Below are 115,343 nucleotides of genomic sequence, written 5' to 3'. Positions count from 1 at the left end.
TGTTCTATAGGAAATAGAGAAACGACCTCTGCATCCGCCCAAACCTGAATAATAGAGCTAGAAAAAACTATTAAACCAAATAGATACTTTTTTACTAATTTGAACATGAACAACTCAGTTTTTACAAAAAAAATTCTATTATAACTTAATTAAGTCAAATAGCGCCAGCTTAAAACGCCTGACTCTATAATAACAGGTTGTTTACAGGCCTTAGAATAGTCGGTTACTTGTGCAACTCGCAGTTGCAAAATAAAAACCTGTGGCTTTAATAATGCGATAGTCAAGCGCCAATGCTCGGTAGCATATGTCTTTTCTTTAAGTTTAATTCTTATACAATTAAATTTCCCTAAATATTCTGCTAAATAGCGATAAGTAAACGTCTTATCTAGTTTTAAACACCCTAATTGCTGCTTCTTTAAGCTATTAATAACGTCATTTGGCTCAAGGCTTTTCGTAACACAGCTAGTGTTTTGCTTAAGCTGACTTAATTGATTGGTTACCCGCAGAGCTATTGTTTCTAAAAAATGTAGTGCTTGCTCATGGATTATAAACTGGTTAAGTGATTTTTGAGATAGGTTAACAAGCTCTATTTGTGCTAAAAGTAATAGGGTAATTAGGCTTAGAAAAACAGCAGTAGTTAGCAAAATTATGCCCTGTTGTTGCTTCAAGATAGCCGCACTCTAGTGTATAACTGCATAGCCTTATCCTCTATCCCTAAGATAACATCAATAAACTGGTGCTTACCTTTCTTTAATAATTTGACAGAAAAATGATTAATAACTGATGTTAATTGCTCAGCATGATTTATTTTGTAAAATAAGTTTTTTATATTTTGTTTATCAGTTTTGATAAAAAATTGTTCTTGTAACCAAGAGCCTATATACATAGGCGCCATATAAGTAAAACTAAGCGGTTTTTTTAAACCGATTAATAAACCTGAAGAAGTATACTCAATAGAATCTAACTCATGAATTTCACCATAAACACAATCAGCAATTAGGACAATATCGCCTTTAGCTAAGTCTTTTGTATCTGGTATTAATAAATGTTGTGAATCAAATTGGCGCTTAACTGTAAAAAAATCATCACTCATTCTTCTAATGGTTAAACTGTTTTCCTTAATCTCAATAGCTTTAAGCAACGCGCTTGTGCCTTCACGCCCATCTTGCATAATTAAATAATTCATATTTAAGCATGGGGTAAACCCTGCTGCTCTAATACTATCGCGAATTAATTGATTAACTAGTTGCATATCAACCGCCTGTGTTAAATCCTTCTCTGTTGTCAAATAATGACGCTTACTCATAAGATAAAATTGAGTAGCTATAGCTATTAGTAAACAAAATAGAAATAGGCTTATCATTAATTCAATTAGACCTACACCACGTTGAGTAATCATCTTTCTTCTAATTCTTAAGTTTGCTAATTGGTATTTTTAGGCATAACTATTTTACTTAAAAATAACCGTGCATTTACTTAGGCAAGCAATTTAAATATTATTTAAAACGTTATATAACTAACCCATTTATTGTAAAAATTGCTCAGTTAAATTGGTAACATTTATAAGCTTTGACCACTCTGCTAGTATGTCATGGCTTAATAAGGAATGATGTAACTGTTGATTAAATAGCGACAAAATTGTAGTACTAATAATAAGTAACGAAATAAGCACTTCGATTAATGAAAATCCGCGTTGCATATAATAATCCATTATTGAGGTTTGAAATTGCCCGCCAAGAATAGCTTTTTTTCCAGCTATTAGGCAAGCAATATTTGTTATATAGCGTCACCCACTAAGTTTTAGACAAGGCGCAAGCGAAGGAGGCTAAGGAGTGTATACAAAAGTACATGACTTAAGCTGTAAGAGCTTGCAACAAAGTATAAAGTTTAGTGGGTGATGCTATAGTAAATAAAATTCACTTTGTATGGTTTCTTCAGTAAGATGAGCAACAATATGAAACAACTCTAGACCACGTGTATAACTAAGGAGAGTATTTTGCCTTGTGATTACCAAAAATTGCCTCATAAAGGTATTAGAGATTTAAAACCTTACATACCTGGCAAATCAATTGAAGAGTTAGGCCAAGAAAAAAAAATAACCGATATTATCAAGCTTGCAAGTAATGAAAATCCGCTAGGTTGTAGTTCTAACGTTATAAGTGCCATTGCTAAGCTAACTGGTTTAAAAATTGCTACTTATCCGGCACCTGCCAGTCACCCTCTTAATAGAAAATTAAGTGAAAAACTAGCTATTCCCGAAAACAAATTATTCTTAAGTAATGGCTCTGATTCCTTATTCTCTTTGTTATTGACTATTTTTGGTCTACATACCAATAAGCATATACTTACTCATGATTATGCCTTTATCTCTTATCGTATTCAGGCCCAAATATTAGGTATACCTGTTAAATCAAGTCCGGTGTTAACTAGTTGGGAAGTTGATATTGAGGCTATGATAAAGCTAGCTGATACTAATACTGCCTTAATTTTTCTAGCCAATCCTAATAATCCTACAGGGCTACTTATTCCGCTAGAAAAGATTCGTCACTTACTTAAAAAAATCTCTGCTGGAACTATCGTAGTACTTGATGAAGCTTATTATGAGTATGCTTATCAAGATGAACCAGGTGCTCTTAGTTTACTGCAAGAGTTTCCCAATTTAGTTGTATCTAGAACGTTTTCCAAAGCTTACGGCCTTGCCGGATTAAGGTTAGGGTATGCAATAGCGCATCCTGATATTATTAATCTACTTTATAAAGTCCAGCTACCTTTTTCAGTTAATCAAGTTGCTTTAACTGCCGGCGCTGCGGCTTTAGAAGATGAAGAGTTTTTAACATCAACTCTTGCCCTAAATATCCAAGGATTAAAGCAAGTAGAACAAGGGTTAATTGATCTTAATCTTAGCTACCTACCCTCAGTAGGAAATTTTATTACCTTTGATTGTGGTATGCAAAGCGAGCCTATTTACAAGAAATTACTAGAAAAAGGAATTATAGTTAGACCATTAGATAATTATGGCCTAACTAGTCACTTACGAGTAAGCATTGGGCTACCTGAGCATAACACTCGATTTCTTGATAATTTAGCAATTAGCCTTAAAGAAGGAAAATCCTATGAGTAGCGAATTACGCCAAAAAAAATGCGAATCTTGTGAAGGTATTGGTCAAGCCTTAAATCAAGAACAAGTTAAAAATCTAATGCCACAGCTTAATGAAAATTGGCAGGTTTCTGCAGATAATAAAATTATTAAGCGTTCATTTAAATTTCATAACTTTTATGAAACCATGGCATTTGTAAATGCACTTGCCTGGATTGCCAATTTAGAAAATCATCATCCTGATTTAGAAGTTGGCTATAACTATTGTCATGTTAGTTTTATGACGCATGCCTTAAAAGGACTCACTATGAATGATTTTATCTGTGCTGCTAAAGTTGATGCACTATTGATGGATTAGTTAGCGTAGGTTGGGCCATTTGGCTCAACCTACAAGTTTAATAATAACAACCTATACACAAACCAAAATTATTGTTTGATAAAAAAATATTGCCATAGAATGTCGCTGTATTAAAGACACATGAATTTTTCTTACAATTAAAGGATATTTTGAAAGATGATTTTCATTCAAAATGTGCTAAATACAGCCTTTCGGAAGGAGAAAAATGATCTATTATTCGGTTTCTTCTACGAATTAGGAACATGAGCGATTACCTAGGAAGATAATCGCCTTAATTGATAAATACCTTAGTATATTTAATTAATAAATTAAGAAACAGCATCCCAAATATCTAAAATTTCAGCTGCCTTCTGGTCCTTCCTACCTAAGGTACCTAGTTGCAATATATCTTCAACTGTTTTTAAGATACTATAGTGGTTATATTTAAGCGCACTAGTAGCGCCTGCTTTTACACCAGCGCCAACAAAAGCTGTATACACCTTATTGGTAAAAATATTATCGTCCTCATCAAAGGTAATAATAAAAAGGGTATTATTCATTACGCTTGCATTATTAAATATCGGACCAAAGGTTTTAGAAAAATATTTATCGGCAAACGCCACACCGGTGTCGTGACCATCATTATTGATATCTGGTATGTATAAAGAATATTTAGGCAGTTTATTTGCCGCTAAATCGGAGAAAAATTGTTGACCAGGTACAACTTTGGCACACTCACCAGCATTACTTTGGACATTAACAAAACTAATAAAAGGCTCATGTTTACGATAATAAGTGCCACTGTTAGCACCTTGGAAGCAATTACCAGGATAGCCTTCAGCATATGACTTCCAGGTTAAACCCTTTGCATTAAGCAAATTGCCAATATGTTTGGCATTAATATTATGATTACCATCGCCAATGACCCCAAACGTACAACCACCAATTAAAGCAAGATAATTAGGTTGTGAAGGGTGGCTAACCGCTGAATAATTGGATAAATATGCTCCCTTAGTTGTTAATGATTTAAAAAATGGTTGCTCTAATGCATCTTCGGAACCAGAATTTTCAAAAACAATAATCACTATATGTTTAATCTTATTCCAAGAAATAGGACGGTTATTATTTTCAGGGGTATAAGCAGGTAATAATGCCGTTGTTGAATTAGCAGCAACGAGAGTATATTTCATTTCAGCTTGCAGCGTTTCGCTTTCTGCTACGGTGATCTCTACTGGATTTGCTTGATAGGTATCAGTGTCTGTAACCGTAGAAGAAGTTACAGTGTAATTACCAGCAGCGAGATCAGTAAGCTGCCACTGTGTACCCCAAGGAACTATTTGATTGAATGTTTTTCCCATACCTTGCACAGTGATTACAGGATTATTTAATCCATTAACAGGGGCATCCGGTATTGTGATAGTCAAATTGCCTGCACTAGATGGTGCAAGTGTATATTTTACCACCACTGGTGCCGTATTATTAGCTTCTAGAGTGGTATTAACGCGATTTGCTTGATAGGTGTGTTGGCCAATACTCACATTAGAGGCAGTAATCGTATAAAAACCAGCAGCCAAGTTCTTTACACTCCATACCACTCCCCAAGCCATAGTATGTTTTAAGGTTTGCCCCATGCCAGTAATTGTAACCTCTGGATTAGCTAGTCCAGCTTCTGGTATGGATGGCATGGTAATGTTTAAATTACCCCTGGTTTCTACCCAGTACTCATTTTTGACGGCCTCGTTAACTGGTGCAGATGTTTGTTGTACAGTAGTACGTATTACGTCAGATTTTGTTAGAGCGTTGGCAGAAAATGTTGTGATAAACAAGCAACATATAAAACTTAACAAAAGTATTCCTATTTTTTTCATAAAATTTCCTATAAAAATTCTATACCTCTCACTATTGAAGCGGGATTTTTACGGCTTGATTTTTGTTTTAATAGGGCAAAAGCCAAAGTCTAATCCCCTGAATGGTGAAGGTATATACCATTTTGTTGAGAGAGAATTTAATTCTTTATAGCTTTAGTTGGAAAATCAAATAAAAAGATTAAAACGAATATTGATTTATGTACAGTGTTTATAGGTTAATTTAAAACTTCTGCTGCAAAAGTTTAGTATCTTTATTAGTTCTAAAGTTTTTTTGAAAATACTTTTTATCTCAAGTCAAAGTAGCTGAAAAACATAAGATTTTAAGCCACCTAACATTAATTGCGGCATAAATTATAACTTACAACATAACCAACCGTTTAATTATGTCTCATATTGTTACGGCTTAGAAAATAATGATTTGTAGAAATGATTTAGATAATAACTATTTATTAAAAACTGAGTACTTTAAGAAGTAAGAAATAAATATTGAAATCTTATCTGGTTTGTAAAAATGCCTTTAATTCTGAAAATTTGTTTCCAAGAGATTAAAGGCCTTAATAGTTTTTACAATTACTTTATTTTTTATCCACCATTGGCCGTACGATTAAAACATCGCATTCAGCGCCATGTAAAATGGCATTGGCTGTTGAGCCTAATAGCAAGGCTAATCCATGCTTACCATGACTTCCAGTGACAATAAGATCAATTTTTTTCTCTTTAGCGACTCGAAGAATCTCGTTTTTAGTTGAGCCATACTCGATCATGCAATGCGCCGAATCGACGTTTAGCATTTTAGCTAACGAGGCTAGTTCTTTCTCAGCTTGTTCGCGAATAGAAATTTCTACCTCTGCAAAACCAGCAAAACCAGGGTAAGCATAGGCTGGAATAGGTTCAACTACATGAACAAGTAATAAATCGGCTCCATTTTCATCAGCAATTTTCTTAGCTTTTTTAGCAGCCTTAATACCTACTTCATCAAAATCAGTAGCAAACATCACCTTTTTATACATTCTAATCTCCCTTAGAATTCCATAAATTAAACAACATTAGAACGCTTGCAACGCAGCAATAAAGCAAAACATAATTAATACAATAACACCTCTGAACAAGACAGGAATCGAAAGTTAAAAGCTATTTATTACCTTTTATCCTGTACAGACACTTTATTATAAACGTTGCCTTAATTTTATTATAAGCCTATCAGAAAATAATATAATTTTCATAAGTATTTGCTTTAATTGCTTAAAATTTGTTAAATTATTGTTCCGAGGTGTCTATTAAAAAGTAGATTTGATTCTAAGCCTGCCTACGATCTAGTTAACCTCTTGGCCTATTGGCGCTGCCTTAAGTCTTTTTGACTCACTCTACGTCTCCCGGCTTGTCTGAGGGTTCTAGAATCTCGGCCGAGAATTAGAGCGCTGGATCCCGCGAACAAGTCGGCGTTGTTGCATATATTATGAGATTTAGTTAAAACAAAGAATAGATAAAAAAGGGGGCGTTACGAACCTAAAGGGTATAACTTCAGCAGCTGTAGCCTGAGTGTAGGCCTGCGGGCCGAAACCCGGGTTTCACATCGTTTTACCCAGACTACTAGCTTAACCAGCCTCCGCCTTGGGGCTAGCGAAGCTTCAAGTTATGCAACAACGGCAGATAAGCTACGAGACGTAGGCTAGAGTCCTAAGGCAGGCAGCGCCATTAACCGATTGGCCCAATTGCAAAAGCTTAGGTTACAAAATAAATAGATATAAATTTTTTATAGTCTGAGATTATACCCATTAAACCTGTTCGGGTCATGCCGACGAAGGGATAGATTATGTTTTTAGATATACTTGGCACATGCCTATCACTTTTAGCAACTATTTATTTTATTCGTTTAAATAGTTATGGATGGTTAATTAGTTTGGTTGCAACAAGCTTAAATAGTCTGCTCTATTGGCAAAAAGGCATCTATGCCGATATGTTATTAGAGATTTTCTATTTTATTACAAGTTGTTATGGATGGTTTAAGTGGCGGCAACCTAGTGATAATGAGCATCAATCTATTCAAATTCTAAAGGCTAAACAGTGGTATATACTCTTAACCATAATTTTAAGCCTTTTCCTAAGCATTAAATTTATCTTAACTTTTTTTACTAACTCAGATGTTGCCATACTTGATGCTTTAACGACTTCCTTAAGTTTAGCTGGCCAGTGGCTTATGTGCTATAAATTTATAGCAACTTGGATAGTATGGCTTATTACAGATGCTCTCTACGCTTATTTATACTTGCAAAAAAACATCCCTTTTCATACCTTGCTAATGATTATTTATACGCTAATGGCACTTTATGGCTATCATAATTGGTCTAAAATTTTAAAATATAATTCTTTAAAAAAGAAAAAATTAATGGAGAAGCCAGTCAAGCCTACCGCATAAGAGATTGTATCTTAATTTAATAGGTCAAAGTTTTAATCGTTAAGAGTTCTATTATTTCCTTGTAGGCGCAAATCTATCTTAATATTTGGTATTATGCCAGGTAGAAATAAATTTCTACCTGGTGTGAGAATGAAAGAATCTTTAAGCTGCTTTTTACCAAGATTCAAGATACCCAACCTGATGTATTACCATAGCTTTAGCTATCGTCCCTGTTTCATAATTAGGCGGGTATAGTGCATCGACTTCTGTTTTTTTGTCTTCATTTTCTATAAAAACCAATTCTAAAGCGCTCACTAAAGCTTTATTAATTGCCGTAGTAATTTTATTATCTAGTTTTAAGTCATTCCTAATAGTAACCTTTTGAGCCTCTAAAGAAGGCCTCGATAAATTAGAGAGTTCCACTGCGGTAACTTGATCACTAAATTTATTTTTTCCTAAATAGACAGCTCCCACTATCAATAAAAACAAACCGGCTATTAAATGACTACGCCTTGGGAAAAAAGATTGTCGAATTATTTTATTATCTAAATTAAAAAAATGATTTAGATGGGTATTAATTCGAGCGATATAACCACTAGTTAAATTATAAAATTCACTTAAATTTTTTTCTGTTAAACTCTGATTAATTCCCTTATTTAAAGACAGTTTTTTAAGTAAATATTTTCTTGTTTCTTTTTTACTTAAAGGACCTAACTCAATAGTATGAATTAAATTTTTAAAAGTATCCCCGTGTAATGAATTTAATAATGGATTTAAAGAAAAATCTGTAGCTAAACAAATATGAAAAAAATTATGTTGATATTTTTTTACTTCTACTAAAAGATTTTTTAAAAAATTCTCTTTTAAATGATGAGCATTATCAATAATTATTAAAATATGTTTTTTAATAGAATTAACCTGTTCGACTAGATCACTTAGTTCGGGCTTTAAACTGGGTACTAAATTACAAAATTTTTCTAATTCAATTAAAACTTGCGCTTCTGCCAGAGGTAGCTTTGCATCTATAATGCAAGTACTTATTTCAAGATCTAAGTTTCCTTGTAATAACTGAATAAAAGAAGTTTTACCCCCTCCTTGCTCAGCCATAACAACAATCATTAAATCATTAAATAAAACAAGATGGTTAATAAAATTAATGTTAGCTAACCAATTATTAGGCTTATATAGGGAAGTGGTGGCAATCTCTGGCAGAAAAACAGTATCGCTGGAACTAGATAACATCTTACTAGTCTCCTTCAACTGCGCTTGCCATTACTTCTTGAATCATTAGTCCGTTAATGTCACTTGTAAGAGAGCAATTTCCAATACTTTTAATCACAATAAAGCGCAACGTATTATTTTTAATTTTTTTGTCTGTTGCTAACAACATGTATAAATGCTCCAGATTAATGTCTTTTGGTATTCGTCTCGGTAATTTTGCTAATTTTAATAAATTATCTATTTTTTCAACTGACTCCCAATTTAATTCACCTAATCGATAAGACAATAACGCAGCACAATATAAGCCAATCGCTACTGCTTCACCATGAAGCCAATATTGATAATGAGTATACGCTTCCAGAGCATGGCCTATAGTATGACCTAAGTTTAATAAAGCCCTTAATCCTGCCTCACGTTCATCTTTTTGCACATAGTCTGCCTTTATTTGACAACAGTGATAAATAATTTCAGCCAGCTCTAATGAGTAGCTACTTAAGTTATTTTTTAAAGCTTCTTCTACTTGTATAAAGAAATTACCACCTACTAAAATGGCATACTTAATAACTTCAGCAAGGCCTGCACGAAACTCTCGTGGAGGTAGAGTACTCAAAACAGCAAGATCGACAATTACTGCCTCAGGTTGATAAAAACTACCAATCATATTTTTCCCTTTTGGGTGATTAATTGCAGTTTTACCACCTACTGACGCGTCTACTTGAGCTAGCAGAGTAGTAGGTATTTGAATAAAAGGAACCCCTCTTTGATAGGTTGACGCTGCAAAACCAGCAATATCTCCTATCACGCCACCACCTAAGGCAATAATAGTTGTATCACGGTGATGTTTTTTTTCAATCAAGGCCTCAAAAATTTGAAAAAGACTTTGTTGATTTTTATGTTCTTCACCATCTGCAAGTATGACACTATCAACTTGCTTATCAACCAATGTTTGCTTTATATAATCTAAATACAAAGGAGCAATTGTTTGATTTGTAACCACCATTGCTTGCTTAGATTTTACATAAGCAGGTAACAAATCACATTTATTTACTAATAACTGCTTGCCTATAAAAATAGGATAGTCATGTCCTGGTAAATTAACTCCTAATGTATGAAGCAGCTCAAAGTTCGCCATAGATATATTTAATAATATTATTAGCAACAGCTTTAACAGTTAGCTTATCTGTCTCAAAGCTAATATCTGCCAACTCTTCATAATAGGGTTCACGCTCATCACGCAACATTTCTAGGCGACTTTCCAAGTTATCTGTTTGTAAAAGAGGCCTTTTAGTATCACGTTTAGTACGCTCAAACTGTTGTTGTAAGGACGTTTTAAGATAAATGACCGTACCCCGGCCAGCTAAGGCATTACGATTTTCAGGAGTCATTACTACCCCACCGCCGGTAGCTAAAACAATATTGGTTTTTTGAGTTAACTCATCAATTACCTTTTGCTCACGCCGACGAAATCCTTCTTCTCCCTCGATATCAAATATCCAGGATATATCTGCCCCGGCACGTTCTTCAATTACTTCGTCAGAATCAAAGAACTCTAATTTGAGCTCTTTTGCCAAAGTACGGCCAATAGTGCTTTTTCCTGCTCCCATAGGCCCAATTAAAAAAATGTTACGTACTTTAACTATGCTCATTTTTGATCATATACCTCTTTGCTAATTGAGAATTGTAAACAAACAATTCTTTTTGATTAACTTAATACCCAAAGCCTATATATAGCATCTACTAAACTTTATACAATATGGACAGCACCTATGGCTTAGCCACCAGTGCTTTGTCTAAAGTTTAGTGAATAACGCTATAGGATTACTTTCATTTTGCTTACGTTCAATAACTTTAGGCTCATTTTATTATAAATTATGCTTCATAAATTACTAAATATATAAAATAGTAGCTATACAACCGATTAAAAATTGCAAATTATTATTAACTTCTTGGTGTTTATTCAAGAAATTTATTTATAAACATTAATTGGCTTTCCAAATTTATCTAATTCAATGCCTCGTCCATTTACTGCCAAAATGGATAAATTATCCGTTATTATCCTTGGAGTAATGAAAATGAGCAACTCTTCATTTCTAATTCTTGAATGTTTATTACGAAATAAAACGCCAATACCAGGTAATTCACCTAAAAAAGGCACCCGATTAATAGTACTATCTTTTTCTTGTTGATAAATACCACCTAATACGACTGTTTGGCCATTATTTACTAAAACGCTAGTCTGAATTTGTTTAGTCAAAATAGCTGGCACCCCATTTACTAAACGTGGGGAAGGTGTATCTTGGTTAATCTGTAAATCTAAAAGTATCTTATTATCAGGTGTAATCTGAGGGGTTACTTTTAAACTTAAAACTGCCTTTTTAAAGGCAACTGCTGTAGCCCCGCTTGATGTAGCTTCCTGATAAGGTATTTCTTCACCTGACTCAATTAAAGCTGCTTGTTGATTGGTCGTCATTAATCGTGGGCTAGCAATAATGTCTGCTTTATCCTCACTTTCTAACGCAGAAAGTTCTAAATCTAGCAAAATATCATCACCAAGCTTAGCTAATGCAATACCTATAGAAGCAGGATTTGCAACTGGAGCAGGTAAATCTACATTCAATCGCTGCGCAATGGGAACTGCCGCTGGTATGAGAGTTCCGGTAACAGGATCAAAGGCTGGGGGCACTTGGAATGCATTAGCACCCTCTAGCGTCCCACTCAAATGTGGCGGCCGAGAAATTCCAAAACGCACACCTAAATCTTTAATAGCTTCACGTGATACATTTACGATACGTGCCTCAATTTGTACTTGTCTAACTGGAATATCAAGCTGTTTGACTAAATCACGAATATGTTCAATTTGATCACCTGTGTCTTGAATCCAGATAGTATTAGTACGCGCATCAACACTTACCGAGCCTCGTCTTGATAATAATGATGTATTTCTATCTTTTAAAAGAGTAGCAATATCTGCTGCTTTAGCAAAATTTAATTGCAATAACTCAGAACGTAGTGGTGCTAAATTAGTTACAACTTGCTGCGATTTAAGCTCTGCTTGCTCTCTTTTGACTAAAGTATCTGCTCTTTCAACAAAGATAATATTACCAGTCTGCCTTTTATCAAGGTTATTAGTCTTAAGAATAATATCAAGTGCTTGATCCCAAGGCACATCATGTAATCGTAAGGTAATTTTGCCGTCAACTGCATTACTTACTACAATATTAAAACCACTAAACTCCGCTAATAACTGCAATACTGCCCGAATTGAAATATCTTGAAAATTTAAGGAAATAGCTTTGCCCGTATAAACCTGTTTTTTTAATTTCGCCTGTCTTACTTCTTCCGCTGTTAAGGGGAAAATATCGATAAAAAATTGCTTATTAACCTGATAGGCAAAATGACCATAGTCGCCTTTATTTTTGATAACTAACTGCGTGTTTTTGCCAATTTGTCGTAAGGTTATCAGTTGAGCTGGGCTTTGAAAATCAGCCACATCGTAAAGTTTCATTAACCGTTCAGGAACACGAGTACTGATAAAGTTGGCTATAATATTCTTACCTACTTGTTTGATTTCCACCGGTATGCTACCACTTGAAACATCAATTATGGCTCGCCCAACTTGCTTACCCGTTCCCCGAAAATCAATATTATTAATCGTAAAATGAGCTTTAACTGGCCTATGAGTAATAAATACCTCTTTACGTTGCTCAGAAACAGGCTGCGTTTTACCTGTAAGGGTTAGCGTATAAATATTGCCAGCAACATAACCTGAATAAATAGCTACTGTAGATAAATTAAGAATGGCGCGTACTCGTTTATCAACTGCTACGATAATATAGTCACTTAAAACTCCCAGGTTAATTTTTTTAGCCACTACTGTCTGATCAAGTTGGCTCATAGCCTGTGCAAAATCCAGTACTAAGCGCATGGGCTTTTCGGTGATAAAGCTTGTAGGTAAAGTAGTTAATGGCTCACTGAAAACAAAATCTATTTTTACTCTTTCACTTGGCAAAGGGATAACTTTTATCCCTACTAAAACATTATCTTTAGCAAATAAAGCACCATAAAAACTAACAAACAGTACAACTACGCCGATAAACCTACGCAAAACCAAACTCCTATTTCCCTGCATTTAAATTAAATTGAATTTTTCTTTTCTGCCACTTCCCTGCAATTTGAATTGTTTCTTCTAAAAGAAGCTCGGTGTCAGTAATACGAATTATTTTACCAAAATTTTTTCCCATATAATCACCCGGCTTAACCCGGACAATTTCGCCATTAGGTAGACTAATTAACCCCCATATCGTAGACACCTGCTCTATTACACCTACAAATTTTAAAGCATCAAGTGGAAATTGTTCTAAACGCTGCTTAGGTCTTTTCAAATCAGGTGTAAATTGATCAGGTTCGGTTGTTACTATTACTTCTTTTTGTTTAAAAGGACTACGACGATTATCCTGCTCAGGATAAATAAATTTTACTGGCGGTATAAAAGTAGGTAGAGGCTCAATTGGACTTACTTTACGCATTTTAATTGAGCTAATATATTGCTCTAAATCATCTTCGCTTGTACTTGAACAAGCAGATAATATTAAAATCAAAAATAAATTTAGCCATAGTTGCATTTTCATTTGGTTTTATATCTATAAATTTTTGCTGTTAATTGCATTATTAATAAATCTTTTATAGGTTTTTTTAATTTTTCATCCATCTGTGGATTTATCTCAAAATCATGTAAAGTAACAATACGACTCATTTGAATAATGCGACTAATAAACACAGCTAATTGATGATAGTTGCCTATTACAGTAAGTTTGATTGGAAGCTCAATATAGAAATCGTGCTTTACCTCAGTTTGGGGAGCAAATAGATCAAAAGCTAAGCCACTAGCTATACCCGTTTTGGAGATATCTTCTAATAAACCTGGCATTTCATTTTCTGCTGGAAGCTGTTTTAGCATAGTGCCAAATCGCTCATTCATGATTTGTAACTGCATTTTATAGGTTTGTAAATTAGCTGCTAATTGCTGTTTTCTTTCAAATTCTTCACGCAATGTTTTTTCCTGCGCTATATAACTATCACGTGATTCAAGATTTTGTTTTATTATTAATAAATAACCAAAGACGATGATAATCGCTATTAACGATGCAGCTATTAAGTATTTTATTATAGGTGGCCATTGGCCAACATTTTCTAATGTTAATTCACTTAAATTTAAATTATTCATCATATGGGATTTTTCGCTTTAATTACAAAACTTAAAACAAATTCATTATTAATTTCAGAAGCTGCCTCTTTGCTTTTCTTAATCTCAGTAAGAGCTGGAGTTTGAATCCACGGACTTTGTTCAATGTTACGCATTAAGATAGAGACGTTTGTATTAGACTCAGCATAGCCATGTAATGTTACCGTATCTCCTACTCGTTTAACTTGAGTAAGGTAAATACCATCAGGAACAACTTTAATTAGCTCATCAAACAAATGCACGGTCAGCGTACGTCCTTCTTGTAGACCTTGTATTGTTTTCATTCGTGAAATTAACCCAGCTTTGACTTCTTTAAGACGCTTTATTGCCGCAATTTGTCGATTAAAAGTATTAATTTCATCCTGAAGACGCTGATTTCGTGCCATTTGTTCAGTGACTAAATCTTGAACATAATAATTAATGAGTATTACAATTCCAATTCCTATAAGAAGAGAACCTATAAGCAAGGTGGTAAATTGTCGCTTTTCTTGCTCTCGCCTTAATTCTCTCCAAGGTAATAAATTAATATTGGTCATAAAATTTAACCCATATGCCGTAATGCTAAGCCACAAGCTATCATTAACAAAGCTGCATCATTAGCTACATATTCAGCATTTAACTTCCTATTAAGATTTAAATAAGAAAAAGGGTTTGCTGCTATTGTAACGATATTAATTTCTTCTTCAATTCTCTTTGCAAGCTCTGGTATTCTAGCAATACCACCAGTTAATATAATTTGATCAATAGTTGTATAGTTACTGGTTGAATAGAAAAATTGTAAAGCACGTTTTACATGTAATATTAATGTCTCAATAAAGGGTGTAATAATTTCTGTTTGATAATCTGCTGGTACTTGTTGTTGCTGTGTTTCTAAGCGTAACGCTTCTTCATAAGAAATATGATAATAGTGTTCAATAGTCTCAGTCAGTTGGCTACCTCCGAACTCTTCTTCACGCGTAAAAATAATTTCATTGTTTTTTAGGACATAAAGATTGGCAAAAAAAGCCCCTATATCAATTACAGCTGTAATTTTATTAATTGGCTGTTCTAATTTATTGAGCAAATTACATACCCTTTCTATAGCAAAAGACTCAACATCCATAATTTTGACTTGTAACCCTGCTTTTGTTGCTGCTTCAACCCGAGTGTTCACATTTTCTGAGCGTGAAGCAACAACAAGGATATCAAGCATGGCTGTATTTCTAGCTGATTGACCTATTATTTCAAAATCAATATTAATTTCTTCAATTGGGAAAGGAATAAATTTATCTGCTTCCATAATAACTAATTCTTCAATTTCAAAATCATTCAACCCTTCATTTACTTGAATAACTTTACTTATTACTAGAGAATCAGGTACAGATAAAACAGCTAATTTACTTTTTAAGTGGTAGCGATTAAGGATATTTTGGATGGTTAGACTCACTGCATCAATATCTTTAATAGTGTGCCCTTCCATAGTATTAGGCGGCAATAACTGATAGCCATAGCCCTCAACAGTACGAGAGTCTTCACGCCCTGATATTTCAACAATTTTAATAGCTGTTGAACTAATATCTACCCCTAAAATAGGGGGGCATTTAGACTTAAATTTAAACATTAACTCCATCTCCCTATGTCTATGTCGCATGCTAGCTTAAGATTTACAAAAAAGAAATCTTTTCACTTAATAATAATTATTATCTGTTCATTACGTATTATTAATCATGATTAGCAAATCTATTTATGCTCTTTAATAGCCATATTAATTGTTATCTTTTTCAATTGTTCAAGGCTTGCCCTCACCGCACATATTAAATATAGTGTTTAAACAAGTGGAAATTAACCCTTGTAATTACGTAAAGGAGCTATTATGTCACGTTTACAGGAATTTATAACTAAACTAGGTCGTGTAATTATCCATTATGCTGAAACCCAAACTTCACAAACTTATAACACAGAAGAAATTTTAAAAAAGCCTCATTCACTATTAGTCGATGAACTATCAAAGCTGGTACAACAAGCTGTTACGTATGAAACTAGGCGTTCATGTCTAAATTATTTTATTTACGTAATTAACGAGCTAAAACCGCTTACTGAAAAAGAAGAACCTTTAAGTGAATCAGAAACCCTGGTAATTAAAGAAACCTTAAAAAATTTTCTACTTACTCTCTTTGAATTATTAGATATTCGTAAAGATACTAAAGTACAATTAAAATATAACAATGTTGACACAGAAGCGGCGCGTTTCATTAGCAGATGGAATTTTCACAGGGAAAAAGCATTGTCTATTATGGGCGAAACAGTTACCAACTACCTTGTTAATAATATTAGTGCTAAAACCAGTGAAGAGGTAACCTTATATATCGAAACTATTGTTAATGAACATCAAAATATTTTACTTGTACCCATTTTAACAAACAAGTTAGAGCAACTTAAAATAGAGAAAGACTTAATCGCTCAAGAACTAAAAAAAACCTTAGAAGACAATAAAAATTTAAATGAGTTATTGGTTACAGAAACTAAATCCAATTCTGCAAAAGATGAACAAATTACTCAATTAGAAAAAAAATCTCAAATACAGCAAGAGACAATTCAGGCAGCTGAAAACCAGATTAATGATTTAAAATCTAGACAAAGTGAAGCGGAAGAATTAATTGCTAAACTGCAAACAGAAAAAAAACAGATCCAAGAAAATACAGGACCGCAATCGATTTTACGGTCTGCTTTTTATCCAAATTTAGCCTTCTTTCCAGGAGGAGCTCCTAACCGCCTTGGGCTTAATGCACTGACTAATAATAGCCCTACCTTACCTAATGCATCAACTTTTTCCCCGAGGCTTAGTAATATTGGTAATACTCCGGACTAATATTGATATTTCAAAGGTAGGTAAATTTAATACAAAATAAGCCTCTTAAAGAGGCTTTTTTAAGATTATTAAGTATAGAAATTAAGAATAACTTTATGATAACTTCAGTCAATATTTATACTTTATCTAAATTAAAAAGAAAAATTAAGCTATAAATGCATAGTATTATTCGCAAAATCATAAGAAATAGCGCTATAATCGCAAATTCAATATAATTATACAAATTATCTTAATCTAATATGAAAAGAGCGATTTACTTCTGGCGCAAGGGTTTATGGGCACTTTTGAGTCTATTTTTCTTGCTGGTTGTTGGCATAAGCTTTCTTTATCTCTATTTAGAAAGCCAATTACCTGATGTTGAATCTCTTAATGCTATACATCTACAAGTTCCACTGCGAATTTATACCCAAGATGGAAAATTAATTCAAGAGTATGGTGAAAAAAAACGCACTCCTCTTACTTATGATGAAATCCCTAAAATGCTAATCTATGCTGTACTAGCTACTGAGGATCAACGTTTCTTTGAGCATTCAGGCGTTGATATTTTTGGACTAGGGCGTGCTACTCTACGTATGATCCAAACAGGAACAAAGTCCCAAGGTGGAAGTACCATTACAATGCAGGTGGCGCGAAATTTCTTTCTAAGTCGCAAAAAAACTTTTTTACGTAAGTTTAATGAGATTTTACTTGCCATTAAAATTGATAGGGAATTAAGCAAAGAAAAAATTTTAGAGCTCTACCTTAATAAAATTTACTTAGGTAATCGTGCCTATGGCGTAGGTGCCGCGGCTAACGTTTATTTTGGAAAGGCATTAAAGGATTTAAATTTAGCTGAATTAGCAATGATTGCTGGTTTACCACAAGCACCTTCTACGCAAAATCCTATTGTAAATCCAACAGCAGCTCGTAAAAGGCGCGATCATGTCTTAGAACGTTTATTTGAAGAAAAATATATCACTGAAGAGCAATATAAAGAAGCAATTAGTCAGCCTATTACTGCTAAATATCATGGTTCTAAAGTAGAAGTACCAGCACCTTATGTTGCAGAAATGATTCGCCAATCTCTTTATAATCATTTTGGCCCATCCGCTTACACAAAAGGTTATAATGTTTACACTACTATCAAAGCCCCTCTTCAACTCTCAGCGAACCAAATTGTAGCGGAGCATTTACTCAGTTACGATCGTCGTCATGGCTATCGCGGTCCAGTTAGTAATATAAATATAAAGGATAAATCGCCTGAAGCATTAAGTAAGTATCTTCTGCAATATCCTGCTTTTAATGGCCTAGAGCCTGCAGTTGTCTTAAGTGCTGATGGTCAAGAAGCACAGGTGTTAACACGCTTTAATGAGCCTTTTACTTTAAAATGGTCTGGCTTATCTTGGGCAAAGCCTGCACTTAAAAAAGGCTGGGTCGGCAAACAACCAACTCATGCTAAGCAAATACTTAAAGAAGGCGATATTGTTTATGTAAGGCAGCAACAGGGTGAATGGTTTTTAAGCCAAATTCCTGAGGCTGAAGCAGCATTAATTGCTCTAAATCCTAATGATGGCGCCCTTGAAGCATTAGTTGGCGGATTTAATTTTGATAAGAGTAAATTTAACCGCGCTACTCAATCGAGCAGGCAACCTGGTTCTAGCTTTAAGCCATTCATTTATGCCGCTGCACTAGATAAAGGTTATACATTAGCTACTTTAGTTAACGATGCTCCGATTGTAGTTGATGATCCTAGTCAACCAACCTTATGGCGGCCACACAATGATAATTTAACCTTTAATGGCCCTACTCGGCTTAAAGAAGCACTTGTACGTTCGCGTAATATGGTTTCCATTCGTGTCTTAGATGACTTAGGTTTTAACTATACAATAGACTATCTTTCACGATTTGGTTTCCACAAAGAAAATTTACCAAAAGCTTTATCTTTAGCACTTGGTAGTTTATCAATTAGCCCGATGGAATTAACAACTGCCTATGCTGTTTTCGCTAATGGTGGTTATAAAATTGAGCCTTATTTAATTGATCATATTACAGATAATGAAGGCGGATTATTATTACAGGCAAGACCTGCTAAAGTTTGTCAAGAAGATTGCGAGCAAAAAGATGATTCCGAGCTCGCACCAAGAGTTATTCCGGCCGATACAGCGTTTTTAATGACTAAGGCTTTAAGAGGTGTGGTACAAAATGGCACAGCACACGCAGCTAATATTCTTGACAGGCAAGACATAGCTGGTAAGACAGGTACAACTAATGAGCAAGTGGATGCGTGGTTTGCTGGATTTACACCAGACTTAGTGGTGACTACTTGGGTTGGTTATGATAACCCTCAATCCTTACATGAGTATGCAGCAAGTTTAGCTCTCCCTATGTGGATAGATTTTATGAAAATTGCTTTACAAGACATACCTGAAAGAGCACTTCCACAACCTAAAAATATTGTCGCTGTTCGTATTGATCCTAAAACAGGATTATTAGCCAGACAAAATCAAAGTAATAGTATTATTGAATATTTTCGTGATCAAGATGTACCTACTGAAGAAGGTGCAGGTACTGAAGGAAGCGGTGCCAATGTAGCAGGTGCAGGCAGCAGCGCAGAGGACCAGCAAGACCATTTATTTTAGTAGTAGGTCTATTAGTAGGTAACGTCTAGAAAATTAATCGGCCGAAGGCCCAATTTACAAACTATATTAGGCAATCGTGAGGTAGTTAATAGTTTAAAATTACCAATGCCTAGCTTTCTGGATTCCGCGCATAAAGCGCGGAACGTAGGCGGTAAAGGTTTTTATAAAATGTGTTATCTTGATCAACTATTAATACCTACGTTCCTCGACTTTGTAGGATTAAGTCTTTACTCTTAGAAGTTCATATGTAAGGTATAGAACATAGGCAATAGCGGTTTTAGACTTATTTTAAACCCCCTATCAACACCTACGTCCCGCGACTTGTTCGGCATTGTTGCATAATTCTGAAGCTTCACTAGCCTCAAGGCTGAGGCTGGTTAAGCAAGTAGCCTGGGTGAAACGACGTGAAACCCGGGTTTCGGCCCGCAGGCCTACACTCAGGCTACATCTGCTTAATTTAAATCCACTCTCAACCCTAGGTCCCGCGACTTGTTCGCGGGATCCAGGTTTCACGCACTTTGCTGGATTCTGCGGATAAACCGCAGAACATAGGCGGTGGATAAAATTCTGTATTTATTTAAATTAAAAATCGACCTTAAAAGCTATATTTAGCGTAATAAGATGATATTAGCCCGTCCTTGGGTTAAAACCATCGTATTATTAACTATTTAAAGCACTAATAGCTGGTACATATTCATAACCTAAATCTAGGGCAACTGCTTCATAAGTAATCATTCCCTTATGTACATTTAAACCATTTAATAAGTGCGGATCATTTAATAAAGCACCTTTAACACCTTTGGTTACTAAACTCATAACAAATGGTAAGGTAGCATTATTTAATGCAAATGTTGATGTACGTGGAACAGCACCAGGCATATTAGCAACACAGTAATGGACTACATTATCAACAACATAGGTAGGTTCTTGATGAGTTGTTACACGACTAGTTTCAAAGCAGCCACCTTGGTCAATAGCTACGTCAACAACAACTGAGCCAGGACGCATTGCTTTAAGCATAGAGCGAGTAACTATTTTCGGTGCAGCAGCACCATGTACAAGGACCGCACCTATCACTAGATCAGCAGTTGTTACGTATTGCTCTACTGCATCAGACGTAGCATAAATGGTATTGAGTTTAGCGCCAAATTGAAAATCTAATTCTCGTAAACGTGGCAAGTACTTATCTAACACAATAACCCGTGCTTCCATACCCATAGCCATACGGACAGCATTAGTACCAACAACGCCTCCACCAATAACCACTACATTTGCCGCAGCGACTCCAGGCACGCCGCCTAATAAAATACCACTACCTCCTTGCGCCATCTCTAGACAATGAGCACCCGCCTGAATTGACATACGTCCAGCGACCTGAGACATAGGAGTTAATAAAGGTAATCCGCCATCATCTTGCGTTACTGTTTCGTAAGCAATAGCTGTAACACCAGATTCCTTTAATAGACGTGTTTGTAGAGGATCTGGTGCTAAATGTAGATAAGTAAAAATTGTTTGACCTTCTCTTAAACGCTTACATTCAATAGGTTGTGGCTCTTTTACTTTAACAATTAATTCTGCCTTGGCAAAAATTTCATCAGCCGTATCCAGAATCTCTGCACCTGCTATCTGATAATCAGCGTCGCTAATTCCTATTCCAATCCCTGCTCCCTTCTCTACAAAGACCGAACCTCCAGCTCGAACAATTTCCCTAACACTTGCAGGAACTAAACCTACTCTATTTTCTTGAGGTTTAATTTCTTTAGGTACACCAACAATCATAATATCTCCTAATGTTGTTTCAATTGTTCAATTAGTTCTGGAACTAATTCAAATAAATCACCAACTAAACCAAAGGTGGCAATTTGAAAAATAGGAGCATCTGGGTCTTTATTAATGGCGACAATGATCTTTGAATCCTTCATACCAGCTAAATGCTGCACTGCCCCTGAAATACCTATCGCAATATATAATTCAGGAGCAACAATTTTACCTGTTTGCCCAACTTGGCAATCATTGAGGACATAGCCTGCATCAACAGCAGCTCTAGACGCCCCCACAGCAGCACCTAAGACGTCTGCTAATTCTTCAATAAGTTTAAATTTATCAGCACTTTGCAAACCACGCCCGCCAGAAACAATAATCTTTGCACTCGCTAAGTCTGGACGAACTGACCGACTTAACTCTTGCTTCACAAAAGTTGTCTTTGTTTCTGGAATGATATTTTCAAGTGTTTCAATACAGCAAGCTGTCTGACTGGCTGTAATGCCTTCGAAAGCCGTAGTACGAATAGTTAATACTTTTTTAGCATCTAATACTTTGACTGTTTCAATTGCATTACCAGCATAGATGGGATGTTCAAAAGTCGATTCATCTATTATTTTAGTAACATCAGAAACTTGAGCTACATCTAATTGTGCTGCAATACGAGGCATTAGATTTTTACCAAACGTGGTTGACGGCGCTATAATAACTTCATAATCTTTTGCAATAGTCGTAGCAAGCTTACTAGTATTTTCAGCGAGCTGATGTTGGTAAGTTTCATGCTCAACAAGTAAAACAACACTGGCTCCAGCTAACATTGCAGCTTCTTCAGCTACTTGTCTACACTGATGACCTATAACTAACAGCGCTGGGCTCTTATCTAAATTTAATGCAGCAGCAAAAGCACTCCGGGTTGATGAATGCATTTTTTGATTATCATGTTCAACAATAACTAAAGCGCTCATTATTTCTCCTTATTAAAGCACTTGGGCTTCATCTAATTTCTCAACAAGTGATGCAACTGAATCAAGGATGATACCCGATGAACGCGCTGAGGGAGGTTTAACTGAAAGTATTTGAACATGATCTTTTAAGTCTAGTTGCAAACTTTCTATAGGCAAACTATCTAATGGCTTACGTTTAGCTTTCATAATATTAGGTAAGCTAGCATAACGAGGTTCATTTAAGCGCAGATCAGTACTAACAACAGCAGGTAGCGGCATCGCCAATGTCTCTAAACCACCATCTATTTCTCTAACAACTTGCAATGAATTATCATTAATTTCAAGTTGAGAAGCATAAGTTGCCTGCGACCAATTTAGCAGTCCTGCTAACATTTGTGGAGTTTGATTATTATCTCCATCAATAGTTTGCTTACCCATAAGTACTATATTTGGTTGCTCTTGGTTTACAATTTTTTGTAAAACCTTAGCAATATTTAAACTGCAGTAGTGTTTTTCACTCTTAATGAGAATTGCTCTATCGGCACCTAGAGCTAGAGCATGCCTAAGTGTTTCTTGCGCCTGATCATTGCCAATAGTTACTACTATGACTTCAGAGGCAATATTTTTTTCCTTTAATCGAACCGCTTCCTCAACTGCTATCTCATCAAAAGGATTCATAGACATCTTTACATTTTGTGTCTCAACTCCCGTTTGATCTGGTGCAATCCTTATCTTAACATAGGGATCAATAACACGTTTTACTGCAACAAGAATTTTCATAATTCCTCGCTGGAAATCCAAATCAACAAGCATCTTGCCAGAGGTATATATCCAATTCAAGCTATGGCGTAATATTCATTTCAATTACTTAGAGGGTAGTTAAAATTAAATTTCCTCTTTGCTTGTAATTTAAATATAGTTTAATTTAAATCCTCTTATAAACTTTACCCGAAAGAATAAACTTCTTCCGTTAGAACAAAGTTAAAAGCTATATTTTTACTGACCTCTTGCAACTAGTTCGCACGATTTTGGTGTAGAAAAAAGTCTATTTAAACGGCTTCCATTTTAGTTCTGTATAAAAAATTAAAAATTTACTTTGTACCGATAGAATATTATCCTATTTTTTTGTTTTATATACAAGGAAGTTAAAAATCAGTCTCTATTATCTTAAATGTTAATTTTAAATAACTAAACAACTTAGGTTATTTAATTAATTACAAGCTTCTAGGTACAATTTAATAAACTTTGTAGGTAACTAGAAAATTCTTTTCCTATTTCCTGATGGCGTAAACCAAACTCTACAGCCGCCTGTAAATAGCCTAATTTTGAACCACAATCATAACGCTTACCACGAAAATGATAAGCAATCACCGGCTCGTAATTTAATAAGTGTTGAATAGCATCAGTTAATTGTAATTCACCGCGGTGATCAGCTTTAATCATTTTTAATGATGAAAAGATACGTGATGTAAAAACATAACGTCCCACAGCAACAAAATTTGAGGGCGCTTCTTCAACCGCTGGTTTTTCAATCATACCTTCTACTTTAGCGTAATCACTATTTGGTGAATCAAGTCTAACTACTCCATATTGTTGTACCTTTTCCCAAGGAACCGGCTGTACTGCAAAAATAGAGTGATTGTTATGTTTACTATATTCTGTCATGGCAGTTAAGCAAGGTGATTTTGACTCGTCAATTAAATCATCAGCCAGTAGTACAGCAAAAGGCTCATCACCAACGACATGTTCAGCACATAAAATAGCATGTCCTAAACCTAGCGGTTGATTCTGTCTAACGTAGGTAAACTGGATATTGGTGGGAGAAACATTTTTTACTAATTCTAATAAAAATTCTTTCCCTTCTACTGCAAGCCTCGCTTCCAGCTCAAAATGCTTATCAAAATGATCTTCAATAGCTCGCTTAGTAGAACTGGTAATAAAAATCATATGAGTAATACCTGCTTCTACAGCTTCTTCTACTGCATACTGAATTAAAGGTTTATCCACAATAGGAAGCATTTCTTTTGGATTCGCTTTAGTTGCAGGTAAAAATCTTGTGCCTAAGCCTGCGACCGGAAAAACAGCTTTTTTAATCAGCATAATTAACTAGCTCCATCATTTCTTTACAAGCAACCACCGGCCGGCCAACAGAATGGTAATAAGCTAACTCTGCTTCTTTTACTGCAGCTAAGGTAAAACAATTTCGTCCATCAAATAGTGGCGCCCCATTTAAATGCTTACGCAGTAAGGATAAAGAATAATTTTTAAATTCTGTCCACTCAGTAGCAATAATTAAGACATCAATATTAAAATTGAATACTTCATTTAAATCCTGGCACCATACAATATTATCCTTTGCCTTAAATAACTGCTGTATTTTGGGTATCGCCACTGGATCAAAGGCTATAATACTTGCACCCGCATTTAAAAAAGCATTGATAGCCACTAAGCTGCTTGCTTCGCGTAAATCATCAGTACCTGGCTTAAAAGCTAATCCCCAAACACCTATTTTTAAACCTATTAATTGTTGTTTAAAGTAAGCTGTTACCTGGTTAAAAAGCCAATTTTTTTGTAATTCATTAATATTATCTATTGCATTTAGAAAACCCGGGTCAATACTTACAGACTGAGCAGTTTGAGCTAAAGCTCGGACATCCTTAGGGAAACAAGAGCCACCATAACCAATCCCTGCTTGTAGAAAATAAGGCCCTATACGGGGATCCAATGCCATACCCTCTCTAATATCATCAATATTAGCATCAAATTTTTCTGCAATCTGACTGACTTGATTCATAAAACTAATCCGACAGGCCAACATAGCATTAGCAGAATACTTTGTTAATTCAGCAGAAGCCCTGCTCATAGCAAGAAAAGGGACTCCTTTATCAATTAGCGGCTGGTAAAGTTTTTTTAAAAAAGAGATTGAATAAGTATTACCACCAGCAATAATGCGATTAGCATTTAAAAAATCACTAATAGCGCAGCCTTCTCGCAAAAATTCAGGATTTGCAGCAATTTCTAGTTTAATATCTCTATTAAATGCAGTAAGCTTTTGCTGTACTAGTATTTCAATTAGAGAACCTGTACCTACAGGAACTGTTGATTTAGTAACTAAAACAGCGTCAGCCTCAGCATACTCTGCAGCTAGGTTAACAACGGAAAAAACCTGGGATAAATCAGCGTTACCATCAGGTAAGCATGGGGTGCCAGTAGCAATTATATAAATTTGACTGAATTTAATAGCTTCAATCAAATTATTAGTAAAAATTAGCTTACCTGAACCCAATTGTTCTCTTATTAGAGCCTCTAACCCTTCTTCATAGATAGGGCATACACCAGTTTGTAATAGTTCTATGCGTTTAGAGTCTATATCAGCGCAGATTACTTGATGCCCAAGCTTAGCGAAACAGGCAGCCGATACTAAACCAACATACCCAGCGCCGAAAACTGCAATATTCATTATTTTCTCGCTATATAAAAATAAGGCATTATTATTAATAAAATTTGCTCAAATAACAAATAATCTTAATTAGATTGCGCGCTGTAATGAAATAGATAGCCTGTTGCAAGGGCAACACTCAATACCCAGGAGACCAATTGGCTAAAGGAATAAGAAAAATAGATTAATTAAGGGAACCCATAACTCATGTATAAGCCATCCATTGTTTCACATTCATCTACTGGAGTTAACTTGTCATTAGATTCTTTATCGTTGTAATTTGCCATAAGTGATTGCAGTATCACTTTAACTGCATCAATAGTTTCCTTAGCTCTACTTTTAGCTTCTTTAAAATAAGCATGATGGGCTAACCTATCGATAATCACCTGGGCTGACATAAGCTTTTCCTTAATTGAGATAGGTTTTAAATCAATTGAATTTAATTCTTGTAAGGCTTGCTCAATCAGATAGCTTTTTTTTGAGCCCCGTCGCCATGTCGCAAAATATTGTTGCTGTTGTAAATGTTGATATTGCTCTAATCTAAGTGCTATTAATTTTAATTCTAAAGTTGTAAAATTTAATTTACCAGGTAGAAAAGCTTGCGGTAATAAGGTTAATGCTAGTGTATTAACTTTTGTATACTCAGCAGGTATTTGCTTTTTTTCTGAGAAACCTAATAATTGATAGATTTTAGAACATGCTGTAAAACCGATATAATACGTAGTATTCACTGCAGAGAAATTAATATTAATAAAATGTAACATTAAGGTTGTCGCTGCATTAGAGATCATTTTACTAAATTCACAGGTTATTTCACCAAGTTCACGCCAGCCGCTTACATCGCCCTTCTTAAGCCAATTACCACCTTTTGTAAGGGTAAATAACACAGCATATAACAAGGAAAGCTCCTTTAGATACAAACCAACACAAAAACCACTTGTTATATAAGGTAGTGATTTAAGAATAGTTTTAAGCCATCCAGGATCAAGTTTATCAGTAGTAGTTTGAAATAGTTTAATATTTTGTAAAAGAATAATAGTACTATCAATCAATGCTTTTTGCGTTATTGTTGTTGCTAGCCCTCTTTTCTCTTTAAGATATATGATTAATTTATCAATATATAAATCATTTAAATCATCTTGTTTAGGTATAAAATTATCTTCTTCTGTATATTGAGGCTGCTTTAATTCTTCAGCACAGGTCCTAATAAGATTAAAACATACGCCATTGTTGCGTCCGCCACTTAAGCTATTTTCTAACCACTTAACCTCGGGTAGGGCTGAGTCTAATGCTAGTTTATCGGGATGAAAATGTAGGACAAGAATTTTTTGTTGCCGATCAATTTGAGTTTCTTCAACGCCCTTACTTGTTAAAAATTGCGAAAAGAGCGTAATAAGTTGTACTTCAATTTTTTGTAATTCACTTGCTGGTAATTGTTTAGAGTCATAGGACTTATTAGAGACATTATATTGAGTATAAGCTCTTACAATATCAGCTAGGCTTTGCTTAAAGCTATTCATTATTGTATCCTTACTAGCAAAATGATTACTATTAACCTAAGAGTCCGTTTTAAAATCATTATGACTTATAAAAGGATAGGTTAAACAAGAAATCTATTACATCCTTTATTTATAGATTAAAGTAGTAATTAAAAAAAACAAGTCTTTCATAAGATGAACTACTAAAATTTATACAGCATTACTAAGGTTACATGGTTTAGATTAGTCAACTTTATCTCCATATTATACCTAAGCTAAAAATTTTGTAGTTGGTATTAAATACAAGCGATATTTATTTAACATGACTAAATTACCTATATATACTAAAAACTATTTAACCAATAACCCTCAATTATTTTTCTTATTTTTCTTTTTAGTAGCGTTATTGACACGTTTATATTTACGTAGTTCATTACTAGAATTAGATGAGGCAGAGCAAGTTATATGGGCACAACAGATTCTTTCAGGCTATCCAAATCAGCCACCTTTATATTCCTGGTTACAATATTGTTTTTTTCAATTACTAGGCATTAACTTAATTAGTCTTGCTTTATTAAAATATATTTTATTATTAGGCTGCCTATACTATTACCATCAAATTTGTAAATTTTATTGTCATAATAAATCACTTGCTTTAAGTGCTACGGTAGCCTGGGCGCTAATTAGCTCAATTAGTATGGATTTATTAAAAGATAATACGCACTCGATACTAGCATTATTAACTGCATGTATAACATGGTATTGGTTTATTACAGAAACTAAGTCTCCTTTTAACTGGTACTTACGTTTAGGCTTTATAATTGGTTTAGGCTTTTTATCTAAATTTAATTATTTATTATTTTTGCTAACTTTCTTAATCTGCTTAACTATTCAAAAAGAATATCGCGCAAAATTAATTAATTGGCGTATTTTATTTACCGTTTCTCTAATACTAATTATTATTTTTCCTTACGGTAAATGGTTAGCTCACCATTATCATATAGGCCTACACGCTACATATAAACTAACACCTATTCGAAAAACACCCTTTAATGGCTTTATTAGTTTTCTAGGCGCTAGCCTTTTTTTCACTGTACCGGCTTTAACTGCCGCTTATTTATTTTTTCCACTACCTTTTGATTATAAAAAAACAGCAGCAAATAAATTGTTGCTTCATTATCATCTTATTTATTTTCCTGTTTTAGCTACAATTATTTTATTAGCAGGCATTCGCAATTTTGAAACCCGTTGGCTCATTCCTATCTTATTTTTAAGTCCGCTTGTTTTTTTTAGTTATTTAAAACCTAATAGTAATTTAACTATTTATACTAAACGCTTTATTCTTTTTTGCTTATTGGTTCAGCTTAGCTTTTTAATTATTTTAAGTTATAGAAGTTATTATGGGCAAAATAAACGTCAAACGATACCTATTAGCGAGATTGCTAAAATTCATAAAACCAATTTACATCATATTGACACCTTAGTCTCTGACTCCTATTGGTTACTCGGAAATATACAATTACAATTTCAAAAAACACCATCTTATTTAGTTAATAACCAAGTAACCAATATCCCTTTAGGTACCACACTCCTATTATGGGAAGGTGAAACTATGCCTTACTGGGCTGAGCAATTAGTCAAGCAGTATAATGCTACTTATATACATTGGATTAAAAGTGAGAAAACAAACCACGTTGTGGCAGGGCAAGCCCTCATTAATACGCTAAATCCCAAGACGGCTTAATGAAGCAGCTCAAGGCAAGCTATTTAAAACTTGGTGAAAAGTCAAACATAAGTGGGGTTAAGGCGAACATCAGGTAAAGCAACATATATTATTTTCTATAAGCATTTTAAACATGATGTTCGTGCACTGCGCTAAACAAAGACTTTCATTGAGCGAGTGCTATTTATTACTTTAAATTGAGACTGAACTTTTAAAACGAGAAGCTCGTTCTCTAGTAATTAGATATAAATTGCGCGAGTAAATAAAGACACCGCTAAACTGTCCAACTATAAATACCGGATCTTGCTTATAAACAGCATACATAAACAAGGTAATACCACCTAAGAGACTTAAATACCAAAACGTAACAGGAATAACACTTCTTTTCTCTCGTTCACTAACTAACCACTGAACGATAAAACGTGCTGAAAAAATGCCTTGACCGATTAAACCAACTATCAGCCAGATATAATCTTTATTCATTAGAAAACTCCGGAGCACAAGGGCGTCTTAGTAACCAACGTACGCCTATTAAATCATGAATGCCAACAAAAACTCTGTTCATCACACCATACTTAGAAACACCATGCCTGCGTGGCCTATGGTTTACTGGTACGTTAACTAGTGTATAACCTGCACGTTTAAATAAGGCTGGTAAAAATCGATGTAAATGATTAAAGTGCGGTAAATTTAAAAATGCATCACGCGGAAATAACTTAAGACTGCAACCTGTATCTGGGCATTGATCATTTAAAAAAAGTTGCCGAACCTTATTACCAATCACAGACGAAATTTTACGTAAGTGGTTATCATCGCGCTTTTTTCGATTGCCCAAAACTACTGTCTTAGTATCTTTAAAATAACTCCATAAGTATGGGATATCCTTTGGATCATTTTGCCCATCCCCATCTAACGTTACCAATATTGGATACCGTGCAGCCCTTGCACCGCTAACTAAAGCTGCACTTTGCCCATAATTATGTTTATGACACAAAAGCTGTAAGGTATTATTTTCTCTTGCTAAGTGGCGTAAGCGATCTACTGTGCCATCGGTACTACCATCATCAACAAAAATAACTTCAAAGATAAACTTATCTGTAGGCAACGCAGCTACAATTTCTTGATATAAATGTTCTACATTATCAACTTCATTGTAGACTGGAATAATAACTGATAAAGAAATTAAACTACTCAAAACGTCCTTCCTAATTAAACGATAATTATTACAATTTATCTTGCCAAGCAAGCTCTAACCAAGATTTTTTTAAAACCCAATATACGAAGCCTACTACTAGTATGGCTAAGTAAGTGGCAGTTAATACATCACTAAAATAATGATGAATTAATAATACACGTGAGATAGCAATCGCAAAACCACTTACTATATACAAATAAAAATAACGCGGAAAAAGAATACATAAACCAAAAGCAATCGCCATAATAGTTGCTGTATGCCCGGATGGAAAAGACCAAAACGCCGCTTGCGTCTTCAGCCAGTAAAAGCCGTAATAGTGACCGTCAAACCAAATATCAGGGCGAGCACGGCCAAATATAATTTTCAATGTGCCACAAAATAATCCACTTGTCACAACACACAACCAGAGAAACCACATGCGCGCCTCCCAAATACGATTAATTTGGATATAGCGAAAATAAAGTCCACTTACAAAAAAACTAGTAATATAAAAAACACCTAATCCTAGGCGAGTAAAAAGTTTTAAGTAGACAAAATTCACTCGCAAGTTCAGCATCGCTAAATATTCAGCTAATGGCTTATCAACATAGAGAAATAAAATAGAAGCAATTAAGATATAAGTTAAAATAATATATGGCCTTGTCATAATTGAAATTAAGCGATTAAACGGTGCCATTTATAATTTCTCCTCTGTTTCTTGACCGATAAGAAATAAGGTTATCCAACGTCCTTTGCTATAATTAAATCCTCTTTCTTGCGCTAAAATTTTTATTTTATTAGTAAGATAAGGCCAAGATTGTAATGATTTATTATCGACAATAGCTAATTGTTGAGGTTGAGTTAACAATTGAGCAATCGCAGTATTAAGATCAACAAAACGGACCAGCTTGGTATCTAGGTTAAAGACGAGGCTTGGCTCATCAAAGCCTACAACTAATAAAGGTTGTTTCTCAGCAATTTTGTTTTTATCAATATACTGCGCGATGGTGTGTGTTAGCCATATTGGTTTTAGCGAGGGTAGCAGGCGATTAAAAATTAATGGAAAAACGATAGCTGCCATTAGAAAAACAAATATTACACTATGATTAAACATACTTTGGCGGCCAAAATAAATTGCACTAACAGAAAAAATAACAATAACTGCGCCGATAATTACACTATCAAAGCTTAATTCTTGATTTAAACTATATCCTATTAAAATTAGTGCGAAACCAAAACCCACTGATAATATTAACCAAAAATACTGCAAAAAATTTAACCACTTACTTGATAACAAATAGGTATATTGTTTAATGGCTAAGGCACTTAAAATGGCTAAAGCAGGAAATAGGGGCATGACATACTGCGGCAGCTTAGTTGGCATGCATTCAAAAAAAATCCATGAAGGAATTAACCAAGATAATAAAAATTTAACATAGGTTAAGTGGCGATTTTGCCAAGCATAAAGCCCAGCAAGCCACAAAAATAAAGAGGCTGGCCAAAAAGTAATAGGTAAAATAGCTAAATGGAATAAAGGCGGCTTACCATGAGATTCATGCCCACCTTTTAATTTAGGCAGTAAATCTTTATTAAGCATTTGTAATAAGTAATTACTTTGCTCAGCTTCATTAACTAATAACAACCAGATTAATGTTAAACCAACTACAAACAGTAGTCCTGGTATTAGCTTTAATTGTTTAAGCCAACTAACTTGCTTTTCTATCAGACATAAAGCAACAATAGTTAATATACCAACTAAAGGCGTAACACCTTTTAAAACAATACCGAAAGCCATGGCCGACCAAAAGCATAATGGCCAAACCCAAGATATTTTTTGTTGTTCTTTATAATTCTGATAAATAATCCATAAAGCGCCTTGCATTAACACAACTGAAAAAAGCAAAGTTGCATCAATGACTGCCATATGAGCTTCAACTACTAATAAAAATGTAGAACCAAGTAAGCCTGCAGCTAAGGCAGCAGTTTTTAAATCAACAAAGCGGCCAGCAAAAAGATAGGTTAATAAGAGGGATAAAAAACCACCTAATATGGAAGGGATACGATAAGGCCAAATTTGGTTAGACTTAACATCGCTAAGTCTCTTAACACTAGCAGCTTGCAACCAGTTAATACCTGGAGGTTTTTGAAAGCGCGTTCTATCTTGAAAGCGAATTTGAAAATAATTGCTGGTTTGGAGCATCTGCTTACTTGCTTGAGCAAAATGTGCTTCATCCCGATCAATAACAGGTATCTTATTAATGCCTAGTGCAAATAACATCAGTGAAAATAATAACAATAAGAAACTTATTTTAATCTTTTCCAAAGTCAAAGACCAAATTCTATTAATGCTTGAATGTAACGTATAATATAAGACCAGGCATGGAAATGCTAGGGCCTGTTGATAATTGAGTTATAACAGGAAATGAAGTTAAGCTTGTTCAAATTTCGCTTAGATGGCAAGAAGACTCTATTTAATGAATTTAGCTCGTGGTATGAGCAAATTAACTTTATTTGCAGCTGTAAAATCAATTATCAACAGACCCTAGCTATATCTTAAAAGTATGGTTAAAATATTTGATTGTTTTACTCAGTATTTGTCTGATGCCAGAATTAACTATTATACAACAAATCGCTGTTTGGATTATTCCTGTTTTATTTGCTATCACTTTACATGAAGCAGCTCATGCGTGGGTGGCTTATCGTTTAGGGGACACTACAGCGAAAGTATTAGGTCGTGTTAGTTTCAATCCATTAAATCATGTTGAACTTATTGGCACAATAGTTGTTCCAATTTTAACCTTAGTATTAAGTAATTTTACATTTGTCTTTGGCTGGGCAAAGCCTGTACCAATTAACGCTGGCCAACTAAGAAATCCTAGACGCGATGTTATCTTTGTTACCGGTGCAGGTCCTTTAATTAATTTTCTTATGGCTATTTTTTGGGCTGGTCTTTTTAAGATAGGGTTATTACTTGGTCCACAAACATCAACTATTGCATTATTTATTATTCTTGCTGGTAAAGCTGGCATAATTATTAATCTATTATTAGCATTTTTAAATCTAATTCCTATACCGCCGCTGGATGGTAGTCGAATTGTTGCAAGCTTATTGCCCATACGTCAAGCTATTCAATATCAAAAAATTGAGCCTTATGGTTTTTTTATTATCCTATTATTATTAGTAACTGGGATTTTAAGTTGGCTTATTTCGCTTCCTATTAATTGGTCTTTAACAGCCTTAAGCACTCTTTTTAATATATAAGCAGATAATGAGTATCTTAAAAATTGGTGAAAGGTTGGATTTGAGCGCAGTTTGGACGAAAATAAATTTGAAAAAGCGAAGTGTAGTATTCTACATGAGTATTTTGAAGAATTATTTCCGTTTAAGATGCGCCAAATACAGCCTTTCGGTAAAAGGTTGACTGATTACTATGAATATTCTTGCTGATTCAGCCCTACCTGGCCTAAAAGAAGCATTCCCATCGCCCTTTAAACTTACCCTTTATCATAATCAAGAGGAAGTAGGTAAACTTCTAGCTAAGCAGGATATATTATTATGCCGTTCCACCCTTAAAGTAACAAAAGAATTATTAGCTAATTCTTCCTTACGCTATGTTGCTACCGCAAGCAGTGGAACCGATCATATTGATGAAATTTACCTTAGAGAAAAAAAAATAGCTCTTTTGGATGCTAAAGGCAGTAATGCTAGCGCCGTAGCTGATTACGTCCTTGCAACTATTGCTTATTTACAAAAACATACCCATTTTAATGGCCAGAAAGCTGGCATTATTGGTTTAGGCGCTGTAGGCAACCTAGTTGCTAAACGTTTACAAGCGCTAAATTTTACAATCATACCTTATGATCCTCTTAAAGCCTGTATAGATAAACACTTTAAAAGTGCTTCGCTTCAGGAGCTTTTGCAATGTGATTTACTTTGCATTCATGCAAATTTACATACTAATCCGCCCTATCCAAGTCTTAATCTCTTTAGTGATGCTATTCTGTCACAATTAACACCAAATACCGCTATCATTAATGCATCTCGTGGAGGAATCGTAGATGAAGCAGCCTTATTAGAACAAGCTTCTTCCTTTTTTTATTGTACTGACGTTTTTTTAGGTGAACCTAATATTAATCCAGACATTGTTAAATTAGCTTATTTATGTACCCCGCATATTGCTGGTCACAGTATAGAAGCTAAATATAAGGCGGTTACTTTAGTTAGTCAGAAGCTCCATAAAGTATTAAATTTAAAACAACCAAATTATGCTATCTCTCTTCCTATTCCATCCTTTAATTTTAAGCAGGCAGAGAATTGGCAGGATTATATTTTGTCTCTTTATAATCCAATGCATGAAACCAAATTATTAAAAGCAGCTATAAACAAGAAAGACTGCTTTCTCAATCTGCGCAAAGCGCATCAAAAAAGACATGACTTTTCAGTTTATGAGTCTCAATTACCTGATTTTCCAAGACCATTATTAAGTTGAGAATGTAAGTTGTGCCAAGGCCTAATGACGCTGCCTTAAAGCTATAATCTACGTCCCGTGGCTTGTCCACGGGATCCAGAGCTCTAGTCCTTGAGCGATATTCCTGGATCCCTCGGACAAGCCGAGGGACGTAGAGTAAGTCAAAAAACCTTAAGGCACCGCTGCTTTGGACATAAAAGAGTTTAAGTACTGGTAGCCTGGGTGAAACAAAGTGAAACTCGGGTTTCGGCCCGGGGCCTTCACTCAGGCTACCTTGCCTAGTCTACGTCCCGTGACTTGTCCACGGGATCCAGAGTTTTAGTCCTTGAGCGATATTCCTGGATCCCTCGGACAAGCCGAGGGACGTAGAGTAAGTCAAAAAGCCTTAAGGCACCGCTGCTTTGGACATAAAAGAGTTTAAGTACTGGTAGCCTGGGTGAAACAAAGTGAAACCCGGGTTTCGACCCGAGGGGCTTTCACCCGGGCTACATCAGTTGTAAAGCTCCTCTGAGGCCCAACCCATATAAAATTCTTATGCGAAAGAGTTGACCATTTCCTTGATAATTAGCTGATCAGAAAAGGGATGTTTTACTCTACCAATTTGTTGGTAATCCTCATGGCCTTTACCAGCAATTAAAATGATATCGTTATTATTCGCTAAACTAATAGCTTTTTTGATAGCCATTTTTCTATCTTCTAATTGATAAACAGTGGCATGATTAGCAGTTATACCTTGTTTAATTTCTGTAATAATTTGCTCTGGATCTTCTGTTCGGGGATTATCACTTGTAATAATGGCTATATCAGCATAACTTGCTGCTATATTCCCCATCATTGGCCGTTTAGTTTTATCTCTGTCCCCGCCACAGCCAAAAACCACAATTAATCGTCCTTCTTTCAAATGACTTAATGTTTTTAACACATTTTCTAGCGCATCAGGCGTATGCGCATAGTCCACTACAATACACGGAGATTGATTCACCACTTCCATTCGTCCTGGCGCTGGTGAAAGCTGCTCCATAATAGCAATAACTTGTTTTAATGGATAATCACTAGCTAGTAAACTAGTAAAAATTGCTAACGCATTATAAATATTAAAGTAACCTAACGTTTTAACTTTTAACTGCGCTGGCCCCCACGGTGATATAATATTAATGATTGTGCCTGTCATAGTAACTTGGCAATCTGTTGCTTGCACATCACAGCCTTTCTGTAAGCCATAGGTTAGGACTTTACAAGACTGCGCCAGCTGTGACTGCATTAATGTAGTATATTTATCATCTTTATTTAAAATAGCAACTTTAAGTGATGAATAAGAAAATAATCTCGCTTTAGCATTAGCATAAGCTTCCATAGTTTGGTGATAATCAAGGTGATCTAAAGTAAGATTTGTAAAAATAGCTTGCTCAAAGCTAACCTCATCTACTCTCTGTTGAGCTAAAGCATGTGAAGAAACTTCCATACATACAAACGATATACCCTGACACCAATAATCATGAAAAAGTTTTTGTAAGCATAAACCGTCAGGTGTTGTATTATCTAACAAAGTAAGATTATTCACTTTACCTTGACCAATAGTGCCAATATAAGCGGACTGATAACCTAACAGTTGATGTGCTTGCGCTAATTGATAAGCGATTGTAGTTTTACCATTAGTACCGGTAACACCGGTAAGGTGCAATTTTTTACTTGGCTCATCATAAAATCGGCTGGCAATTGCTGCTAAGTGCTGTGCTAAATTGGGAAAGGGTATTAATGCTATGTCCGCTGTAAATGTAGTATTAATATTATAGTCTTTAGGCTCATATAAAATGGCAATAGCGCCTGCTTTTACAGCTTGCTCAATATATCTACGACCATCATTAAGAGCTCCAGGATAAGCACAAAACAGAAACCCTTGAGCAACCTGGCGACTATCATTATGAATACCTAGAATCTCTAGAGAAGGTATTTCATCCTGAATCCATGGCATAAGTAGCGTGTTTAATTTCATAAAATAAACTAACCTGTTGTTTTATCGGGAGGAATATTTAAAATTCGTAATGAGCCTGACATTACTTGAGCAAAAAGGGGTGCCGCTACTGCTGCACCATAGTAACTAGTACGCGTGGGTTCATGAATAACTACGACAACAATAAGCCTTGGTTTTGAAACAGGGGCAATACCTACAAAACTCGCGATATGTTTATTTTCTTGATAGCCTTTCTTACCAGCAATTCGAGCTGTACCCGTTTTGCCAGCAACTCGATAACCAGGTATGCGGGCCTGTTTACCTGTGCCTTCATTTCCTAGTACAGCCTCAAGCATAGCTAACACATGACTAGCTGTTTTTTCATCAATAACTTGCTCACCCACGTCAGGGGATTCTTTATGCAATAGCGTAACTGGCAACGATTTACCGCCATTCGCAAAAATTAAATAACCTTTTGCTAACTGCAAAGCAGTTACTGAGAGACCATAACCAAAACTTAAAGTAGCTAAAACAAATGGATTAGCATCTTTAATTTTAACAATGCCTCCGTCACTTTCACCAGGATAGCCACTTTCTGTACGCTGGCCAAAACCACTTCGTTGCAATAAACCAATATATTGTTCAGGCGGACTTAAAAGAATCATTTTAGATACACCAACATTACTTGAATGCTGCAAAACACCTGTTACATCTAATACCCCATAATTATGTAAATCTCTTATCGTATGCCCATGGACTGTCATCCAGCTAGGCCGTGTATCAATGATCGTTTCAGGTTTTATTAAACCACTTCCCAACGCACTAGCAATACTAAAAGGTTTAATGACCGAGCCTGGCTCAAAAATATCAGTTAATGCTTTATTACGGTATTTATCACGTGAATAACGTCCACGCACATTAGGATTAAAAGATGGCGAATTGGCAGCTGCAAGAATCTCACCAGTTTGAGCATCTAAGACTACAACAGAACCTGATTTAGCAGAAAATTTTTCCAAGGTATTTTGCAGTTCATGATAAGCTAAATATTGAATCCGCCTATCAATACTTAATACCAAATCCTGCCCTGGACGAGGCTCCTTAATGACCCCTAACTCTTCAATAATTCGTCCCATTTTATCTTTAAGGACTCGCTTTTTACCAGGAACGCCCATTAGCCAATCTTGATAAGCTAACTCCAAACCTTCTATACCTACATCGTCAATATTTGTGAAACCAATTAACTGTGCGGTACTATCTGCCTCTGGATAATAGCGTTTAAACTCTTGTTGAAAATTAATGCCAGGAATTTTTAACAGCTCAATTTTTTTAGCTAATGTTGGTGGTAATTGACGTTGCAAATAAAGAAATTCCCGAGTATTTGCTTGCTTAACACGATTGGCTAATATTTTTGGGGAAATACCAATAAGCTGCGCTAATTTATTAAGTTGCTCACTTGTTGGCGAGAACCCTTTTGGATTGACCCAGACAGATTGTACCGGTGTACTAACTGCAAGTGGTATACCTTGTCTGTCTGTAATCATACCTCGATAAGCAGGGATATCTTGAATGCGTAAACTACGCGCATCACCCTGCCCTTTTAAGAATTGTCGATGAAAAACAGTTAAATCTACCATTCGCCAAACTAATATACTTAGCAGTATAATAAAAAACAGCGATACAGCAATTAATCGTAACTGATGACCATTTTTTTTCATTTAGCCTGTAACACAAATGTTTGTTTATCGTCTGGAAGCTGCATCTGCAATTTTTGTCTTGCAAGTGCCTCTACGCGTGCAGGGGTGGCTAAGCTTGCCTGCTCAAGTAGTAACTGTCCCCATTGTAATTGTAAATAATGCGCTTGCTGCTTAAGTTTCTGCAACTCACTAAAATTAGTACGGTACTCATTGGTTGTATAAACAACAGATAAAGCACTTACTAAAAAAAGCAACATCAGAATTAAAGTAAACCAAAGCTGTTTAGAAAGACGCATAGCAAATAATTGACCATTAAATAGTGTGCTTTGATTAATTATTCTTGCTGCCGCGTTCATACAATTTTTTCTCCTATTCGTAGGATGGCACTGCGTGAGCGAACATTTTGCCTAGTTTCCTCTTCTTTTGGTTTAATTGCTTTCCCTATACGTTTGAAACGTTTAATTTCTTCTGCTGCGCGTATTGGTACATCAAAAGGTAACTGCTGACCCATTTCCATATCACGCATAAATTGTTTAACTATTCTATCTTCAAGCGAATGAAAACTGATAACTGCTAAACGACCACCTTTCGCTAAAGTTTGAAAAGCGCCTTCAAGTCCTTTCTTAAGATCATCTAACTCATTATTAATGTGAATTCGGATGGCTTGAAAAACTCGTGTTGCCGGATGTTTATGTTTCTCCCATTTAGGGTTAGCTTGTTTAATAATCTCCGCTAGCGCTGTTGTCGTTGTAATAGGCGCTTTTGCTCTAGCTTCAATAATTGCTTTAGCAATACGGCGCGCAAAACGTTCCTCACCATAGGTCCAAAATACTTTTGCCATCTCATCTAACTGTGCATTATTAACGTAAGTAGCAGCATCTAAAGACTGCTGTAAATTCATACGCATATCTAGAGGGCCTGCCTGCATAAAACTAAACCCGCGTGAAGCATTATCTAACTGCGGTGATGACACGCCTAAATCAAGTAAAATACCATTAACGTGTTGGTAAACATTTGCTTGCTTAGCAAAATTAGGTAAATCGGCAAATGAACCTTGAAAAATTTGAAATCGTGGGTCATTAATGAAATGGATTTTCGCAAATTCTATAGCTTCAAGATCTTTATCAATAGCAATCAGGCGGCCTTGATTAGATAAGTGATCTAAAATACCTTGGCTATGACCACCACGACCGAACGTCCCATCGATATAAATACCATTAGCTTTAATAGCTAGACTTTCAATTGATTCTTGCAGCAACACAGACTGATGCGACATGATATGTTCCCGTTATCTTAGATAAAGCAGTTAAAATCTACTGCGCAAGCCAAGAGCACTGAATCTGTGAGACTTTTTTGATTTTTTTCGTTTACTGTAGTAGCAACTACTGCTTTCACAAAAAAATTCAAAAAAACCCAACATCTTCAATACCTTTGGCTTGCTACCGTTTCAATTACTTTTTCTAGGATTATAAAGAAAAATTTTTCATTTCCTCTGGTAAACTATCTAATTGCAATGCTTTTTCAGCCAACCAATGCTCACGCTTTTGCTGCCACAACATTTCATTCCAAATTTCAAATTTATTACCTTGACCAATTGTAACCATATGCTTATTTAATGATGCATATTCACGCAAGACACTAGGTAATAAAATACGTCCACTACTATCTAGTTCAACATCAGTAGCATGGCCAATTAACAAGCGTTGAATACGCCGCGCTACACTATCAAAGCTAGGTAAATTCTGTAATTTTTTCTCGATAATTTGCCACTGTGCTGTAGGGTAAGCGAGAAGACAGAGTTCCTCAGTATCAATAGTAATTACTAATGAATTATCTCCCTCAGCACATAATACTTCACGATAGCGGATAGGCACCATAAAACGGCCTTTGGCATCTAACGTAATAGTATTGATTCCACGAAACATATTTAAGTAATGTGGGTAAACCTAATTTACCCACAATTCTCCACTTTTTTTATATTTTACTCCACTTTTATACACCATAGAAATGTAATTTTCTAGCGTTAACTTGATCAAATTTTTATAAGTGGAATCTAAATGAAAAAGAAAAGTTAAAATAGGCTATTAATAAACTATTGTGATTAGTAGAAGAGCATTTAACAGCCTACTGAATTTTCTATTAAAAGTTTGGCCTGAAAGCTATTAAATAGTTAGCGATTCATAATGGCCGCTTGGCGAATACCTTGCAAAACTAAGTCAGGAATTAAGTGATGATAGAGCTCTTGTTCTTCAAATAATGAAGCAAATCCACCTGTGGCAAGTATAAGTACCTCTTGATTAGGGAAAGCTTCCCCTTTAATTTTTGTTAGTAACTCACGACAAGCACCTAATGCGCCAAAAAAAACACCTGCTTGAATACTTTCCGCTGTAGAGCGCCCCAATGCTTGTTCCATTTTAACTATTTCAACTGCTGAGAGCCTTGCGGTATTAGTAGAAAGAGCATCTACTGATAAACGTACGCCCGGCAAAATTGTACCACCTAGATATACCTTTTGGGCGGTAATTGCACAAAAAGTGGTGGCCGTACCAAAATCAATAACAATAATATTTTGACCAGGATAAGCATATACTGCGGCGATTGCATTAGCTATACGATCAGCCCCAACTTCCAGGGGATTCCTATATTTAATATTTAACCCAGTTTTAACGCCTGCCTGTAAAACAAAAGGATCTATAGAGAAATATTTAATACAAGCTGCCCGTAAAGAGTAATCGATTTGTGGAACAACTGAACAAATTGCAATCTCACTAATCTTTTCTGGCAGGCATTGGTTTTCTCGTAAAACAGTTTTTAAAAAAATACCTAATTCATCCGAGGCACTTACTTTTGAAGTATGACGAAAGCGAAGTTGTAAATTTTCTTCAATAAATACGCCACCATAAATATGAGAATTACCAACATCAATGCATAACATCATAGCAAAAGCTCTCCATAATTAGAGATGGCGATAGTAAGTCTCAGGAAAAATAAAATCAAGATCTAGGTTGAGAAAGAAATTTTTAACAAGCGCTTTATAAGGCCAATTACAGCAATATATCTACGGCAAGAATTCTTAACTAAGTGTTGTCAGCGAGGATAGTGAAATATATAGCATTACTTATTAAACTTTAGGTAGGTATTATATAAACTTCTTCGCCTTATATACTTTAGTCTAAAGATTAGTAGGAAACGCTATCGGATAACTAGAAATAGCTTAAAATAATATTAAACTTTTTTCGAAGCTGTCATTGACAGCCAATCTCAAATGAAAAAAGTACTTCAAAATATTCATATACTTTATATACACTGCGCTTTTGCAGCACCTTTTCATTTGACCTTGTCGCATCACTAACAGTTTCGAAAAAGTTTATTAATATAAGCAAGCTGGCCGATAAGCCGGGTTCTGTCGTGGACAATCATTTATCTAGGATATATGTCACCATATACCTCAAGCGACCTACCCGAACCCCACATGGGTCATGTGCACTCAAATTAATGAGAATGGGTTCCTATTTGGTCTTGCTCCAAGTGGGGTTTTCCCTGCCACAACTGTTACCAGTTGCGCGGTGTGCTCTTACCACACCATTTCACCCTTACCTTTAAGAGCCTGTTTGCAAATCTACTATCTTGACTAGAGATTTGCAAACAGACCCTAAGAGGCGGTATATTTTCTGTGGCACTATCCGTAAGCTTTCGCCTCCCAGGCGTTACCTGGCACTTTACCCTATGGAGCCCGGACTTTCCTCCCTTTATGTAAATAAAGAGCGACTGCCTGACCAGCTTGCTTTTATCGTAGCAAATTGTTTTTCAAAATGCCAGAATTAACCACGTGTACCAATAAATTCGTCATCGAAATAACGTTTTAGTTTAGTACGCAAGGTTCCTCGGCTAACACCTAATACACGAGCAGCTTTGGATTGATTATAGCGAGTCAATTCCATAACAGTACGAAATAAAGGTGCTTCAACCTCTTCAACAATTAATTGATAAAGATTTAAATTGGCATCTTTACTGCCCACTGAGTTTAAATATCCCTTTACAGCGCTTATCACCTGCTGCGTTAATGCTTCATTAACTTGCTCAATGTCCTGCATTACTGCATTCATTACCTCTCTCCATATACTTAAATAAATAAACTAATTAAATAAAAAACGCTCTATTTATCATAAACAGAGCACCGTGGCTCATATAGTATCAAATATTACAAAGTATGTAAATATTGATTTATTGATATTCATTTATTAAGGGAAGCTTAAGAAAAAATTGAACATTTATCAAGCTTTTTTTATAGCCTAAAAGCAAAATGATATTTTCTAAGATGCTTACCATTATACATATACGCTATCCTTGAACTAAGAACCGAATTTTTATTGTACATTTATATGAAAAATTAATCAAGATGCACAATAATAAATAAAGAGATATTTGCTTAAAAATAAGATAATAACTATAGAAGTATTAGAAAAATTGATATAAAACGAAGCATCCTTGCCTTGAAGGCTTTTAATTAAGATCAAAAGACTCTACTGTGAAACTTTCACCACATCCACATTGGCCAGTTTGATTAGGGTTGTCAAAAATGAATTTATAATTTAACCCTTGTTTGACATAATCAATTATCATACCTTTTAGAAAAGGATAACTTGCCTTATCAATCCAGATTTGATAGTTCTCATTTAAAGATTGCGCGATGTCATTTTCTTGCGGATGAATTACGTAATCTACTACGTAAGATAACCCCGAACAGCCTGTCTTTTTCACTGCAAAACGAACACCCTTACTTTCCGGCTCTTTATTAAGATAGGTTATTATATGCTGTTTTGCTGCATCAGTTAATGTAACCCCTACGTTCTCACGGCTACTTGTATAATTAACAACTTCACTCATTTTTTTCCTCATTAAGCTTTTCTTTCATCGCTAATATAATATGGTTATAGCCTTTTTCAACCAAGATCGCTATCGGATATAGATGATTAGGTATCTCTAATTGCTTTATTAAAGTTCGATAAGACAATTGGGGATGTTCCCCAATATCACTCCCTTCTAATTGTTGACAAAGCCACTCAAGACTAGCAATTAAATAAGGACTACCACACGCTTTAAAGCATGCTGTTACAATTAACCCGGCTTCATTACAAGCTAAATACAAATTAAAATAGTTACTTTTAAAGGCATCACTTAAAGAACAATATACAGTTCTTGACAAGGTATTATCTAATGTACCTACATGTTTTGGTTGAAAAAAGTAACTCTCTACAAGCTTATTATAATTCATAAAGACGCCATTTGCTGTAGACGCAGAATTTGTAAGTTGATAATCTCAATTGCTTGATTGATATCTTGCTCTGTGGTGAAACGACCTATCGATAACCGAATTGAACTATATGCAGCATTATCACTTAAACCAAGTTCCTTTAAAACATAAGAGGGTTGCAAGCTGGCAGATGCACAAGCAGAGGTAGTCGAAACAGCTAATTGCCGTAAAGCTAGTAATAAAGACTCGCCGTGCAAACCAGAAAATGTCAAATTAAGATTACCAGCTATTCGTGCAGTAGGATGCCCGTTTAATTTAATCCCAGGAATATCTTTTATTCCTTGCCAAAGCTTTTGCCTTAAAGATAATAATCTGGCCTGCTCATCGACGCGCCCTAATTCACCTAAAGCAAATGCTTCACCCATACCTACTATTTGATGCGTAGGTAGTGTGCCTGCTCGTAAGCCTCCTTCATGAGCACCTCCGAAAGAGCGAGGTTCAATGCGAATGCGAGGTTTATGACGAATATATAATGCGCCTATACCTTTAGGGCCATAATTCTTATGCGCCGATAAAGACAGTAAATCTACCGCTAACTCTTGTAAATTAATGGGTAATTTACCTGCGCTTTGTGCTGCATCAACATGAAAAATGATGCCTTGGTCTTTTAGTAAATTACCAATACTTTTGATATCTTGAATAACGCCAATTTCATTGTTAACGTGCATAATTGAAACTAAAATAGTATCTGGCTGCAAAGCACGGTTTAATTCCTCTATATCTAATAAACCATCTTGTTTAGGCTTTAAATAGGTAACTATAAACCCTTCTTTCTCTAACTGAGCAAAGCTATCAAGTACGGCTTTATGCTCTGTAGTCATGGTAATAAGATGCTTACCTTTGCGTTGATAAAAATGAGCAGCACCAATAATTGCAAGGTTATTGGCTTCTGTTGCACCTGAGGTAAAAAGAATTTCATTGGGACTGGCAGAAATAACGTTTGCAATCTGTAAGCGTGCATTTTCAACCGCCAATGCTGCTAGCTTGCCATAGATATGGGTCATTGATGTTGGATTACCAAAAGCTCCCTCCGGCCCAAGATAGTCCATCATCTTTTTAATAACTCGAGGGTCTACTGGTGTAGTAGCCATATAATCAAAATAAATAGGTAACTTTTCAACGCTCACTTACTTTATTTCTCACTCTTTCGTAGTGCTCTTTGTACGTAGGTAAGAATGCCACGTAAAATATTAATTTCCATTTTTTCCAAACCTACGCGGTTAAATAGCCTTCTCAATCGTTCTTTTAATCGACGCGGATTATCTTTTTTTAAAAAATTAATTTCCAACAAAACTTCAGTTAAATGATTATAGAACTGTTCGATTTCCTTACCTGTTGCTAATCTATCTTGAGTATGGTTAATTTTTAGGGTAGGCGTCAACAAAGCAAGCCTCAGTTCATACGCAATAATTTGTACTGCTTGGGCTAAATTTAATGAACTATAAACAGAATTACTAGGAATAGTGACATGATAATGGCACTGTAATAATTCTTCATTTGTTAAGCCAGCATGCTCCCTACCAAAAACAATAGCTATTTCTGTTGCATCTGGTTGAGTCGCAACAAGTTTAGCACAATCCCTAGGCAACAGTCCTGGTAGCTCTATTCCTCTTGGCCTCGCACTAGTACCAATAATTAGCTGACAATCCTCTAAAGCATCATTTAAAGAAGTGACTACCACACACTGTTGTAATATATCATCAGCGCCAGCAGCTAATTCAAATGCCTTTAAATCAGGAAATGATTTCGGCGAAACTAGATAAAGCCGACTAAAACCCATTGTTTTCATAGCTCGCGCGGTTGAGCCAATATTACCTGGATGTGAAGTAGACACTAATACAATACGTATTGAATTAAAATCCATAATTTTTAATATATCTATTTTCTTAAACACGAGCCTATCGCCTGCAATTTGCATTGTAAGGCTTTGATACTTCAGTGTTATTGAGTTATTTTATAGAACAATATGTTGCAATTAATTAACGTAAGTTTAAATTTTATAGCAACTGCCTTAAATTAAAAAACATGATAGAATACCTGATTTTGTATTCTAAGAGCAACGCATGCAACCATTACTAAATATTGCTATTAATGCTGCCCGGCAGGCAGGTGAAATCATTCTACGTAATCTTGAGTTAGTTGATAGAATTAAAGTTAGTGCTAAAGGTACAAATGATTTTTTTAGTGAGGTGGATGTTAAAGCTGAGCAAGCTATTATTAAAACTATTCACAAAGCCTATCCGGAGCATGGAATTTTAGCTGAAGAAAGTGGCTTATTTAATGATAATGCAGAAATAGTTTGGATTATTGACCCACTAGATGGAACAAACAATTATTTACATGGATTTCCTTTTTTTTCAGTCTCTATTGCCGTTAAAATAAAAAATCGGATTGAGCATGGTGTAGTATATGACCCTATTCGACATGAATGCTTTTCAGCAAGCCGAGGCAGAGGTGCTCAATTAAATGACCGCCGTATACGTGTTTCAAAACAAACACTATTAAACGCAGCTTTATTAGGTACTGGTGTTCCCTTTCGAAATGTTTTATTAACTCAGCGTTACTTACCTACTTTTGAGGCCATGGCTACTAAATGTGCAGGTGTACGCCGTACTGGCTCAGCCGCACTTGATCTTGCCTATGTAGCTTGCGGACGTTTAGATGGCTTTTGGGAATTTGGTTTAAGACCTTGGGACATTGCAGCAGCTTCCTTACTTATTAAAGAAGCCGGCGGCTTAATTAGTGACTTACAAGGAGGAGAAAATTACTTTGATCAAGGTGATGTTATTGCCGGAACTCCTAAAATTTTTAAATCAATTCTACAAACATTAGCACCTATCATGAATAGCTAATCAAGTAATTAAAGTATTTTTGCGTATAGAAATAATGATAGGTAGTAGTTCAGGTAATGACGTCAACTTAAAAACAGCTTTGTTATTCTTACGCAGGCAGGAAGTTAGTTCAATATCAGCATAAGATAGATTTCCGCCTGCGCGAAAGTGACATGGTTTTTAAAGAGTACCAAAATATTAAGATAGATTTCCATTTTGTTATTCCCACCTAGGCAGAAATCTATTGCTATCTAGGTACCGTGCGAGCAAAGTTAGATTTCTACCTGCATAAATGACAGAATTCTTAAGTTAATGCTTTGGTAGTTCAAATGGCTATTTTGAACCCAGATGAAAGGTGTATTTAAGTCCATATTAATTAATAATCATGCTAAAAAATAGTTATCTTGAAATGTAATTTCTATTCCAAAAGAACTAAAACAACCTCTCAGTTAGTGGTATGAGCTTCTATCATTTAATATTTAGGGGAATTAAAGCTTATTGCAGGTGATAACGCTTGACTTAATGGCCTACTTCTAAAAAAAGAAAAAGCACAGCTTGCAGGCGTAATTGCAATAGTATTTTTACTCCCTGCGCCAATTTCTTTTGGTTGCTGTACTATTATTGGATCAATTGATGGAGATGCTAACCGGAGGTTGTCAGAAAGCATTTGAACAACTTGTTGTGCATCTATCTTATAGTCGCCATCAGAAAAGAAATAAGACTTCAAATAATTTTCTTCAAAGTTCTTAGCTTTCTCTATACTAATAAAGCGTTCGGGAGGTAAACCAGATGTATAGATTTGGTAGCCTAAATCTGGGTTATCATCATGTAATTCTTCATGACTTAATGAATAACTAGTACTTTTAAAATTCCAAAAAATAATTTCACCATTTAAAAAAAGTATTTCACCGCCAAAGCTTGGCTCATTTGGGGTTAAAATAATATCTTCAGGCTTAGGCACCACCTTTTCTAATTTTTTCCTTAAAGCTTTTTGCAATAGATTGATACCTGCATGATTACTACCATACTCATTTAATTTACTGAGAGCGAGTAAACTTACATCTTGCAAATTTATATTTTTATATAAAAGATAGGCAAATAAACCATTTAACTTTTGGGGAGTAACTTGCTTAAAATCTTTATTTACAAAATTAAATTTCTGTTTGTCAAAATTACATAAATATAAGGAATTGTTTGGCATAATATAGTAGCTAGAAAATTTAATAATTATTATATTAGTTAAAATTGCAGCTTATACTTCAGCATACGCTGTTTTTTATAAAATGCAATTTTTTAGCTAGCTGTATAAAAAAATTAAGCAATGTAGAAGTCTAAAAAGAAAATTATTTAAATCTATGTAATAGATAAGGCACGATAGCTTGAAGATAATCTATAACAAATCTGTTGATGTATTTAACAGCTAAGGAGATATCTGATTCCTTAGCTGTTAAGCTAGAAATTATTCTTTAATACTAGATTGAAGGCCTAAGGCTTTAGGAAGTTGATCAGCAATAGCGGCTCCTACGTTACGGCTTACTCTTTCGAAAACGTTTTGCTTATAAGTATAATCTATGACTGAATCAAGTTTTAAAATATCGCGAGCTAGTTGACCACTGCTTGCGAAACCATCAATAAGACCACGTGCTTTAGCTTGCCCGCCAGTCCAAAATAAACCAGAAAAAGTTTGATTATCAATTACTAAACGATTGCCACGCCCTTCTTTTACTCGATTAATAAACTGCTGGTGTATGTCGTTTAGCATAGTCTGTAAAAGCTGCTGCTGCCCTGGTGTAACTGGCGAGAAAGGATCTAAAAAGCCTTTATTTATACCAGCTGTTTGTAAGCGACGAGAAATACCTAATTTTTGTATGATATCAACGAAGCCAAAACCATTATAAATTACCCCTATGGAGCCTACTATACTTGATTCATTAGCATAAATTTCATTGGCAGCAGAAGCAACATAATAAGCCGCTGAAGCACACATATCTGTGCATACTGCATAGATTTTAGTATCGGGAAACTTAGTACGATAATATCGCAATGCGCTATACATATAATCTGCTTGTACAGGGCTTCCACCCGGGCTATTAATACGAACAATTAAGGCTTTTAAATTCTTGTTTTTATATGCTTTATCTAAGCCTTTAACAAAATTTTCGGCATTGCCAGCGCCTTCATCTGATATCGTTCCATTTAAATCAACTAAACCAGCATGAGCTTTATCTAGAGTTTCTTTATCATCCTCAAATAGCAAATTTAGTCTAAAATATGCCATGATTATTAATAGAATAAACAAAAATCGAATTATCCAACGCCAACGGCGCTTGCGTTTTTGCTCGCGCATATAATCAAGAATGATTTGATTTAATAGTGCTTGTGAATCAGACTGTTGGTTAGGAAAGTTATTCATACGCTATACTACTTGTTTTTTAAATTTCAGCCCTTATTTTACGGCAGTAAGATTGTAATTAATACCTTTTAGTTTTGTTCTTATTTAGAAAGGTCGATATTTAACCAGACTTATCTTATGCAAGCAAGCATAACTAAGTCAAAATAGAGAGGTTATACAAATGCGAATGGATAAACTTACCTCAAAATTTCAAATGGCACTTGCAGATGCACAATCGCTAGCATTAGGTAAGGATAATAGTTTTATTGAGCCTGAGCATGTTTTAAAAGCCTTATTGGATCAACAAGGTGGTAGCACTAGGCCCTTATTAACTAAAGCAGGCGTCAATATTGCACAAATTCGTACATCTTTAGATAAAGCCCTTGATAATATGCCTAAAGTAACGGGTACAGGAGGCGATATCCATATTTCAAATGCGCTAAACCGCCTACTTAATTTAACTGATAAATTGGCTCAACAACGTAAAGATGCCTATATTTCAAGTGAACTTTTTTTACTGGCTGCCATTACTGAAGAAAGCAATTTAGCTCGGCTACTTAAACAAGCAGGCGCGACTAAAGAATCTATAGAAAAAGCAATTAACGATGTCCGAGGTGGCGAAACAGTAAGCGATCCTAATGCTGAAGATCAACGTCAAGCACTGGAAAAATACACGCTTGATTTAACTGAACGTGCTGAACAAGGTAAACTTGATCCTGTAATTGGTCGCGATGATGAGATAAGGCGCACTATTCAAGTTTTACAACGACGTACTAAAAATAATCCAGTATTAATTGGCGAGCCTGGAGTGGGTAAAACAGCGATTGTTGAAGGCTTAGCACAACGTATTATTAATGGTGAAGTGCCAGAAGGTTTAAAAAACAAACGTCTACTTTCACTAGATATGGGAGCACTTATTGCTGGTGCTAAATTTCGTGGTGAATTTGAAGAACGCTTAAAAGGTGTTTTAAAAGATTTAAGTAAACAAGAAGGTCAAATTATTTTATTTATTGATGAATTACATACTATGGTTGGTGCAGGTAAAGCTGAGGGCGCAATGGATGCAGGTAATATGCTCAAACCTGCCCTAGCGCGCGGCGAATTGCATTGTATTGGCGCCACAACTCTAGATGAATACCGTCAATATATTGAGAAAGATGCAGCACTTGAACGCCGCTTTCAAAAAGTATTAATTGATGAGCCTTCTGTTGAAGATACTATTGCAATTCTTCGTGGTCTCAAAGAACGTTATGAAGTCCATCATGGTGTTGAAATCACAGACCCCGCTATTATTGCTGCTGCAACCCTTTCACATCGTTATATTAGCGATCGTCAACTTCCTGATAAAGCTATTGACTTAATTGATGAAGCAGCGAGTTTAATTCGTATGGAAATTGATTCTAAGCCTGAAAGCTTAGATAAATTGGAGCGTCGCTTAATTCAGTTAAAAATAGAAAGAGAGGCACTTAAAAAAGAAAATGATGAAGCATCTAAAAAACGTCTTCAAGATTTACAACATAGCATTGATGAACTAGAAAAAAATTATACAGATTTAGAAGAAATCTGGAAAGCTGAGAAAGCAACCTTGCAAGGTGCAACCCATATTAAAGAAGCATTAGAGCAAGCTAAAGCTGAGTTAGAAACTGCACGCCGAGCAGGTGATCTAGCTCGTATGTCTGAATTGCAATATGGCCGTATACCTGAGCTTGAAAAACAGCTTCTTCAAGTTAATGAGAAAGAAGATCATGCTGAACCTCATTTAGTTAGAAATAAAGTAACAGAAGAAGAAATTGCAGAGGTTGTTTCTAAATGGACAGGTATCCCTGTTGCTAAAATGCTTGAAGGTGAAAAAGAGAAATTATTGCATATGGAAGAAGCTCTACATAAGCGCCTAATTGGCCAAAATGAAGCAGTGGACGTTGTTTCTAATGCAATTCGTCGCTCACGTGCAGGCCTTTCAGACCCTAATCGTCCCATTGGCTCTTTCCTCTTCTTAGGGCCAACTGGTGTAGGTAAAACTGAACTTTGTAAAGCGCTAGCTGCCTTTTTGTTTGATACTAGTGAAGCAATGGTCCGTATTGATATGTCTGAGTTTATGGAAAAACATTCTGTTGCACGCTTAATCGGCGCTCCGCCAGGTTATGTAGGCTATGAGGAAGGCGGTTATTTAACTGAAGCGGTAAGAAGGCGACCTTATTCGGTTATTTTATTAGATGAAATCGAGAAAGCGCATACTGATGTTTTTAATATCTTATTACAAGTTTTAGACGATGGACGCTTAACAGATGGCCAGGGCCGTACTGTTGATTTCCGTAATACAGTTATTGTGATGACATCAAATTTAGGCTCACCTTTAATTCAAGATATGGCTTCCAAAGTAACCTATGATCAACTTAAAGAGGCAGTCATGGGGATAGTAAGTCAACATTTTCGTCCTGAATTTATTAATCGTATCGATGATACGGTTGTATTTCATCCACTCGATAAAGAGCAAATTACTACCATTGCTGGTATTCAAATTGGAAACTTACAACAACGTTTACAGCAGCTTAATATTCATTTAGATATAGAACCTGCAGCACTTGCTTATTTGGGCGAAGCAGGCTTTGATCCGGTTTATGGTGCAAGACCACTTAAACGAACTATCCAACAAGAACTTGAGAACCCCTTAGCACAGGCTTTATTAACGGGGGAATTTGCTGCTGGAGAAACAATTCATGTTTCCTTAAAAGATAATAAATTACATTTTACTAGTGAGGAAACGGCTGAGATTCGGCATTGAGCTTGAAGATAAGTCTAAAAAATAATTTTTTAATCTAGATTGTTTGTGAAATCTAAGTGCCTTATACAAGATAAAAGACATCTTGCAATCTACTTCTAACGTCCTGCGACTTGTTCGGGGTTTAGACACCGTACTGGAGTCTAAAACAAGTCACAGACATAAGTCCTGCGAAAGCAAAACAGAGTATATGGCATTAGGATTTACCAAAATTGTGCCACATAATATTAATAAATCAGCTTGATTTTATTAACATTTTTGGTAAATATATACTAAAATACGTTAATGAGCCTTAACCTGCTTGACTAAGTAATCTTGGCCTAAGAGTTGTTTGGTCATTCTCATTTTTTCGCATTGCATCTATAACATTAAAGTCAACAGGTTGAAAAAATCGATGTTCGTACTTTAGTTTTGGTATTAAACCTCTTTGCGTAGTTTTACTTAAGTTTTGCTTTTCTCTTTGCGATAACAAAACACCATCAACAGTTACCGTATCAACATTAAACAAACCTGTTTTTTCTTCAGTATTTAAAATGATACTGTTGTGACTCGCTATTTGGTCTAATACACGTTCTACAGGTTTACCTATCAAATAAGGGTTAAAGTTAAAATCTGCACAAAAAATTAAACTTTGCTCCGCATATTTGTTTAAAATAGTTTGAATAAAGTTACAATACAGTTGTGTATGTGCTGAGAGCGCTAATTTTTCTGTTTTATTTGCATCACCTAAAAAAGGAAAGTGAGCAAGCGCTACATATTTTGTTACATCCCCGTATTTTAATTGCCATAGCTGAAAACGATTAATTAAATTAGGTTGCTCATCTGGAGGGTCTAATTCTATTTTAGTAACTGTATAACGAGTATCTGCAAGCATCAGCAAGCCCCAATTAGGTCCTTCCTTTGCTGGCTTATGAAACATATCATTACTAATGAATCGTTGCATCCAAGGAAATGATTTTAAAGTATTATATAAAACTTTAAGATCTTCTTCTTGAATAGGACCTTCACAAAGACAGATAGCTTCAGTTGTAGGATTACGATAAACCGCTTCTGCAATAACGTTAGCAACTTGAATAAGTCGGTTTCTATACGCTGCTTCGTCTTCTACCATTGCAAAACCATTGTTAAACCCTGTTCTTCTCTTTTTCGCCTGCATCATCACATTCCAAAAAATAACATTATCATGGAGAATAAGATGATGATCAGATACCTTACTAGTAATAACGTCCTTATTATCTAAGCAAGTATAAACGCGCGCCGCTTTTGGAGTTAATATACTATCGTCTCTCTCTTGATATTGAATTTTTGTTCTCATAGCCTTGAGCCCCTCTCTACTACTTTGTACAAGACTATTTTTGTACAACGCGACTATTAAATATAAGGTATTATTAAAAAATGTATACCAGCACGTATCATTAATAGAAATTTGGCAATAAGTCTAGAGATTTTTAATAAATTTTTTTATCAGGCTTGGGAAAGTGCTAGAATTGGCAATTTTGTAAAAGACTAGCCCTCTTTCCAAACCGTCAGTGAGGAGACAAGGTCAGTTGAAAAATGTTCTGAAAAAGCGCAGTGTACAGAGAGTACATGAGCATTTTGAAGCACATTTTCAACTGAGATTGGCCCTCAATGGTGGTTTGGAAAGAGGGCTATTGAAATTATTTCCGTGCAAGTTTTAAGTATTGCACGGAAAAAGACTAAGCGGGATTAATCTATGCGACGCATATGAGGAAATAATATAACATCTCGTATGGAAGGAGAATTGGTAAAAAGCATAACTAGCCGATCAATGCCAATACCTTCCCCTGCTGTAGGGGGCAAACCATATTCAAGGGCTTCTATATAATCACTATCAAAATGCATAGCTTCTAAATCGCCTGCATCTTTTTCAGCAACTTGTGTATGGAAACGTTCGGCTTGATCTTCTGCATCATTAAGCTCTGAGAACCCATTAGCTATCTCTCGACCTGCAATAAAAAATTCAAAGCGATCAGTGATAGTAGGGTCATTATTATTACGTCTTGCTAAAGGCGATACTTCTGTTGGGTAACCCGTAATAAAAGTTGGTTGAATTAATAAATGCTCAACTGTTTCTTCAAAGAGAATCATTTGTAATTTACCTAACCCATCATTAGCTTTATAGGACAATTGTAAATGATCTAAAACCGCTCGGCATTCTTCTAAGGTATCTAATTGAGTGGTTGTTAAATTAGGACTGTACTGTAAAATGGCTTCTTTTACGCTTAAGCGGGCAAAGGGATCACTTAAATTAATTTCTTGACCTTGATAATTAATTTTACGTGTACCCAACACTACATCGCAGAGGTAATGTATTAAATCTTGCGTAAGATTCATTAAATCCTGATAATCAGCATAAGCCTGATAAAACTCAACCATCGTAAATTCAGGATTATGACGCGTTGATATACCTTCATTGCGAAAATTTCTATTTATTTCATAAACCCGCTCAAATCCACCGACCACTAAACGCTTTAAATATAATTCCGGCGCGATACGCAAGAACATATCCATATTTAAACTATGATGATGAGTGATAAAAGGTCTGGCTAAAGCACCACCCGGAATAGGATGCATCATTGGCGTTTCAACTTCTAAAAATTGATGCTTATCCATGTACTGGCGGAAAGCTTTAATCAATTGGGAGCGAATTAAAAAAGTATGTCTAGAATCTTCATTAGCAATTAAATCGACATAGCGCTTGCGGTAACGCATTTCTTGATCAGCTAAACCATGAAATTTGTCTGGTAGCGGGCGTAATGATTTAGTTAATAAAACAAGATTATCAGCATGAATACTTAATTCACCCGTATTGGTTTTGAATAACTCACCAGTTACCCCAACAATATCTCCTAAATCCCAATCCTTAAATTGTTCATACATTTCAGGTAAATCATTTTGGCGTAAGTAGATTTGAATACGACCTGAGACATCTTGAATATGAAAAAAACTTGCCTTACCCATAACACGCCGCAATACAATGCGTCCTGCGACAGCAACATGAATTTTCTGTGCAGCTAACTCCTCTTTTGAGGAATCCTTATATTGGCCTACTATATTTTCAGCAAAATATTGGCGCCTAAAATGATTAGGAAAATTAAATCCTTGTGACCGTAGGTCTGCTAATTTTTGCTTACGAATTAAATAAACTTCACTCTCATCTAATATCACATCTGTCATACTGCTGCCCCTATACCAGCTTTTAAACTAGCTTCTATAAATTTATCCAAATCACCATCTAATACAGCTTGAGTATTGCTGGTTTCAACACCGGTTCTTAAATCTTTAATACGAGATTGATCAAGCACATACGAGCGTATTTGTGAGCCCCAACCAATATCAGATTTCGTAGCTTCTAGCGCCTGTTGCTCTGCATTTTTCTTTTGTAATTCCATTTCGTAAAGCTTAGCACGCAATTGTTTCATCGCGCTGTCTTTATTTTTATGTTGACTGCGGTCTGTTTGACACTGAACAACAATTCCACTTGGCATATGCGTTATACGTACTGCTGAATCAGTCCGGTTAACATGCTGCCCGCCTGCGCCTGAAGCGCGATAAGTATCAATGCGTAGATCTGCAGGATTAATTTCTATATCTATATCTTCATCAACCTCAGGTGAAACAAAGACGGCTGCAAATGAGGTATGACGTCTGTTACCGGAATCAAAAGGCGACTTTCTCACTAAGCGGTGTACACCTGTTTCCGTTCTTAACCAACCGTAAGCATATTCACCAACCACATGAATCGTTGCACTTTTAATACCGGCAACCTCACCCGGTGAGCATTCAATTAAGGTCATGGTAAAGCCATGATGCTCACCCCAACGTAAATACATCCGCAGTAGCATTTCTGCCCAATCTTGCGCTTCAGTGCCGCCTGAACCCGCTTGAATATCCAAGTAAGCATTAGCATTATCCATCTTACCAGAAAACATACGGCGAAATTCTAAGCTTGCAACTTGCTGCTCTAATGAGGCTAATTCATTAGCAACATCATTAATAGCGTCATTATCATCCTCTTCACGAGCAAGTTCAAAAAGCTCACTCAGATCATTAATATTTTTGGTTAAGAATTCCAATTGATTAACGACTGATTCTAACTGAGCTCGCTCACGTCCTAATGCTTGCGCTTGTTCAGGATGTTCCCAAATAGCTGCAGATTCTAGCTCACGAACCACTTCTTCTAATCGTTCGCTCTTACTATCGAAGTCAAAGATACCCCCGAAGTGCTAAAGTTCGCTCGTTTAAGTCATTTAAAGTTAGATTAATTTGGTTAACTTCTAGCATATTTATTCTATATTTAATTGTTTCAGCCGATAGTTTACTAAGAAAGCCTAAAGCTGGCCAGAAGTAGGCATAACAGATACCTTTATCTTGTTTTTAATAATAAAATGATTTAAAATTTTAAAACATAATGTATATTTTTTTTACAAATTTAGGAACTTATTATGCCAACACCACCATTAACACCTCTTTACGATGATCCACTTCGTAAACAAAAGGACGAAGAATTTGAAGAGCTCATCGAATGGATGAAACAAGATACTCTTGATAAATATAAAAAAACAAACGTGGACACACCACCTCCACTTGCAGTTAAATCGGTTAAAAAACCAGAGGACGATAAAGATTGGGCAGACATCGTTGTAGCTTATAAGGCCCTCTATCCTAAAGTAGACATTACCGATAATATTTTAAAATTTTCGTCGCCTAAAAAAGCTGATGAATTTTTCAGTGAACAAGCTAAGAATGGAAAAATATTTCTAGTTCAAGAAATGAATAATGGAAAAATAACTGATAAGTACCAGTTTTCTTTTGGGAATGGTGAGGTATATAAAGGAACACTTAAGGACATAGCACAGAAGCTAAAAGACACAGAACAGAAGCTAAAAATAGATTCGGTACAGGGCAAAGGTAATCCTGCAATGGAGGCTGAAGTTAAAAAAGCTATAGACCTAATAATGAAAAAACAAGAACAAGCAGAAAAGAAAAAATTAGAACAAGCTAATCAAGGAGCTAATTTAGATAACGATGCGGATAAAAAACAAGATAATAAATCGCCTTAAATCTAATTTTTCAAACTTTCATTATCAGATCTTATTATTTAGGCCCTGCGTGCCCTGGCGTGGAGACTGGCAGGGGTATTTCAATATTATGATGCCGCCAAAAAAGAAAATTGACTTTTTTTACTATTAAATAAGGAGATTTTTCTATAGCAGGCTTTACAGGTACAGGTGCAGGTGAGCTAATTGACTTGCGATCGACTAACTCAATAGCATTTGATTCAGCAACCTCTTTAAAGTCTACATTTTGCTTTAAATCATTTTCTACTTCATTTAAGTGTGCTAGTTGTGCTTGTAGCTGTTTCCCAATGACTTTCTCATTTTTATTTAAACTATACTTTCTAACTAGTGCCACGATTGCAAGCGCGGTAAATGCACAAATTGTTACAATAATTCCACTTGGAACAAAAGACCAACTTGCCATAATACCTACTAGTAAAATGGCAGCCATTAAATTAATAAATACGGCATTACGCTGTTTAAGGTAGCTGTATTCGTTACGCACATAACTGCGATAAAGATCTACATTAGCTTCAGTAGGTATAGGCTCTCTGTAGTACTTATATTTAATAGCAAAATGACTCAAAGAAATAATTTCTTTTGCAACATTTAAAAGAGAAGCTAAAACAAATAAGCTTGCAACTAATGGTGTCATCGGAGAGGCTGCAATAATCCATAAAATATAGGCGGTAAGATTAACTACAAATCCAGCTAGTACAAAACCATTATCCTCTAGGCGTTTAATCAAGGTTTTCTTTTGATCAGCATAATTATCATAAAGAAAATATGCTGTTGAAAACACTTTCCCAATCAACCCCAAAACGGGTAAACTAAAAATAGATAATATAAAGGATTGCAAAGCAAGCCGCACCATTATTAATTCGGGTATAAAAAGCGAAGAAAGCAAAACAGTAGCTACTCCAGTACCCGCTGCAAAAAGTTTTACCCGGCTTATTTGCAATTTTTCATCTATTAATTGCTGAATATAAGCAATTTGGATAAATCCACGCTGATTTAATTGTTCTAATAATTGATAGATATTTTTTTTCTTAATATAGTTCGGCCATTGCGCTTTAGGAATATTTAAATTGGCCAAAAGGATGGTAATTTGCTCAATTACCTCACCATCCTCTGTAATAATAACTTCGCGAAAATTAATTTTTAATTCGTTAAGTCTTTGATCATAATAACTTAACTCATTTTTTAAGGCCTCTGAATCTCCTCCTTTAATATATTCATTGATTGCCTTTAAGTTATTTACTATTGTTTTCAAGTTAATTAATTAATTGTGAACAAATTAATAATTATAATATTAAAAAAATATTACTTTATTTGCAATAATTTAATCTGTATGTCTTTATTTAATGCAATTATAGCGCTAACCCTGGGTTAGCGCTTTTAATTTACTTCGCCTTATTAAGCAAGGATAACATTTCCTTTTTATTTAAATAGCCTGCCGCAGTTAATTGCCCTTTCTGGTTACCTTCTGTATCTAAAAAAATCATTTCAGGTAAACCATAAATAGAAAATCGACTTTTAATCTTACGGGTTTCAGGTGTGTTATCACTGACATTTACTTTCAAACTCATTAAGCCATTCATGGCATTGATAATTTCAGGTTGATTAAAAACATGAGCTTCCATCGCCTGACAATCACTGCACCAAGTTGCATAAAACTCAAGAAATACCGGCTTATGCATATTTTTTGCCTGTAGAAGATAATTATCAATTTTCTCTAATGTATCTACTTTTATAAAGGGTGCTTTAAGCCCTATAGTTTTAGCGTTATTCACTTCCGTAGTTGCGATTGCGGAATATAATAAGATACCGCTTCCCATTAAAGCAAACACGCCAAAAGCTTGCATGGCACGCTGCAAAGTTGACGCATGGTTTTGAAATAAGCCTAAATAAAAACTAGCTAAAATAAGCAAACTAGCCCATAGAACATTGATAATTGTGACTGGCAATATTCTAGATAATAGCCAAATAGCCATACCTAACATCAAAAGTCCAAAAAATTGCTTAACCTTAACCATCCAAAGGCCCGTTTTAGGGAGCAAAGAGCCATAACCTGCACCAACTAATAATAATGGCGTCCCCATACCAAGTGCCAAAATAAATAAAATTAAACCCCCTTTAAGAACTTGCCCCTGCTGTCCAATATAAGTCAATACACCAATTAGTGGCGCGGTTACGCAAGGAGAAACGATTAAGGTTGAAACTACCCCCATTAAGGCTACTGATATAAAACCTCTACTACTTTGCTGGTTAAAACGGCTTAAACGAGCATTAAGCGATGCCGGTAAGCTTAATGAGAAGACATCAAGCATCGATAAGGCCATCAGGATAAAAAGGCCACTAAAAGCACCAATAATCCACGGCTGCTGCATAAGTGTTTGTACTGTACTACCTAAATACGCAGCAAGCATGCCAGCAAGCGCATAGGTAATTGCCATACCAAGAACATAAGCGGCTGAAAGTTGTAATGCTTTTCTAGATGAAAGCGAACGCTGACCCACTATAATACCTGATAAAATAGGCACCATAGGTAATACACAAGGGGTAAAAGCTAGTAAAATACCAAGTCCAAAGAAAACAGCTAAATAAACCCATGGACTATTGTTTTGAATGAAATACATCAGCGTTTCAGGATTTGAACTATCGAAACCTAAGGGCGATGCAAAAGAAAATTGCACCACACCCATAAGCGCAATAAAGCTTATTAAATAAGTAATTTTTTTCATGTAGTCCTCATAATTTATGCCTAGCTAACAGTTAATTAGCTACGGATTAATTAGTCCTAACCCAATTATTTCGTTATACAAGAAAAAATAGAAAACCTATTATAAGGCTCTTTTTGTCCTGTATAGAACGTTTTACGTCATACACAGCCATTTACCTATTAGCTGCGTAAAAATTAAGGTTTAGGAAACTTTAAGTAAATTTCTAAAAGTTTGACTACAAGGTTAAATGGGCGGTCTAAAAGGAAGTGCTTTTGGCGCAGTGGAAAATAAATTAGGTAAGACAAACAATACTAAGCCGATTGTCATAAACAGATAAGGCAGACAGGTTAAATTTTCTTCTACAGCTGTATAATAAGCAGAAGCTTGACATAAGCCACTAATAGCTGCCCTCACTGGGCATTCAGTAGTATGGGTATATTGGGTTGTAGATGAGTTCTGATTATTAATATAAAAAAATGCCGGCTTGGCCAATAGGAAGGCTAAGCTTAAAATAAGACAACATTTAAAGAAGTGGGCAGATGTCTTCATAAAAAATATACTAGCATAGGTAAGATATTCTGACAAATGTGAAATTTATTAGGTAACAGGGCTAAAAAGCTAATAGCACATTTAAATTAATGGTAAGTGTTTAAGTAATGTTGTCAGCTTAAGCCTTAATGGCCTTGGCTCAAAATTCACATGAACATTGTTGGGCCAAGGCCCAACCTACATAATATTTCTCTTAAGTTGGTGCCATTAGTACACGTTTACCATTAACCCTACCCGGCTTTTTTCCTATTTTTATTTTTCCACTCGGTATCAATAGAGCCCTTTGCTAAACTTTTTAAATTATGATCAAGCGCTACCCTATCATCAAAGACAAAGCAACTTCCTTCCCACTTTGAGTTTTCAACAGGTATCGTAGCTAGATAATTTAAAATACCACCGTTTAATTGATAAACTTGTTGAAATCCTAGTTGTTTCAAGTAAGCAGTAGATTTCTCACAGCGAATACCGCCCGTACAATACATAGCAATTTTTTTATCTTTCTTATCTATTAATTGCTTACTCACATAATCTGGTAAATCTCTAAAATTTTCTGTCACAGGATTTACAGCACCTTTAAATGTCCCTAATTTGACTTCATAATCATTGCGGGTATCAATAACGACAACATTGGGGTCAGCAAGCAACTCATTCCATTGCTCAGGTGTTAAATGTGTACCGGTAGAATCTAGAGGGTTAATTTCAGGCGCGCCTAATGTCACTATTTCCTTACGTAATTTTACCTTGGCTTTTGCAAACGGATTAAAATCATCATACGTTTTACGAAAAGTTAACTCCCTTAAAGGAGCAAAAGAGCTTAAATAGTTTTCTAAATAAGCTACAGAATCATCTGTACCACAGAATGTACCATTTATTCCTTCTGCAGCTAAAATAATAGTGCCGAGAATATTTTTCTCTTTCATAACCATTAACAATGGCTCTTTCATAGCTTCATAATCGGCAAGCGGCGTAAACTTATAGAAAGTTGCAATCGTATATAAACTCATTTTGTACCTAGTTAAAATTCTTTCTAAATCAAATATATTAAACTTTCTTAGAACAGCCTAGCGAGAGAGGCTTTCAAAGAAAGTTGGTCTTTGTATTTTAAGTATTGACCTAAAGTTGCTGATAAAAAAAGCATATTTTATCTTAAAATAAGCCTTATGAGTACTAAAAGCGTCCTTTATTTCTTTATACAAGACAATAGACCTCTTGCATAACCTACTTAGTTTACGCGATTACTGTGTTGCAAGGGTTTCTCCGCTCCTCAAAACCCTTGCGCCTTACACTCACGCAAAATAAATAGGTTATGCAAGAAGTTTAATAATTAATAAATAATCCCGCTTAATATTATAGCCTTGCCGCACCTTAAAAATTTAATGATGCTACAAGCTCTCAATATTTCGCAAACTAGTTACGAAATATTGAAAGAAGATTAAATAGACCAACTAGAATCAATTTCACATTACCAAATTATACAACGGTCATTATTAATCATAGGGCTTGGCTTACTTACGTTAAATGTCTTTGCAAATTGCTCTATATTCGCTAAGGGGCCATTTACTCGATATACTGCAGGCGGGTGAGGATCTGTTGTTAATAAATTACGTAATTGTTCAGTCCTTATATTAGTTGCCCAAACATGAGCGACACCTAAAAAGAATTGTTGGTCTGGGGTAAAACCGGCAATTGTTTTAGCTTGTTGATAATCTTTAGAATGATGATAAGCAAGGTAAGCTAGTAATACGCCCCCTAAATCGGCAGTGGCCTCACCTACTACTAAGTCTCCTTGAACAGCTAGTCCATCAACTTTATAGCTTGAATACTGTTTAATAATGCATTGTGTTGCCTGTTGAAAACGCTTTAAATCTTCTGGGGACCACCAATTTTTTAAATTACCGTGACCATCAAATTGAGCACCCTGATCGTCAAATCCATGCGTGATTTCATGACCCATAACAAAGCCAATAGAGCCATAGTTTACAGCAGCAGGCGCATTAGGATCAAAAAATGGTGGTTGTAGAATACCAGCAGGGATATTAATATTATTCATAGAAGGATCGTAATAAGCATTAATAGTTTGTGGTGTCATACCCCACTCATCTCTATCTACTGGCTTATCAATTTTATTTAAATCTCTTTTAATTAAAAATTGATTACCGCGAATTACATTTAAAACATAAGGCCCTCTATCAATTTTTAATTTTGAATAATCACGCCATTTATTAGGATAGCCAACTCGCTCCTCCATTAAAGAAAGTTTCTCTAATGCTGCTTTTCTAGTAGCAGGCGTCATCCAACTTAAGGTTTGTAAATCAGTTTGTAATACTTGGCGAATATTATGTAATATGGCCAACACCTCAACTTTAGACTTTTCAGAAAAGTACTCTTTTACATATAGTTTACCGATTGCAAACCCTAATAAGCTACTTTCAGTATTTACGACTCGCTTCCATCTTGGTAACAATTTCTGCGCACCTGACAAAACTGTTGTCATGTGGAAATCTTCATCTATAAATGGTTGAGATAAATAAGGCGCAAATCCATCTAAAAGATGCCAGCGCAAATATATTTTCCAATTATCTAGACTCACTTTAGTTAAAAGATTATTCATGCCAATAAAAAAATCAGGCATAGCAACATTGATAGATTGAATATTGGGTAAGTTTAGTGCCTTAAAATAAGTAGGCCATGAAAAATTAGGTGTTAGCTGCTCTAATTGCTTACGACTTTTAATATTAAAAGTCGCTTTTATATTACGCTGCTGCACCTGCGACATGGAAACCTTAGCTAAAGCAGTTTCGATATCCATTACAACCATTGCTTCGCGCTCTGCTATCGCTGGCTCATCCCCAACTAATTCAAATAGGCGAGCAATATGCTTAACATATGCATCCCTTATCGCTTTAAATTTTGGATCATCTTTTAGATAATAATCTCGATCAGGCAAGCCTAAGCCTCCCTGTAAGGCAGCAGCAATCATTTGCTTACTATTTTTATAGTCTGTCATACTACTGAAATTAAATAAGGCATCGACCCCAATTAACTGCAATTCAGTAATAACTGCCTGAAGACTTGCCATATTTTTAATATTATTAATATGGTCTATAAAGGGCTGTAATGGCTTAAATCCTAACTCATTAATTGCTTTTATATCCATGCCACTATAGTAAAAATCGCCAATTTTTTGTTCAATACTTCCTGGTACAGCCTGTTTATCAGCTGCAGCCTTTATAAGCATTTGATGAATTTTGTTTTGAATCCCTAACTGGAGAATATTAAATGTACTCCAACTAGCATATTCAGGTGGTATAGGGTTGTCCTTTTGCCATGTTCCATTAGCATAACTAAAAAAATTTTCTCCTGGCGCAATACTCTTATCAAGCCAATTTAAACGTAGTGCTTGGGCAGAAGCTGTATCCTCGGGTGGATTTGCATTTAAAACAGCAGGAAGCAAAATTAATATACAGCCAAAAAGTCTGCTTAAAAGCATAGTTATCCTTATACTATAAGTTAAATTTATGATTTAAAATTATGCGTCAACTTAAACTCAGGCTCGCTTATTTAAAAAATAATCGTTAAATTAATTTTATAAGCCGCAAATCATTATTCTTTAAATCACCTAGATTGATGAGCGTAAATAAATCTATTAAATAGTACTTTAAGTTGAAGCCTTCAAATTATCATAATTGCAAATAAAAACAAATTGCTATACTTGAGATAAAGCTTAAACAGGAAAAATATATGCAATTAATAAATAATTTAATCAGTTATTTATTAACCCTTGTAAAAATAATTATTTGGGTTTTTATTTTTATAACCTTATTTGGGCTCGCTAAGCCTTATGTGGCTGATTTAAATAGATATCCTTATTTAGACTCAGTCATGAAGGTTGAGAAAACTTTAAATACAAATGTTAAAAACTATATTCCTACTACAATAGCTAGTAGGGATCTATCTAGACCAATTACTATAGTTTTTCTTATTATTTTATCTGGAATTACGTCGCGCTTAAGAGAAACTTTAATGGCCCGGGCCAGAAAAGCAAAAATGAAAAAAGAACTTGGCTTACTAAAACAAAAAGTGACTACTCAAGAACAACAACAATCAATCAATACCTTAGAAAAGCAACTTGATAATAATTTAACAAATAAAAATCGGCAGCAATTATTAAAAGAATTTGTTCTATTAAAAAAAGAATTAGAAAAAACAGGACGAAATTTATCATTTTTATCCATTGATATTGTTGATTCTACAGGGATGAAAAAAGGTGAAGATCCCGTTATTGTAGAAAGAGATTTTAATGAATATCATGATTTTATTGTTAATAAATTTAAAGAAGCAGGCTATATTAAAGCAGCGTGGACGCCAGATGGTGTTATGGCTTGTTTTAACACCACTGAACAGGCCATTAATGCAGCACGATCAATTATCTTTGGTTTAAAAGATTTCAATCAAAATACAAAAATGATAAAAAGGGATTTTAATGTACGCTGCGGTATTAATACGGGATTTGTATATTATGATTTATCTACTCCATTAGAGGAATTTGGCGATAGGGTTATTGATATTGCCGGTCACATGCAAAAGCATGCAAAACCGAATACCATCTATATAGCGCAAGAGATTATTAAACCAATTAAAACGTATGATGTTTTTGAATCAAATAAAGTAACCGTAGATGGGTTTGCAGTTTGTGAATGGACGCCTAATATAGCCAGTAAGCCAATAGATGCGGATAGACCTTCAATCCCTTAATTAAAGAAAGTCACTTAAAATTGCTCTAGCGATTATAAAATAAACTTATATACAGTTAGCTTAATTTTAATAATATTTAATCATTTCAATAAGTTGAAAAAAAAATTTCTAATAGAGAAAATTAACTTGATTATGTTATATTAATTTCGCCTCAATCAACTTAAAAAAGGATTTAATGATGAAACTTAAATTAACTACCGCCGTATTATTATCTACTTTTTCACTGTCTACCGTGTTTGCTGCTGCTTCAACTACTCATAATACAAATAGCAATCAATCTATGATGCATACTAAGCAAAATAGTGGCGCTATGAACCAGTCTAAAGCTAATGCAGCGCAACAAGATGGGCAAATATTGGACGTTTTGGTGGTTCTAAATCAAAATGAAATTGCGGCTGCTAATCTTATTTCTAAAAAGAAAGATGTTAATGACTCAGTAAAAAGATACGCCAGAATGTTAGCCAGAGAACATGGTAAAAATCTTAAAGAAACAATGAAATTAAGCCATAGTATCGGCTCACCTATGCAAAATGCCACAGCTGATAGTTTAAAGAAAAAAGGAGAACATGAATTAGCTACTTTAAATCCTTTAACAGGAGCTGCACTGGATAAAGCTTATATTGATGCTATGGTAAATGATCATCAACAAGCTCTACAGTTATTTGACGATAATTTGATGCCTAATGCTAGCAATCAAAAACTTAAAGCTCAGTTAACGCAAACGCGCAAACATTTAGTTAAACATCTAAAAGAAGCGCAAGCAATTCAAAATAAATTAAACCAAACGGCTAACTCTGATACAGATACATCAAGTTCAACTGGCAGCAACCGGTAGTAACACGTCTAAATAATAAACAGCACATTATTGATATTTGCAATACTGTGTAAAGACAATAAGAAGGACATAGGTTCTTCTTATTGTCTAAAATAACAAATGTAATAAAGCACCTAGTAGCATTAATCTAAGAGCAGCTCTGTCCTTCTCGCATAGGCGGGAATCTATTTTATGTTAGCTCAATGCGCTATGAAGATAGATTTCCGCCTGCATGGAAATGACAGATTTCTTAAACTGAAAATATTACCTTTTATTACTAAAAAGCGTTAGCTTTAATACTATTACGGATTACTTCCAGTACCAGTATTACCCCCAGTTGTGCCAGTATTAGTATTAGTTGTATTTGTATTTGTTGTGCCTGTGCCACTAGTTCCAGTATCATTAGTTCCGGTGCCAGCAGTACCATTAGACATATCAGTAGTGCCTGTGGTCGTGGTTGTAGAAGTATTAGTATTAACTGATGTAGACGGTGCAGGTACGGTTGTGTTAGGTGTTTCAACGTTAATTGTACTATTAGTAGGTGCAGGCGTCGTGGTTGTTGTATTAACCTTGTTTGTATGATCACCTAAAACATAATAAAGAATTACACCAATAATAACTACAATAACTACTATGGCAACAATAGCAACATTATTGCTTGAATTTTGATCTGCCATTCCAATCTCCTTTTGTTTTTGTTTCCTATCAATATTAGTATAGAACTTAAACTATGCTATGCCATTAATTTACTTAGGCATAATTAATAATTAAAAATCAAGGAGATGACTATTGCAATAGTCATTTTTAAAAATAGCAAAAAAAAATCAATTGTAAGCTATAAAGCGCTATATTAATAAATTAAATCTATACTCATTATTAATATCATTTTTCAGTAAATAATAAATTTCTCGGAAATTAAGAAATCCAACCGGAGGAATAAGACGTGCAGGCAAGTGAAGCTATTTACGATAATGAAAAACTATCTTTTCAAGAGTTAAAAAAATATTTTCAATTTGTACGGCAAAAAACTGAAGAAATTTGCAGCCCTTTGCTGACGGAGGACTATGTCATCCAAGGCATGCCAGATGTCAGCCCTCCTAAATGGCATCTAGCACACACAACCTGGTTTTTTGAAACGTTTATTTTATTAAAATATGGTAAGTGCCAACCATTTAAAGCAGCCTACGATTATTTGTTTAATTCTTATTATTTAGGGATTAATCAACCTTTCCCACGGCCAAATCGAGGATTATTAGCTAGGCCATCAGTAGATGAAATTTATAACTATCGCCATCATATAAACAGTTTAATTTTAGAGCTTACAGAGCAAAAGCTATCTGATAATTTTAATGAAGTATATAATTTAATTCGTCTAGGTATAGAGCATGAGCAACAGCATCAAGAATTATTGCTTATGGATATTAAGTATAATTTTTCACTTAATCCTGAGCTACCAGTTTATTATACGCTAAAAGACCAAGCGTCATTAAATATAGTTAAAAAATCATTAGAATTTATACCTATAAAAGGCGATAAATTCATTATGGGGAGTTCAGCTCAAAATTTTTGCTTTGATAATGAGTTGCCGCAACATCAAATTTTATTGGATGATTTTTTAATAGCTAATAAGCTTGTAACTAATGGTGAATATTTAGAATTTATGCTATCAGGTGGATATGAAAATGCTATTTTATGGTTATCTGATGGCTGGTCATGGTTACAAGATAATGGCATTACTAAGCCTTTATATTGGTTTTACATTGATGCAAGCTGGTATGAATATACGTTAACCGGATTAAAACCTTTAAATCTAGATGAACCTGTTTGTCATATTAGCTACTTTGAAGCAGATGCTTATGCTCGCTGGAAATCTTGCCGCCTACCGACCGAAGAAGAATGGGAATATGCTGTCACCAAACATTTAATACCTCTTAGAGGTAATTTTTTAGAACAAAGTATTTATCATCCTCAAGCGGCCTACCAACAAAAAGAAAAATCAACACTATTACAATTTTTTGGTGATCTTTGGGAGTGGACTGCCAGCCCCTATAGAGCTTATCCCCGATATAAACCTTTCTCAGGTTCTATAGGAGAATACAATGGTAAATTTATGAACAATCAATATGTATTACGCGGCGGCTGTTGTGTTACATCACAATCCCATATGCGCGCTACCTATCGTAATTTTTATCAGCCAGAAAAGCAATGGGCATTTAGTGGCATTCGATTAGCTCAAGACTATTGACAAAGGAGTTGTCATGACTATGAATTTAAAAGTAACAACATTAAATCAATCTAATTTAATAGATAATAAACAAACACTTTTAACTGACATATTAAATGGACTTTCTTCAGAAAAAAAATTTATTCCTTCTAAATATTTTTATGATGATAAAGGAAGTGAATTATTTAATAGAATAACTCGCCATCCGGATTATTATTTAACCAATTGTGAATTAGAAATTTTAAAAACACATAAAGCTGACTTATCTCATTTGCTTAAACAACAAAGTTTTAACCTTATTGAACTTGGTCCAGGTGAAGGGATTAAAAGCCGAATACTTATTAAGCAATTTTTACAAGATTCTTTAGATTTTAATTATTTTGCTATCGATATTTCTAGCAAGTATCTTGAGCAAATAACTAAGCAATTTCAACAAGAATTTTCAGACTTAAAATTAGTTGCACTGCAGTCTGATTATTTTAAAGGGTTAGAATGGTTAAAAACACAATCTAGGCGGAAAAGTTTATTATTATTTTTAGGGTCTAGTATTGGTAATTTTAGCTATGAGCATACGCAAAAATTTCTTCAAGCAATTTGGACAGAATTACAAGATGGTGATTATTTCTTAATTGCTTTTGACTTACGTAAAGATATTGATATTTTATTACGTGCTTATAATGATAACGATGGTATTACAAAAGAATTTAATTTTAATTTGTTAAATCGTTTAAATAACGAGTTAGGTGCTAATTTTAATCTCGCTTTATTTTATCACTATGCTCCCTACAATGTGTACTCAGGTGCTATGGAAAGTTATCTTGTTAGCTCACAAGAACAAACGGTTTTTATTAAATCTTTAGATAAGTCTTTTCATTTTTCTGCATTTGAACCTATTCATGTAGAATTTTCTTATAAATACCTTTTGCCTCAAATTAATCAGTTAGCAACCAATAATGGTTTTTCTATTGTAAAAAATTTCTTAGACTCTAAAAATTATTTTGTAGATTCACTTTGGCAAGTTCATAAGTAAATAAAGTTGAATTAATTTGGCTTAAGAATAGCGTCCGTTAGTTAATAAGGCCAATAGAAATAAGTATTAGAACGCTTAATAGGGTTAACTTAAGAACAGCGCTATATTCTAATTAGGTACTGTGCCAACATTAAACTAGATTCCCACTTAGGCGAAAATGACAAGATTTTTAAACAATGCAAGTGCCAAAATGAATTTCTGTTATCGCGAAAGAGATAGAATTCTTAAATTGACAGCATTATTAAATGCTCTTTCCTAACCTATAGACTTAAATGCAAGTCGATACCTTCCTAAGGTGAAAGATTATATTAAACCTCTTGCATAACCTATTTATTTTGCGTGAGTGCAAGGCGCAAGGGTTTTGAGGAGCGGAGTTTGCATGGCGTAAATGAGCACCGGAGAAACCCTTGCAACACAGCAATCGCGTAAAATAAGTAGGTTATGCAAGAGGTCTATTAAGTAAATGCCTACAATATAGAAACACTTAAAGCATAAGGATATAGAGCTCTATTTTTAATAGAGCTATTGATTTAGCCGAGATTTTAAGCGATTCTTAGCCAAAATTTGCGTTTCAATTAAAGGTTTAATTTTAATGAATCCTATAAGAGTTTTAATAAGTAGAATCATTTTCTTTAGTCGCTGGCTACAAGCGCCTTTATATCTTGGTCTTATTGTTGTTTTAGGAGCTTATGCTTATCGATTTATTGCTGAATTATTTCATTTAATTATTAATATTCATGGCTTAAATGATACGCAAATTATGCTTGGCGTATTAGATTTAATTGATGTTGTTATGCTGGCTAACTTATTAATTATGGTTATTATGGGCGGATATGATACCTTTATCGCTGATCTTAATTTAAAGTCTCATCCTGACCAACCTGAATGGCTCGATCACCTTGATGCAGGTGCTATGAAAGTGAAATTAGCTGTTGCCTTAATTGGTATTTCCTCAATTCACTTATTAAGAACTTTTATTGATCCTACGAAACAAAGTAATTATGCTGTTATGTGGCAAGTTATTATCCATTTAACCTTAGTTATTTCAGCGCTAGCAATTACTTTTACGAACCGTTTAGTATCTAATGAAGACCATTAAACCTTAATTTATAACTAAAATCTTGTAGTAACAATTAAGTTAACTTTAATTTATGATTAAATAATAAATTAAAGTTATTAAATGACTTTAATAATTTTGACCTCAATTTGACAGATTTTAAATAGAGAATTAACATAAATATAAGATAACGCGTTATTTAATGTTTACACTTTCTAAGCTAATATTAAGTGCAAGCGGAGTAGTAGTAGTTGTATAAGACTTAAGTTTGAGAATTATATGCCAAAACTTTCTGCAGGCAAAAATACTAAAAGCCCTCAACGAGATTAATATAAGTCCTCATTAAGTCCTAAAGAAAAATATCTTTAGACCGAAAATAAACTCACAAATTGCCGTAATAATTTAAATTAATTAACTATAAATTTTAGAAATAAACCAAGAGGTATATTATGAATTCAAATGACCATAATCAGCAGCAAAAAAATCCAAATCGACAAGAGCAGCCAAGGCAAGATACGCAACAAGGTCAAGATAAACACTTTAAAAAAGGACAACATAATAAACAAAGCCAATTTCAACATGGGCAAAGCCAGCAAGGTGAGAATGGCCATAAATCAATAAAAAAATAAACTTCTTTTTAAAATGGAATCTAACTACAAGTTTAGACAGGGAAAATAAATGTATACTCGCGAATCTTCTTGCCAAGGTAATTTTAATACTAGTGAAAAGTTATTTAAAAACTTCTGTGATGGCTACAGACGTCGTGATTTACCCTACATTCTTAGCTTATTTACAAAAGATGCTACTTTATGGGGTACTGCTATTGACGAATATCGTCATGGATTAAAAGAAATTGAGCAACAATTAATACGAGCGTGGAACCAGGCTGAAGAAAGTGAAATAGAAATTATCAATTTCAACCCTACACCAGCGCATTCTTTTTGGGCTAGTGCTAATTGTATAGCTAAATTAAACATGGATGGGCAAGTTTATATTTTAGAACATTTAAGAATAACTATTTGCATCGATGAAGAAGATCAGGCTTGGAAAATTGCACACCTTCACGCGTCTTTTCCTGATTTTAGGAATCCGCGTAATGGTGCATTCCCTATTACAGGTTAAAATAGTCTATAATTCTTTTGCTATTATTTAGTTACTTGCTTATTGACTTTTATTTAACTAATACATGACTCATTATTTACAAGTTTCACCTAAGATTAAAGCCTGGACTAAGTATGTTGCTTTTGATGAAGGTGCTAAGCAGCAAATTCAAAACATTGCCTCTTTGCCTATTATTTTTAAACATATTGCTGTAATGCCTGATGTGCATTTAGGAATTGGTGCTACTGTAGGCTCAGTTATACCAACAAAAACCGCTATCATTCCAGCTGCAGTTGGCGTTGATATCGGTTGTGGGATGATAGCTATGCGTACAAATCTATTTGCTCATGACTTACCAGATAATTTATATAAACTACGTCTTGCCATTGAGCAAACTATTCCAGTTGGTTTTGCTAAATGGACAGAAAAAACGCTACCAAAGCTTGCTATTACCACTTGGAAAAATCATCTCAGCAATACTTATTGTAAATTAAAAGAAAAACATCCCTTAATAAGTCCTGCTAAGAAAGTCTCAAGCCATAATCCTGTTAGCCAGCTTGGTACACTAGGTGGCGGTAATCATTTTATCGAATTATGTCTTGATGAACAGGGACAACTTTGGTTACTACTTCATAGTGGCTCAAGAGGAATAGGAAATACTATTGGAACTTATTTTATTGAACTCGCTAAACGAGATATGCAACATCAATTGGCCCAGCTTCCTGATAGAGATTTAGCTTATTTTACTAAAGGTACCCAACATTTTGCTGATTACTTTAATGCTGTCAATTGGGCCCAAAACTATGCGAAATGTAACCGCGATATTATGCTGCACATGCTAGCTCAAACAGTAGGTAATTATTTAGGCAAAACTATCGACTCTGAAATTTATGTAGTCAATTGTCATCATAATTATGTTGCAGAAGAAAAACATTTTGGGCAATCTGTGTATGTTACTCGTAAAGGAGCCGTGTCGGCCAGAAAAGATGAATTAGGTATTATTCCCGGAAGTATGGGCGCTAAATCATTTATTGTTAGGGGCTTAGGTAATCAAGATAGTTTTAATAGCTGTAGCCATGGTGCTGGTCGAGTTATGTCACGCAATCAAGCGAAAAAATCAATTACTTTAGCTCAACATAAAACGGCTACCCAAGCAGTTGAATGTAGAAAAGATAAAAAAATCCTAGACGAAAGCCCTGCTGCCTATAAAAATATTGCTGCCGTCATGAAATCGCAAGAAGATTTGGTTGAGATACTATTCACTTTAAAGCAAATTTTATGTGTTAAAGGTTAAACATATGAAGTACATTGGTAAAATAATTACTTTATAAGCTCTCCATTCTAGTTATTTTCTATAAATAGTTATAAGCCTACCTGATTTTTTACCCTATAAAAAAAGATTTTCTATTTATAACATTTGACCAAAAAAATTTCTATTTTATCCTTAATCAATACTAGATTAGAGATTTGTTTTTGAAAAATTTTATGAATTATAAATTATATTTAGGTAAAAAATTAATAAAAATTTTTATATAACTTTTTTCTTTTTTTATTTCCTAGTTTTAATTTTTATAAATTTATCAAAAACTTAAAAAAATTAAATCAAAAATTAAATTTATTAATAGTCTCTTAATTTAAAAATATTAAAATTGTAAGATGTTTACTATTTAATATGAGGTAAAAAATGAGAGATAAATTACATATATGCTACGGTTCTAATAAAGCCGGTGAAGTATTATTTGGATGTTTTCATAATGAAGGACAATATATAATTGGCTATAGAAACGAGGTTGCGATAAGAAATGAAGGTAAAGTAGGTACTGAGTTTGAATTTCCTGGAGCCGCAAAGGCTACGAGACTTAGTATCAATGTTCCTAGTGCTGAAAATATGGAAAATGTTCGTGAAGCATTGGTAGGCACATTAAAAACTATAGTCAGAAAGTGCGAAGTAGAACAAAAAATAAAGAAAATAATTTTAGTTGCTGATGTAAATCTACTCACTAAGGAAAATAGTATAATTGCTGATTATTTAATTAATGATGATCTGGATAAAGAATTTGAAGAGCAAGGTATTTTATTTGAAAAGATATTAGAATCAGGCGAGCCGAGCGTTGTGAAAACATCTGTAATGATGTATGAATCACAAGTACGAACTCCTAACTCTCCTGTAACACTAAGAACAAAGAAAAATTCAGGAGGTGAAGCCGTATTAAAGGTTTTTCCTGCTGATCCAGAAAGAGAAAAAGCTGTTATCGATATTAAGGAAAAGTTATTAAATAAAACTAAAGAAGCCCCTGAAGCTGATCCAGGTAGCAATGCCAATGCAGGTGGTTGTGATGCTGCAGTTAGTGACCAAACAAGCATTCAAGGGCAGACAGTTGAGTCTATTGTCACTAAACCTGCCATCAACATTCCTGGTCTTGAAAATAATTTAGAAAAGTTAGAAATTTCAGAGCCTAAAGAAAATTCTAGCAAACTAGTCAGGAACTAATACAATTAAAGCAACCTATTTTTATTATAATTTTTTCTACCGCCAATTTTTTGGCGGTATTATTTTTAAATTAAATGTTTTATTTTAAGATGTTATAGGCTTTAAAGATAATTTAAATGTTAACTATATTAATAACTTTATTTTTATTTTAATTCGATTGGCTTGTCTTTACTTATCTAGTAATGAAGTAATAAAAAATTAAAATAGAATGTGTTATTATTTTTTATGACATAAATAGAACGAAGAACTTTTTTATTAAAAAGTTTAATTATAGTGGATTTCACCCTAGCCCAAATTCTCTTAAGTTTTGCCTAACTTTTAATCCTTCATGGAGCTAGGATTATACAAGGATAGTTAATGTCTTTTTTTTATACCGTTGGAAGGAATACAGGCCGATTTTTTCGTTCTTTTAATCTTTTCTTCGCTTTTATAGGACACGTATGTCATAGCGCATTGAGCGTAATCTTTAGCCCCTCTAATATCACCTGGCTTAATGTATTAAAAATCCTTTATAATTCTGGTACAGCTATTGCTATTCCCCTGATGCTAATTATTGTTTTATCTGCTAGTACATTGTGCCTTAATCTCTTTTCTATTTTAAAAAGCTTTAATTTACAGAATAAAGCACTACCAATTGCCCAGACTATGGTAACTAGAGATTTATTGCCACTCTTGATTGGCTTAGTATTATGCGTACAAGCCTCGCTTAATTTAATCATTAATCGGGTCAGAATTACAAAGCTGCGTCATACTCCTCATGAAGTTATCCTAACTTATATATTTCCTATATTTATAGGCACTAATATGTGTGCTGTACTCTTATATGCTTACACGCTTATAGCATCCCTGCTTGGCCTATTTTATTTATTTGCTTATTATTTTAATATGACATTACATGAATACATGCTACATGTTAATCATGCCATACAAATTGTTACACTCACAAAAGGCATCGTTAAGACGCTTCTTTTTGGTATACTTGTTAGTTTAACAGCAAGTTATTATTATTATTTAGCTGCAATTATTCATATTCCACTGCGCACAGCGGTATCAAGGATTTTAACTCGGGGTGCCCTGTGGATTGCTGTAGTAGATGCTACATTGAAGATGCTTCGTATTTAAAGCAAGTAAGTTTAAGGACAAATGAATGCGTCATGAACCTTTTTATACTTTGGTTGGTATATTTGTAGTTGGTGGCCTTGCTTTAATGTTTCTTAGTGGGCTATTTTTCTATCAGCAATATACGCAAGCGAAAGTTCAAACCTATGTTATGTTCTTCAATGGTTCCTTAAAAGGACTAACTACCACTGCACCTGTAACTTATCGAGGTATAAAGATTGGTGAAGTCTCGCTTATTCAAATTACAGAAAATAAATTAGGCAATAGAGTACAAATACCTGTGTATGTTGAATTTTTTGTTGAGAAAAATTTTGATTTAACACAAAACCCTATTCAACTACTGATTAAAAATGGTTTTGTGGCTGACATTTCTAAACCTAATTTTTTAACTGGCATCTCCGATGTTGAACTTGTACAAGGTGAGATAAAATCCGCTGACTATCAAGTCAAATATTTTCGCGGCTACCCTATTTTTCCAACAAGAAATAGTAGAGAAAAAATTACCACCATTGATGAGGCTTTAAAATCAGCACAAATAATGATTGAAGAAATTACTAAGTTGGTTCGTTCTCCTATAATTCGCGAAACTATAAATTCCACTGATGATACTTTAAAATCAGCACAGACCATGATTAAAGCGATTACTAAGTTAGCACGTTTACCAGCTATTCGTGAAACTTTAAGCTCAACTAAAGAAATGACCACCAGTTTTAATCAATTGGCACACAATATTGAGGGCTATTTACCACCTGCTATCAACTATTTTAATCAATCAGTGCGAGAAGTTGCTGAAGCGGCTAATTCTTTTGAAAACCTAAGTGATTATTTAGCACGCCATCCTGAAGCTTTATTGCGAGGTAAGCCGTGATTTTAAGAAAAATTAGTCTAATTTTATTAATACTTATGCTACTGTCTTGTGGACGCTCAAAAGAAGCCATATTTTATCTTTTAAATCCACTAGCACCAACAAAAAATAATGCATCTCATTATAGTATGCAAATTGGTATAGATGAAATTGAGCTACCTAAATACACTCAAAAGTCACAGTTAATGATCCATTATACGCCCTACAAAGTCCAGTTAGAAGAATACCATCGTTGGGCTGAGTCATTAGCTAACAATATAGGACGTGTTATTAAAGCTAATTTAACTAGCTTATTGCCAGGTGCAATCATTGAAAGATACCCCTGGGATACAAATTTTAAACCTAATTACCATATTCAAATTGATATTTTTCAATTCGAGATTGATTATAATGGCGATAGTATTTTGCGAGCAACTTACTTAATTTCTTCAGGTTTAATCATTAAAAAATATAATGTAATGTATAGAATTAAATTAACTAATCAACCTATCACCGTTGAGGCACTGGTTAAAAGTATGAATACAAATTTAAATCACTTAACAATAGATATTGCTAAGTCACTAAAAGCTTCAGATAAATAAGAGTAAATTAACCAGCCTGCTGTGGCGCTATATTATCTAGAGTATTGTATTCATCTGCCACATCTGTAGGAACATCTTGAGTTAAAGTTCCATCTGCTTCCATCCACCCTAACTTTACAAAAACAGTTCTTGCAGTACTAGTCTCTTCCCTAGCATCTCTAACAATATCACTTAAGCTACAGTTGTCGAAAGAAGTCTTCTGGCATAATGGAGCAAAAAACCGCCCAACACCAGCCACTTGATTTAAACTATTATTATATTCTTGAATAAATTTAGCTTTAGAATCCAAATTATTAACTACATTGTTTGTATTAATAGATTCACTTAAAAATTTAAAATCTTCTTGAGTAATATTATCAATTACGTGCAAATTTCGAATTTTAGGAATTAATTGCTTAACTTGCTCTACAGACTGAATTGCTAAGGAAGAGGAGATAGATTGCGATGTTTGGTTATCTTTTGTGGAAGTTGAGATATCACTAGGACGTTTGGCCAATTCTTCAAGAAAAAATACTATTTCTTTTCCTTCTTTAAAGGTAACACTACCATCAATAAAAGAAAAACCAGCCCTTTCATAAGACGAGCTCATGTTTTGGTCTATCCATTCCACTACCCATCTTGGATTAGATACATGTCTTTGAGTCTCTAAAGATAATTCAAGTTTTCCTTCTTTAGTAAGGTTTAAAGTAATATACATAATGGCTTTTTCGTGGGTAGTCTATTTTTAGTTTAAGAGAATGTATTAAAAATAGCAAATTTGTATAAAAATTATTTTTTTTAAAAATTTTATTAAAAATTTCTTTTTAAATTTAATAAAAAAGTTTAAAAAAATTAATTTTATAAATCAAAAGCTTAATTAAAAAAAAAATATAGAAAGAAAATATTATAATTACATTTAATAGAATTAATAAATTTTATGCATTTACTTAAGATTTAATTAATTAAAAGCCTTTGCTCTTTAAAACATATTTTTAGCTAGGAAAGGAAAAGAGAATACAACTCAGAAGATACGCAAAAAAAGCTTAAGCACAAGCCAATAAAATAATTCTGGTCATAGAGCTTTATAAGGACCTTTGCCTAGGCAAAATCTTTCAACAGTTTTTAATTTTGCCTAGGCAAAGGATGAAGGCCTGTTAAAGGCTTAATTTAATTTTAAACTAGGTCGCCATAGATGTTGACCAGTTAGGACTGCTAATCTCTTTATCTTGGTAAACATAAGGACGGCCTATAATAGAACAAGCCTTTTCTTTATCTTTCTGGCTTAAATAAGCAGCTATCGCTTCTAAAGGATTAATATACTCGTCGGAATCTATTTTTTTATCCTTCAATGTATTATTGGATGAAGTTTCATCGCAATCCCAGGGGCAATTAAGATCAATTTCCCATCCATCAACAATAGCGAGATAGAGCGCATTAAATAATTCTTTAGCTTGCTTGATATTCTTTAGCAATACTTTCTCACCATTATCTCTAGGGACAGAACCTAAAAAATAGAAATAATTAAGCCAGGTATTCGGTGGTTCAGGTATGGACTTCATGGTATTAATTTGGGCAAAAGCATCATAATACTGATATATTTGCTCTACTAATTTATCCCGATAAAGATGATATTCCATGGGTAAATCAGCATTTATAAAAAGCCATTCTAGGCGCTGTAATTTTCGTATTACAGCTTTAGCTTCATCACAATACTCTTTAGAAACTTGCAGCATATTGTTGGATTCATCAGCTATTTCTTCCATTTCCTGAGGTGGAAAGGTCCAATAAAGTTTAACATCTTTATCTTCCATAGAACGATAATATACGGTTTTACCAGATTTATTTTTATGCTCTCTCCGAGGACCTGTGCTATGAAGAAATATATCTTCTAATGGGCCGCTACGACAAGGGATAGTTGGGTGCTTACCATTTTCAGTTAAACGATTTATTTGCTTATCAGTTAATATACCTTGTAAAAGAGATAAGAGTTGCGATTTACAGGTATGAGATGTTTTTAAGCTTGGTCCCCAAAAAGTTAAAGATAAATTCAATTCAAAGGGCTTAAGCCTGGGCTCACGACCCTGCTCTTTTGCTTTTGCCTTTTCAAACTCATATATCTGTGCAGACCAATGTTCATAGGGATAGATTCTTGTATCTTTTTTTGCTTTTTCCGCGAGCCCTTGTTGTTTCATCACCTCATTAATAGCTTGCTCTTGCTCCGTTGCCATTGTTTGACAGCGCTGCTGCAATAATTTAAATTTTTCTTCACTTAATTTAAAAGTTGCACCATGTAAACCATGGCCTAAATCTAGAAAACGTAATGCCTCATGCTGTAGCATGCCGTGGTTACCATTTAAATCGACATCTAGATGCAATTTTAGTTTTATTTTTTTTAGCAGTGAATCAGGCGTTGTTGTGGGTAAACCATAAAACCCCCATTGATCAACTACTTCCATTTTGCCACCTTCTTCTTGCCATTGTGACAATAATAAGCAACTATGCCAGAAAGGATTACTGCCCGCTTTTTGATCTAATAAACAAAAGGTCACTGCATATTTCATTATCAATCTTCCTTCTTGGAACATCTATTAATTAATGAGTTACGGATTTTATAACTTTTATTTTCACGTGATAAGAAATGCAACAACTAAAACATCCTTTTACTTTGTAATAAATTGTCGAAATTTAAATTACTTCAATGCCTTATAAAAAAGCATATTTATAGATTACCTTAAACTTCATAAGAAATTGTTAGCGCTGCGTAAAGTTCAAATGAAAAAGGGCGAAAAGTGCAGTGTATATGACATACATAAGCATTTAAAAACCCTTCTTACCTTAAAAACTAGCCAGCGCTGGCAGTTTCTGGAGAAGTTTATTTAAGCGTACTTATAAAATTTATTTTATACAACAGATCTTATTTTTCTTTTTAACTTTTATTTACTCTAAAAGCACAATAAAAATAATTCTAGCATTTTCAATTAGCTATAACTTAAAATGTTGCTCTATACTTAGACAATAAAATTAAAAAATGGCGAGACGACGTATGCAGGATTCGCTTTTCTTTCGCTTTGGAAAATTAATTTATCGATTTAGAATCCATATTGTATGGCTATGGGTCATTCTATTCCTCTTATGCCTGCCTTATTTACCAACTATCATGAAGCCTTTTAAATCAACAGGTTTTGTTGATACAACTTCAAGTAGTGCTAAAACAGAAACTTACTTAAATAGTGAACTTGGTTTAGGCACTAATCAAATTTTAGTTATTTATACTAGTGAAACCTTGTTAGCTACAGATAGCCGCTTTAAAAATGCAATTAAAAAGTCGTTATCGGGTTTAAAAACGTTACCTATTAAACATGAAATTGTTCTTCCTAATAATAACAAAAAACAAATCTCTGAAGATAAGCATACCGCTTATGCTGTCATTTTTTTTGACAACAAACAGCCTATTGATAAAAATGTTATTGAAGATTTAAAAGGTAGAATAAAAATACCACCAAACATGACTATGCAGCTTGGTGGGAAAGCATTTTTTGAAGAAGGAATCCATAAGCAGACGCAAAAAGATCTTTATAAATCCGATTTAATTGCAGCGCCAGTTTCAATAATTACATTAATTTTAGTATTTGGTTCCTTAATAGCAGCTTTTATTCCCATTGTATTAGGTGGAGGATGCGCTTTAATTATCCTATCTTTATTATATTTTATTGGCCAAATTACCACCTTATCCATCTTTACTATTAATATTGCTCTTTTATTAGGCTTGTGCTTATGTCTTGATTACTGTCTTTTTATTATTAGTCGTTTTCGTGATGAATTAAAGAAAAATAAGACCACTCGTCACGCTATAGCAGTAACGACAGCAACAGCTGGTAAAGCTGTTTTTTTTAGTGGTTTAGCTGTATTTATTAGTCTTAGCGCGCTACTTTTTTTTCCTATTAATATCTTATTTTCGGTAGGCGTAGGTGGGCTCGCAGCAGTATTTGTTGCCATATGTATAGCAGTTATTCTTCTACCGGCTATCCTTTCTATCTTAAGAAATCGGATAAATTCTCTATCTGTACGTTTTACGCAAAAAGAGAGGGCTTCGCTTGCTTGGCGGTGGCTAGCAAAAAAAGTAGTTAAAAGACCTTTTATGTTTTTCTTAGTAACTTTAAGCTTTTTATTATTTTTAGGTTACCCTTTCATACATGCGAAGTTTGGTATTTCTGATTTTCGCATTTTACCTAAGCATTCAGAAAGCCGAGAATTTTTTAACACTTATATTGATAAATTTAGTGAACAAAATTTAGCACCCATTTTATTAGTAGCTACTAGTCAAGATGGTAAAGTGTTAACTAAAAACAATATTGGCCAATTATATGATTTTGTAGATACGCTTAAAAATAACCCGTTAATTGATCATATTAATAGCATTGTTAGTACTAATGACAAGCTTACTAAAGCACAATATCAAACGATATATACCACTAAAAAAATGCTCGATAAAGCAGCTATCAAAAGCTTGTTAGCTTCAACCACAGCTGATCGAGTTACTGTTATAAGTATTACCAGTAAGTATCCTTCTAACTCTCAAGAGACAAAGTCACTCATTAAACAGTTACGTTCACTTAAACCGCCTAAAGGTTTTAGCTTACAATTAACAGGTGAGCCCGTTAAGAATGCAGATGTTTTAGATAAGGTTTTTAAGATTTTTCCTTATGCTGTTTTATGGATTATGTTTTTAACTTACTTAGTCTTATTAATATTATTGCGTTCTTTATTTCTACCTTTAAAAGCTCTGATCATGAATATTGTTAGCTTATGTGCCAGTTATGGCGTATTAGTTTTTATTTTTCAACAAGGCCATTTTCATCAATGGCTTAATTTTGATCCACAGGGCATTCTCGATATTAGTTTACTGGTGATTATTTTTTGTGCTCTTTTTGGCTTCTCTATGGATTATGAAGTCTTTTTATTAACTAGAATTAAAGAATATTATGACAGAACCAAAGATAATCAAAATAGTATTATTTTTGGTATAGAAAAAAGCAGTAAAATTATTACCAGTGCCGCTCTTATTGTAATTTTTCTTTGTGGCTCTTTTATGGTAGCTGATGTGTTGATGGTTAAACAATTTGGGCTTGGTATTGCTGTAGCTATCTTTGTAGATGCATTCTTAATTCGTACACTCTTAGTACCATCAACAATGGCTTTGATTAAATCGATAAATTGGTACTTACCTAAGTGGTTAGAAAGAATTTTGCCAAGGTGGTAATTTAAATTTCTTAATCAATAGAATGCTATTGCTCATTTATGAATTAAAAATGAACAATAGCAATATTTAAATAATTAATTTGCAAACTTAACATGAGCTGCATCAAGCATATTACGAACTTCACCAGCTATAATTTGGTGTGCTAAGGCTGTTGGATGAACTGGATCGAAAAATAGATAACCTTCACAATTCTCATCTACTTGGCCAGGTTTAGCTGCCATTAATAAAGTAGCTTGCTTGGATGGTTTAGCAACTAACACATCATAACAAGTATCTATAGTATTATTAAACCCGTAATCCGCTGCTAATTCTAGAAGGTTATTAACCGTTTGGTATGTATTAAAATACAAAAATTTTACTTCAGAGTATTTTGCTTTAAGGTCATTTACAGCTTGCAGTAAAAGCTCATTGTGACGCGTTGATAATCTTGTCAACTGTTCTTCAGCATGTAACTGTCTAGCTGCCGGTCCCTTGCCTAAATCAGGTAAATTTAATACTAAAATATGTTTTGCACCGGTATTTATAAGCTTTTGAAAGCCTTCTTTAATACCATTAACCACCATAGTATTAGCTTCTTCTTCATTTTCAGGTAATGCTAGATAATTATTACCGCCAATCCATATAACAAATAAACTTTTAGGATCTGCTTTATCATTATGAGCTAATAGATAAGTTTTAATCTCACGATTTAAGGTAAATAATACCTCATCATCAGCAGTATTATCAGAGATTGCAGCGCCCCCAAATGCGTAATCAAGTAAATGTGATTGAACTTTATTAGGAAAATAAGAGTTAGTCAGTTGTTCAATCCAAACAGGACCATTAGTGAAACGGCCATTATAGTAAGGCGGCGATTGCGGTATACGGTGTTGCATATATTCATATAAATTACCATTATCCGATAAACTATCACCAAAAACGACTATACCATTTAACTGATTAGCGTTTACCAATGTTGAAAACAACAGGACAAACATAGCCAAATACCCTTTCATTAGTAAGCCCTTAATAATTAAGTTAATACAATGGAAGCCGATTATAGTATGAAAAATCTAATTGAATCAATTTAGAAAAATGAGCTTTAAACAAAGAGGTGACATAAATTATGTTTTAAAACTACTGACGTTTGTTTCTTTTAAAAATTAAAATTTATGCGTTAATATCCAAATTCTTTAAATTTCGCGGCTTTCAAGAATCATAGTTATATTAATATATCTATGAACATTATCTAATATAATTGTTTCTCTATTATCACCAAAGATATTAAACCTTTTATCTAGACTCATAAAAAACTGCTGCCTAGATTCATATTTTCAATAGTTAACTTTTTAATTCCAGATTAAATGAAATAATTATTTACAATTTGACTATACTTAATCCATCCTTAAGTAAAAAAAGATATAATTAATAATAAATATTAAATTGGAGCATATATGCCTAATTTTAAAGATTATGGCCCTTATAAAGTGAGGAATTACATCGAAAAAAATAAGAAAATTTTAATTAGTCCACCCTATTTAAAAGCTATTGACAACTTAAATAAAGAAATTAGAGCTATTCAGCCTGATCTACGGAAAGAAATTGTCTTGTTGGTGAGCCATCTAAAAGATAAAGAAGCGGATTATATTGAGCCATCTAAAAGTAAAATGATTGAAATTATAAACAAATTACAATCTCTTATAATTAGTGCAAATCCTATTCTTCCAGCTCAAACCTATACATTATTAAAGGAACTTACGAACGAAGGTTTCCCTGCATTACAAGGGTTTATTGAGACCTATAAGGAAAATACTAAAAAAGCAGCAGAAACAGCAGAGTTCGCATTTAATGTATTTAAACAAAAACAAGCGGAACTGTTACCTGATAGTTTTAAAGGTGTTATTAATAACCCAGAGCTAGATGCTTTAGTCCAAGCTTGTTATCAAGCTTTAGAGGAAATAAAAGAAGAGGCCGCAGCAAATATAATGGGCATACCAGATATTTGTTATGGCTTGCAGGACCAGTTAAAGAAAAACCCAGACAAGCCATTTGATACAAATGCAATCAAAAAAGTAATAGATCCAATTCGGGGTTATTTTAATCAGCATGTTAATCTTGGAAATCCTAAGTATAAAGAAACAATTAATTTAATAAAAAATGTACTTATAACTCATAATCAAAATATTCAAGAATTAAAGGATTCGAAAAAGCCATCTTCGCCCTCTATTTTAACTGTTTTGGATAATTACTTGGATAGAAGAAGTAAAGTAGTACACACAGATACCAAACAAACTAAAGAACACTATGGTTATTTTTTTAATTCCTTTAAAAAAACTTATAGTCAAAAAAAAGATGCTGTTACAGCGCTCAAGAAAGCATTAAACCGTGAACCAGGCGTTGACTTATTATCACACTTAGCAGTCCTACGTAATGGAGACCTAGGTGAAAACCTTAGAGCTTTTGTTAAAGCAGGGCATGCAGATAATATTGTTGGTAAACAGGTTAATACCGTAAGTGACTTTATTAAAGAGTTAAGCAAGTTATCTCCAGCAACTCCTCCAACACAGTCTGCGGTAGTAATAAATATTTAGTATTAATATTTATAGTAAAGTAGTTGCTTATTAAATGAATTTTATAACTACCTTAATTCACATAATAAATACTTTTTTTCTAAATTGAAGTTAAGTCATACTCTTTTTCAAAGAGCTGCTATCCTCCACCTTTAAAGCGATGCCTTAAAGATAGGAAGGGTAGCTTTTGGTGTATAGGTTTGCGCTTGGATTAAATCTAATAAAATCATTTGCGCAATTAATGTATCAATAATATTTTCCATCATAGAAGCATATTTTGTTTTCACAAATACATGCGGCTGCTGCCTTTCATAATGAGCACGTATTGGCTCTGCTTCTGACCTATAAGAATAAGTTCTAGAAGGACGTGGTATAGCTGAGGGAGTTGGCTTAAAAGCATTTATTTTATTAAATACAGAATCGAGCGGTGAAGTAGTTACATAAATATAAACTGCAGCTTTTGGATTTCTGACTCGGTTTTGAAAAGTATAAGCCTCTTCATAAGTATTAAAAAAGTAGTAAACAGCAGGCGATACAGGCACTGGCTTAAAAAAAGAGGGTTTATATTGGTGTTGGGCCTGAGGCTTAGGCGCCGCTGGCTCATTAGCTTTCCTAAATGTAGACATGGGCCTAGTCATATTAGGAGAGGGTGTGACGCTAGGAGCAACTGCATGCCCTTGCTCGTCAATTTGACCTAAATTATATAGCTCACGCTTTTTATCATCTTTTAAAATTTCATAGGCAGCGCACACTTCTTGAAACTTTTCTTTACCACCAGGATTTTTATCTGGATGATATTTTAAAGCTAATCGTCGATAAGCCTTCGTAATTTCTTCTTTAGTTGCATGCTCTTCTATTTCTAAAATTTGATATAATTTTTTAGTCATGTCAGTATTTAAAGTTAACAACTTATCTAGTTAGTTATACCAATAAATTATTAAGGAAAACTTAAGTAATATAAAAAAATGGGTTTAATCTTTGTATAGAAAAAAAGTGAAAGCTTCTTTTTAACTCGGGCTACTTCCGCGACTTGCTCTTAGCTCCTCTAATCCAGCTAAATCGCTGAACCCTATGGACAAACCCTAAGATGTAGGCTTAATGGAAAACGCTTTAATAGGATTTCATTTTGTCGTGTGCAAAAAGATTTTAGTTTTTTTATTTAAAGGATGACTCCAGATGTCAATGTCAAATTTTGAAATAGCATTTTTACGTACTTTTTATAAATCATTTATTAATGTACTTAATCCAACTAAACTACACATAGCGCTAAAACAATTCCAAACGAATGTGGCTGATTCAAATAGTAAACGCCATAGTGGAATACAAACTTTTGGCCTTATTGACTGGCAAAAACAAGATGCCGAAAAATTTACTGCAGCGATTGCTGAAGCATTAGCAGCTACTACAGAACAATTCATGGATACACAGGATTTAGACAGCATTCAAGCAATAACAGACACCCTGCGCAATGAATATATACCTGAACTAATTAAACGCTTAAATCCGCATAATCCTTTTGAAGATTTAGCGCGGCAATTACAATTTGATTTAGAGCAATTAGCTAAACAAGAAGAAAATGTAGCTATTTTTAATAAATATAGTTTTTTTGGTGGCGCGGCAGTGATAGCTTTAGGTGCCGCTATTATTTATGATTATTACAATCCGCGCCAATAAAGGATGGATAATTGACCTGTTAGGCTTAACTAACAGGTCATAGTTAATCATTAATTAGAATTAATTACACTTAATTTTAATTGCCGGCCACATACCCAAGCTTTTGTTAAATCTTGAAAAACTTCTTTAGGCATGCCTTTTGGTAACCTTACAGTGGAATGATCGTCATGAATTTTCAGGCCGGTAATAAAACGACTTTGTAAACCTGCTTCATTAGCAATGGCTCCAACAATATTACCCGGCTTAACACCATGAACACGTCCTACTTCTAAACGAAATAATTCTTGTGGCCCATCTTCAAATTGGTTGGCAAAAGATTCGTTGCGGCTAGGACGACGATTTTTTCTACTTCCTCGCTCACTAAAATCTTTAGTTTCTTTGCTAACGAAGCGCTCTTTTTTTCGAGTATCCTTAGTCACATTCACTGGTTTAGGTAATTCTGCTTGCCATGGCTTATCTTTATTGAGTAATAAGGCCAAACTGGCAGCAACATCAGCTGCAGTAACCTCTGGGTTTTGTGATAGATAGGTATCAATAAGCTGGCGATAATCTGCTAAGTTTTTATGATTAAGTCTGTCACTAATACTTGCTAAAAAGCGCTGCTCTTTTACTTGTTGAATAATATAATCACTAGGTACTGTTACTTTTTCTATGCGCTGTCTTGTATGGCGTTCAATATTATTTAGAAGCCTTGCTTCGCGGGGACTAACAAATAAAACTGTCACCCCACTTCGTCCAGCCCGGCCTGTGCGGCCAATACGATGAACATAAGTTTCACAATCATGGGGAGCATCATAGTTAATAACATGCGTGACGCGCTCAACATCTAAACCACGCGCTGCAACATCTGTAGCAACTAATACATCAATAGCGCCTTGTCTAAATTGAGCCACTATTTTCTCTCGTAGAGCTTGTGTAATATCACCATGAATAGCCATTGCTCTATGGCCTTGTTTTTGCAAATTATCAGCCACTTCTTCAGTAGCGCTTTTGGTACGAACAAAAACAATAACGCCTTGATAGTCTTCTGCAGCTAATATACGAACTAATGCATCAGGTTTTTGGGCAGGAGATGCAAATAAAAAACGCTGCTCTATACTTTTTACCGTTGCCGTTTCAGAGCGAATTTCTATTGAAACAGGATCAATAAGATAATTATTGGCAATTTGTCGAATACGATGCGGCATTGTTGCAGAGAATAACGCAATTTGCTTTTCTTTGGGTAATTTTGAAAAAATTAACTCTATATCATCAATAAAACCCATTTGTAACATTTCATCAGCTTCATCTAATACAAAGGTTTTAAGCTGATTAAACTTTAACGTTCCGCGATCAATATGATCTAAGATTCGACCCGGAGTACCAACAACAATTTGTGCTCCCTCACGCAGCTGTTTTAATTGGCGAGAGTAATCCTGACCACCGCATAAAATAGATACAGTCACACCCTGATAGCGGCCTAAAGTTTTAAATTGTCCGGCTACTTGAATAGCTAATTCACGGGTTGGTGCTAAAATTAAAGCCTGTGTTGTTGCTTGCTTAACAGACAAGGATTCTAAAATAGGGAGAGCAAAAGCGGCTGTTTTGCCTGTACCTGTTTGAGCCTGCGCAATAATGTCTCGCCCTTGCAACATCCACGGGATGGTTTGTGCTTGAACGGGAGATGGGGTTTGAAATTTCATATCCTCTAAGGCTTTTAATAAAGGAGCTGATAAATTCAGCGCGGCGAAATTTGCTAAGTTGTCTGTCATAAATCTTCCAAATGATGTATCAATAGCTTAAGTGGTCTAAGTAATGTAAAAATTGCTCAGTATAATAACAAAATAAACAATGGGTTGCACGAATTTTCAATAGCAGATGGCGGTATGAAAAAATTTTGCGGTCTATTTTTCTTCTAAATGTTAACTATTATATCACAGATATCTTTAAAATCATTAAAAAATTAATAAATTTAAATTTTTCTTAAGTTTAATTTCTAATATTAGCCAAAATTATTACTACAGAAATTTAATCTAAGCTTAGATAAACTTGCTCTATATCGTTGCTACCTTAGCACTTGCTAAAATCAATTGCCAATATTTATTATTGTTCTTTAAACAAGTGCTGAGCTTAATTTTTTTCCTTCAAGGATTAAATTAAAATTTAAAGTAAGGCTGCTAAACGACAAGCTTGATCAATTGCATGGCGAGCATCTAATTCCAATGCTTTAAAAGCACCACCTATTAAATGAACATTACAATTAGCCTCGCGTAAAGGTACAAATAATTCACGCAATTCTTCTTGGCCTGCGCAAATAATTACTGAATCTACGGCTAAAAGTTTAGGTTGACCATCAATTTGAATATGCAAACCCTCATCATCAATCTTAATATATTCTACACCAGAAAGCATCTTTACACTTCTATGCTTAAGGCTTAATCGATGTACCCAACCGGTTGTTTTTCCTAAACGTTTCCCTAATTTTTCTTTCTTACGTTGTAGCAAAAAAACTTCACGATTTGTATGCTCAACAGCAGGTTTTTTTATACCACCCCGGTAAGTACCGGTAATATCAATACCCCATTCATTATAAAATTCTTCTAAAGATGAAGTGTTTGGCTCATGAGTTAACCATTCTGCAACATCAAAGCCAATTCCACCTGCACCAATAATTGCAACACGCAGGCCGGGAATTTTTCGTCCTTCAAGAACATCAACATAACTCATTACTTTTATATGCTCAATACCTGGAATAGTTGGTGTACGTGGCTTAATTCCTGTTGCTAAAACAATCTCATCATATTCTTTTAGCATTTCAATATCAGCAGCGGTATTTAAGCGTATATCAACAGCAAATTTTTCTAATTGATAAGTGTAATAATCAATTGTCTTTTGAAAAACCTCTTTACCAGGAACTACCTTAGCTAAATTAAATTGACCACCTAATTTATTTCTTCTTTCAAATAAAGTTACCGCATGCCCTCTTTCAGCAGCAGTAGCAGCAAAAGATAAGCCTGCAGGCCCTGCACCGACAACCGCAATTTTTTTAGGTTGAACAGTAGTTTGATAAATTAATTCTGTCTCATTACAAGCTTGGGGGTTAACTAAACAAGAGGCTGTTTTATTTACAAAGACCCGATCAAGACAAGCTTGATTGCAAGCAATACAGACATTAATGGCGTTACTATCGCCTAATTTTGCTTTTTCCGCAAAATGAGGGTCAGCTAAGAAAGGCCTAGCCATTGAAATCATATCAGCCACCCCTTCTTCTAATAAACTATTGGCTATCTCCGGTGTATTGATACGGTTAGAAGTAATAACTGGAATAGTAATTTCCGGTTTAATTCGCTTAGTTATTGCCGTAAATGCTGCAGTAGGAACCATAGTAGCAATGGTTGGAATACGTGCTTCATGCCAGCCAATACCAGTATTAATAATAGTGGCTCCTGCTTGTTCAATAGCCTTAGCTAAAAGTACCACTTCCTCCCAACTACTGCCATCAGCGATTAAATCTAGCATTGAAAGACGATAAATAATGATAAATTGCTCACCTACTACTTCGCGAACATGCTTAACTACTTCAATAGGAAATTTAATACGATTAGCAAAGCTACCTCCCCACTCATCAGTGCGATGATTAGTATGGGTTACAATGAATTGATTAATGAGATATCCTTCACTGCCCATAATTTCAACGCCATCATAACCAGCCGCTTGCGCTAATTTAGCACAACGGCCAAAATGCTCTATTGTTTTCCTAATTCGGCGCTTACTCATCTGCCAAGGTGCAAAAGGACTTATTGGTGATTTAATGGGGCTTGGCGCAACCACAAAGGGATGATAGCCATATCGACCTGAATGAAGAATTTGCATAGCGATTTTTCCGCCTGCTTCATGCACAGTTCGAGTTACTAATTCATGACGCTCTTGTTCTTTTCTTTGTGTAAGTTTAGCTGCAAAAGGAGCAAGCCTGCCAGCGCGATTTGGCGCAATGCCGCCTGTTACAATTAACCCAGCACCGCCTAGTGCACGCTCACGATAAAAGGCAGCTAAACGTTGTAATCCTTCTTTATCTTCCTCTAAACCTGTATGCATTGAGCCCATTAATAATCTATTTTTTAATTGCGTAAATCCTAAATTTAAAGGCTGGAACAAGGCTTTAAATGGCGTATTATCAATTTTTAATTCCATGGAGTAATCACCTAAAATATCATCATCGATTATAAATCTTATTTACAGTACTTACGTAACACTAGAGCTGTAGCAAAAAGGTTTTAATAGGAAAGCTTAGATAAACTAAATGATCACATTAAAATCCTTTTAACAAAAAATTGAGGTTTTCGTAAGGCCTGCATTATTAACCGCTGGTTAATGTAAGAGAATCTTTAGTTAAACACAATAATTAATAAGGTCATCTTTATTAAATTTAATACTATAGCGATAGGAAGGAAATACAGCTTGATACATGATATAAGCGATTACTTTATTGTACAAAGCTTAGTAGATGCGCTATAGCGAACAAACTATCTTAATATAGATGTTATACTCTTTGTTAATTTGTATGAGTAATCTTTAAAGGTATCATTAAATTTTTATGGCCCTGCTTTGCAATAATAGCACCAATTAAAGCAATAATACCACCGAATAAAGCTATTGGAGCGGGCTTCTCGCCTAGTACTAAAAATCCTAATGCTGTAGAAATTAAGGGCAAAAAATAGGTATAAATAGAAGCTCTTGAGGCTGTTATCTTTTTAAGTGCATAACACCAAAATACATAAGCTAATGTAGCTGAGAAAATACCCATATAAACTACAACAGCGGTTGTGGCGAAACTGGCTGTTAACAAATCTTGTTTTAAAGCAGGTAAAAAATATAATAAGAATAATGTTCCGCCCCAGATTACCCAACAGGTTACAGCCACCGGATGATATTTTTGTAAAAAATATTTCTGAGTAAGGTTATACATAGCGCTCATGGTAGTGGAAATAAAGATAATAAATACATCTTGCACACGAACTTCAAGGTATTCTCCACCCATTGCTATTAATAACAGACCAAACATACTGGTCACAACACCGAACCACACTAAAAAATTAGTACGCTCTTTAAATAAGATAATGCAAAAGATTATTGTTAATACGGGATTAATACCAATGATAAAACTTGCTATACCTGCCGAGACTGATAACTCGCCAATATTTAAACAAATATTATAAATTCCAATTGAGCCTACTCCAATAAGCAATAATTGTAAGCGTTCAGGCCAAGGTATTTTCTTTTTATTAGGTAATAATGCATAAATAATTGTGATGGAAATGGATGCAACTAGGAACCGTAACAATGCTAAAGAACCTGGGGTATAATCAGTTAAACTAAACCGAATCCCGACAAAGGCTGATGACCATAATAATAAAGCTAATCCTATAGCATAATTTACTTTTTTCACAATTCACCATCATAAGGTAAAATTTAAATTTTAACTCTAGCTATGTCCAGAAATCTATTAATCCTAGCTTTAGTTAGAGTAATAAAGCTTGCTGTAGCTAAGTAAAGAATGAGACTTTAAAATAACTTACAACTTAAAGAAACAACCTCTAACCACTTTATCTCAAGGTTTCACTATTTAAACCATCGATTACCACCTAAATGCCAAACAGAGATGTGCTTAATACCTGCTGCTTCTATGAGAGCTCTTTTTTTATTAAGTGAGTCAGATGTCTGCATATAATAAGTTACATTGTCATGGCGCCAAAAAAATTCATAAGATGATGGGTCTTGAATAGCTGTTGTAAACCCAGGATAATTTTGTGATTGCGCATAAGTGTCAAGTTTAATCTTATAAGAGCCTGTCTTCCCGTGATAACCATAAGAAGGCATGCCGATGACAATTTTATCCTTATCTACTCTAGCCTTAACGTAATTGATAATATCACTGACCCATTTATTAGGCGCTATTGGATTGCCTACACCGTGATCATATTGATAGTCATAAGCCATAATAACAATGTAATTAACCGGTAGAGCATTAAAGTCTTCATACACCCATTTGTAATAGCCTTGCTCAACTGAATTTGCAATTGGTGGTCCATCAATCATAAGTTGAGCATGAATAGCTTGCAGAGCGCTACCTAATTCACTTACAAATAATTTGTAGTTAGTATAACTTGTATTTGTCCAGCTTCCGAATCCCTCAAAATCAAGTTCTACCCCAGTAAAGCCTACCTTTTTAACAAAATCTACTAAAGTGATAATAGCTTTTTTACGTTTTATTTTATCTGCAGTTAGTGCTTCCATAGCGCTGGCATCAGCAGAAACTACAACAAACTGCTGTTTTGAATTTGCTTTAATACTTTTGACATTTTTTACGCTATAAGCGTTACAGCCTACATCATCAACATTTAATTGATAAATACTACCTGCATCATCTACATTAAAATACTCAGGTTTTAAAACTTGAATAGTGCGTCCATCTGTATATTCGTTTTTTGCATTGCAAGCTGGATTTCCAGGGTAAAGCCATGCTTGAATATCAGCAGCATAAATAACTTGAGAGAAGTAGAGTAAAATTATTCCTGAAAAAAAAGCCAACCCTAACTTCATTACATTTCCTTATAAAAAATAAGATAATAATTAATTGGGATTATATGTATTTTTAATATTTAATTAAGCATATAGAATGTTTAATGAATTGTAAAAATATTTAACTTATTTCAATAGGGAAAGTATGAAGAAATTAATAAGTTTATTACTAGCCTCATTATATACAGCTTCAAGTTATGCTGGTGAATTGAATACAACTGTTTATGCTACTGGTCCGGGTAGTAAACCACTTGGTGAAATTAAATTTACAGATACACCTTATGGCCTGTTAATAACGCCTAATTTAAGTGGTTTGCCTGCCGGTATTCATGGATTTCATTTGCATCAGCATGCCAATTGTGGCGATTCAGGTATGAGTGCAGGTGGACATTATGATCCTAATAATACAAAAAAACATCTTGGGCCTTATGCTGCAGGCCATTTAGGTGATTTGCCAGCGCTCTTTACAACACAAGATGGTAAAGCTAATTTACCTTTACTTGCACCAAGACTAAAAACCAATGATTTACCAGGTTTAGCGGTTATGATTCATGCAGGAGGTGATAATTACTCTGATAATCCACCGTTAGGTGGGGGTGGCGCTCGAATAGGATGTGGCATTATTAATTCAGCTTCTAATAAAAAAGCTGCACAATCCTAATCTTTATTAATACCCGTATTTAAAATATTTTCAATACGGGTATGTTTATTACTCTTTATAAATTAAGGCCGACATACGCACTATGAATAACCGCAGCAATGCGGCCAATCCTTGCTAACGCCTGCATAGATAGGCCATGCTCTTTTAAGTTTCGACAATGAGCGCTAATACAGGCACCACAACCATTTAATATCGATACCGCTAATGACATCACTTCAAAGGTTACTTTATCTACACCTGGATTCATCATGCCCTGCATACGTAAACCTGCCGGAACATGATTTAATTCAGGCTGTTCGCTAAGATGTATAAAGCGATAATAAATATTGGTCATTGCCATCAAACTTGCAGCTAATTTTGCAGCGTCACGCAAAGATAACTCAGACTCCAACTCTGTCTCTAATGATTGAGTCAGTGTTTTGTTACCTATGTGATAAGCAACTGCTAAAGCACTGCCTATTATTTGCTGACTGCTAAGCTCATCAGTTTGATTTAAATCGAGCACCTTAGTTAAATTGATCCGGGTATCCTTAGCTAAATCCGGTAATTTTTCTTTAAGCTTTTCTAACATAAACTTGATTCCTTAAAATCAAACATGAATAGTTTCTTCGCCCTTTTTCCAATTACAAGGACATAGCTCATCTGTTTGCAAGGCATCTAACACGCGTAATACTTCTTGTGGATTACGGCCAACATTTAAATCAGTAACCATTACAAAGCGAGTAATACCTTCGGGATCAACGATAAATGTAGCACGCTGAGCTACCCCTTCATTAGCGTCTAAAATACCTAAGCTTTGAGTTAATTCACGCTTTACATCAGCGAGCATTGGGAAAGGTAGTGAATTTAAATCATTATGTTGATTACGCCAAGCTAAATGCACGAACTCACTATCTGTGCTTCCACCTAATACTTGAGCATCTCTATCTGAAAATTCTGAGTTTAGTTTGCCAAAGCCAGCAATTTCAGTAGGACAAACAAAAGTAAAATCTTTTGGCCAAAAAAATACTACTAACCATTTCCCTTTATAGGTTTCATTAGAAATAGTGGTAAAGGCACTATTCATGTCATTACTGACAGTAGCTTTTAAATTAAACTGGGGAAACGGTTGACCTACAGTAATCATTTTATTCTCCTTTTATTAATGAAATAGTTTATGTATTAAACTGTAGTGAAAATCATTGCATAAGTAAAATCGATTATAGTTATCAAAACAATTAGCTTTAACTATTGTAATTTATAACCCATCTCGACGATGTTCTTTTTACAATTAAAGATAAAGAAACCAAACCTACCATACTAAAAACAATAGCGGGAAGAGCTAAGGGCAATGTAGAGCTAACAGTATTATTAATTAAAAAATAACCAGCTAAACCTGCAAATAAAAATCGCGACGAACCTATGGCAGCCGCCGCTGTTCCTTTGGCTTCATCAAAAGGACTCATTGCGCCACCAGCGCCTGCCCCCATACAAAACGTACCCCCAGTACCTATAAGTAGCATAGGGTAAATAAAATTATAGACACTTAACCCATAAAGCAAATACCAGGCTGTCATCCAAATACCACCTATTAGCGTAATTAAATAACCTAAAAGACAAGTTCGAAAGATTCCTAAGCGCTCAACGATAATGCCGCCTAGAAAACTGCCAAATAAAAGAGAAAAACCCATAAAACAGAAATAAAAACCATACTGCGTTTGTGCAATACCTAAACAACGAATTATTAAATAAGGTGATAACGCACAAAATAGATATAAATAAGAATGTCCAATAGAAGAAGCTAAATTAAAAACCAAGAAATTACGATTACGCAAAACAAACCAGTACTGGCTTACTAATTCTTTTGATACTGGTAATCGTTGCTGCCTCGGCAAGGTCTCATTAAGCCACAGCCCCATAGTAATAAAAGCGCATAGTGCTATAAGCAATAAACTCCAAAAAGTTGCTGCCCAGCCTAAATAATAATCAAGATAACTGCCAATAAAGGTAGCAAAAATAGGTGAAAAGGAAATCATGCCATTTAAGAAGCTGTAAGCTCTGGCACACTTTTCATCGGCATATAAATCTCTAACAATAGCAAAACTAAGTACCAACATGCCGCAGGAACCTAATGCCTGAATAACTCGGTAAAATAAAAGTTGCTCAACATTCATAGCAAGCCCACAGCAAAAAGAGCCTGCAGCAAAAAAAGCAATCATCCATAGGGCTACTATGCGGCGCCCAAATTGATCCGAAATAGGTCCTATAATTAATTGCATTAATCCTGCACTTAACATAAACCAGTTTAAAGTCTGTAGCATCCTGGTGTCTGTTGTATTAAATACTTCCGTAATATGAGGTATGGCAGGAACATAAACATCCATAGCAAGCGGCAGCGCTAATACCATAGGCGTAAGCGCAAGAATTAATTTTATAAACATGACAGCTTAAACTCTTTGCATAGGTCAAAACTTGAAAGCCTATTTAAAGGCTTTCTTCGAAAGGTCAATTTTCAATGGCTTGTCCATAGGAACCAGCGCTATAAAAGCATTACTGAATCCTACAGAAAAATCGCGGAACATTGAAAGAAATTTAAAAAGAATATTTTTCATTTTTTGTCCTGTGCCAAGCTATTAACTAAGATAACTTTATAACCTATTTATTTTTTGAAATAAATGGTTATAATTAAATCGATTTAATAACTTAGCTATCAGGAGACACTATGTCTAAACAAGAAAAAATTTGTCGCATTGTACGTTATATTACAAAGAATGCTAGCTGGCAGAAAACTTGCTGTGGCCATTTTCAGTGAAAACTATCACCTTAGATGAACTACTTAAATATGAAAATCAGCAAGTAGTTCATTATTTTTGTCATCATAATCCTAGATTTTCAATTGAACAAACGCAGCAATTATTTAAAGACTTACTAGGTTGGATGTGGCTTACTATGCATCGCAAGTCATCCAATCGGCATACCTATCTTTTTGGACCATTATTAATACTAGACGAGCTATGGCATGCTTTTATTTTACATACGCATGATTATATTTATTTTAGTGAAACCTACTTTAATGACTATTTTCATCACGTGATTGAACCAATTGGCCAAGAGCATGAACTAGCCCCTGAAGAATTAGCTGATTTCTTTGAAGATTGCTTTACGTATTTGGGAGAAGAATGGGTAGAACGCTATTTCGCTGATGCTTTTGCTTAACACAAAAGCACTAAACTTTTTTAACTCACAAGTAAACTTCAGTATGTACTCATGTAACTATATCGACAAGATTTTCTAGATGACGTATTATCTTTAAAGCTTATTTAAGAAAGTAGCGTCACCCATTACGTTTTAGATAAGTAATGCAGTATAGAGGCGCTATAGTTCACAAACTAAATTAGTTCATTTTAAATGAAAAGCAATGGACCTATTAACTATAGGAAATTCAGACTTTAAAATTAAATATAACAGCAACTCATTAAATCATGCTTGTTTTATAGCGAACTTAAATTATTAATTTAGTGCTTATAAACACTGATGAGAAGCAAGTATTAATTCTTTGGAGTAAAGTGATGACAGCTGGGCATATGTCGGCTTCTTTTGCCAGACGATTGCCATTAGTATCAGGCAATCAACAGATACCAAAGGTCTATTATCGTTCAAAATTATTTACCATTTCATTTACCACTAACCCTTTAGTAGCAGCGGCGGGACCATTACTTTCGCTGGTAGAGCGGTTAAGTATTAGCCCATCTTTACCACCTGTGCAAAACATCAGAGAAAATATTGAGCATGAATTGCGTGCTTTTCATAGTCGTCTAGATGGTAAAGCGTATACAGAGGAATTTGATGCAATAGCTCATTATCTTTTATGCGCTACTATGGATGAGCTCTTAGGAAAAAGTTACTTACGTTTACACGGTCGGCCTGCAGAATTTCAAGCATTTACGCCTTTATCCTATGATGGCATAGGGCCTGAAGAACACTTTTTTAATATTGTTAATCATATTAAAGAAAATCCTAATCAATATTTAGATTTAATTGAACTTGCTTATTATTGTCTTATCGCTGGATTTGAAGGTAAACAGCATCAAAGAGCAGATGGGCGGTTAGTATTAGATAATATGATAGAAGAATTGTTTCAGCTCATTCAGCAACATCGTGTTAATAAGCCCTGTTATTTGTTTAAAGAAACAAGAAAAATGGAGCTTACCAAACCAGGCTATAAATCTATGTTAATTATCAGTTTAAGTTTAGTAGGTGTTTTGCTAACAAGTTATATTACTAGCTATTTTCTCATCGATAACAAAGCCCGGGCAGTTCAATTTGGACATGCGGTAATAGCGAAACTGGATGATTAATGGATAAGTCATTACAAGCTTTATGTGAAGTTTTAAAACGTATTGGCGCACAATTAAAACCCGAACAAAACCCTATCTCATTTATTATTTTAACTGGCAAAATGAAGCAAGGGAAAAGTGCTCTTTTAAAACAAAGTTCACTTAAGCAATATACAGCAGATACTGAAAAATATGCACAATTTTTTTATAACGATTTAGGTATTATTTTAGAACTTGGCGATGCCTGGCTTAATCAAAGTGAAAATTTATTAGCTTATAGTTTAAAAAAATTAAATCGTGCTCATAAAGGAATTAAAATCAGCGGTATTATGCTATGTATTGATAGTAGTGAGCTTTTTTTAGCGGAACCTTTAAATTTGCAGGAGCAATGTAAGAGGCATTTCTTATTACTTGAACGCTTTGCAGGTGCCCTGGGCTATCCTACTGATGCCGCCTTAATGCTTACAAAACTAGATACCTTAGCTGGATTTGCTGAATTCTTTCAATCTGAACATGAAATTGACTTAAAAAAACCTTTAGGCTTCTCGCTTGAACCAGGAATTGAAGGGACTAAGTTATTTTCCCAATATAATCATCGCTTTGAGCAAATGATTGAATTGCTTGGGCAACAAATTATTAATAAATTGCATCCGGCCCGCTCAAGTTTAAAACGTACTTTAATTAGAGAATTTCCATTACAATTAGCAGGATTACGCGCACCCATTCAAACATTACTACAAAATATTAAGTCTGATTTAATACATCTACAGGCTATTTATTTTAGTAGCGCTGAACAAGGAGGCTTAAGCGTTGATAAGCTCAATAAAAAAATTCAGTATGAATATGCGCTTACGGTACAAGATAAATTCCCGCAATCTACTAATTATCGTGCCTATTTTATTGAAGGTGCTCTCTCTTCTTTTCAAATACAAACCCAATATCATTTACCTCAATTAAGTAAAAAACAACGTATTATTATTGCATCTGCAGCTTCCGTTGTAAGTTTATTTTTAGCCACTTTAAGCTATCAATACTTCAAAACTTATAAATTGCTGGATGAAACAAGTAAAGAGCTTATTGCTTATGAAACATTAACAAGCCAAGCTAATAAAGCCTCCGCCCTTTATCATCTCTCAATGGCAGAAACAAAACTAAATTTAATCCCTAATGGAATTTTACAAGTCTCTGTCATTAATCAACTCAAAACTAAACTACATAAAAATACTAAAATAAAATTACGTAATAATTTTTTAGCTGACTTAATTGCTAACCTTGAAGAAACTTTAACTAACACCTCACAAACGCAATCTGCTCGTTATCAAGCGTTAAAAATTTATCTTATGTTAGGAGAGCAATCACATTTTTCAGAAGCAGAAGTACGGCAATGGTTTGAGCAACATTGGCAAAGCACACATGCAACGCCTCTTGATGCTACACAAGAATTATTATTGAAAAAAGCTCTAAAACAACCCTTTCAACCACTTCCTATTAACCATCAACTTGTTACAGATATTAGAAATTATTTAAATGCGCTACCAGCAACCTATTTATATTATTCCTTAGCTAAAAGCTATTTTCCTAAAAAAATGCTTGCAATTAACATAAAAGGGTTTGCACTAGGAGCAAAAGAAATTCCTATTTACCTTACTAAGGAAGGTTTTAAGACAACTATCACTTCGTTATCAACAATAGTTAAAAAACTACAACAAGAAAATTGGGTTTTAGCAAGACAAGATTTAGACATATTACCTACCCAATTAGAGCAAGCTTATTTTTATGATTATATTACTTGGTGGCAAAATTTTGCTAAAAATACGCAACTTTATCATTATCAAAACTATGAGCAAGCCCGCCAACTTACTCAAATTTTGCAGCAAACAAATGCTATTCCACAAATACTGGCCTTTATACAGCAACAAACAAGCCCAGAAGCTGATCAACAGTTTATACTTTTTAATCAAAAAATTGCCAGTCAATTTACTCCTTTAAATTTAATTACTACTTCCGCAATTCAGGAATTTACCCAAAATATTAATGAGCTTGAAAAATTCTTAACGACTTTATCGCTTATCAAAGATAATGGCCAAACCGTTTTTAATCTGACCCGCTCACGATTCTCAGGTGGAGGTACAAGTGATCCCTTAAGTATGCTCTATAGCAAGGCAAAGCAACTACCTGAACCGGTAGCAAACTGGGCAAAACAAATAGCTGATGATGCCTGGTTTCTTTTTATTAACGATAGTAAGCAATACTTAAATAAAAAGTGGCAAGATAGTGTGTTTGATATTTATCAACGTACCATTGCTCAAAGGTATCCACTAGATTCTTTACAAAGTGAAGAAGTTTCCCTTGCCGATTTTAATAATTTTTTCGCGCCGCAAGGTATACTAAATACTTTTACTAATCAGTATTTAAAACCTTTTTTAGATACAACTCACCCGGAATGGCAACCCAAAGAACTTAATGGTTTTGTCTTACCCATCTCTACTGACTTAGTTAATGAACTTATTCGGGCGAATGTTATTTCTAATATGTTTTTCCCAGATAACTCTGCAACCAGTAAAATTGACTTTAGCTTACAAAAAATAAATTTAGATCCTGTGGTTGCAAGCCTTCAACTTAGTATTGGACAAATTGTTCTTAAAGATAATCAAAACAGTGAGTCATATACAAACTTTAGCTGGCCTCAGGCGGATGCTAAATTAGTTTTAAGCTCTATTGATGGTAACCATTTTGAACTTGAAGAAAAAGGCATTTGGGCCTTTTTCAAAATGTTACAGAAGGTTAACGTTTTAGTTGATAGTAATGATAGTGCTAGTTTACAAATCCTTTTTGAGGTAAATGGTAATTCAGGCCGATACTTGCTGAAAACTCAAAACCAAATTAATCCTTTTAGCCCTGGCATTCTAACTGGTTTTAATTTAAAAAAAGAAATTACTTAATTTAAAGTATACTTAAAATCATTTTTAAGTAACTAACTCTAAATTAGCTGAAATTGTTTTGTTTTCTTTCGCACTAGGCTGCTCTTTAGGAAAAAATCTAGTTCCCGAATAAATTTCAGTACGTTTATTAACTAGCTTATTTACTCTAGATACTTCCTGCATTGCAACAGAGATATTTTCTATTGCCTGCAGCAATAAAGCAGTGTCTTTTGCACACGAGAAACGTAGAATACCTTGCTTGCTATCTATACCAAAACCTGAAGCAGGTATGGTAGCAACACCAGCAGCATGTAATAAATAGGCAGCTATTTCAACATCGCTACTGAATGTATCTGCGCCTATTTTATTATGCATATCCTTAATAACCTTATTATGCTGCGTAAAAGTTATCGTATTAGGAATATGGCAGTTTAATAAGTGACTAAAATCTACTAAAAGATAAAAGCCATTACCGCCGTAAAAACTTTGGCAACCTAATTTATCTAATGCATTGCTAACTAGATTAGTATTTTCCTGATAAGCTAATTTTGCCTTTACTATCCACTCTTCGTAGCTAGGCGAACAATTTATTTTACTATTGACTGCAGCAATTAATGCTTGCTGAGTTAACGATGAAACCGAACAAATTTCGGTTGCTTGTTTGGTTGCCATTGCAGCTATTAATTTAGCACCCGCTGCAATCATGCCTATACGCATATTTGGCGCACCTATTAAGCCTTTCGAAGCAGAATTAATAACAACAGTGCGATTTTTAAAACTTGGATCAATATCTAAAATAGTTAAATGAGGCTTAACGGTAAGTTCTCGATAAACATCATCAATAATAATAGCTACTTCTGGATGTTGATTTAGAATGGTACAAAGCTCTCTTAGTATATCCTGATTTAAATCAACGCCAGACGGATTATTAGGAAAATTTAAAATAAGTAATTTTACCTTATTATGGGTTAACGTCGCTTTAAGTTCATCTAGGTTAGGTAAATAATGACTTAAATAAGGTAGGGCAATAAACTTACCACCTACAGCTTCTGTATGCACTTTATAAGTAGGATAAAAAGGCGTAAAGGCTACTACGCTATCGCCAGGATTAACTAAAACGTTAAAAGCGTTCCATAAACCTTGAGTAGCTCCACTACTTATCATGACTTCATCTTCGTTATATTCAACGCTTGGATAATATACCTGGTAGAGCTTTTTAATGGCTGCTAGGGTTTCTGGACAACCGGCCGGTGAGGAATATTGAAACTGGCTAGCCGTTTCTTTCTGGCCTAAGTAAGCTATTAAATCTGTTAATACTTCTTTATTAATTGGTAGATGTGGCTCGCCTACACATAAACTAATTACGGGATCTAATCCCATTGCAATGCGACTCTTACTAACTTTATCTAGTTGCTGAAAAATAGCATCAATTGCATCTGGCGTGGCATAAGTCCTGTCAGCTAAAATGATCTGATCTTCTTTATGCATATTTTAATCCTGAAAATGTTGCCCGGAAGGGAGCATAACATGGATAAGTTAATTTATGAACCTTAGTTTAAGAGCGTGTTTTAATGACCTACAAATAAAATTTAATTCTGTCTATATAGTAGTAAATTGTTTAAGCTAATTATTTTTTTAGAATTATTTTCATTATAAAACAGGTTGCCTTACAATCGATTCATTTAGGCAATTAGTTTTCAATATTATGCTAAATGAACGTATTTTTGATAAGGATGATGAATATTTTTTAGCTATGGCTAAAAAAGGTTTTCATAGTTTTTTGATGCTTGGTGTTATCGAAAACAATACTCCGCAATTACTTGCACGAGTAGGAAAAATTAATGACATTGATCCTGACTCAAAAAACATATACAAAACATTGTTTAAAAACCTCTATACAAAAAATCTAGCCAGACTGGTCGACGAAGGTCTTGCGCGTCACATAACACAAATTGATTCTATAGCTTATCAAGCTTATTCAATTAATTATGAGCAAATGCAAGAGTTTTTAGAACTGATTGCCTATTTGGAAAAGAAACAGTTAGAAAATAAAGGAGTTCGTGACGCCTTACATAGAATGTCTAGCGCAGGAATTAAGTTAAATAGCCAACCCATTAGAGCTTATGTCCCTATCAAAGAACAACTAAATAACGGTAATAACATTAAAGTTGTTTTTAGACATCAAGCTTTAAATGATTGGCACCCAATAATTAATAGTGTATCTATTAAAACCCTAGAAAGTAGAGATAAAATTGCTAAAGAAATAGGCGAAATTAATATCAACAATACATGTAGACATAGTGCTATCAATATGCTTGAGGCAATCCTTGCCTTTAAAACCAATATATCTACGCAATTTTTTATTCCTCTTAACTACAAAACTAAATTAAGAGGTGGTCTACCTGATAAAACCTCATTTTATGTTCTACCCCTGCCACCAACGATTTATAAAGATTTAAATCCTTATCAACTAAAAGCACTAAAGAAGCTCTATAAGCGATTAGAAGAGATTCCTAAGACGCATTACAGTGATCTTAAGACAAGAAAAAAATTTGCTGCAGTAAAAGAGCTATATAAAACGATAGCTGGTCAAACCACGCTTAGTGCAATTGAACTCTTACAAGAAGTCATAGATTTTGAAACTAGTAAAGAAGATCAGCTATTTCAGCAGCGCTCTAATAGATTTATTAGTTTTTTTACACCTACTCCTGCAACGAAAAAAGTTTTTCAAAAAATAAAATGTGATTTGTCGCAAGAAGCAAATGCTGACGAAAATCAATTATATTCTTTATAGTAATATAGCCTTAGTTAATTACACATCTAGATTTGATAAGCTAGGAAGAAAGAGAATCTGCTATAGAAACTAAGAGGATGCGTATAAAGAGATTAAATACTTGTGATGACCTTATTTTATCTTAATTTTTATTCATCCTATTTTTACTCTATTTTCTGAAAGATTTTTCATAGTATTCGAATTACTTAAATTTTAGTAAGATTAAACCACCAGGAATAATTCTTCTGAGGTTCATGGATGATCATCTCTTCTGCTTTAGATTATCGAATCGCTGCAAAACGTAAACTACCACGCTTTTTATTCGATTATATTGATGGAGGCGCCTATGCAGAGCAAACGCTTCGGGCAAACATAGATGATCTTCAAAGCATCCTATTAAAGCAGCGCGTTCTTAGAAAAATAGACGATTTAAAGCTAGAAGTAGAACTTTTTGCAGAAAAACTGAAAATGCCTATTATTTTAGGCCCGGTTGGTCTAACTGGAATGTATGCCCGTCGAGGTGAAGTTAAGGCTGCAAGAGCCGCTGCAAATAAAGGAATTCCATTTGTTCTATCCACAGTATCGGTGTGTTCTTTGGAAGAAGTCTCTGCAGAAGACTCTAAACCTATTTGGTTTCAGCTTTATGTGCTTAAAGATCGTGGCTTTATGAAACATGTTCTGGAAAGAGCTCAAGCTTTAGGAATTCGCAATTTAGTGTTTACTGTAGATATGCCTATGCCAGGTGCAAGGTATCGTGATGCCCATTCTGGATTATCAGGACCATTTAGTAGATCCAGAAGAATATTACAAGCGATGTTTAAGTCAAATTGGGCTTTGCAAGTTGGAATTTTAGGCAGACCACATAGTCTAGGAAATATTTCAGTCTATATGAATCAAGCTATTGGTTTACAGGATTATATTGGGTGGCTAAATAAAAATTTTGATCCCTCTATTAGTTGGGCTGATTTAGAATGGATTCGAAGCTTCTGGAAAGGTGGCATGATTATAAAAGGAATCCTGGATGCTGAAGATGCCCGAGAAGCGCTAAAATTTGGCGCTAATGGCATTATTGTTTCAAATCATGGTGGACGTCAACTAGATGGTACCTTATCCACTGCTAAAGCGCTACCGCCTATCGTAGACGCCATTGGAGATGAGTTAACTGTTTTAGTCGACTCAGGTATCCGATCAGGGCTTGATGTGGTTCGCATGTTAGCCCTGGGAGCAAAAGCTGTTTTATTAGGAAGAGCTTTTGTTTATGCTTTAGCCGCTCAGGGACAAAAGGGAGTAGAACATTTATTGGATATTTTTGCTGCTGAAATGCAAATTGCTATGACCTTAACAGGAGTTACTTCAATTTCACAAATCAATCAATCTATTCTTATTCGTTAACTTCATATAGAAAATAGTAATAGCTCCAGGGCCTATCTTAAGACTAAATGAAAATCATACTTCAAAAAGCGGAGTGTAGCCTTCTACATGAATATTTTAAATTATTATTTCATTCCAAAATGTAATACAGTCTTTCGGTGAGAAGGAGCAGTCTCTATTATCCTAAATCACCTTAGAAGGTAATACTTTAATATTGGTATCTTTTGAATAAGCTTCTAAAATATCATGAATAAGTTGCTCAATAGCACTGTCTTTTGCATCTTCTTCAATTAAGCCTTCTTGTGCTTTAACGGCTGCTAGACGATCTTCTACTTCTTTTGCAATAGAGCCATTAGGAAATAGGTTAGCTAATACTCGTCTTGCTTCCGCAGGCCCTAAGTGCCTATAAAGACGATTACGAACCGCAGCATCTTCTGCTGTAGTACTAAATGCCCATAATTCAATAGGTCCAAGTGTTAAAGTCAATAACTGCACATTGACCCCTGTTTTAGTGGCATATTGCGCTAAGAATGTAGCGCCCCCTGCCCGTGGACCATGAACTCGCGTACGCAAAGCAATTTTAGCCGTATTCGATAAACCAAAAATTTGTGTTGTTTTTTCTACTGCTTGCGAAGGGCCTGCATCCATAATATAAATAGACGTAGCAAAATCAATCATAACTGAGTCAAAATCTTCTACTGCTTGCGAAAGTAGAGCAATCTGTACTTTCCATTTTCTTCCTTCACGCATATCAATCAAGACTTGATCACGAACGGCTGCTGATTTAGCAGTACGGTGAAATTCGTCATAAACAATACGCTTTGGATCTTCGCGAATTTCTAAAATTCTATTTTTATGATAATCTTTATACTGATCAGGAATATTACTCAGACTTTCTTCAGTTAAGTAATAATGACGCGCTAGAACATATCGGGCAATCATATACATGACTGACGTTTGCCTATCGGCCGCATCGCCTCCACTTTTTGCTACCTCATCTAAGTCTAGTGATACCACACGTGCATCGCCTATATCAAAGCTTGTTACTCTAGATAAAATTGGATATTCACGTACTGCTCCTGAAATCATACGAGAGAATGCATTAATTAATGACTCACCCGTAGGAGTTGTAACCTTTTCATATAAATCTTCTATGGAAGCTGTACGACATATGGATGCAGCATCAGCAATCAAGGGCATAGCATAACGTTGAGCCAGCATTGCTTCATGAATAAAACCTGCGGAAAATAAAGAATCGGTTACTTCCCACCAGGTTGATTTTGAATCTCTAATAAAACCTATTTCTTCTAAAATACTATCGATAAACTCTTCCACGCCTGGTGCATAAGGCGTCGGATTAAATTCATCGGCCATACTTTTATACAATTCATCAACCACCATCCCGGTCAAATCAGCCATGCCATCATAAGGCTTAGTAGCGCCTAAAGGAGTAGTAAGCAACGTTAAAAAGTTCACTAAAAAAGAACGCTCTGACGCTGTAGGATAGCGACAACCAAGTTGAGTATCAAAAGGGTTAATTGAATATTCAGGAGTCATACGCAAGCGGTAATAGCTTACTAAATGCCGTTGAGACGCTGGTAATGCTTCTTTTAAAAGGGAAATTAAACCGCTACTTGAAGGACCAATATCAATAATAGCAATTCGTGGTAATCTATTTAAACCCGCTGATAAACATAATGCTAGGTTCAAAGCATTTGATAATACTGATTTACCCGAACCAGGACGCGCATAAACTAAATCAATCCAGGTTGTTTGTTGGGTAGAACCTGGTTGATAAGGCCATGGTTTACCATCAGGTGAACGAAATAAAATTGCACCATATTGCCAGGGAGAAGCAGGACGTGTGATAGGCAGCATGGTTACCACATCAGATAAGGGTGCAACTGAAGGTACAGCCGCACTATTTAGCGTCGCAGCTAGCATACTTGATGCAAATCCTGCAAATGGATCACCACAAATTTCAGATACATCGGTAGAACCCCAGCCTTGAATTGCTTTAACTAACTCAGAACTGCGGCGACGCAATAAAGGTATTTCACCTTCTCTAGCCCAGGTCGTTGCGACAACACGCAATTTTACAATTGCATCATCGGTATTGAGCTGTAAATATTTTAAAAGATTGACTGAATCACTAATTAGCCTATTTTGTGCAGAAGAGAAACTTAAAATTGCAGCTAATAAACCTTTAAATTTAATTGTATCTAGCCCTTCACTCTCAATTAAAAATGAAATTCGCCACGGTATATGGGAAGGTAAGATTCGTGAAAATAGACTAATAAAAGGCCTAACCTCTTTCGGAAATAAATCAATAAATACCGAAGAATAAATTTTATTACCTACCTGTACCGTCCTTAAATCGAGGCTAAAAGCATCTCTAGGAATGACTTGCTTTGCTAATGAAGGCCATAACAAGTCGGAAGGGTCACCCTCAAAATCATTAATTTCACGGGGGTAAATTTTATCGCCTGGTAAAGTCGCTCGCCAATCTTCAGCTGTAAAATCAGGATCAGCTGTCATGCGAATTGCATGCACTGCTTCATGAACTTCCATTAAGCTTGCAAAGATGTTAAGTGTTCCTAAATCATTTAAAATAGCGCGTACATACGCTTCATGTGTATCCCGCAATTCAGGAATTGCAGCGTAAATCGTTTGCGTGTTTTTAAAAGGCGGTGCTTTAATATCTCTTATCATTTTAAGCTTCGCCTTATTAGCAGCTTTTAACTGTTCCTGTGCTAAATTAAAAGGGCGAGTATATAATACAAAAAAAACCTTCTCATCAGCACAATATTGCGCTAAATAATCAATTCTTTCTCTAAATAAATCAGCTAAACTTAGCTCCAGTCGGTCAGCTGTACTATGTGCTGGCGCATAAATATTTTCAATAACCTTTTTAATATTTTGTTTATCGTGGCTAAAAAAAACTTGTAGCGCATGACCCGGCCTAGCCATAGCCGCTTGAAATGAATTAGTTAGACCTTCAACTAATATCTGAAATTCATCTGCTCCAGATAAAGCAGTAATTCCTTCTACTTTTATAATAGAAAGTAGTGAGCCATCATGCGTGACTAAAACTGTGGGACTATCGGCAGTTTCTAGCTCACAATAAGACTCTGTAGTTTGTTTTAAGGAAGTACTAAGCCAGGCGAAAAACGTATCTACACTTTCAAAAAAAGACTCTGCCCACTTACCCATACCCTTTCCTATTTTAGCTCTCAGTGCAACAATTGCAGCTAAAGTATAATTAATAAAAACAATTTATCATCAATTTATATTTCTGATAGTCACTTTAAAGATAGTCTGTATAATCAACTATTTCTAATATATATAGAATATATTCTTAATTAATTCGCTAACCACTAGGCTTAACTAGCAATTAGCTTAAGAATAACTAATAACGAATTAACAATATCATGATTCAAACTAACTTAAATAATTAATTTAATATCTAGCTAGTTCTACAATACTTTACTAGTTTCGCATCAATTTCTCTTGATTTTACTAAATAATTAGCCAGAATTTTTGTGTTAAATAAAATGGTAGTGTAAAAAAATAGATAATTTAACTTGCCTCAGCCATTTCTTCTAAAGCACTTGCAGCCCATTGCTCAATTTGCTTACGAAACTTAGCTCGGGATGCTAAAAGACGAATATTATGAAAAAGCTTATCTGCAGTCTCTAGAGATGCACCAGAATCAATAATTAATTGACCGAAAATAGCAGGATCACTTGTCCCTTCTCCAAATTTCTCTTCCACTGCTTGAGAACGGAATTTAAAACTGCGATAGATATTCTGTGCACTAGTTTTATACCCTGTATCATTCGTTATAGCACAAAATAAAACATGACATAAACTATTTAACTCGGCTTGTGAGAGCTCAGGTAGATAAATTAGCGTACCACCGCCGTATCCCCCGACGCCGACAGATTCTACAAAAAAGCATTGCGCACAAAAGCAGCATGCGGTAGCCATATTGCTTAAACGATTGTTTGTATAATTACCATCAAGGTTCACAACTTCTTGAAATAACTTAGCTTGAAATCCACAAAATTGACAAGTATAACGATCCCGCTGAAATACCTTTAATTCAAATGCCTTAAAACGCTCGTCAGCTTTTCTGGCTGAATACAAACGCCATGCACCGGGGCTTGCCACGAGATTTAACTTATTAAGCTCCTGCTTAGAAGCCATAGATAACACCTACATACGTTATAACAAAAACTTAAAAAAGTGCCAGAAGCCAAAAGGCTTCTGAACAATTTTATCCTATTAACCACTTGGAGAAGTAATAATCGATCCACTTGGACCAGCTACTTTTCCACCTGAACTACCAAACATAGTATATCCAGCCACATCTAAAATTGTAGGTAAGAACAGTAGCGCTGCTGCAATAAGCACTAACGCTATTGGGGTACCAATAGGAATTTGCGTTGGATTATCTTTATGTTGTTTAAATTTCATAATAGCACCAATAGAAAAACCTATCCCGGCTATATATGACCCAGCAGTAATTAGACGAGTCAAACTGGCAAATGACTTAACAATGTTAGATGCCATAGTACCGATGGTTTGACCAGATGCAAAAACTGCCTCTGCCATTAACATAAATCCAATACAAGCCAGCCAAGCAAATAACCTTTTAAAATTTATTTTGTCAAAAAAAGCTGAGCTTTTCACATTTATTCTCCTATAAATTAACTTGTACCATATAAAGTATTATTAATTATTTGTAACGTAAGAACAATGTTCATCGCAACAATACCACCGAAAACGTGAACCATTCCTTTACCTAACCCACCTGGAGGTTGCCCTTGTGAAGATGAACGTGCAATTAAGACCCAACCTCGCACAAAAGCAATTAAACCGACGACCTGAATAATAATTGCTAAGGATTGTCCAACTACACTATCGCTACCGAATAATGTATTTAGGGTCGGATTTTGACTATCTATAGGCGCATATTGAAGGATACTAGATGAACCAAATGTTGTGTTAAGTAGAATACCTAACCCGGTAGGAAAATAAATAAAAATTCCTGCTACAAAAAGATAGACTAAAGGCTCTTTAAGGCTAGTATTATTCGACATCATTGTACGTGCCTCTCCATAAGATTTTAGACTATAAATCGCTTTAAATGCAAAAGATACACCTATTACATATGCAGCTCCTGTAACAAGCCTCTCTATAGGAATTAAACTTTTAGCAATATTAACAATTATATCTGCATTAGAGGTTATCCAATTTGTAACTGAACTACCACCTGCCATAATAGATTGCCTCAACTATCTTGCTGACTGAACCTAATTACTTGCCCTGAACTTGTCAAGACCCGGCCTTGATTAGGATCAATCAATTTAACTACTCCATAACCTGGAATATTCGTCCCTTCCCTTACCGTAAGTGTAGACCCATTTGAAGCAATTAACCAAGCTCTACCTGGAATAACCGCTTGAATATAATAAACGTTACGTGGAACGATTATTTTCGTCACTACCTTTTTCACTTTAGGTGTTTTTTTTACAATTGTTAATGCGGTAAGTTGACTAGCCTGCCTTTCTATTGTAGCAGAAAGTGTATTAATTATCTGAGCTAAATTCTCAATTTTTACATTTAAATTACTTATATTCGAATTAATTCCATTAAGTTGATTAGTAAGAGCATTTATATCTGACTGAATAGTTTGTTGATTAATATCTATTGCTGATATTTTTTGCTCAAGCTGGCTTAGATCAGGCGACGGCGTTGTGTTCACTGTAACGGCAGTTGGCGTAGTTGTAGTAGTAGACGAAGTCGTTGTCTGGGTAGGCGTCAATTCTGTGGGCTGTACAGAGGTTGTTTCTGGCTGCGATACTTGTGTCTGCGTATCTGCAGCCTGAGTTGGTACGGTTGCAACTGCTGAAGAATTATCGGTACTAGTATCAGTAGTAGTTGTTGCAGTAGTTGAAGGTTGATTTGATGAAGTTGTTATAGAAGGAATGCTAGCTTCTTTAGAAGTAGACTTTTTAGTAAATGAGCCAATAAATTTATAAACCACAAATGCTACTAAAACTAAGGCTACAGCAATAAGTGCATTTCTAATAATATGGCTACCACCACCATTTGGACGTACCGGTGTTGTATGATTATCTAAAGCGTCTTCCTGGCCCATGGGGTCAGTACTAACATTATCGTAATCTACAAATTCATACTCATCATTATCGTCAATTTTGTCTACCATGTCTTACCCGCTTAAGCTTAAAGAGTGATTAAATCTTGAGTAAATAGTACCCCTATTGCAGTTCCTGAATAGACATACACAGTAGTAGGAGTAGAAAATTGTTGCTGTGCAAACTGTCCCCAATTTTTACCTACTGTAGCTAATCCGATAACTGCATTTTGTAATACAGAACGCCCAATTCCATTTTGAACCGTAACAGTACCAGCACCTCCTACTCCTCCTACTGTTACTGTCGTATCAGCGGATTGGAATGCGTTACCTAAACCCTCAAGGAAGGAAGAAGCAAATAAAGAACCATAACGTAATAAATAGTGGTGATCTGTACGACTTGATAATGCCGTCCTGGCTGTATTTATATCAATGGCATAGGCATTAATTGGTGTACTTCTACTGGCTCCTGGAACAGACATAGTATTAAAGCTAATAACCATTTTATCGGCATTATTTGGCAAATTAAAGCTACCAATTAATTTTGCGCCTCTAAAACGGCCAGAAACAACTGTCGCTAATATTGGTCCAGGTTCATCACTATTAACAGAAGTATCTATTACCGCAAAAAGAACATCTCCTGTTTTAATTAATGCCTTTTGTTGAGATAGCTCACCATTTGTATTAACTACAGTTGTCTGATTTTTAGAGATTATAGTCTTATTAGCTGACGATACTCGTGTAGTAGTTGTAGTTGTCTTTACTGGGGGAGTGCCAGCCGCATAAACTTGTAGACTAACCCTACTCCAATTCTGTAAGTATTGGTTAGCTACATTAAGCATTTGATTTTCACGCTCTTGTAAATGCTGTTGATATCTTTGATCAGCCATCTGCTGGTTCTGTCGATTAATAGCAGCTTCCATTTGCGCATTTCTATTATTTAAATTTGCTGTTGGAACATTACTAACGGTAGCAACAGGAATATTAGCTGTGCCTAAGGTGCCTGGCCTTCCGATCGCAGGAATGGTTGAATCAACTGGTGAGCCATTAGCTAAAGCATTAAGCCCTGGTACTTCCGAGCCCATAGCCTTAGCAATATCATTTGGGCTAAATCCAGCGTTTTGTAGCTCTGCTGAGGTATAGCCTGCTTGAGCCAAATCACGTGCTGAAAAGCCTGCTGCCTTTAAATCTGGCGCACTAAATCCAGCATTTTTAAGTTCTTCGGCATTAAATCCTGCTTCTTTTAAATCTTGAGCATTAAAACCAGCCGCCTTTAAATCTGCTGCACTAAAGCCTGCTGCCCTTAAATCCTTTGCAGAGTAACCGGCAGCTCTTAACTGACCAGCATTAAACCCTGCCGCTTTCATTTGTGCTGCGGTAAAACCAGCCTCTCTTAACTGAGCAGGCGTAAAACCAAGGTTCCTTAAGTCTTGTACTGAGAAACCTGCATCACGTAATTCTCGTGCAGTATAACCTGCCGCTTTCAACTGCGCAGCTGTAAAACCCGCATTCTTTAATTCAGCTGCAGTAAATCCAGCATTCCTTAAATCTTGTGCACTAAAGCCTGCTGCTTTTAAGGCAGCAGCATTACAACCTAACGTTTCTCTAATAGTTGTAGCAGAAATACCAGCAGCACGTGCGGCACTAAGTGAGGCTGGACTACAATCAGCAGTGCGTCCGGCTGCTATTAAAGCCGCTGGGCTTGTACCCAGTTGACCAAGCTCAGCAGGTGTAAAACCTGCGGCTCTTAAAACTTGTGCACTACAACCGTTTAATTGAATAATACGACTAGCTGCAACACCCTGCTTACGTAAAGCATTTAACTTAGTAGGATCACAATCTGCTGCTCGAATAGCGGCATCAGAAGCAGCCATAGCTGCTCGTATTTGTTCTGGATTAAAGCCTGCTGCTGCTAAGTCTTGCGGAGTAAAGCCTGCATCAGCTAGAGCTCTAGCGTCAAAACCCGCTGAGCGTAATGCCTGAGCACTACAGCCATTTAGTTCACGAATCTGAGAGGCTGAAACCCCGCGCTTTAATAAATCATTTAACTTAGTAGGATCACAGTCTGCTGCCCGAATAGCCGCGGTAGGATTATCTAGAGCAGCTCTTATTTGTTCAGGAGTAAAACCTGCTGCTGCTAAATCTTGTGGAGTAAAGCCTGCATCTAATAAATCAGCTGCATTATATCCAGCTGCTTTTAAAGCTGCAGCGCTACAACCATTTAGCTCGTGTATTCTCTTGGCTGAGACACCTTGGGCATATAGTGCTTTTAGCTTGGCCGGATCGCAGTCAGCCGCCCTAATAGTATTATCACTTATAGCTGCACCCGTATTATTTATCTGTGCTGGTGTAAAGCCTGCATTTGCTAAATCATCATCTGTAAACCCAGCAGCTTTCAAGCTCTGTGGATTACAACCAGCGTATTGGCGAATGAGTCTAGCACTTACACCTGCTAGCCGCTCATTGCGTAATGCAATTGCATTACAGTCAGCTTGTCTAATATCTTCGGGCGTAATACCCGGAGGCAATTCACTTTGCGCAGCAGCAATACTAGCCGGGGAATAACCTGCTTGACTTAAATCTGCAGGTGTAAAGCCAGCATTCAATAAATCACGAGCGCCATAACCGGCTTGTCGAAGCTGCTCAGGCGTAAAACCCACATTTTTTAAATCAGCCGCAGTAAATCCTGCATCTCTTAATTGTGCAGCGGTGTATCCCGCAGCTTTTAATTGTGCTGCGCTACAACCATTAATCCGCCTAATAGCACCAGCGCTAACACCAGCAGCGCGCAAGCGAGCTAAGGCTTGCGGTTGGCAATCAGCCTTTTGCACCTCGCTTATAGGAATATTACTTGGTAAACCGCTGGCACGCGCTATTTCTTGATCAGAAAAGCCTGCGCCTTTCAGCTCGCCGTCACTAAAACCGCCATCTTTTAGCTGTTGAGCAGTAAAACCTGAAGCACGGAGCTCACAAGCATTGAATTGACAGGTACGCAACCGTTCAGCAGTATATCCTATACGCTTAAAGTCATTTGCATTAAAACCAGCTGCCTTTAATTCTTGGCAAGAGCAAACTTGTTGTAAGGCATTTATTTGATAACCAATATCTTTAAGTTGAATACAACTGCAAGCATTTCTAAGTACAATTAGATTTGCTCCTTGTGCCACCACCTTATTTACACTTGCTTTACTACAATTATTGGTTTGTAAATCTTGTATCCATAAGCTGCGTTGGTTACCGCTTGCTGAGCAATATTGAGCCCTGTAAAACTTAAACCACCTTCACCACCTTGGGAACCTACTCCTTGCACGCCAGACCCTAACGTTTGTGAACGTATAATAGTAGGAATAGCGCTACCGCCCGTTTTAAGAGCAGATTGTGCTTGATTTACATTTTGCGTATACTGAAGTTTTGCATATTGGATAGTTGGGTCAAGTGAACCGGGAATAGATTGAATTCCTGGCGGGTTACTCACAGCAGATGTCCCTACCGAAGCTCCTTCGTTTGAACGGATAAAACGCAATAAACCATATGAAACAGCTAAAATCAAAAGGATTGCTGTAAAAATGATAATAACGCGTGACCGGGTATTAGTGAATAACGCCTGTAAATTTTCTTTCCTACCTGCCATTTGATTATAACCCTTCTACCTTAAGCTGCATGACTTTTCCATGCCAAGATACAAGCAATACTGGCGATTTTTGCATTTCATAAGCATGCATACCATCTGCGCTCGTCGTCTGGTACTTATCCATCCTGGTGATAAAATTGTAAGGTTAGTTCGAACATACATCTTATTGTTAAATAGCCATGCCCTGGCGTCACCGCCGCTAACTGTTAGACGCTGGCTTCCGCCAGGTGGCACACCATCAAGAACATGTAATAAGATATTATTTGCACTAGCTGGCAAACTTACCTCAGTTACTGGTGTAATAGCATGTGGTCCATAACCCTGAACTCGTAAATCTACTCGATAATCAACAGCTTTTTGCCCAGGAATAAGCGTTAGCATAACAGGTGTATTTAATCCTCTCAATCTAACAGCTAAATTACCGTAAGTATACAATTTAGTAGCTTGTATCATAAGCGTATTACTTGTTCTATCCCATTGAATATTAAAGGAAGAGGGATCGCCAAGATCATATGCACTGATAGGCCATGGAGCACCAGTTGAATCTAGAAAAACTAATGAAGAAACAAATCCTTGCGCTAAACGAATAACAGGTGGTGTAGAACCAGAGATAAGTTAACAAATTGGGAAGTAGCTGTTGGCTTTGGAGGAATACCAGCTGGCGAAGTTTGAGCAAATTCCGCTGTTTGAAACATCTGTTTTAAACGAATAGTTTGTTCCGGCGTAAGAGGAAATAATTGTCGCGTAATACCTTCAAAAGCACTAGCATCTATTGATTCATTAGTTATCGTTGGTGCAGGATTTACTGCTTGCTCAGTCGGCGCCACTGTGGTCGTAGTTGTAGTAGATGTTACAGTAGCTGGAGCTGTATTTGCACGAACATTAGCTGTAGTTGTAACAGCTGCAGAAGTATTGTTGATATTGGGTATTACACTAGTAGTTTGTGTTTTACTAGCCGTCGTGCCAGCTGCATTTGTATTACCACTACCTGGGTTTTGTTGTGCTAGTCGCTGCTGTAATAATCGTAATTGCTGTAGAGCTTGTTGAGCAGAATCAGACTGCTCAGCAGCATATAGATTAGTGCCTATTATGTTCACTATAAAAAGCAACATTAAAATAACTTTTTTAGTAAAGCTTTTAGCTGGCTTAAACATAATTAGGTTACTCCGCCATTCACTGGACCAACTACAAATTGGGCAATTCCAATACCACGAGGAGAGTTAAGTGTCGAGACTCGAGTGATTAGCATAGTAACCACATTATTTTGTTGCGAAAATTCGCTCGCACTCTGATAGGTTACCAGTAAGGGCATTTGAACCCGCCAAGAATAGCGACCATTTAATAAGCCTTTTTGCAAAATAATAGGCGCTCTAGTTGCCACAGCTGAAACAATAAGTTTTTTCGCCTTAACAGCGTCAAGATTATTAGATTGTTGCAAAGCAACTAAAAATTGCTGCCAGCCATCTGCAGTAAAAAATCCTGAAGCTGCTTGTAATTCGTCTCTATAATTAACAAAGTTGTAA

98 protein-coding genes, 1 other RNA gene and 1 pseudogene (2 of these 100 running past the window's edge) are annotated in these 115,343 nt (G+C 35.0%); 32 read left to right on the top strand and 68 right to left on the bottom strand.

Annotated features, from left to right (window positions below; translation table 11 throughout):
• The 4 genes from ACNVED_RS03760 to ACNVED_RS03745 form a co-directional block, all read right to left on the bottom strand.
• Positions 1 to 107, bottom strand: the 5' portion of a protein-coding gene (locus ACNVED_RS03760) for an SH3 domain-containing protein (protein ID WP_419420426.1). The gene continues 1,381 nt to the left of window position 1, outside the view; only the first 107 of its 1,488 coding nucleotides appear in the window; the start codon lies at positions 105 to 107; its stop codon lies off the left edge, out of view.
• Between the two features lie 42 nt (positions 108 to 149).
• The gene (locus tag ACNVED_RS03755; RefSeq protein WP_419420425.1) at positions 150 to 668 is read right to left on the bottom strand and encodes a hypothetical protein; all 519 of its coding nucleotides are present in this window, start codon (positions 666 to 668) and stop codon (positions 150 to 152) included.
• Positions 665 to 1,399: a PilW family protein gene (locus ACNVED_RS03750; protein WP_419420424.1), complete on the bottom strand. Its 735-nt coding sequence runs from the start codon at positions 1,397 to 1,399 to the stop codon at positions 665 to 667. The genes ACNVED_RS03755 and ACNVED_RS03750 overlap by 4 nt, the downstream gene beginning before the upstream one ends.
• A 126-nt stretch (positions 1,400 to 1,525) precedes the next feature.
• Positions 1,526 to 1,699 carry a prepilin-type N-terminal cleavage/methylation domain-containing protein gene (locus tag ACNVED_RS03745; protein WP_419420423.1) on the bottom strand — a complete coding sequence of 58 codons (174 nt, stop codon included), beginning with the start codon at positions 1,697 to 1,699 and terminating at the stop codon, positions 1,526 to 1,528.
• 297 nt (positions 1,700 to 1,996) lie between these two features.
• Between ACNVED_RS03745 and hisC the strand changes: the two genes are divergently transcribed.
• Positions 1,997 to 3,121 carry a histidinol-phosphate transaminase gene (gene hisC / locus ACNVED_RS03740; RefSeq protein WP_419420422.1) on the top strand — a complete coding sequence of 375 codons (1,125 nt, stop codon included), beginning with the start codon at positions 1,997 to 1,999 and terminating at the stop codon, positions 3,119 to 3,121.
• A complete protein-coding gene (locus tag ACNVED_RS03735; RefSeq protein WP_419420421.1) occupies positions 3,114 to 3,455 on the top strand; it encodes a 4a-hydroxytetrahydrobiopterin dehydratase in 342 nt (113 codons plus the stop codon). Before hisC ends, ACNVED_RS03735 begins: the two co-directional genes overlap by 8 nt.
• 308 nt (positions 3,456 to 3,763) lie before the next feature.
• On the opposite strand, the gene ACNVED_RS03730 is transcribed toward ACNVED_RS03735, so the two are convergent.
• Together ACNVED_RS03730 and ACNVED_RS03725 are read right to left on the bottom strand one after the other, a co-directional pair.
• Positions 3,764 to 5,302 carry an alkaline phosphatase family protein gene (locus tag ACNVED_RS03730; RefSeq protein WP_419420420.1) on the bottom strand — a complete coding sequence of 513 codons (1,539 nt, stop codon included), beginning with the start codon at positions 5,300 to 5,302 and terminating at the stop codon, positions 3,764 to 3,766.
• Positions 5,303 to 5,877: 575 nt separating this feature from the next.
• Positions 5,878 to 6,312 carry a universal stress protein gene (locus ACNVED_RS03725; protein WP_419420419.1) on the bottom strand — a complete coding sequence of 145 codons (435 nt, stop codon included), beginning with the start codon at positions 6,310 to 6,312 and terminating at the stop codon, positions 5,878 to 5,880.
• 803 nt (positions 6,313 to 7,115) lie between these two features.
• Between ACNVED_RS03725 and pnuC the strand changes: the two genes are divergently transcribed.
• Complete coding sequence (pnuC, locus tag ACNVED_RS03720; protein WP_419420418.1) at positions 7,116 to 7,718, top strand: nicotinamide riboside transporter PnuC; 603 nt, start codon at positions 7,116 to 7,118, stop codon at positions 7,716 to 7,718.
• A gap of 153 nt (positions 7,719 to 7,871) precedes the next feature.
• On the opposite strand, the gene ACNVED_RS03715 is transcribed toward pnuC, so the two are convergent.
• The 8 genes from ACNVED_RS03715 to pilM form a co-directional block, all read right to left on the bottom strand.
• Positions 7,872 to 8,939: an AAA family ATPase gene (locus ACNVED_RS03715; protein WP_419420417.1), complete on the bottom strand. Its 1,068-nt coding sequence runs from the start codon at positions 8,937 to 8,939 to the stop codon at positions 7,872 to 7,874.
• A gap of 4 nt (positions 8,940 to 8,943) precedes the next feature.
• Positions 8,944 to 10,050, bottom strand: coding sequence for a 3-dehydroquinate synthase (gene aroB / locus ACNVED_RS03710; RefSeq protein ID WP_419420416.1), 1,107 nt, complete (start codon positions 10,048 to 10,050; stop codon positions 8,944 to 8,946).
• Positions 10,037 to 10,564, bottom strand: coding sequence for a shikimate kinase AroK (gene aroK / locus ACNVED_RS03705; RefSeq protein ID WP_419420415.1), 528 nt, complete (start codon positions 10,562 to 10,564; stop codon positions 10,037 to 10,039). Before aroK ends, aroB begins: the two co-directional genes overlap by 14 nt.
• Positions 10,565 to 10,884: 320 nt before the next feature.
• The gene (locus tag ACNVED_RS03700; RefSeq protein ID WP_419420414.1) at positions 10,885 to 13,023 is read right to left on the bottom strand and encodes a type IV pilus secretin PilQ; all 2,139 of its coding nucleotides are present in this window, start codon (positions 13,021 to 13,023) and stop codon (positions 10,885 to 10,887) included.
• Between the two features lie 10 nt (positions 13,024 to 13,033).
• On the bottom strand, positions 13,034 to 13,546 hold the full coding sequence (locus ACNVED_RS03695) for a pilus assembly protein PilP (RefSeq protein WP_419420413.1): 513 nt from the start codon (positions 13,544 to 13,546) through the stop codon (positions 13,034 to 13,036).
• Positions 13,543 to 14,142: a type 4a pilus biogenesis protein PilO gene (locus tag ACNVED_RS03690; RefSeq protein ID WP_419421141.1), complete on the bottom strand. Its 600-nt coding sequence runs from the start codon at positions 14,140 to 14,142 to the stop codon at positions 13,543 to 13,545. Before ACNVED_RS03690 ends, ACNVED_RS03695 begins: the two co-directional genes overlap by 4 nt.
• Complete coding sequence (locus ACNVED_RS03685; RefSeq protein WP_419420412.1) at positions 14,142 to 14,696, bottom strand: PilN domain-containing protein; 555 nt, start codon at positions 14,694 to 14,696, stop codon at positions 14,142 to 14,144. The genes ACNVED_RS03690 and ACNVED_RS03685 overlap by 1 nt, the downstream gene beginning before the upstream one ends.
• 5 nt (positions 14,697 to 14,701) lie before the next feature.
• Complete coding sequence (gene pilM / locus ACNVED_RS03680) at positions 14,702 to 15,760, bottom strand: type IV pilus assembly protein PilM (RefSeq protein WP_419420411.1); 1,059 nt, start codon at positions 15,758 to 15,760, stop codon at positions 14,702 to 14,704.
• 252 nt (positions 15,761 to 16,012) lie between these two features.
• On the opposite strand from pilM, the gene ACNVED_RS03675 reads away from it, so the two are divergent.
• Positions 16,013 to 17,008 carry a hypothetical protein gene (locus tag ACNVED_RS03675; RefSeq protein ID WP_419420410.1) on the top strand — a complete coding sequence of 332 codons (996 nt, stop codon included), beginning with the start codon at positions 16,013 to 16,015 and terminating at the stop codon, positions 17,006 to 17,008.
• Positions 17,009 to 17,247: 239 nt separating this feature from the next.
• The gene (locus ACNVED_RS03670) at positions 17,248 to 19,626 is read left to right on the top strand and encodes a penicillin-binding protein 1A (RefSeq protein WP_419420409.1); all 2,379 of its coding nucleotides are present in this window, start codon (positions 17,248 to 17,250) and stop codon (positions 19,624 to 19,626) included.
• Positions 19,627 to 20,286: 660 nt separating this feature from the next.
• Here ACNVED_RS03670 and ald read toward each other — a convergent pair.
• The 6 genes from ald to ACNVED_RS03640 all read right to left on the bottom strand — a co-directional run bounded on the left by ald (position 20,287) and on the right by ACNVED_RS03640 (position 27,290).
• The gene (ald, locus tag ACNVED_RS03665) at positions 20,287 to 21,405 is read right to left on the bottom strand and encodes an alanine dehydrogenase (RefSeq protein ID WP_419420408.1); all 1,119 of its coding nucleotides are present in this window, start codon (positions 21,403 to 21,405) and stop codon (positions 20,287 to 20,289) included.
• Between the two features lie 8 nt (positions 21,406 to 21,413).
• A complete protein-coding gene (locus tag ACNVED_RS03660; RefSeq protein ID WP_419420407.1) occupies positions 21,414 to 22,352 on the bottom strand; it encodes an electron transfer flavoprotein subunit alpha/FixB family protein in 939 nt (312 codons plus the stop codon).
• Positions 22,353 to 22,364: 12 nt separating this feature from the next.
• Complete coding sequence (locus ACNVED_RS03655) at positions 22,365 to 23,111, bottom strand: electron transfer flavoprotein subunit beta/FixA family protein (protein WP_419420406.1); 747 nt, start codon at positions 23,109 to 23,111, stop codon at positions 22,365 to 22,367.
• A 444-nt stretch (positions 23,112 to 23,555) separates the two neighbouring features.
• On the bottom strand, positions 23,556 to 24,434 hold the full coding sequence (galU, locus tag ACNVED_RS03650) for a UTP--glucose-1-phosphate uridylyltransferase GalU (RefSeq protein ID WP_419421140.1): 879 nt from the start codon (positions 24,432 to 24,434) through the stop codon (positions 23,556 to 23,558).
• Positions 24,421 to 25,791 carry a UDP-glucose dehydrogenase family protein gene (locus tag ACNVED_RS03645; RefSeq protein WP_419420405.1) on the bottom strand — a complete coding sequence of 457 codons (1,371 nt, stop codon included), beginning with the start codon at positions 25,789 to 25,791 and terminating at the stop codon, positions 24,421 to 24,423. Before ACNVED_RS03645 ends, galU begins: the two co-directional genes overlap by 14 nt.
• Positions 25,792 to 25,958: 167 nt before the next feature.
• Positions 25,959 to 27,290 (bottom strand): hypothetical protein, encoded by a 1,332-nt coding sequence (locus ACNVED_RS03640; RefSeq protein ID WP_419420404.1) that lies wholly within the window; start codon positions 27,288 to 27,290, stop codon positions 25,959 to 25,961.
• Between the two features lie 280 nt (positions 27,291 to 27,570).
• Between ACNVED_RS03640 and ACNVED_RS03635 the strand changes: the two genes are divergently transcribed.
• On the top strand, positions 27,571 to 28,992 hold the full coding sequence (locus ACNVED_RS03635; protein ID WP_419420403.1) for an ArnT family glycosyltransferase: 1,422 nt from the start codon (positions 27,571 to 27,573) through the stop codon (positions 28,990 to 28,992).
• 171 nt (positions 28,993 to 29,163) lie between these two features.
• Here ACNVED_RS03635 and ACNVED_RS03630 read toward each other — a convergent pair whose 3' ends face one another.
• The 4 genes from ACNVED_RS03630 to ACNVED_RS03615 are packed head-to-tail and all read right to left on the bottom strand — an operon-like array spanning position 29,164 to position 32,468.
• Entirely contained in the window at positions 29,164 to 29,454 is a 291-nt protein-coding gene (locus ACNVED_RS03630) for a lipid-A-disaccharide synthase N-terminal domain-containing protein (protein ID WP_419420402.1), read from the bottom strand.
• Positions 29,447 to 30,166 (bottom strand): glycosyltransferase family 2 protein, encoded by a 720-nt coding sequence (locus ACNVED_RS03625; RefSeq protein WP_419420401.1) that lies wholly within the window; start codon positions 30,164 to 30,166, stop codon positions 29,447 to 29,449. Before ACNVED_RS03625 ends, ACNVED_RS03630 begins: the two co-directional genes overlap by 8 nt.
• 28 nt (positions 30,167 to 30,194) lie before the next feature.
• Positions 30,195 to 30,842, bottom strand: coding sequence for a phosphatase PAP2 family protein (locus ACNVED_RS03620; RefSeq protein WP_419420400.1), 648 nt, complete (start codon positions 30,840 to 30,842; stop codon positions 30,195 to 30,197).
• Entirely contained in the window at positions 30,843 to 32,468 is a 1,626-nt protein-coding gene (locus tag ACNVED_RS03615; RefSeq protein ID WP_419420399.1) for an ArnT family glycosyltransferase, read from the bottom strand. It abuts the gene before it with no gap.
• A 278-nt stretch (positions 32,469 to 32,746) separates the two neighbouring features.
• Here ACNVED_RS03615 and ACNVED_RS03610 point away from each other — a divergent pair, with 278 nt between their 5' ends.
• Together ACNVED_RS03610 and ACNVED_RS03605 are read left to right on the top strand one after the other, a co-directional pair.
• On the top strand, positions 32,747 to 33,406 hold the full coding sequence (locus ACNVED_RS03610) for a site-2 protease family protein (RefSeq protein ID WP_419420398.1): 660 nt from the start codon (positions 32,747 to 32,749) through the stop codon (positions 33,404 to 33,406).
• Between the two features lie 169 nt (positions 33,407 to 33,575).
• The gene (locus ACNVED_RS03605; RefSeq protein ID WP_419420397.1) at positions 33,576 to 34,634 is read left to right on the top strand and encodes a 4-phosphoerythronate dehydrogenase; all 1,059 of its coding nucleotides are present in this window, start codon (positions 33,576 to 33,578) and stop codon (positions 34,632 to 34,634) included.
• Positions 34,635 to 35,145: 511 nt separating this feature from the next.
• On the opposite strand, the gene ACNVED_RS03600 is transcribed toward ACNVED_RS03605, so the two are convergent.
• The 12 genes from ACNVED_RS03600 to ACNVED_RS03545 form a co-directional block, all read right to left on the bottom strand.
• Positions 35,146 to 36,606: a UDP-N-acetylmuramoyl-L-alanyl-D-glutamate--2,6-diaminopimelate ligase gene (locus tag ACNVED_RS03600; protein ID WP_419420396.1), complete on the bottom strand. Its 1,461-nt coding sequence runs from the start codon at positions 36,604 to 36,606 to the stop codon at positions 35,146 to 35,148.
• A gap of 8 nt (positions 36,607 to 36,614) precedes the next feature.
• Positions 36,615 to 38,279, bottom strand: coding sequence for a peptidoglycan D,D-transpeptidase FtsI family protein (locus ACNVED_RS03595; protein WP_419420395.1), 1,665 nt, complete (start codon positions 38,277 to 38,279; stop codon positions 36,615 to 36,617).
• Positions 38,276 to 38,614, bottom strand: coding sequence for a cell division protein FtsL (gene ftsL, locus ACNVED_RS03590; protein ID WP_419420394.1), 339 nt, complete (start codon positions 38,612 to 38,614; stop codon positions 38,276 to 38,278). Before ftsL ends, ACNVED_RS03595 begins: the two co-directional genes overlap by 4 nt.
• The gene (rsmH, locus tag ACNVED_RS03585; RefSeq protein WP_419421139.1) at positions 38,611 to 39,537 is read right to left on the bottom strand and encodes a 16S rRNA (cytosine(1402)-N(4))-methyltransferase RsmH; all 927 of its coding nucleotides are present in this window, start codon (positions 39,535 to 39,537) and stop codon (positions 38,611 to 38,613) included. Before rsmH ends, ftsL begins: the two co-directional genes overlap by 4 nt.
• A 187-nt stretch (positions 39,538 to 39,724) precedes the next feature.
• The gene (mraZ, locus tag ACNVED_RS03580) at positions 39,725 to 40,183 is read right to left on the bottom strand and encodes a division/cell wall cluster transcriptional repressor MraZ (protein WP_419420393.1); all 459 of its coding nucleotides are present in this window, start codon (positions 40,181 to 40,183) and stop codon (positions 39,725 to 39,727) included.
• A 245-nt stretch (positions 40,184 to 40,428) separates the two neighbouring features.
• Positions 40,429 to 41,196 (bottom strand): type III pantothenate kinase, encoded by a 768-nt coding sequence (locus tag ACNVED_RS03575; RefSeq protein WP_419420392.1) that lies wholly within the window; start codon positions 41,194 to 41,196, stop codon positions 40,429 to 40,431.
• A 438-nt stretch (positions 41,197 to 41,634) separates the two neighbouring features.
• Positions 41,635 to 42,042, bottom strand: an RNA gene (gene rnpB / locus ACNVED_RS03570) — RNase P RNA component class A.
• A gap of 37 nt (positions 42,043 to 42,079) precedes the next feature.
• A complete protein-coding gene (locus tag ACNVED_RS03565; protein ID WP_419420391.1) occupies positions 42,080 to 42,364 on the bottom strand; it encodes a helix-turn-helix domain-containing protein in 285 nt (94 codons plus the stop codon).
• Between the two features lie 397 nt (positions 42,365 to 42,761).
• Positions 42,762 to 43,145: a HesB/IscA family protein gene (locus tag ACNVED_RS03560; RefSeq protein WP_419420390.1), complete on the bottom strand. Its 384-nt coding sequence runs from the start codon at positions 43,143 to 43,145 to the stop codon at positions 42,762 to 42,764.
• Positions 43,138 to 43,533, bottom strand: coding sequence for an iron-sulfur cluster assembly scaffold protein (locus tag ACNVED_RS03555; RefSeq protein WP_419420389.1), 396 nt, complete (start codon positions 43,531 to 43,533; stop codon positions 43,138 to 43,140). Before ACNVED_RS03555 ends, ACNVED_RS03560 begins: the two co-directional genes overlap by 8 nt.
• The gene (locus tag ACNVED_RS03550; protein WP_419420388.1) at positions 43,530 to 44,699 is read right to left on the bottom strand and encodes an IscS subfamily cysteine desulfurase; all 1,170 of its coding nucleotides are present in this window, start codon (positions 44,697 to 44,699) and stop codon (positions 43,530 to 43,532) included. Before ACNVED_RS03550 ends, ACNVED_RS03555 begins: the two co-directional genes overlap by 4 nt.
• Before the next feature lie 5 nt (positions 44,700 to 44,704).
• Positions 44,705 to 45,436, bottom strand: a complete 732-nt coding sequence (locus ACNVED_RS03545; protein ID WP_419421138.1) for an RNA methyltransferase — start codon at positions 45,434 to 45,436, stop codon at positions 44,705 to 44,707.
• Between the two features lie 199 nt (positions 45,437 to 45,635).
• Between ACNVED_RS03545 and ACNVED_RS03540 the strand changes: the two genes are divergently transcribed.
• A complete protein-coding gene (locus ACNVED_RS03540) occupies positions 45,636 to 46,424 on the top strand; it encodes an inositol monophosphatase family protein (RefSeq protein WP_419420387.1) in 789 nt (262 codons plus the stop codon).
• 451 nt (positions 46,425 to 46,875) lie between these two features.
• On the opposite strand, the gene ACNVED_RS03535 is transcribed toward ACNVED_RS03540, so the two are convergent.
• Both ACNVED_RS03535 and ACNVED_RS03530 read right to left on the bottom strand, forming a co-directional pair.
• Positions 46,876 to 47,604 (bottom strand): hypothetical protein, encoded by a 729-nt coding sequence (locus ACNVED_RS03535; RefSeq protein WP_419420386.1) that lies wholly within the window; start codon positions 47,602 to 47,604, stop codon positions 46,876 to 46,878.
• 258 nt (positions 47,605 to 47,862) lie between these two features.
• Positions 47,863 to 48,816: a S49 family peptidase gene (locus ACNVED_RS03530; protein ID WP_419420385.1), complete on the bottom strand. Its 954-nt coding sequence runs from the start codon at positions 48,814 to 48,816 to the stop codon at positions 47,863 to 47,865.
• Between the two features lie 160 nt (positions 48,817 to 48,976).
• Between ACNVED_RS03530 and clpB the strand changes: the two genes are divergently transcribed.
• The gene (gene clpB, locus ACNVED_RS03525) at positions 48,977 to 51,577 is read left to right on the top strand and encodes an ATP-dependent chaperone ClpB (protein WP_419420384.1); all 2,601 of its coding nucleotides are present in this window, start codon (positions 48,977 to 48,979) and stop codon (positions 51,575 to 51,577) included.
• 289 nt (positions 51,578 to 51,866) lie between these two features.
• Here the strand turns inward: clpB and ACNVED_RS03520 are convergent, their stop codons facing one another.
• The 3 genes from ACNVED_RS03520 to prfB all read right to left on the bottom strand — a co-directional run bounded on the left by ACNVED_RS03520 (position 51,867) and on the right by prfB (position 55,879).
• On the bottom strand, positions 51,867 to 52,889 hold the full coding sequence (locus tag ACNVED_RS03520; RefSeq protein ID WP_419420383.1) for a hypothetical protein: 1,023 nt from the start codon (positions 52,887 to 52,889) through the stop codon (positions 51,867 to 51,869).
• 392 nt (positions 52,890 to 53,281) lie between these two features.
• Entirely contained in the window at positions 53,282 to 54,772 is a 1,491-nt protein-coding gene (gene lysS / locus ACNVED_RS03515; protein WP_419420382.1) for a lysine--tRNA ligase, read from the bottom strand.
• A protein-coding gene (gene prfB / locus ACNVED_RS03510; protein WP_419420381.1) for a peptide chain release factor 2 occupies positions 54,769 to 55,879 on the bottom strand; the annotation gives its coding sequence in 2 pieces (ribosomal slippage) (positions 54,769 to 55,803 and positions 55,805 to 55,879; 1,110 coding nt in all). The genes lysS and prfB overlap by 4 nt, the downstream gene beginning before the upstream one ends.
• A gap of 161 nt (positions 55,880 to 56,040) precedes the next feature.
• On the opposite strand from prfB, the gene ACNVED_RS03505 reads away from it, so the two are divergent.
• Positions 56,041 to 56,658 (top strand): hypothetical protein, encoded by a 618-nt coding sequence (locus ACNVED_RS03505; RefSeq protein ID WP_419420380.1) that lies wholly within the window; start codon positions 56,041 to 56,043, stop codon positions 56,656 to 56,658.
• A 34-nt stretch (positions 56,659 to 56,692) separates the two neighbouring features.
• Here ACNVED_RS03505 and ACNVED_RS03500 read toward each other — a convergent pair whose 3' ends face one another.
• The 5 genes from ACNVED_RS03500 to ACNVED_RS03480 form a co-directional block, all read right to left on the bottom strand.
• A complete protein-coding gene (locus ACNVED_RS03500; protein ID WP_419420379.1) occupies positions 56,693 to 57,928 on the bottom strand; it encodes a hypothetical protein in 1,236 nt (411 codons plus the stop codon).
• Positions 57,929 to 58,058: 130 nt separating this feature from the next.
• Entirely contained in the window at positions 58,059 to 59,399 is a 1,341-nt protein-coding gene (gene dsbD, locus ACNVED_RS03495; protein ID WP_419420378.1) for a protein-disulfide reductase DsbD, read from the bottom strand.
• Positions 59,400 to 59,621: 222 nt separating this feature from the next.
• Complete coding sequence (locus ACNVED_RS03490) at positions 59,622 to 59,927, bottom strand: hypothetical protein (protein WP_419420377.1); 306 nt, start codon at positions 59,925 to 59,927, stop codon at positions 59,622 to 59,624.
• A 230-nt stretch (positions 59,928 to 60,157) separates the two neighbouring features.
• The gene (locus ACNVED_RS03485) at positions 60,158 to 60,931 is read right to left on the bottom strand and encodes a rhodanese-related sulfurtransferase (RefSeq protein WP_419420376.1); all 774 of its coding nucleotides are present in this window, start codon (positions 60,929 to 60,931) and stop codon (positions 60,158 to 60,160) included.
• Positions 60,932 to 61,389: 458 nt separating this feature from the next.
• A complete protein-coding gene (locus ACNVED_RS03480; RefSeq protein ID WP_419420375.1) occupies positions 61,390 to 63,417 on the bottom strand; it encodes a M13 family metallopeptidase in 2,028 nt (675 codons plus the stop codon).
• 251 nt (positions 63,418 to 63,668) lie between these two features.
• Between ACNVED_RS03480 and ACNVED_RS03475 the strand changes: the two genes are divergently transcribed.
• Both ACNVED_RS03475 and ACNVED_RS03470 read left to right on the top strand, forming a co-directional pair.
• A complete protein-coding gene (locus tag ACNVED_RS03475) occupies positions 63,669 to 64,682 on the top strand; it encodes an adenylate/guanylate cyclase domain-containing protein (RefSeq protein WP_419420374.1) in 1,014 nt (337 codons plus the stop codon).
• Between the two features lie 175 nt (positions 64,683 to 64,857).
• Positions 64,858 to 65,517: a DUF4142 domain-containing protein gene (locus ACNVED_RS03470; RefSeq protein WP_419420373.1), complete on the top strand. Its 660-nt coding sequence runs from the start codon at positions 64,858 to 64,860 to the stop codon at positions 65,515 to 65,517.
• A gap of 281 nt (positions 65,518 to 65,798) precedes the next feature.
• Here ACNVED_RS03470 and ACNVED_RS03465 read toward each other — a convergent pair whose 3' ends face one another.
• Positions 65,799 to 66,173, bottom strand: a complete 375-nt coding sequence (locus ACNVED_RS03465) for a hypothetical protein (protein ID WP_419420372.1) — start codon at positions 66,171 to 66,173, stop codon at positions 65,799 to 65,801.
• 266 nt (positions 66,174 to 66,439) lie between these two features.
• Here ACNVED_RS03465 and egtB point away from each other — a divergent pair, with 266 nt between their 5' ends.
• From egtB to ACNVED_RS03415, 10 genes are all read left to right on the top strand, one after another.
• Entirely contained in the window at positions 66,440 to 67,741 is a 1,302-nt protein-coding gene (gene egtB / locus ACNVED_RS03460) for an ergothioneine biosynthesis protein EgtB (RefSeq protein WP_419420371.1), read from the top strand.
• A 13-nt stretch (positions 67,742 to 67,754) separates the two neighbouring features.
• Complete coding sequence (gene egtD, locus ACNVED_RS03455) at positions 67,755 to 68,750, top strand: L-histidine N(alpha)-methyltransferase (RefSeq protein WP_419420370.1); 996 nt, start codon at positions 67,755 to 67,757, stop codon at positions 68,748 to 68,750.
• Between the two features lie 592 nt (positions 68,751 to 69,342).
• A complete protein-coding gene (locus ACNVED_RS03450) occupies positions 69,343 to 69,849 on the top strand; it encodes a TIGR00645 family protein (protein ID WP_419420369.1) in 507 nt (168 codons plus the stop codon).
• Positions 69,850 to 70,256: 407 nt separating this feature from the next.
• Positions 70,257 to 70,436 carry a hypothetical protein gene (locus ACNVED_RS03445; protein ID WP_419420368.1) on the top strand — a complete coding sequence of 60 codons (180 nt, stop codon included), beginning with the start codon at positions 70,257 to 70,259 and terminating at the stop codon, positions 70,434 to 70,436.
• A 49-nt stretch (positions 70,437 to 70,485) separates the two neighbouring features.
• On the top strand, positions 70,486 to 70,929 hold the full coding sequence (locus ACNVED_RS03440; protein WP_419420367.1) for a nuclear transport factor 2 family protein: 444 nt from the start codon (positions 70,486 to 70,488) through the stop codon (positions 70,927 to 70,929).
• 64 nt (positions 70,930 to 70,993) lie between these two features.
• Positions 70,994 to 72,202 carry an RtcB family protein gene (locus ACNVED_RS03435; RefSeq protein WP_419420366.1) on the top strand — a complete coding sequence of 403 codons (1,209 nt, stop codon included), beginning with the start codon at positions 70,994 to 70,996 and terminating at the stop codon, positions 72,200 to 72,202.
• A gap of 390 nt (positions 72,203 to 72,592) precedes the next feature.
• On the top strand, positions 72,593 to 73,399 hold the full coding sequence (locus tag ACNVED_RS03430) for a hypothetical protein (RefSeq protein WP_419420365.1): 807 nt from the start codon (positions 72,593 to 72,595) through the stop codon (positions 73,397 to 73,399).
• A gap of 357 nt (positions 73,400 to 73,756) precedes the next feature.
• Positions 73,757 to 74,521 carry an ABC transporter permease gene (locus ACNVED_RS03425; RefSeq protein WP_419420364.1) on the top strand — a complete coding sequence of 255 codons (765 nt, stop codon included), beginning with the start codon at positions 73,757 to 73,759 and terminating at the stop codon, positions 74,519 to 74,521.
• A gap of 25 nt (positions 74,522 to 74,546) precedes the next feature.
• Positions 74,547 to 75,386 (top strand): MlaD family protein, encoded by an 840-nt coding sequence (locus ACNVED_RS03420; protein WP_419420363.1) that lies wholly within the window; start codon positions 74,547 to 74,549, stop codon positions 75,384 to 75,386.
• Positions 75,383 to 75,964, top strand: coding sequence for a PqiC family protein (locus ACNVED_RS03415; RefSeq protein WP_419420362.1), 582 nt, complete (start codon positions 75,383 to 75,385; stop codon positions 75,962 to 75,964). The genes ACNVED_RS03420 and ACNVED_RS03415 overlap by 4 nt, the downstream gene beginning before the upstream one ends.
• Before the next feature lie 7 nt (positions 75,965 to 75,971).
• Here the strand turns inward: ACNVED_RS03415 and ACNVED_RS03410 are convergent, their stop codons facing one another.
• Positions 75,972 to 76,661 (bottom strand): hypothetical protein, encoded by a 690-nt coding sequence (locus ACNVED_RS03410; RefSeq protein ID WP_419420361.1) that lies wholly within the window; start codon positions 76,659 to 76,661, stop codon positions 75,972 to 75,974.
• Between the two features lie 460 nt (positions 76,662 to 77,121).
• The gene (locus tag ACNVED_RS03405) at positions 77,122 to 78,504 is read right to left on the bottom strand and encodes a hypothetical protein (RefSeq protein WP_419420360.1); all 1,383 of its coding nucleotides are present in this window, start codon (positions 78,502 to 78,504) and stop codon (positions 77,122 to 77,124) included.
• Positions 78,505 to 78,986: 482 nt separating this feature from the next.
• On the opposite strand from ACNVED_RS03405, the gene ACNVED_RS03400 reads away from it, so the two are divergent.
• The gene (locus ACNVED_RS03400; protein ID WP_419420359.1) at positions 78,987 to 81,203 is read left to right on the top strand and encodes an MMPL family transporter; all 2,217 of its coding nucleotides are present in this window, start codon (positions 78,987 to 78,989) and stop codon (positions 81,201 to 81,203) included.
• 74 nt (positions 81,204 to 81,277) lie between these two features.
• Here ACNVED_RS03400 and plaA read toward each other — a convergent pair whose 3' ends face one another.
• Positions 81,278 to 82,198 (bottom strand): GDSL family lysophospholipase PlaA, encoded by a 921-nt coding sequence (plaA, locus tag ACNVED_RS03395; RefSeq protein ID WP_419420358.1) that lies wholly within the window; start codon positions 82,196 to 82,198, stop codon positions 81,278 to 81,280.
• Between the two features lie 438 nt (positions 82,199 to 82,636).
• On the opposite strand from plaA, the gene ACNVED_RS03390 reads away from it, so the two are divergent.
• The gene (locus ACNVED_RS03390) at positions 82,637 to 83,773 is read left to right on the top strand and encodes a hypothetical protein (protein WP_419420357.1); all 1,137 of its coding nucleotides are present in this window, start codon (positions 82,637 to 82,639) and stop codon (positions 83,771 to 83,773) included.
• Between the two features lie 131 nt (positions 83,774 to 83,904).
• On the opposite strand, the gene ACNVED_RS03385 is transcribed toward ACNVED_RS03390, so the two are convergent.
• Positions 83,905 to 84,639, bottom strand: coding sequence for a J domain-containing protein (locus ACNVED_RS03385; protein ID WP_419420356.1), 735 nt, complete (start codon positions 84,637 to 84,639; stop codon positions 83,905 to 83,907).
• Positions 84,640 to 84,928: 289 nt separating this feature from the next.
• Here ACNVED_RS03385 and ACNVED_RS03380 point away from each other — a divergent pair, with 289 nt between their 5' ends.
• Positions 84,929 to 85,426, top strand: coding sequence for a hypothetical protein (locus ACNVED_RS03380; protein WP_419420355.1), 498 nt, complete (start codon positions 84,929 to 84,931; stop codon positions 85,424 to 85,426).
• Between the two features lie 50 nt (positions 85,427 to 85,476).
• Here the strand turns inward: ACNVED_RS03380 and ACNVED_RS03375 are convergent, their stop codons facing one another.
• From ACNVED_RS03375 to ACNVED_RS03360, 4 genes are all read right to left on the bottom strand, one after another.
• Entirely contained in the window at positions 85,477 to 87,177 is a 1,701-nt protein-coding gene (locus ACNVED_RS03375) for a DEAD/DEAH box helicase (protein ID WP_419420354.1), read from the bottom strand.
• Positions 87,178 to 87,568: 391 nt separating this feature from the next.
• Positions 87,569 to 89,596 (bottom strand): FAD-dependent oxidoreductase, encoded by a 2,028-nt coding sequence (locus tag ACNVED_RS03370; protein ID WP_419420353.1) that lies wholly within the window; start codon positions 89,594 to 89,596, stop codon positions 87,569 to 87,571.
• 361 nt (positions 89,597 to 89,957) lie between these two features.
• Positions 89,958 to 90,851: a DMT family transporter gene (locus ACNVED_RS03365; RefSeq protein WP_419420352.1), complete on the bottom strand. Its 894-nt coding sequence runs from the start codon at positions 90,849 to 90,851 to the stop codon at positions 89,958 to 89,960.
• Between the two features lie 173 nt (positions 90,852 to 91,024).
• Entirely contained in the window at positions 91,025 to 92,005 is a 981-nt protein-coding gene (locus ACNVED_RS03360; protein ID WP_419420351.1) for a glycosyl hydrolase family 18 protein, read from the bottom strand.
• 124 nt (positions 92,006 to 92,129) lie between these two features.
• On the opposite strand from ACNVED_RS03360, the gene ACNVED_RS03355 reads away from it, so the two are divergent.
• On the top strand, positions 92,130 to 92,645 hold the full coding sequence (locus ACNVED_RS03355; RefSeq protein WP_419420350.1) for a superoxide dismutase family protein: 516 nt from the start codon (positions 92,130 to 92,132) through the stop codon (positions 92,643 to 92,645).
• A gap of 55 nt (positions 92,646 to 92,700) precedes the next feature.
• Here ACNVED_RS03355 and ACNVED_RS03350 read toward each other — a convergent pair whose 3' ends face one another.
• From ACNVED_RS03350 to ACNVED_RS03340, 3 genes are all read right to left on the bottom strand, one after another.
• Entirely contained in the window at positions 92,701 to 93,216 is a 516-nt protein-coding gene (locus tag ACNVED_RS03350) for a carboxymuconolactone decarboxylase family protein (protein WP_419420349.1), read from the bottom strand.
• Between the two features lie 18 nt (positions 93,217 to 93,234).
• Entirely contained in the window at positions 93,235 to 93,771 is a 537-nt protein-coding gene (locus ACNVED_RS03345) for a peroxiredoxin (protein ID WP_419420348.1), read from the bottom strand.
• Positions 93,772 to 93,868: 97 nt separating this feature from the next.
• Positions 93,869 to 95,065, bottom strand: a complete 1,197-nt coding sequence (locus ACNVED_RS03340; RefSeq protein WP_419420347.1) for a multidrug effflux MFS transporter — start codon at positions 95,063 to 95,065, stop codon at positions 93,869 to 93,871.
• Positions 95,066 to 95,432: 367 nt separating this feature from the next.
• Here ACNVED_RS03340 and ACNVED_RS03335 point away from each other — a divergent pair, with 367 nt between their 5' ends.
• The 3 genes from ACNVED_RS03335 (at position 95,433) to icmF (ending at position 99,903) form a co-directional block, all read left to right on the top strand.
• On the top strand, positions 95,433 to 95,840 hold the full coding sequence (locus tag ACNVED_RS03335) for a hypothetical protein (protein ID WP_419420346.1): 408 nt from the start codon (positions 95,433 to 95,435) through the stop codon (positions 95,838 to 95,840).
• Between the two features lie 353 nt (positions 95,841 to 96,193).
• Positions 96,194 to 96,982: a type IVB secretion system protein IcmH/DotU gene (icmH, locus tag ACNVED_RS03330; protein WP_419420345.1), complete on the top strand. Its 789-nt coding sequence runs from the start codon at positions 96,194 to 96,196 to the stop codon at positions 96,980 to 96,982.
• On the top strand, positions 96,982 to 99,903 hold the full coding sequence (gene icmF / locus ACNVED_RS03325) for a type IVB secretion system protein IcmF (RefSeq protein WP_419420344.1): 2,922 nt from the start codon (positions 96,982 to 96,984) through the stop codon (positions 99,901 to 99,903). Before icmH ends, icmF begins: the two co-directional genes overlap by 1 nt.
• 24 nt (positions 99,904 to 99,927) lie before the next feature.
• Here the strand turns inward: icmF and ACNVED_RS03320 are convergent, their stop codons facing one another.
• Complete coding sequence (locus ACNVED_RS03320) at positions 99,928 to 101,370, bottom strand: pyridoxal phosphate-dependent aminotransferase (protein ID WP_419420343.1); 1,443 nt, start codon at positions 101,368 to 101,370, stop codon at positions 99,928 to 99,930.
• Positions 101,371 to 101,587: 217 nt separating this feature from the next.
• Between ACNVED_RS03320 and ACNVED_RS03315 the strand changes: the two genes are divergently transcribed.
• Positions 101,588 to 102,676 carry a hypothetical protein gene (locus ACNVED_RS03315; RefSeq protein ID WP_419420342.1) on the top strand — a complete coding sequence of 363 codons (1,089 nt, stop codon included), beginning with the start codon at positions 101,588 to 101,590 and terminating at the stop codon, positions 102,674 to 102,676.
• 237 nt (positions 102,677 to 102,913) lie between these two features.
• Positions 102,914 to 104,047, top strand: a complete 1,134-nt coding sequence (gene lldD / locus ACNVED_RS03310; RefSeq protein ID WP_419420341.1) for an FMN-dependent L-lactate dehydrogenase LldD — start codon at positions 102,914 to 102,916, stop codon at positions 104,045 to 104,047.
• A 162-nt stretch (positions 104,048 to 104,209) separates the two neighbouring features.
• Here the strand turns inward: lldD and ACNVED_RS03305 are convergent, their stop codons facing one another.
• The 9 genes and pseudogenes from ACNVED_RS03305 to ACNVED_RS03265 form a co-directional block, all read right to left on the bottom strand.
• Entirely contained in the window at positions 104,210 to 107,239 is a 3,030-nt protein-coding gene (locus ACNVED_RS03305; RefSeq protein ID WP_419420340.1) for a type IV secretion protein IcmB, read from the bottom strand.
• 366 nt (positions 107,240 to 107,605) lie between these two features.
• Positions 107,606 to 108,235, bottom strand: coding sequence for a type IVB secretion system protein IcmJDotN (gene icmJ / locus ACNVED_RS03300; RefSeq protein WP_419420339.1), 630 nt, complete (start codon positions 108,233 to 108,235; stop codon positions 107,606 to 107,608).
• Positions 108,236 to 108,313: 78 nt separating this feature from the next.
• Positions 108,314 to 108,649, bottom strand: a complete 336-nt coding sequence (locus tag ACNVED_RS03295; protein ID WP_419421137.1) for a type IV secretion protein IcmD — start codon at positions 108,647 to 108,649, stop codon at positions 108,314 to 108,316.
• Positions 108,650 to 108,738: 89 nt separating this feature from the next.
• Positions 108,739 to 109,311, bottom strand: a complete 573-nt coding sequence (locus ACNVED_RS03290; RefSeq protein WP_419420338.1) for a type IV secretion protein IcmC — start codon at positions 109,309 to 109,311, stop codon at positions 108,739 to 108,741.
• 11 nt (positions 109,312 to 109,322) lie between these two features.
• Positions 109,323 to 110,261 carry a type IVB secretion system protein IcmG/DotF gene (gene icmG, locus ACNVED_RS03285; protein WP_419420337.1) on the bottom strand — a complete coding sequence of 313 codons (939 nt, stop codon included), beginning with the start codon at positions 110,259 to 110,261 and terminating at the stop codon, positions 109,323 to 109,325.
• 17 nt (positions 110,262 to 110,278) lie between these two features.
• On the bottom strand, positions 110,279 to 113,407 hold the full coding sequence (gene dotG, locus ACNVED_RS03280) for a type IVB secretion system protein DotG/IcmE (protein ID WP_419421136.1): 3,129 nt from the start codon (positions 113,405 to 113,407) through the stop codon (positions 110,279 to 110,281).
• Complete coding sequence (locus tag ACNVED_RS03275; protein ID WP_419420336.1) at positions 113,365 to 113,820, bottom strand: hypothetical protein; 456 nt, start codon at positions 113,818 to 113,820, stop codon at positions 113,365 to 113,367. Before ACNVED_RS03275 ends, dotG begins: the two co-directional genes overlap by 43 nt.
• A 4-nt stretch (positions 113,821 to 113,824) precedes the next feature.
• Positions 113,825 to 114,932 (bottom strand): annotated as a pseudogene (locus ACNVED_RS03270) (DotH/IcmK family type IV secretion protein).
• 44 nt (positions 114,933 to 114,976) lie between these two features.
• A protein-coding gene (locus tag ACNVED_RS03265; protein WP_419420335.1) for a type IVB secretion system apparatus protein IcmL/DotI crosses the window boundary here: on the bottom strand, positions 114,977 to 115,343 show its 3' portion. The gene runs 272 nt beyond the window's last position; 367 of the gene's 639 nt are visible here — the last part of the coding sequence; its start codon lies off the right edge, out of view; it ends in the stop codon at positions 114,977 to 114,979.

Source organism: Legionella sp. D16C41, from assembly GCF_048541585.1.
Taxonomy (GTDB): Bacteria; Pseudomonadota; Gammaproteobacteria; order Legionellales; family Legionellaceae; genus Legionella_C.
Note: the sequence above shows the minus strand (reverse complement) of the source record. Positions and strands in the feature narration are given on the sequence as shown.

Coding starts and splice junctions, on each gene's coding strand:
- ACNVED_RS03750 (WP_419420424.1), bottom strand. CDS start 1,399: ATGATTACTCAACGTGGTGTAGGTCTAATTGAATTAATGATAAGCCTA.
- ACNVED_RS03745 (WP_419420423.1), bottom strand. CDS start 1,699: ATGCAACGCGGATTTTCATTAATCGAAGTGCTTATTTCGTTACTTATT.
- ACNVED_RS03735 (WP_419420421.1), top strand. CDS start 3,114: ATGAGTAGCGAATTACGCCAAAAAAAATGCGAATCTTGTGAAGGTATT.
- ACNVED_RS03730 (WP_419420420.1), bottom strand. CDS start 5,302: ATGAAAAAAATAGGAATACTTTTGTTAAGTTTTATATGTTGCTTGTTT.
- ACNVED_RS03725 (WP_419420419.1), bottom strand. CDS start 6,312: ATGTATAAAAAGGTGATGTTTGCTACTGATTTTGATGAAGTAGGTATT.
- pnuC (WP_419420418.1), top strand. CDS start 7,116: ATGTTTTTAGATATACTTGGCACATGCCTATCACTTTTAGCAACTATT.
- ACNVED_RS03715 (WP_419420417.1), bottom strand. CDS start 8,939: ATGTTATCTAGTTCCAGCGATACTGTTTTTCTGCCAGAGATTGCCACC.
- aroB (WP_419420416.1), bottom strand. CDS start 10,050: ATGGCGAACTTTGAGCTGCTTCATACATTAGGAGTTAATTTACCAGGA.
- aroK (WP_419420415.1), bottom strand. CDS start 10,564: ATGAGCATAGTTAAAGTACGTAACATTTTTTTAATTGGGCCTATGGGA.
- ACNVED_RS03695 (WP_419420413.1), bottom strand. CDS start 13,546: ATGAAAATGCAACTATGGCTAAATTTATTTTTGATTTTAATATTATCT.
- ACNVED_RS03690 (WP_419421141.1), bottom strand. CDS start 14,142: ATGAATAATTTAAATTTAAGTGAATTAACATTAGAAAATGTTGGCCAA.
- ACNVED_RS03685 (WP_419420412.1), bottom strand. CDS start 14,696: ATGACCAATATTAATTTATTACCTTGGAGAGAATTAAGGCGAGAGCAA.
- pilM (WP_419420411.1), bottom strand. CDS start 15,760: ATGTTTAAATTTAAGTCTAAATGCCCCCCTATTTTAGGGGTAGATATT.
- ACNVED_RS03675 (WP_419420410.1), top strand. CDS start 16,013: ATGTCACGTTTACAGGAATTTATAACTAAACTAGGTCGTGTAATTATC.
- ACNVED_RS03670 (WP_419420409.1), top strand. CDS start 17,248: ATGAAAAGAGCGATTTACTTCTGGCGCAAGGGTTTATGGGCACTTTTG.
- ald (WP_419420408.1), bottom strand. CDS start 21,405: ATGATTGTTGGTGTACCTAAAGAAATTAAACCTCAAGAAAATAGAGTA.
- ACNVED_RS03660 (WP_419420407.1), bottom strand. CDS start 22,352: ATGAGCGCTTTAGTTATTGTTGAACATGATAATCAAAAAATGCATTCA.
- ACNVED_RS03655 (WP_419420406.1), bottom strand. CDS start 23,111: ATGAAAATTCTTGTTGCAGTAAAACGTGTTATTGATCCCTATGTTAAG.
- ACNVED_RS03645 (WP_419420405.1), bottom strand. CDS start 25,791: ATGAATATTGCAGTTTTCGGCGCTGGGTATGTTGGTTTAGTATCGGCT.
- ACNVED_RS03640 (WP_419420404.1), bottom strand. CDS start 27,290: ATGAATAGCTTTAAGCAAAGCCTAGCTGATATTGTAAGAGCTTATACT.
- ACNVED_RS03635 (WP_419420403.1), top strand. CDS start 27,571: ATGACTAAATTACCTATATATACTAAAAACTATTTAACCAATAACCCT.
- ACNVED_RS03630 (WP_419420402.1), bottom strand. CDS start 29,454: ATGAATAAAGATTATATCTGGCTGATAGTTGGTTTAATCGGTCAAGGC.
- ACNVED_RS03620 (WP_419420400.1), bottom strand. CDS start 30,842: ATGGCACCGTTTAATCGCTTAATTTCAATTATGACAAGGCCATATATT.
- ACNVED_RS03610 (WP_419420398.1), top strand. CDS start 32,747: ATGCCAGAATTAACTATTATACAACAAATCGCTGTTTGGATTATTCCT.
- ACNVED_RS03605 (WP_419420397.1), top strand. CDS start 33,576: ATGAATATTCTTGCTGATTCAGCCCTACCTGGCCTAAAAGAAGCATTC.
- ACNVED_RS03600 (WP_419420396.1), bottom strand. CDS start 36,606: ATGAAATTAAACACGCTACTTATGCCATGGATTCAGGATGAAATACCT.
- ACNVED_RS03595 (WP_419420395.1), bottom strand. CDS start 38,279: ATGAAAAAAAATGGTCATCAGTTACGATTAATTGCTGTATCGCTGTTT.
- ftsL (WP_419420394.1), bottom strand. CDS start 38,614: ATGAACGCGGCAGCAAGAATAATTAATCAAAGCACACTATTTAATGGT.
- mraZ (WP_419420393.1), bottom strand. CDS start 40,183: ATGTTTCGTGGAATCAATACTATTACGTTAGATGCCAAAGGCCGTTTT.
- ACNVED_RS03575 (WP_419420392.1), bottom strand. CDS start 41,196: ATGATGTTATGCATTGATGTTGGTAATTCTCATATTTATGGTGGCGTA.
- ACNVED_RS03565 (WP_419420391.1), bottom strand. CDS start 42,364: ATGAATGCAGTAATGCAGGACATTGAGCAAGTTAATGAAGCATTAACG.
- ACNVED_RS03560 (WP_419420390.1), bottom strand. CDS start 43,145: ATGAGTGAAGTTGTTAATTATACAAGTAGCCGTGAGAACGTAGGGGTT.
- ACNVED_RS03555 (WP_419420389.1), bottom strand. CDS start 43,533: ATGAATTATAATAAGCTTGTAGAGAGTTACTTTTTTCAACCAAAACAT.
- ACNVED_RS03545 (WP_419421138.1), bottom strand. CDS start 45,436: ATGGATTTTAATTCAATACGTATTGTATTAGTGTCTACTTCACATCCA.
- ACNVED_RS03540 (WP_419420387.1), top strand. CDS start 45,636: ATGCAACCATTACTAAATATTGCTATTAATGCTGCCCGGCAGGCAGGT.
- ACNVED_RS03535 (WP_419420386.1), bottom strand. CDS start 47,604: ATGCCAAACAATTCCTTATATTTATGTAATTTTGACAAACAGAAATTT.
- ACNVED_RS03530 (WP_419420385.1), bottom strand. CDS start 48,816: ATGAATAACTTTCCTAACCAACAGTCTGATTCACAAGCACTATTAAAT.
- clpB (WP_419420384.1), top strand. CDS start 48,977: ATGCGAATGGATAAACTTACCTCAAAATTTCAAATGGCACTTGCAGAT.
- ACNVED_RS03520 (WP_419420383.1), bottom strand. CDS start 52,889: ATGAGAACAAAAATTCAATATCAAGAGAGAGACGATAGTATATTAACT.
- lysS (WP_419420382.1), bottom strand. CDS start 54,772: ATGACAGATGTGATATTAGATGAGAGTGAAGTTTATTTAATTCGTAAG.
- ACNVED_RS03505 (WP_419420380.1), top strand. CDS start 56,041: ATGCCAACACCACCATTAACACCTCTTTACGATGATCCACTTCGTAAA.
- dsbD (WP_419420378.1), bottom strand. CDS start 59,399: ATGAAAAAAATTACTTATTTAATAAGCTTTATTGCGCTTATGGGTGTG.
- ACNVED_RS03490 (WP_419420377.1), bottom strand. CDS start 59,927: ATGAAGACATCTGCCCACTTCTTTAAATGTTGTCTTATTTTAAGCTTA.
- ACNVED_RS03485 (WP_419420376.1), bottom strand. CDS start 60,931: ATGAGTTTATATACGATTGCAACTTTCTATAAGTTTACGCCGCTTGCC.
- ACNVED_RS03480 (WP_419420375.1), bottom strand. CDS start 63,417: ATGCTTTTAAGCAGACTTTTTGGCTGTATATTAATTTTGCTTCCTGCT.
- ACNVED_RS03475 (WP_419420374.1), top strand. CDS start 63,669: ATGCAATTAATAAATAATTTAATCAGTTATTTATTAACCCTTGTAAAA.
- ACNVED_RS03470 (WP_419420373.1), top strand. CDS start 64,858: ATGATGAAACTTAAATTAACTACCGCCGTATTATTATCTACTTTTTCA.
- ACNVED_RS03465 (WP_419420372.1), bottom strand. CDS start 66,173: ATGGCAGATCAAAATTCAAGCAATAATGTTGCTATTGTTGCCATAGTA.
- egtD (WP_419420370.1), top strand. CDS start 67,755: ATGACTATGAATTTAAAAGTAACAACATTAAATCAATCTAATTTAATA.
- ACNVED_RS03450 (WP_419420369.1), top strand. CDS start 69,343: ATGAATCCTATAAGAGTTTTAATAAGTAGAATCATTTTCTTTAGTCGC.
- ACNVED_RS03445 (WP_419420368.1), top strand. CDS start 70,257: ATGAATTCAAATGACCATAATCAGCAGCAAAAAAATCCAAATCGACAA.
- ACNVED_RS03440 (WP_419420367.1), top strand. CDS start 70,486: ATGTATACTCGCGAATCTTCTTGCCAAGGTAATTTTAATACTAGTGAA.
- ACNVED_RS03435 (WP_419420366.1), top strand. CDS start 70,994: ATGACTCATTATTTACAAGTTTCACCTAAGATTAAAGCCTGGACTAAG.
- ACNVED_RS03430 (WP_419420365.1), top strand. CDS start 72,593: ATGAGAGATAAATTACATATATGCTACGGTTCTAATAAAGCCGGTGAA.
- ACNVED_RS03425 (WP_419420364.1), top strand. CDS start 73,757: ATGTCTTTTTTTTATACCGTTGGAAGGAATACAGGCCGATTTTTTCGT.
- ACNVED_RS03420 (WP_419420363.1), top strand. CDS start 74,547: ATGCGTCATGAACCTTTTTATACTTTGGTTGGTATATTTGTAGTTGGT.
- ACNVED_RS03410 (WP_419420361.1), bottom strand. CDS start 76,661: ATGTATATTACTTTAAACCTTACTAAAGAAGGAAAACTTGAATTATCT.
- ACNVED_RS03405 (WP_419420360.1), bottom strand. CDS start 78,504: ATGAAATATGCAGTGACCTTTTGTTTATTAGATCAAAAAGCGGGCAGT.
- ACNVED_RS03400 (WP_419420359.1), top strand. CDS start 78,987: ATGCAGGATTCGCTTTTCTTTCGCTTTGGAAAATTAATTTATCGATTT.
- plaA (WP_419420358.1), bottom strand. CDS start 82,198: ATGAAAGGGTATTTGGCTATGTTTGTCCTGTTGTTTTCAACATTGGTA.
- ACNVED_RS03390 (WP_419420357.1), top strand. CDS start 82,637: ATGCCTAATTTTAAAGATTATGGCCCTTATAAAGTGAGGAATTACATC.
- ACNVED_RS03385 (WP_419420356.1), bottom strand. CDS start 84,639: ATGACTAAAAAATTATATCAAATTTTAGAAATAGAAGAGCATGCAACT.
- ACNVED_RS03380 (WP_419420355.1), top strand. CDS start 84,929: ATGTCAATGTCAAATTTTGAAATAGCATTTTTACGTACTTTTTATAAA.
- ACNVED_RS03375 (WP_419420354.1), bottom strand. CDS start 87,177: ATGACAGACAACTTAGCAAATTTCGCCGCGCTGAATTTATCAGCTCCT.
- ACNVED_RS03370 (WP_419420353.1), bottom strand. CDS start 89,596: ATGGAATTAAAAATTGATAATACGCCATTTAAAGCCTTGTTCCAGCCT.
- ACNVED_RS03360 (WP_419420351.1), bottom strand. CDS start 92,005: ATGAAGTTAGGGTTGGCTTTTTTTTCAGGAATAATTTTACTCTACTTC.
- ACNVED_RS03355 (WP_419420350.1), top strand. CDS start 92,130: ATGAAGAAATTAATAAGTTTATTACTAGCCTCATTATATACAGCTTCA.
- ACNVED_RS03350 (WP_419420349.1), bottom strand. CDS start 93,216: ATGTTAGAAAAGCTTAAAGAAAAATTACCGGATTTAGCTAAGGATACC.
- ACNVED_RS03345 (WP_419420348.1), bottom strand. CDS start 93,771: ATGATTACTGTAGGTCAACCGTTTCCCCAGTTTAATTTAAAAGCTACT.
- ACNVED_RS03340 (WP_419420347.1), bottom strand. CDS start 95,065: ATGTTTATAAAATTAATTCTTGCGCTTACGCCTATGGTATTAGCGCTG.
- icmH (WP_419420345.1), top strand. CDS start 96,194: ATGACAGCTGGGCATATGTCGGCTTCTTTTGCCAGACGATTGCCATTA.
- icmF (WP_419420344.1), top strand. CDS start 96,982: ATGGATAAGTCATTACAAGCTTTATGTGAAGTTTTAAAACGTATTGGC.
- ACNVED_RS03320 (WP_419420343.1), bottom strand. CDS start 101,370: ATGCATAAAGAAGATCAGATCATTTTAGCTGACAGGACTTATGCCACG.
- ACNVED_RS03315 (WP_419420342.1), top strand. CDS start 101,588: ATGCTAAATGAACGTATTTTTGATAAGGATGATGAATATTTTTTAGCT.
- lldD (WP_419420341.1), top strand. CDS start 102,914: ATGATCATCTCTTCTGCTTTAGATTATCGAATCGCTGCAAAACGTAAA.
- ACNVED_RS03305 (WP_419420340.1), bottom strand. CDS start 107,239: ATGGGTAAGTGGGCAGAGTCTTTTTTTGAAAGTGTAGATACGTTTTTC.
- icmJ (WP_419420339.1), bottom strand. CDS start 108,235: ATGGCTTCTAAGCAGGAGCTTAATAAGTTAAATCTCGTGGCAAGCCCC.
- ACNVED_RS03295 (WP_419421137.1), bottom strand. CDS start 108,649: ATGTTAATGGCAGAGGCAGTTTTTGCATCTGGTCAAACCATCGGTACT.
- ACNVED_RS03290 (WP_419420338.1), bottom strand. CDS start 109,311: ATGGCAGGTGGTAGTTCAGTTACAAATTGGATAACCTCTAATGCAGAT.
- icmG (WP_419420337.1), bottom strand. CDS start 110,261: ATGGTAGACAAAATTGACGATAATGATGAGTATGAATTTGTAGATTAC.
- ACNVED_RS03275 (WP_419420336.1), bottom strand. CDS start 113,820: ATGGCAGGTAGGAAAGAAAATTTACAGGCGTTATTCACTAATACCCGG.